Source organism: Micromonospora sp. CPCC 205739, from assembly GCF_036906795.1.
Taxonomy (GTDB): Bacteria; Actinomycetota; Actinomycetes; order Mycobacteriales; family Micromonosporaceae; genus Micromonospora.
The window spans coordinates 1-111,241 of the sequence record NZ_JBAKHS010000020.1 but is presented as its reverse complement, the minus strand read 5'-3'; the positions used below and the strand labels follow the sequence as shown (position 1 = coordinate 111,241).

At 73.7% G+C, this 111,241-nt stretch carries 107 protein-coding genes (1 of these 107 cut by a window edge); 59 read left to right on the top strand and 48 right to left on the bottom strand.

The genetic code is table 11. The features are described 5' to 3' along the window. The 3 genes in view from V6U88_RS24410 to V6U88_RS24400 are tightly spaced (each overlapping or abutting the next) and all read left to right on the top strand, a layout consistent with a single transcriptional unit that may run on beyond the window. On the top strand, positions 1–71 hold the end of the coding sequence (locus V6U88_RS24410) for a 5-oxoprolinase subunit B family protein (protein ID WP_334456469.1). The gene continues 541 nt to the left of window position 1, outside the view; only the last 71 of its 612 coding nucleotides appear in the window; its start codon lies beyond the left edge, outside the window; the stop codon is at positions 69–71. Next, positions 68–916 carry a biotin-dependent carboxyltransferase family protein gene (locus tag V6U88_RS24405; RefSeq protein WP_334456468.1) on the top strand — a complete coding sequence of 283 codons (849 nt, stop codon included), beginning with the start codon at positions 68–70 and terminating at the stop codon, positions 914–916. The genes V6U88_RS24410 and V6U88_RS24405 overlap by 4 nt, the downstream gene beginning before the upstream one ends. Further along, positions 900–1,649, top strand: a complete 750-nt coding sequence (locus V6U88_RS24400) for a LamB/YcsF family protein (protein WP_334456466.1) — start codon at positions 900–902, stop codon at positions 1,647–1,649. Before V6U88_RS24405 ends, V6U88_RS24400 begins: the two co-directional genes overlap by 17 nt. A gap of 15 nt (positions 1,650–1,664) precedes the next feature. On the opposite strand, the gene V6U88_RS24395 is transcribed toward V6U88_RS24400, so the two are convergent. From V6U88_RS24395 to pdhA, 6 genes are all read right to left on the bottom strand, one after another. Then, positions 1,665–3,497 (bottom strand): NHL domain-containing thioredoxin family protein, encoded by a 1,833-nt coding sequence (locus tag V6U88_RS24395; protein ID WP_334456464.1) that lies wholly within the window; start codon positions 3,495–3,497, stop codon positions 1,665–1,667. A gap of 121 nt (positions 3,498–3,618) precedes the next feature. Beyond that, complete coding sequence (locus V6U88_RS24390; RefSeq protein ID WP_334456462.1) at positions 3,619–6,723, bottom strand: LppU/SCO3897 family protein; 3,105 nt, start codon at positions 6,721–6,723, stop codon at positions 3,619–3,621. 349 nt (positions 6,724–7,072) lie between these two features. After that, the gene (locus V6U88_RS24385) at positions 7,073–7,210 is read right to left on the bottom strand and encodes a hypothetical protein (RefSeq protein ID WP_172894132.1); all 138 of its coding nucleotides are present in this window, start codon (positions 7,208–7,210) and stop codon (positions 7,073–7,075) included. Between the two features lie 220 nt (positions 7,211–7,430). Beyond that, positions 7,431–8,906 carry a dihydrolipoamide acetyltransferase family protein gene (locus tag V6U88_RS24380; RefSeq protein WP_334456486.1) on the bottom strand — a complete coding sequence of 492 codons (1,476 nt, stop codon included), beginning with the start codon at positions 8,904–8,906 and terminating at the stop codon, positions 7,431–7,433. 5 nt (positions 8,907–8,911) lie between these two features. Next, positions 8,912–9,901 (bottom strand): alpha-ketoacid dehydrogenase subunit beta, encoded by a 990-nt coding sequence (locus V6U88_RS24375; RefSeq protein WP_334456456.1) that lies wholly within the window; start codon positions 9,899–9,901, stop codon positions 8,912–8,914. Beyond that, positions 9,901–11,079, bottom strand: a complete 1,179-nt coding sequence (gene pdhA, locus V6U88_RS24370; RefSeq protein ID WP_334456454.1) for a pyruvate dehydrogenase (acetyl-transferring) E1 component subunit alpha — start codon at positions 11,077–11,079, stop codon at positions 9,901–9,903. Before pdhA ends, V6U88_RS24375 begins: the two co-directional genes overlap by 1 nt. A 492-nt stretch (positions 11,080–11,571) precedes the next feature. Here pdhA and V6U88_RS24365 point away from each other — a divergent pair, with 492 nt between their 5' ends. Together V6U88_RS24365 and V6U88_RS24360 are read left to right on the top strand one after the other, a co-directional pair. Further along, positions 11,572–12,468 carry a hypothetical protein gene (locus V6U88_RS24365; RefSeq protein WP_334456452.1) on the top strand — a complete coding sequence of 299 codons (897 nt, stop codon included), beginning with the start codon at positions 11,572–11,574 and terminating at the stop codon, positions 12,466–12,468. A gap of 116 nt (positions 12,469–12,584) precedes the next feature. Further along, on the top strand, positions 12,585–13,178 hold the full coding sequence (locus V6U88_RS24360) for a phosphatase PAP2 family protein (protein WP_334456450.1): 594 nt from the start codon (positions 12,585–12,587) through the stop codon (positions 13,176–13,178). Between the two features lie 15 nt (positions 13,179–13,193). Here V6U88_RS24360 and V6U88_RS24355 read toward each other — a convergent pair whose 3' ends face one another. The 3 genes from V6U88_RS24355 to V6U88_RS24345 are packed head-to-tail and all read right to left on the bottom strand — an operon-like array spanning position 13,194 to position 17,991. Beyond that, on the bottom strand, positions 13,194–14,420 hold the full coding sequence (locus tag V6U88_RS24355) for a hypothetical protein (RefSeq protein WP_334456448.1): 1,227 nt from the start codon (positions 14,418–14,420) through the stop codon (positions 13,194–13,196). A 53-nt stretch (positions 14,421–14,473) separates the two neighbouring features. After that, entirely contained in the window at positions 14,474–16,132 is a 1,659-nt protein-coding gene (locus V6U88_RS24350) for a GTPase (RefSeq protein ID WP_334456485.1), read from the bottom strand. 17 nt (positions 16,133–16,149) lie between these two features. Continuing rightward, complete coding sequence (locus V6U88_RS24345) at positions 16,150–17,991, bottom strand: ABC transporter (protein ID WP_334456446.1); 1,842 nt, start codon at positions 17,989–17,991, stop codon at positions 16,150–16,152. Between the two features lie 209 nt (positions 17,992–18,200). On the opposite strand from V6U88_RS24345, the gene dnaK reads away from it, so the two are divergent. The 5 genes from dnaK (at position 18,201) to V6U88_RS24320 (ending at position 22,978) form a co-directional block, all read left to right on the top strand. Then, on the top strand, positions 18,201–20,060 hold the full coding sequence (dnaK, locus tag V6U88_RS24340) for a molecular chaperone DnaK (protein WP_334456444.1): 1,860 nt from the start codon (positions 18,201–18,203) through the stop codon (positions 20,058–20,060). A 48-nt stretch (positions 20,061–20,108) separates the two neighbouring features. Then, positions 20,109–20,858 carry a nucleotide exchange factor GrpE gene (grpE, locus tag V6U88_RS24335; RefSeq protein WP_334456442.1) on the top strand — a complete coding sequence of 250 codons (750 nt, stop codon included), beginning with the start codon at positions 20,109–20,111 and terminating at the stop codon, positions 20,856–20,858. Between the two features lie 82 nt (positions 20,859–20,940). Further along, positions 20,941–22,125 carry a molecular chaperone DnaJ gene (gene dnaJ / locus V6U88_RS24330; protein ID WP_334456440.1) on the top strand — a complete coding sequence of 395 codons (1,185 nt, stop codon included), beginning with the start codon at positions 20,941–20,943 and terminating at the stop codon, positions 22,123–22,125. 29 nt (positions 22,126–22,154) lie between these two features. Then, positions 22,155–22,595 (top strand): heat shock protein transcriptional repressor HspR, encoded by a 441-nt coding sequence (locus tag V6U88_RS24325; RefSeq protein WP_334456483.1) that lies wholly within the window; start codon positions 22,155–22,157, stop codon positions 22,593–22,595. 173 nt (positions 22,596–22,768) lie between these two features. Further along, positions 22,769–22,978, top strand: a complete 210-nt coding sequence (locus tag V6U88_RS24320; RefSeq protein ID WP_334456438.1) for a hypothetical protein — start codon at positions 22,769–22,771, stop codon at positions 22,976–22,978. A gap of 92 nt (positions 22,979–23,070) precedes the next feature. Here V6U88_RS24320 and V6U88_RS24315 read toward each other — a convergent pair whose 3' ends face one another. Beyond that, positions 23,071–25,230, bottom strand: a complete 2,160-nt coding sequence (locus V6U88_RS24315; RefSeq protein ID WP_334456436.1) for an MMPL family transporter — start codon at positions 25,228–25,230, stop codon at positions 23,071–23,073. 73 nt (positions 25,231–25,303) lie between these two features. Between V6U88_RS24315 and V6U88_RS24310 the strand changes: the two genes are divergently transcribed. Continuing rightward, on the top strand, positions 25,304–25,939 hold the full coding sequence (locus V6U88_RS24310) for a TetR/AcrR family transcriptional regulator (RefSeq protein WP_334456434.1): 636 nt from the start codon (positions 25,304–25,306) through the stop codon (positions 25,937–25,939). A gap of 43 nt (positions 25,940–25,982) precedes the next feature. Here the strand turns inward: V6U88_RS24310 and V6U88_RS24305 are convergent, their stop codons facing one another. The 3 genes from V6U88_RS24305 to V6U88_RS24295 all read right to left on the bottom strand — a co-directional run bounded on the left by V6U88_RS24305 (position 25,983) and on the right by V6U88_RS24295 (position 28,298). After that, on the bottom strand, positions 25,983–26,414 hold the full coding sequence (locus tag V6U88_RS24305) for a hypothetical protein (RefSeq protein WP_334456431.1): 432 nt from the start codon (positions 26,412–26,414) through the stop codon (positions 25,983–25,985). A gap of 172 nt (positions 26,415–26,586) precedes the next feature. Continuing rightward, a complete protein-coding gene (locus V6U88_RS24300; RefSeq protein ID WP_334456429.1) occupies positions 26,587–27,792 on the bottom strand; it encodes a cation:proton antiporter in 1,206 nt (401 codons plus the stop codon). Between the two features lie 5 nt (positions 27,793–27,797). Next, entirely contained in the window at positions 27,798–28,298 is a 501-nt protein-coding gene (locus V6U88_RS24295) for a cation:proton antiporter regulatory subunit (RefSeq protein WP_334456427.1), read from the bottom strand. Positions 28,299–28,330: 32 nt separating this feature from the next. On the opposite strand from V6U88_RS24295, the gene V6U88_RS24290 reads away from it, so the two are divergent. Continuing rightward, positions 28,331–29,428 carry a hypothetical protein gene (locus tag V6U88_RS24290; RefSeq protein ID WP_334456425.1) on the top strand — a complete coding sequence of 366 codons (1,098 nt, stop codon included), beginning with the start codon at positions 28,331–28,333 and terminating at the stop codon, positions 29,426–29,428. A 74-nt stretch (positions 29,429–29,502) separates the two neighbouring features. Here V6U88_RS24290 and V6U88_RS24285 read toward each other — a convergent pair whose 3' ends face one another. Further along, positions 29,503–30,639: an epoxide hydrolase family protein gene (locus V6U88_RS24285; protein WP_334456423.1), complete on the bottom strand. Its 1,137-nt coding sequence runs from the start codon at positions 30,637–30,639 to the stop codon at positions 29,503–29,505. Positions 30,640–30,721: 82 nt separating this feature from the next. Between V6U88_RS24285 and V6U88_RS24280 the strand changes: the two genes are divergently transcribed. The 15 genes from V6U88_RS24280 (at position 30,722) to V6U88_RS24210 (ending at position 43,643) form a co-directional block, all read left to right on the top strand. Beyond that, positions 30,722–31,363, top strand: a complete 642-nt coding sequence (locus tag V6U88_RS24280; RefSeq protein WP_334456421.1) for a TetR/AcrR family transcriptional regulator — start codon at positions 30,722–30,724, stop codon at positions 31,361–31,363. A gap of 85 nt (positions 31,364–31,448) precedes the next feature. Beyond that, entirely contained in the window at positions 31,449–34,040 is a 2,592-nt protein-coding gene (gene clpB / locus V6U88_RS24275) for an ATP-dependent chaperone ClpB (RefSeq protein ID WP_334456419.1), read from the top strand. A gap of 107 nt (positions 34,041–34,147) precedes the next feature. Then, positions 34,148–34,528: a hypothetical protein gene (locus V6U88_RS24270; protein ID WP_334456417.1), complete on the top strand. Its 381-nt coding sequence runs from the start codon at positions 34,148–34,150 to the stop codon at positions 34,526–34,528. Positions 34,529–34,586: 58 nt separating this feature from the next. Next, positions 34,587–35,453, top strand: coding sequence for a hypothetical protein (locus tag V6U88_RS24265; protein WP_334456416.1), 867 nt, complete (start codon positions 34,587–34,589; stop codon positions 35,451–35,453). A gap of 117 nt (positions 35,454–35,570) precedes the next feature. After that, entirely contained in the window at positions 35,571–36,200 is a 630-nt protein-coding gene (locus V6U88_RS24260) for a DUF4178 domain-containing protein (RefSeq protein ID WP_334456415.1), read from the top strand. Positions 36,201–36,202: 2 nt separating this feature from the next. Further along, positions 36,203–36,709 (top strand): DUF2617 family protein, encoded by a 507-nt coding sequence (locus tag V6U88_RS24255; RefSeq protein ID WP_334456413.1) that lies wholly within the window; start codon positions 36,203–36,205, stop codon positions 36,707–36,709. Beyond that, positions 36,706–37,131 carry a DUF4247 domain-containing protein gene (locus V6U88_RS24250; RefSeq protein ID WP_334456411.1) on the top strand — a complete coding sequence of 142 codons (426 nt, stop codon included), beginning with the start codon at positions 36,706–36,708 and terminating at the stop codon, positions 37,129–37,131. Before V6U88_RS24255 ends, V6U88_RS24250 begins: the two co-directional genes overlap by 4 nt. Before the next feature lie 33 nt (positions 37,132–37,164). Next, positions 37,165–37,587 (top strand): DUF350 domain-containing protein, encoded by a 423-nt coding sequence (locus tag V6U88_RS24245; protein ID WP_334456409.1) that lies wholly within the window; start codon positions 37,165–37,167, stop codon positions 37,585–37,587. Between the two features lie 101 nt (positions 37,588–37,688). Next, positions 37,689–38,417, top strand: coding sequence for a hypothetical protein (locus V6U88_RS24240; RefSeq protein WP_442934686.1), 729 nt, complete (start codon positions 37,689–37,691; stop codon positions 38,415–38,417). Then, complete coding sequence (locus V6U88_RS24235; protein ID WP_334456405.1) at positions 38,414–39,985, top strand: polyamine aminopropyltransferase; 1,572 nt, start codon at positions 38,414–38,416, stop codon at positions 39,983–39,985. The genes V6U88_RS24240 and V6U88_RS24235 overlap by 4 nt, the downstream gene beginning before the upstream one ends. Positions 39,986–40,073: 88 nt before the next feature. Beyond that, on the top strand, positions 40,074–40,970 hold the full coding sequence (locus V6U88_RS24230) for a hypothetical protein (RefSeq protein ID WP_334456403.1): 897 nt from the start codon (positions 40,074–40,076) through the stop codon (positions 40,968–40,970). Between the two features lie 73 nt (positions 40,971–41,043). Next, positions 41,044–41,679 carry a hypothetical protein gene (locus V6U88_RS24225; protein ID WP_334456401.1) on the top strand — a complete coding sequence of 212 codons (636 nt, stop codon included), beginning with the start codon at positions 41,044–41,046 and terminating at the stop codon, positions 41,677–41,679. A gap of 9 nt (positions 41,680–41,688) precedes the next feature. Further along, positions 41,689–42,501: an SDR family NAD(P)-dependent oxidoreductase gene (locus V6U88_RS24220; protein ID WP_334456399.1), complete on the top strand. Its 813-nt coding sequence runs from the start codon at positions 41,689–41,691 to the stop codon at positions 42,499–42,501. Between the two features lie 167 nt (positions 42,502–42,668). Then, positions 42,669–43,208: an orotate phosphoribosyltransferase gene (gene pyrE, locus V6U88_RS24215; protein ID WP_334456397.1), complete on the top strand. Its 540-nt coding sequence runs from the start codon at positions 42,669–42,671 to the stop codon at positions 43,206–43,208. 57 nt (positions 43,209–43,265) lie between these two features. Then, positions 43,266–43,643, top strand: a complete 378-nt coding sequence (locus tag V6U88_RS24210; protein WP_007454255.1) for an ArsR/SmtB family transcription factor — start codon at positions 43,266–43,268, stop codon at positions 43,641–43,643. A gap of 176 nt (positions 43,644–43,819) precedes the next feature. Here the strand turns inward: V6U88_RS24210 and V6U88_RS24205 are convergent, their stop codons facing one another. The 5 genes from V6U88_RS24205 to V6U88_RS24185 all read right to left on the bottom strand — a co-directional run bounded on the left by V6U88_RS24205 (position 43,820) and on the right by V6U88_RS24185 (position 52,248). Next, positions 43,820–44,698 carry a DedA family protein gene (locus tag V6U88_RS24205; protein ID WP_334456387.1) on the bottom strand — a complete coding sequence of 293 codons (879 nt, stop codon included), beginning with the start codon at positions 44,696–44,698 and terminating at the stop codon, positions 43,820–43,822. A gap of 121 nt (positions 44,699–44,819) precedes the next feature. Beyond that, a complete protein-coding gene (locus tag V6U88_RS24200; protein ID WP_334456385.1) occupies positions 44,820–47,339 on the bottom strand; it encodes a polynucleotide kinase-phosphatase in 2,520 nt (839 codons plus the stop codon). Continuing rightward, the gene (locus tag V6U88_RS24195) at positions 47,336–48,895 is read right to left on the bottom strand and encodes a 3' terminal RNA ribose 2'-O-methyltransferase Hen1 (protein ID WP_334456384.1); all 1,560 of its coding nucleotides are present in this window, start codon (positions 48,893–48,895) and stop codon (positions 47,336–47,338) included. Before V6U88_RS24195 ends, V6U88_RS24200 begins: the two co-directional genes overlap by 4 nt. A 113-nt stretch (positions 48,896–49,008) precedes the next feature. Continuing rightward, a complete protein-coding gene (locus tag V6U88_RS24190) occupies positions 49,009–50,550 on the bottom strand; it encodes an LPXTG cell wall anchor domain-containing protein (RefSeq protein ID WP_334456383.1) in 1,542 nt (513 codons plus the stop codon). 189 nt (positions 50,551–50,739) lie between these two features. Beyond that, positions 50,740–52,248, bottom strand: coding sequence for an LPXTG cell wall anchor domain-containing protein (locus V6U88_RS24185; protein ID WP_334456382.1), 1,509 nt, complete (start codon positions 52,246–52,248; stop codon positions 50,740–50,742). Positions 52,249–52,391: 143 nt separating this feature from the next. On the opposite strand from V6U88_RS24185, the gene V6U88_RS24180 reads away from it, so the two are divergent. After that, the gene (locus V6U88_RS24180; protein ID WP_334456380.1) at positions 52,392–52,877 is read left to right on the top strand and encodes a SigE family RNA polymerase sigma factor; all 486 of its coding nucleotides are present in this window, start codon (positions 52,392–52,394) and stop codon (positions 52,875–52,877) included. Then, entirely contained in the window at positions 52,874–53,962 is a 1,089-nt protein-coding gene (locus V6U88_RS24175) for an LCP family protein (RefSeq protein WP_334456379.1), read from the top strand. Before V6U88_RS24180 ends, V6U88_RS24175 begins: the two co-directional genes overlap by 4 nt. On the opposite strand, the gene V6U88_RS24170 is transcribed toward V6U88_RS24175, so the two are convergent. After that, entirely contained in the window at positions 53,953–54,165 is a 213-nt protein-coding gene (locus V6U88_RS24170; RefSeq protein ID WP_334456378.1) for a hypothetical protein, read from the bottom strand. The genes V6U88_RS24175 and V6U88_RS24170 overlap by 10 nt on opposite strands. Positions 54,166–54,296: 131 nt before the next feature. On the opposite strand from V6U88_RS24170, the gene V6U88_RS24165 reads away from it, so the two are divergent. Next, on the top strand, positions 54,297–54,680 hold the full coding sequence (locus tag V6U88_RS24165) for a phage holin family protein (protein ID WP_334456377.1): 384 nt from the start codon (positions 54,297–54,299) through the stop codon (positions 54,678–54,680). Between the two features lie 126 nt (positions 54,681–54,806). After that, a complete protein-coding gene (gene fbaA / locus V6U88_RS24160; RefSeq protein WP_334456375.1) occupies positions 54,807–55,829 on the top strand; it encodes a class II fructose-bisphosphate aldolase in 1,023 nt (340 codons plus the stop codon). Positions 55,830–55,881: 52 nt separating this feature from the next. Here fbaA and V6U88_RS24155 read toward each other — a convergent pair whose 3' ends face one another. Next, entirely contained in the window at positions 55,882–57,093 is a 1,212-nt protein-coding gene (locus V6U88_RS24155; RefSeq protein WP_334456373.1) for an LOG family protein, read from the bottom strand. Between the two features lie 251 nt (positions 57,094–57,344). On the opposite strand from V6U88_RS24155, the gene V6U88_RS24150 reads away from it, so the two are divergent. After that, the gene (locus V6U88_RS24150) at positions 57,345–57,773 is read left to right on the top strand and encodes a DUF3151 domain-containing protein (RefSeq protein ID WP_334456372.1); all 429 of its coding nucleotides are present in this window, start codon (positions 57,345–57,347) and stop codon (positions 57,771–57,773) included. Positions 57,774–57,818: 45 nt separating this feature from the next. Here V6U88_RS24150 and V6U88_RS24145 read toward each other — a convergent pair whose 3' ends face one another. After that, on the bottom strand, positions 57,819–59,558 hold the full coding sequence (locus V6U88_RS24145; protein ID WP_442934685.1) for a chromosome partitioning protein: 1,740 nt from the start codon (positions 59,556–59,558) through the stop codon (positions 57,819–57,821). Positions 59,559–60,084: 526 nt separating this feature from the next. Further along, the gene (locus V6U88_RS24140) at positions 60,085–61,095 is read right to left on the bottom strand and encodes a hypothetical protein (protein ID WP_334456370.1); all 1,011 of its coding nucleotides are present in this window, start codon (positions 61,093–61,095) and stop codon (positions 60,085–60,087) included. 123 nt (positions 61,096–61,218) lie between these two features. On the opposite strand from V6U88_RS24140, the gene V6U88_RS24135 reads away from it, so the two are divergent. From V6U88_RS24135 to purD, 3 genes are all read left to right on the top strand, one after another. Further along, positions 61,219–62,508, top strand: coding sequence for an adenylosuccinate synthase (locus V6U88_RS24135; protein WP_334456369.1), 1,290 nt, complete (start codon positions 61,219–61,221; stop codon positions 62,506–62,508). Positions 62,509–62,699: 191 nt separating this feature from the next. Further along, positions 62,700–63,623: a type IV toxin-antitoxin system AbiEi family antitoxin domain-containing protein gene (locus V6U88_RS24130; protein WP_334456367.1), complete on the top strand. Its 924-nt coding sequence runs from the start codon at positions 62,700–62,702 to the stop codon at positions 63,621–63,623. Between the two features lie 90 nt (positions 63,624–63,713). Next, positions 63,714–64,967: a phosphoribosylamine--glycine ligase gene (gene purD / locus V6U88_RS24125; RefSeq protein ID WP_334456366.1), complete on the top strand. Its 1,254-nt coding sequence runs from the start codon at positions 63,714–63,716 to the stop codon at positions 64,965–64,967. A gap of 22 nt (positions 64,968–64,989) precedes the next feature. On the opposite strand, the gene V6U88_RS24120 is transcribed toward purD, so the two are convergent. From V6U88_RS24120 to V6U88_RS24100, 5 genes are all read right to left on the bottom strand, one after another. After that, a complete protein-coding gene (locus tag V6U88_RS24120; protein WP_334456365.1) occupies positions 64,990–66,336 on the bottom strand; it encodes an MFS transporter in 1,347 nt (448 codons plus the stop codon). A gap of 177 nt (positions 66,337–66,513) precedes the next feature. Next, positions 66,514–67,692, bottom strand: a complete 1,179-nt coding sequence (locus V6U88_RS24115; protein ID WP_334456364.1) for a serine hydrolase domain-containing protein — start codon at positions 67,690–67,692, stop codon at positions 66,514–66,516. Positions 67,693–67,780: 88 nt separating this feature from the next. Beyond that, a complete protein-coding gene (locus V6U88_RS24110) occupies positions 67,781–69,343 on the bottom strand; it encodes an AMP-binding protein (RefSeq protein WP_334456363.1) in 1,563 nt (520 codons plus the stop codon). 167 nt (positions 69,344–69,510) lie between these two features. Then, a complete protein-coding gene (locus V6U88_RS24105) occupies positions 69,511–70,725 on the bottom strand; it encodes an acyl-CoA dehydrogenase family protein (protein WP_334456362.1) in 1,215 nt (404 codons plus the stop codon). 1 nt (position 70,726) lies between these two features. Beyond that, positions 70,727–71,179 carry an SCP2 sterol-binding domain-containing protein gene (locus V6U88_RS24100; protein WP_154940700.1) on the bottom strand — a complete coding sequence of 151 codons (453 nt, stop codon included), beginning with the start codon at positions 71,177–71,179 and terminating at the stop codon, positions 70,727–70,729. A 78-nt stretch (positions 71,180–71,257) separates the two neighbouring features. On the opposite strand from V6U88_RS24100, the gene V6U88_RS24095 reads away from it, so the two are divergent. After that, positions 71,258–71,896, top strand: coding sequence for a TetR/AcrR family transcriptional regulator (locus V6U88_RS24095; RefSeq protein WP_334456361.1), 639 nt, complete (start codon positions 71,258–71,260; stop codon positions 71,894–71,896). Between the two features lie 117 nt (positions 71,897–72,013). On the opposite strand, the gene V6U88_RS24090 is transcribed toward V6U88_RS24095, so the two are convergent. The 7 genes from V6U88_RS24090 to V6U88_RS24060 all read right to left on the bottom strand — a co-directional run bounded on the left by V6U88_RS24090 (position 72,014) and on the right by V6U88_RS24060 (position 79,182). Further along, entirely contained in the window at positions 72,014–72,631 is a 618-nt protein-coding gene (locus V6U88_RS24090) for a DedA family protein (RefSeq protein WP_334456360.1), read from the bottom strand. A gap of 48 nt (positions 72,632–72,679) precedes the next feature. Beyond that, a complete protein-coding gene (locus tag V6U88_RS24085; protein ID WP_334456359.1) occupies positions 72,680–73,990 on the bottom strand; it encodes an adenylosuccinate synthetase in 1,311 nt (436 codons plus the stop codon). Next, a complete protein-coding gene (locus V6U88_RS24080) occupies positions 73,987–74,946 on the bottom strand; it encodes a hypothetical protein (protein ID WP_334456358.1) in 960 nt (319 codons plus the stop codon). The genes V6U88_RS24085 and V6U88_RS24080 overlap by 4 nt, the downstream gene beginning before the upstream one ends. An 8-nt stretch (positions 74,947–74,954) precedes the next feature. Further along, positions 74,955–75,923 carry a serine/threonine protein kinase gene (locus V6U88_RS24075; protein ID WP_334456357.1) on the bottom strand — a complete coding sequence of 323 codons (969 nt, stop codon included), beginning with the start codon at positions 75,921–75,923 and terminating at the stop codon, positions 74,955–74,957. After that, on the bottom strand, positions 75,920–76,672 hold the full coding sequence (locus V6U88_RS24070; protein WP_334456356.1) for an NUDIX hydrolase: 753 nt from the start codon (positions 76,670–76,672) through the stop codon (positions 75,920–75,922). Before V6U88_RS24070 ends, V6U88_RS24075 begins: the two co-directional genes overlap by 4 nt. 81 nt (positions 76,673–76,753) lie before the next feature. Then, a complete protein-coding gene (locus tag V6U88_RS24065; RefSeq protein ID WP_334456355.1) occupies positions 76,754–77,812 on the bottom strand; it encodes a MaoC/PaaZ C-terminal domain-containing protein in 1,059 nt (352 codons plus the stop codon). Then, a complete protein-coding gene (locus V6U88_RS24060) occupies positions 77,812–79,182 on the bottom strand; it encodes a 3-oxoacyl-ACP reductase (protein WP_334456353.1) in 1,371 nt (456 codons plus the stop codon). Before V6U88_RS24060 ends, V6U88_RS24065 begins: the two co-directional genes overlap by 1 nt. A gap of 56 nt (positions 79,183–79,238) precedes the next feature. Here V6U88_RS24060 and V6U88_RS24055 point away from each other — a divergent pair, with 56 nt between their 5' ends. After that, positions 79,239–80,531: an acetyl-CoA C-acetyltransferase gene (locus V6U88_RS24055; protein ID WP_334456351.1), complete on the top strand. Its 1,293-nt coding sequence runs from the start codon at positions 79,239–79,241 to the stop codon at positions 80,529–80,531. A gap of 66 nt (positions 80,532–80,597) precedes the next feature. Here the strand turns inward: V6U88_RS24055 and V6U88_RS24050 are convergent, their stop codons facing one another. Further along, on the bottom strand, positions 80,598–81,392 hold the full coding sequence (locus V6U88_RS24050) for a DUF3152 domain-containing protein (RefSeq protein WP_334456349.1): 795 nt from the start codon (positions 81,390–81,392) through the stop codon (positions 80,598–80,600). A gap of 143 nt (positions 81,393–81,535) precedes the next feature. Here V6U88_RS24050 and V6U88_RS24045 point away from each other — a divergent pair, with 143 nt between their 5' ends. The 3 genes from V6U88_RS24045 to purB all read left to right on the top strand — a co-directional run bounded on the left by V6U88_RS24045 (position 81,536) and on the right by purB (position 84,280). Next, positions 81,536–82,039: a SigE family RNA polymerase sigma factor gene (locus V6U88_RS24045; RefSeq protein WP_334456348.1), complete on the top strand. Its 504-nt coding sequence runs from the start codon at positions 81,536–81,538 to the stop codon at positions 82,037–82,039. Continuing rightward, positions 82,036–82,770: a hypothetical protein gene (locus tag V6U88_RS24040; protein WP_334456346.1), complete on the top strand. Its 735-nt coding sequence runs from the start codon at positions 82,036–82,038 to the stop codon at positions 82,768–82,770. Before V6U88_RS24045 ends, V6U88_RS24040 begins: the two co-directional genes overlap by 4 nt. An 85-nt stretch (positions 82,771–82,855) precedes the next feature. Next, positions 82,856–84,280: an adenylosuccinate lyase gene (gene purB, locus V6U88_RS24035; RefSeq protein ID WP_334456345.1), complete on the top strand. Its 1,425-nt coding sequence runs from the start codon at positions 82,856–82,858 to the stop codon at positions 84,278–84,280. A 62-nt stretch (positions 84,281–84,342) separates the two neighbouring features. On the opposite strand, the gene V6U88_RS24030 is transcribed toward purB, so the two are convergent. Beyond that, complete coding sequence (locus V6U88_RS24030; protein ID WP_334456481.1) at positions 84,343–84,909, bottom strand: YbjQ family protein; 567 nt, start codon at positions 84,907–84,909, stop codon at positions 84,343–84,345. Between the two features lie 23 nt (positions 84,910–84,932). After that, positions 84,933–85,616, bottom strand: a complete 684-nt coding sequence (locus tag V6U88_RS24025) for a S1 family peptidase (RefSeq protein WP_334456344.1) — start codon at positions 85,614–85,616, stop codon at positions 84,933–84,935. Positions 85,617–86,080: 464 nt separating this feature from the next. Here V6U88_RS24025 and purS point away from each other — a divergent pair, with 464 nt between their 5' ends. The 4 genes from purS (at position 86,081) to V6U88_RS24005 (ending at position 90,620) form a co-directional block, all read left to right on the top strand. Next, entirely contained in the window at positions 86,081–86,344 is a 264-nt protein-coding gene (gene purS, locus V6U88_RS24020; protein ID WP_334456342.1) for a phosphoribosylformylglycinamidine synthase subunit PurS, read from the top strand. Then, complete coding sequence (purQ, locus tag V6U88_RS24015) at positions 86,341–87,024, top strand: phosphoribosylformylglycinamidine synthase subunit PurQ (RefSeq protein WP_334456340.1); 684 nt, start codon at positions 86,341–86,343, stop codon at positions 87,022–87,024. Before purS ends, purQ begins: the two co-directional genes overlap by 4 nt. Before the next feature lie 70 nt (positions 87,025–87,094). Further along, the gene (purL, locus tag V6U88_RS24010; protein ID WP_334456338.1) at positions 87,095–89,860 is read left to right on the top strand and encodes a phosphoribosylformylglycinamidine synthase subunit PurL; all 2,766 of its coding nucleotides are present in this window, start codon (positions 87,095–87,097) and stop codon (positions 89,858–89,860) included. A gap of 4 nt (positions 89,861–89,864) precedes the next feature. After that, positions 89,865–90,620: a 2-phosphosulfolactate phosphatase gene (locus tag V6U88_RS24005; protein WP_334456336.1), complete on the top strand. Its 756-nt coding sequence runs from the start codon at positions 89,865–89,867 to the stop codon at positions 90,618–90,620. Between the two features lie 62 nt (positions 90,621–90,682). Here V6U88_RS24005 and V6U88_RS24000 read toward each other — a convergent pair whose 3' ends face one another. Next, positions 90,683–92,695 (bottom strand): carboxypeptidase-like regulatory domain-containing protein, encoded by a 2,013-nt coding sequence (locus tag V6U88_RS24000; RefSeq protein WP_334456334.1) that lies wholly within the window; start codon positions 92,693–92,695, stop codon positions 90,683–90,685. 152 nt (positions 92,696–92,847) lie between these two features. On the opposite strand from V6U88_RS24000, the gene V6U88_RS23995 reads away from it, so the two are divergent. The 5 genes from V6U88_RS23995 to amcA all read left to right on the top strand — a co-directional run bounded on the left by V6U88_RS23995 (position 92,848) and on the right by amcA (position 97,560). Continuing rightward, positions 92,848–93,201 carry a sterol carrier family protein gene (locus tag V6U88_RS23995; protein WP_334456332.1) on the top strand — a complete coding sequence of 118 codons (354 nt, stop codon included), beginning with the start codon at positions 92,848–92,850 and terminating at the stop codon, positions 93,199–93,201. 170 nt (positions 93,202–93,371) lie between these two features. Then, positions 93,372–94,910 (top strand): amidophosphoribosyltransferase, encoded by a 1,539-nt coding sequence (gene purF, locus V6U88_RS23990; RefSeq protein ID WP_334456331.1) that lies wholly within the window; start codon positions 93,372–93,374, stop codon positions 94,908–94,910. Between the two features lie 58 nt (positions 94,911–94,968). Further along, a complete protein-coding gene (purM, locus tag V6U88_RS23985; protein WP_334456329.1) occupies positions 94,969–96,123 on the top strand; it encodes a phosphoribosylformylglycinamidine cyclo-ligase in 1,155 nt (384 codons plus the stop codon). Positions 96,124–96,251: 128 nt separating this feature from the next. Continuing rightward, complete coding sequence (gene amcB / locus V6U88_RS23980; protein WP_334456480.1) at positions 96,252–97,355, top strand: cyclophane-forming radical SAM peptide maturase AmcB; 1,104 nt, start codon at positions 96,252–96,254, stop codon at positions 97,353–97,355. Further along, the gene (gene amcA / locus V6U88_RS23975; protein WP_334456327.1) at positions 97,324–97,560 is read left to right on the top strand and encodes a multiple cyclophane-containing RiPP AmcA; all 237 of its coding nucleotides are present in this window, start codon (positions 97,324–97,326) and stop codon (positions 97,558–97,560) included. Before amcB ends, amcA begins: the two co-directional genes overlap by 32 nt. A 143-nt stretch (positions 97,561–97,703) precedes the next feature. Here the strand turns inward: amcA and V6U88_RS23970 are convergent, their stop codons facing one another. Then, positions 97,704–97,919, bottom strand: a complete 216-nt coding sequence (locus tag V6U88_RS23970; protein WP_334456325.1) for a DUF3073 domain-containing protein — start codon at positions 97,917–97,919, stop codon at positions 97,704–97,706. A 290-nt stretch (positions 97,920–98,209) separates the two neighbouring features. Further along, positions 98,210–99,292: a Glu/Leu/Phe/Val family dehydrogenase gene (locus V6U88_RS23965; RefSeq protein WP_334456324.1), complete on the bottom strand. Its 1,083-nt coding sequence runs from the start codon at positions 99,290–99,292 to the stop codon at positions 98,210–98,212. A gap of 169 nt (positions 99,293–99,461) precedes the next feature. On the opposite strand from V6U88_RS23965, the gene V6U88_RS23960 reads away from it, so the two are divergent. Then, entirely contained in the window at positions 99,462–100,301 is an 840-nt protein-coding gene (locus V6U88_RS23960; RefSeq protein WP_334456323.1) for a hypothetical protein, read from the top strand. Between the two features lie 252 nt (positions 100,302–100,553). Beyond that, positions 100,554–100,763 carry a BldC family transcriptional regulator gene (locus V6U88_RS23955; protein ID WP_007073996.1) on the top strand — a complete coding sequence of 70 codons (210 nt, stop codon included), beginning with the start codon at positions 100,554–100,556 and terminating at the stop codon, positions 100,761–100,763. A 97-nt stretch (positions 100,764–100,860) separates the two neighbouring features. On the opposite strand, the gene V6U88_RS23950 is transcribed toward V6U88_RS23955, so the two are convergent. Continuing rightward, positions 100,861–101,241: a PPOX class F420-dependent oxidoreductase gene (locus V6U88_RS23950; protein ID WP_334456322.1), complete on the bottom strand. Its 381-nt coding sequence runs from the start codon at positions 101,239–101,241 to the stop codon at positions 100,861–100,863. A gap of 54 nt (positions 101,242–101,295) precedes the next feature. Between V6U88_RS23950 and V6U88_RS23945 the strand changes: the two genes are divergently transcribed. After that, entirely contained in the window at positions 101,296–102,075 is a 780-nt protein-coding gene (locus tag V6U88_RS23945; protein WP_334456320.1) for a class I SAM-dependent methyltransferase, read from the top strand. A 41-nt stretch (positions 102,076–102,116) separates the two neighbouring features. On the opposite strand, the gene V6U88_RS23940 is transcribed toward V6U88_RS23945, so the two are convergent. Then, positions 102,117–102,422 carry a hypothetical protein gene (locus tag V6U88_RS23940; RefSeq protein WP_334456318.1) on the bottom strand — a complete coding sequence of 102 codons (306 nt, stop codon included), beginning with the start codon at positions 102,420–102,422 and terminating at the stop codon, positions 102,117–102,119. A 159-nt stretch (positions 102,423–102,581) separates the two neighbouring features. Here V6U88_RS23940 and V6U88_RS23935 point away from each other — a divergent pair, with 159 nt between their 5' ends. Beyond that, entirely contained in the window at positions 102,582–103,460 is an 879-nt protein-coding gene (locus V6U88_RS23935; RefSeq protein ID WP_334456316.1) for a 3-hydroxyacyl-CoA dehydrogenase family protein, read from the top strand. After that, complete coding sequence (locus V6U88_RS23930) at positions 103,457–104,200, top strand: enoyl-CoA hydratase/isomerase family protein (RefSeq protein WP_334456314.1); 744 nt, start codon at positions 103,457–103,459, stop codon at positions 104,198–104,200. The genes V6U88_RS23935 and V6U88_RS23930 overlap by 4 nt, the downstream gene beginning before the upstream one ends. Positions 104,201–104,257: 57 nt before the next feature. Here the strand turns inward: V6U88_RS23930 and V6U88_RS23925 are convergent, their stop codons facing one another. Further along, entirely contained in the window at positions 104,258–105,613 is a 1,356-nt protein-coding gene (locus tag V6U88_RS23925; protein WP_334456312.1) for an ABC transporter substrate-binding protein, read from the bottom strand. A 166-nt stretch (positions 105,614–105,779) separates the two neighbouring features. Here V6U88_RS23925 and V6U88_RS23920 point away from each other — a divergent pair, with 166 nt between their 5' ends. Further along, positions 105,780–106,169, top strand: a complete 390-nt coding sequence (locus tag V6U88_RS23920) for a hypothetical protein (RefSeq protein ID WP_154940641.1) — start codon at positions 105,780–105,782, stop codon at positions 106,167–106,169. A gap of 39 nt (positions 106,170–106,208) precedes the next feature. Here the strand turns inward: V6U88_RS23920 and V6U88_RS23915 are convergent, their stop codons facing one another. Beyond that, on the bottom strand, positions 106,209–106,622 hold the full coding sequence (locus tag V6U88_RS23915; RefSeq protein WP_334456310.1) for a hypothetical protein: 414 nt from the start codon (positions 106,620–106,622) through the stop codon (positions 106,209–106,211). Between the two features lie 119 nt (positions 106,623–106,741). On the opposite strand from V6U88_RS23915, the gene V6U88_RS23910 reads away from it, so the two are divergent. Continuing rightward, on the top strand, positions 106,742–107,446 hold the full coding sequence (locus V6U88_RS23910) for a DUF2786 domain-containing protein (protein WP_334456309.1): 705 nt from the start codon (positions 106,742–106,744) through the stop codon (positions 107,444–107,446). Between the two features lie 33 nt (positions 107,447–107,479). Here the strand turns inward: V6U88_RS23910 and V6U88_RS23905 are convergent, their stop codons facing one another. Beyond that, complete coding sequence (locus V6U88_RS23905) at positions 107,480–107,995, bottom strand: SRPBCC family protein (protein ID WP_334456308.1); 516 nt, start codon at positions 107,993–107,995, stop codon at positions 107,480–107,482. A gap of 173 nt (positions 107,996–108,168) precedes the next feature. On the opposite strand from V6U88_RS23905, the gene V6U88_RS23900 reads away from it, so the two are divergent. Continuing rightward, entirely contained in the window at positions 108,169–109,125 is a 957-nt protein-coding gene (locus tag V6U88_RS23900; protein WP_334456307.1) for a hypothetical protein, read from the top strand. A gap of 34 nt (positions 109,126–109,159) precedes the next feature. Here the strand turns inward: V6U88_RS23900 and V6U88_RS23895 are convergent, their stop codons facing one another. Both V6U88_RS23895 and V6U88_RS23890 read right to left on the bottom strand, forming a co-directional pair. After that, a complete protein-coding gene (locus V6U88_RS23895; protein ID WP_334456306.1) occupies positions 109,160–109,855 on the bottom strand; it encodes a cation diffusion facilitator family transporter in 696 nt (231 codons plus the stop codon). Next, complete coding sequence (locus V6U88_RS23890) at positions 109,852–110,211, bottom strand: ArsR/SmtB family transcription factor (RefSeq protein ID WP_334456305.1); 360 nt, start codon at positions 110,209–110,211, stop codon at positions 109,852–109,854. Before V6U88_RS23890 ends, V6U88_RS23895 begins: the two co-directional genes overlap by 4 nt. Positions 110,212–110,319: 108 nt before the next feature. On the opposite strand from V6U88_RS23890, the gene V6U88_RS23885 reads away from it, so the two are divergent. Next, positions 110,320–110,649, top strand: a complete 330-nt coding sequence (locus V6U88_RS23885; protein WP_334456304.1) for a hypothetical protein — start codon at positions 110,320–110,322, stop codon at positions 110,647–110,649. A gap of 97 nt (positions 110,650–110,746) precedes the next feature. Next, positions 110,747–111,073: a hypothetical protein gene (locus V6U88_RS23880; RefSeq protein WP_334456303.1), complete on the top strand. Its 327-nt coding sequence runs from the start codon at positions 110,747–110,749 to the stop codon at positions 111,071–111,073. The last annotated feature ends 168 nt before the right edge of the window (positions 111,074–111,241 follow it).

The window sequence follows — 111,241 nt, the reverse complement described above, 5'->3', positions numbered from 1 at the left end:
TGTTCGACGTGCACGCCGACCCACCGGCCCGGCTCACCCCGGGCACCCGGGTCCGGCTGGTGGCCGCATGATCGAGGTACGCCGCGCCGGCCCGCTCACCACCGTTCAGGACCTCGGCCGACCCGGGTACGCGCACCTCGGCGTACCCCGGTCGGGGGCGCTCGACCCGGCGGCGCTGGCCCTGGCCAACCGCCTGGTGGGCAACCCGGTCTCCGCCGCCGGCCTGGAGATCACCCTGACCGGCTGCGAGCTGCGGCCGACCCGGGCCGTCACGGTGGCGGTGACCGGGGCGGACGCCGACGTCCGGGTCGGCCCGCGCCCCGCCGACGTGGGCCGTCCGCTCGCGGTGCCGGCCGGCGCGGTGCTGCGGATCGGACCGCCCCGGGACGGGCTGCGCAACTGGCTCGCGGTCAGCGGCGGCATCACGGTCGAGCCGGTCCTCGGCAGCCGCGCCACCGACACCCTCTCCGGCCTCGGCCCACCCCCGGTACGCGACGGCGACCGCCTGCCGATCGGCCCGTGGCCCGGGCCGCCGGCACCGGTGGACGTGACCGTCCACCGCCCGCCGGCGGGCGAGCTGCGGCTGACCCTGCGACCCGGGCCGCGCGCCGACTGGTTCACCCCGGACGCGCTCGACCGGCTGCTCAGCACCCCGTACACGGTCAGCCCGGTGGGGGACCGGGTCGGCGCGCGGCTGGCCGGCGCGCCGCTGCCCCGCGCGGTGGCCGGCGAACTGCCCAGCGAGGGGATCGTGCTCGGCGCGGTGCAGGTGCCGGCCGACGGCCAGCCGTTGGTCTTCCTGGCCGACCACCCCACCACCGGCGGGTACCCCGTCATCGGGGTGGTGGACGACGTGACCGCACTCGCGCAGGCCCGGCCAGGGACTACGGTGAGGTTCCATGGACCTCAACGCTGACCTCGGCGAGGGATTCGGCATCTGGCGGCTCGGCGACGACGACGCGCTGCTGGACCTCGTCACCTCGGCCAACGTCGCCTGCGGCTTCCACGGCGGTGACCCGTCGACCATGCGGCGGGTCTGCGCCGGGGCAGCCGAGCGCGGCGTGGCGATCGGCGCCCAGGTCGGCTACCGCGACCTCGCCGGGTTCGGCCGGCGACACATCGAGTACGCCTTCACCGAGCTGCGCGACGAGGTCACCTACCAGCTCGGCGCCCTGGACGCGTTCTGCCGGCTGTTCCACACCCGGGTCCGCTATCTCAAGCCGCACGGCGCGCTCTACCACGCCGCGGCCGTCGACGAGGCGCAGGCCGCGGCCCTGGTCGCCGCCGTCAGCGGGTACGACGACCAGCTGCCGATCCTCTGCATGCCCGGCTCGAAGCTGGCCCAGCTCGCCGTCGGCGCCGGGCTGCGGGTGGTCGCCGAGGGCTTCGCCGACCGGGGCTACCTGCCCAACGGCGCGCTGGTGCCGCGCACCGCGCTCGGCGCGCTGGTCACCGACCCGGAGGAGGTGGCCGCCCGGGCGGTGCGGATGGCCACCGAGCACACCGTCGTCGCCGTCGACGGCACCGTCATCCCGTGCCAGGTCGGCTCGATCTGCCTGCACGGCGACACCCCCGGCGCGGTCGCCTCGGCCGCACTGGTGCGCGCCGCGCTGCTCGACGCGGGCGTGACCCCGAAGCCGTTCGCCTGAGCTCCCGTCCCGCGGTCAGCCGTCCAGGCCGCGCAGCACCAGCGGCAGCCGCGTCGCGCCGCCGTCGACCACCCGCACCGGTACGCCCCAGTCCTGCCGGGTCAGGTGGCAGGCGGCGTGCTCGACGTCCGCGTCGCAGGTGGCCGCCTGGGCGGTCACCTGGAGCACCCCACCGGCCACACTGCCGTCGATCACCAACCGCCGGGACAGGTCGGTGCTGGTGCCGGCCCCCTCGATCAGCAGCTCCGGCGGGGAGGCGGAGACCACCACCCGGGTCGACGGGCCGTACGTCTCGTCCAGCTTCTGCCCCGGCGCGGGCGTGAAGATCACGTCCAGCGTCAGCTCGCCGGCCGCCACGTCCGTCGGCTTGCGCTCCACCTGGTGCCGGGGGCCGTCCACGGTGCGCGCCCCGGCCGCGGTGAGCGCGCCCGGAGCCAGCCGGGTCAGCCGGTGCGCGGCCGACTCGACCACCAGCACGTCGCCGTCGGCGGTGAGCACCACGTCGCTCGGCTCGGCGAGACCGTCGGCCACCGTGGCGACCTGGTCGGTCTCCGGATCGAAGCGGCGGACCGCGCCGTTGTAGGTGTCGGCGATCAGCACCGAGCCGTCCGGCAGCGCACACACCCCGAGTGGGTGCTGGAGCAGCGCCCGGTCGGCGGGCCCGTCCACGTGGCCGAAGTCGAACAGGCCCTGGCCGACGGCCGTGCCCATGACGCCGTTCTCGACGTAGCGGATCGCGCTGGTCTCGCTGTCGGCCACCCAGAGCCGGGCGCCGTCGGCCGAGACGGAGAGCCCGGAGGGCTGCGCCATCCACACGTCCGGCAGCGGACCGTCGCGCAGCGCCTCCACGGTGGTGCCCGCGTACATGCCGGCGGTGCGGCGGACCGGGTCGAACCACCAGAGCTGGTGGATGCCGGCCATCGCGATGACGACCCGGTCGTCGTACCAGGCCAGGTCCCAGGGGGAGGAGAGGTCGACCGAGAGCGCGTCGTGCGCGTGGTCGTCGACCGAGGAGCGCCACTGCCGGCCGGTGCCGGCGACCGTGACCACCTCACCGGTCGCCAGCCGTACGCCGCGCAGCAGGTGGTTGACGGTGTCCGCGACGACCAGGTCGTAGCCGGCGACCTCGGCGGCGTGCGCGGGGAGCAGGCAGAGCCCCTGCGGCTCGGAGAAGCCCGCCGTGTCGGCCGGCCCGTCGGCCCGGCCCCGCTCACCGGAGCCGATCCGGCGGACGAGCTGCTCGCCGTCGGGCGCCAACTCGGCCAGGGAGTGCCGGGCCGAGTCGGAGACCAGCAGGTTGCCATTGTCGAGCACCACGGCCTTGCCGGGGAAGCGCAGCGTGGTCTCCGGCTCCGCCGGCGGGACGTACGGGCCGTCGCCCCGGTGCAGGGTGCCCTTCGCGGTGTGGGTGGCGACCAGGTCGTCGACCAGCCGGGTCAGCCCCTCGGCGTGGCCCTCGCCGGCCATGGTGGCCACCACGTACCCCTCGGGGTCGACTACGGCCAGGGTCGGCCAGGCCTTCGCCGCGTACTGGCCCCACATGTCCAGCTCGGGGTCGTCCAGCACCGGGTGGTGCACCCCGTACCGCTCGACGGCGGCGGCCAGCGCGTCCGGGTCCTTCTCGTGCTCGAACTTGGGCGAGTGCACGCCGATCACGACGAGCACGTCGGCGTACTTCTCCTCCAACGGGCGCAGCTCGTCGAGCACGTGCAGGCAGTTGATGCAGCAGAAGGTCCAGAAGTCCAGCAGGACGATCCGGCCTCGCAGGTCGGCGAGCTTCAGCTCCCGCCCGCCGGTGTTCAGCCAGCCCCGACCGCGCAGTTCGGGGGCCCGTACGCGTGCGCTCATGGCCCCAGTCTGCCGGACGCCGGTGCGCCGACCGGCCGGGACCGGGGAGCGTGGTTGATCACATCGGAGCGAACGACGGCGGCGGGGCCACGGATCACCGTGGCCCCGCCGCCGGAACGTGCTACTTGCCGACCGGCTTGAGGCAGAGCACCCGGTCGGTGCCGCTGCCCGGCAGCACCACGTACGGCTGGACCGGGTCGGTGCACTTGTCCTTGGCGTTGACCTTGGACACCACCGTGAACGCGCCCTGCTCGCCGCAGTCCGCCGCGGCCGCGCCGTTGCCCGACCGCTTGACGCAGGAGCCCACGGCCGGGTTGAACGGGGCCGGCTCGTCCTTGGCGCCGATCTTGCCCAGCAGGCTGAGCAGGCCGAGCGGGACGGCGAGGATCAGCACCGCCGCGATCAGCACCATGGCCAGCACCCGGCCGTTGCGGACCTTCGGCGCCGGCTGCTCGGCCTTCGGCTCCGCGTCCGGCTTGAACGCGTCGAAGCGCCCCTGGTCGGACTCCGGCTCCTGGGGCCAGGCCGCCGGACCGGGCTGTCCGGCCGGCGGGAACGGCTGCCCCGCCGGCGGGAAGGGCTGCCCGGCCTGGGGGAACGGCTGTCCCGCCTGGGGGAACGGCGCCGTGGCGCCGCCGTGGGCCGGGTCGTGGGCCGGGTGCCCGTACCCGGGGACCGCACCGGCGGGCGGACCGCCGGCGGCCGGGTCGGCGGGCGGACCGAAGGGATCGGCCGGCCGGTCGGCGGGACCGTGCGGACGCGTTCCGTTCATCGGCCGGTTGTTGCTGGCCGGGTCCGCGAAGGCCGGGATGGCGCCCGGGAACGGCGGCGGCGCGGCGGGCGAGGTGGGCGGGGCGGACGAGGGGGCCTCGGCCCCGAAGCCCGTCGGACCGGACGGCCGCTCCGGCTCGTCGAACCGCCGCCGGTCCTGGTCCTCGAACCGCTGCTGGTCGTCGAACCGCTGCTGGTCGTCGAAGCGCTGCTGGTCCTCAAAGCGCTGCTGGTCGTCGAAGCGCGGCGGGGAGTCGTGCTCGGCCTGCTGGCCGTCGTACTCCTCGGCCGGCTCGTCCACCGGCTCCGGGCGGGCCGGCCGGCCGTACACCCGGGGCTGTACGGCACCCGTGCCGCCCGGCCGCAGGGCCTGGTCGGTCGGGGGCATCACCCGGCTGGCCAGCGGCACCGACGCGCTCGCCGACGCCCGACCGGCGGCGGCCTCCGCGCTGTCGGCCGTCGGCACGGCGGCGCGTCCCGCCCCGTCGGCCTCGGGCGAGGTACGGGGCGCGGGCACGACCGGCCCGGCCGGCGACTGCGGCTCCTCGGCCGGGCCCCAACCCGGCCGTTCCGGCTCGTACGCGTGCGGCGCGCCCTCGCGCCCGGCCGACTGGTCGGCGCCACCGAACTGGGCCGGCGCAGCGTAGTCGGCCGGCGGCGTGGCGGCCAGGCTGGCGCCCGGCACCCGCTGCTCCTGGGGCGGCAGGGGCACCGCGTTGGCCGGCGAGATGCCCGGTGCCGGGCCCGGCTGGTAGATCGGCGCCTCGTCGGCACGCCGGGGCTCCCGGTCGTCCCCACCCGTGCGCTGCGCGGGTGCGGCCTCGGCGCGGCCCCAGACCTCCTCGGCCGCCCACGGCTCGGCGTCCGGCACCGCCGGCCGGTCGGCGCCGGCCCACTGCGGGTTCTCGGCGTTCGCCTGCCAGGCCGGCGGGCCGTCCGGGGCCGCGACGGACGCGGTCGCCCGGGCGGGCTGCTCCGGGGGCGTCCAGCCACCCGGCTCGGGGCGGTCCTCCTCCTGCGGCACGGCCGCCGCGCCCCAGGAACCGGCACGGGCGGGCTCCTGCGGGGCGGACCAGTCGCCGCCGGGCCGCTGGTCGCCCTGCGCCTGGCCGGCACCGCTCCAAGCCTGGGCGGGCTGCTGCTCCTCGGCGGCGTCCCACCGGGCCGGCGGCTGTGCGGGGGCCGCGTTCCAGGACTGCGGCGACCGCTCGTCCCCCTGGGCAGCGTCGTTCCACCCACCGGCGCCGGCGGCACCGTCCTGGGCGGGGGTGTTCCAGCCGCCCCCACGGGCGCCGTCGTCCTGGCCGCCGGCGTCCCACCCGCCGGAGCGGGCCGGGTCGTCCTGGGCGGTGGGGGTGGCGTTCCAGCCGCCGGAGCGGGCCGGATCGTCCTGCGTGGACCAGGAGGCGGCCGCCGGGGCGTCGTGCTGCGGCACCTGAGCGGCGCCGCGCGCGCCCGCGTCGGGCTGCGCCCAGGCGGGACCGGCCTGCTCCGGCTGCTGCGGCGGCACGGGCACGGAGGCGCGGCCGGCGGAGCGGGGAGCGTCGTCCTGGGTGGACGGCGCGGTCCAGCCGCCGGAGCGGGCGGGGTCGTCCTGCCCGGTCGCTGCCTCGCCGCCCCAGCCGTTGGCCTGTTCCTGTTGCGGGGCCGCGGCGTTCCAGCCGTTGGGCTGCTCGTGCTGCCCGGCGCCGTCGTGCCGACCGCCCGAAGTGGACGCGTCGTGCGACGCCGGTGCGCTGGCGTTCCAGCCGCCGTTGGCCGCGGCGTCCTGGCCCTGGCCGGGGGCGCTGGCGGGCCAACCGCCCGAGCGGGACGCGGCGTCCTGGGCCGGCGGGTTCCAGCCGCCGGAGCGGGCCGGCTCGTCGTGCTGCGGTGCGGCGGCCCAGCCGTTGGCGGCCGGCGTCTGGTCCTGCTGCCCGACACCGGCGTTCCAGCCGCCCGAGGGGTCCGGGTCGGCGGCGGCGGGCCAGGCGTCGTTCGGCTGCGGCACCCGGGCGGCGCCACGGGCACCGGACTCGGGCTGCGCCCACGCCGGGGCGGCCTGCTCGGGCTGCGCCCAGGCGGGCTGTGCCGGCTCGCCCGCCCCGGCCGGCTGGCCGGGGACGGTGGGCTGGCCCGGGACGGCGGCTGCGGCCCAGACGGCGGGCTGGTCGGACGGTGGCGTCCAGGCGGGCTGCGGCGGGGTCCACTGAGCAGGCTGCGCCGGCTCGCCCTGCTGCGGCACCTGCGCGGCGCCCCACGCCGGTGGCTGCTCCTGCGACGCGGCCCAGGCCGGGGCGGGCTGCTCCGGTCGGCCTGCGGGTGGCGGCGGTGCCCAGCCCAGGTCGGGGGCGGCGGGGTCGCCGTAGCCGCCGGACTGCTGCGTCTGCCGGTCGCCGTACGGCGCCGGTCCACCGGCGCCCGGTGGCACCTGGTCCGGCTGCTGGCCGGGGCGGTGCTGGCCCTCGGACGTCATGGGTGCGCCTCCTCCATCACATGTCGGCCGCCGATGCCGTCCGGGACCGGGCGGCGGGCCCGCCGGTGTCGCCGGCGGATCGGCCGTGCGGCCTCCCCGCACCGTATCCGGTGGCCGCGCGGGGCCTCCGGGGAGCACCGGCCGTCACTCCGCGTCGCCGGACGACGGCGATCGGCTCTCATCCGGCTCGATCCCGTTCCGGGTCGGCGGGGTGGCGACCGTGCCCCACCGTACCGGGCGTCCGGCCGAGGTGGAATCCCGGTCTCAGCGGCCCCGGAGACGCCGATGACCCGCCCGGTCGCCCGGGCGGGTCATCGATCTGGAGGAGGTGAGGAAAGTCTGCGCCGCGTCAGCTCATGTGACGCTGGGCGATCGCGAGGATCTCCTCGCGCACCGCGGGCGAGTTGGCGGAACGAAGCGCGTGCTCGATCGCGCGGGCGCGGCGGGTGGCGTCGCGGCGGGTGCGGATGCGCTCGATCATGCTCATGGTGTCTCTCTCCTCCGGCTATTCGGTTGTCAGCCCCTGATGTCTCTATTGAAGCGCAAGACGACGCCAACTTCCATCGATTATTAGGTGAGCTGGGACACCCGCCTACGATTCGTAGGCCATGGAGGGCCAAGGCCGAACTTTTCTTCGTGCAATGGCAACGGCCGGTGTGCCGGGCGTCAACCCTGAGCACACCGGCCGTGGCTGGTGTCGTGGACGGTCAGGTCCAGGCGAGCAGCGCCGCCTCCGGGTCGGCCAGGAAGTCCCCGATGTCGCGCAGGAACTTCGAGCCGAGCTCACCGTCGATGATCCGGTGGTCGAACGACAGGCCGAGCGTGGTGACCTGGCGCGGCTTCACCTTGCCCTTGTGCACCCAGGGCATCTCCCGGACCGCGCCGAAGGCCAGGATCGCCGACTCACCCGGCGGCAGGATCGGCGTACCGGTGTCGACACCGAAGACCCCCACGTTGGTGATCGTCAGCGTGCCGCCGGACATGTCGGCCGGGGAGGTCTTCCCCGCCTTGGCCGTCTGCACCAGGTCGGTCATCGCGTCCGCCAGCTCGCGCAGCGACAGCCGGCCGGCGTCCTTGATGTTCGGCACGATCAGGCCGCGCTCGGTGGCCGCCGCGATGCCCAGGTTGACGTAGTCCTTGACCACGATCTCGTCGCCGGCCCAGGTCGAGTTGACCATCGGGTGGCGCTTGACCGCCAGCAGCACCGCCTTGGCGACCAGCAGCAGCGGCGAGACCCGCACGTCGCGCCACTCCCGCCGCTCGCGCAGCCGGTCCAGGGCCTTCATCGCCCGGGTCACGTCGACGGTGAGGAACTCCGTCACGTGCGGGGCGGTGAACGCCGAGCGGGACATGTTCTCCGCGGTGAGCTTGCGTACCCCCTTGACCGGGATGCGCTGCTCGCGGTCCGCGCCGAAGCTCGCGGCCGAGGTGGCCGGGGCGGCCACCGTCAGCGGCTCGGCCGCCGACGAGGTGCCCTCCGCCGCCCGCTGCACGTCCTCCCGGGTGATCGAGCCCAGCGGGCCCGAGCCGGTCAGCGTGGAGAGGTCGACCCCGAGGTCCTTGGCGAGCTTGCGCACCGGTGGCTTGGCCAGCACCGGCCCGCCGGTCCGCCCGTTGCCGTTCGCCGCAGCCGGCGACACCGGGGCGACCGGGGCGGGTGCCACCGGGGCCGGCGCGGCCTGGACCGGCGCGGCCGACGCGGCCGACGCCTGGGCCGGTACGGCGCCCTTGCGCGGGCGGCGCTTGGCCGCGGTGGTGCGCGGGCCGTAGCCGACCAGCACGGCGGTACGCCCACCCGGGGCGGGACCGCCGATCAGGCCGGGCTCGACCGCGCCCTCGGCCGGGGCCACCTCGACCGCGGCCAGCGAGGCCGCCGACGGGGCGGGCAGGGCGGCGGCCGGCGCACCGGTCGTCGACTGCTCGATCGGCCCGGCGCCCGGGTCGGTGTCGATCGCGATGATCGGCGTGCCGACCTCGATCGTGCTCCCCTCCGGGTGGAAGATCGCCTGCACCTGGCCGGCCCACTTCGCCGGGATCTCGACGGCCGCCTTGGCCGTCTCCACCTCGACGATCGGCTGGTTCAGCTCGATGACGTCGCCCACCTTGACCAGCCAGGCGAGGATCTCGCCCTCGGTCAGGCCCTCGCCCAGGTCGGGGAGGTTGAACTCCTTGATCCGTGACATTCCGCTCACCAGCCGAAGGTGCGGTCGACGGCGTCGAGCACCCGGTCGAGGTCGGGCAGGTACTCCTCCTCCACCCGGCTGGCCGGGTAGGGGGTGTCGAAGCCGGTGACGCGCAGCACCGGGGACTCCAGGGAGTAGAAGCACTCCTCGGTGATCCGGGCGGCGATCTCCGAGCCCAGGCCCAGGTTGCCCGGGGCCTCGTGGACGACCACGCAGCGGCCGGTGCGCCGCACCGACTCGTATGCGGCGGTCAGGTCCAGCGGGGAGAGCGAGCGCAGGTCGATGACCTCCAGCTCCCGGCCGTCCTCGGCGGCGGCGGTGGCCGCGTCCAGGCAGGTCCGGACCATCGGGCCGTACGCCAGCACGGTGGCGTCGGTGCCGGCGCGGGCGACCCGGGCGGAGTGCAGCGGGTACGCGTCCGCGAGCGGGGCGTCCAGGTCGACCTGACCCTTCTCCCAGTAGCGCCGCTTGGGCTCCAGGAAGACGATCGGGTCGTCCGAGGCGATCGCCTGCTGGATCATCCAGTACGCGTCCTGCGGGTTGGCGCAGGTCACCACCTTCAGACCGGCGGTGTGGGCGAAGTACGCCTCCGGCGACTCCGAGTGGTGCTCGACCGCGCCGATGCCGCCGCCGTAGGGGATCCGGATGACCACCGGGATCCGGACCTTGCCCTGCGAGCGGTAGTGCATCTTCGCCACCTGCGACACGATCTGGTCGTACGCGGGGTAGACGAAGCCGTCGAACTGGATCTCGCAGACCGGGCGGAAGCCGCGGATGGCGAGGCCGACCGCGGTGCCGATGATGCCGGACTCGGCCAGCGGGGTGTCGATCACCCGCTGGTCGCCGAAGTCCTTCTGGAGCCCGTCGGTGATCCGGAAGACGCCGCCGAGCTTGCCGACGTCCTCGCCCATGATGACGACCTTCGGGTCGTTCTCCAGGGCCTTGCGCAGACCGGTGTTCAGGGCCTTGCCGAGGGTGAGCGTCTCCGTGGCCATCAGTGGGCGCTCCCCTCGAACGACTCCATGTACTTGCTGAACTGCGCCCGCTGCTCGTCGAGCTCCGGGGACCCGTTGGGGTAGACGTGGTCGAACATCGACACCGGCTCGGGGTTGGGCATGGCGAGCACCCGCTCGCGCAGGTGCACCGACTCGGTGCGGGCCTGCTCGTCGACCGAGGCGAAGAAGTCCGCGTCGGCGATCTGCTGCTTCTCCAGGAACGCCTTCATCCGGGCGATCGGGTCCTTGGCCTGCCAGGCCTCGACCTCGCTGGCGATCCGGTAGCGGGTCGGGTCGTCGGAGGTGGTGTGCGCCCCCATCCGGTAGGTGTACGCCTCGATCAGGCTGGGGCCCTGGCCGAGCCGGGCGTTGTCCAGCGCGTGCCGGGTCACCGCGTACGAGGCGAGCACGTCGTTGCCGTCCACCCGGACGCCGGGGAAGCCGAAGCCGCCCGCGCGCTGGTACAGCGGGACGCGGGTCTGCCGCTCAAGCGGCTCGGAGATGGCGTACTGGTTGTTCTGGCAGAAGAAGACCAGCGGCGCGTTGAAGACGCTGGCCCAGACGAACGCCTCGTTGACGTCGCCCTGGCTGGTGGCGCCGTCGCCGAAGTAGGCGATCACCGCCTCGCCGTCCTCGGTGCCGGTCCGGCCGTCCATGTGGACGCCCATCGCGTACCCGGTCGCGTGCAGGGTCTGCGCCCCGATCACGATCGTGTACATGTTGAACTTGAACTCGTTCGGGTCCCAGCCGCCCTGGTCGACGCCGCGGAACAGGCCGAGCGGCATGATCGGGTCGATGCCCCGGCAGTAGAGGACGCCGTGCTCCCGGTAGGTCGGGAAGGCCATGTCCTGGGTACGCAGCGCGCGCCCCGAGCCGACCTGGGCGGCCTCCTGGCCGAGCAGGCTGGCCCAGAGGCCCAGCTCGCCCTGGCGCTGCAGGGCGGTGGCCTCGGCGTCGAGCTTGCGGACCAGCACGAGGTCGCGGTAGAGCCCGCGGTACTCCTCGTCGGTGAAGTCGACGCGGTACTCGGTCCCGTCCGGGCCGGTCGCGCTCTCGATCCGCTCACCGGTCGGGGTGAGCAGCTGTACGAGTTCCGGCTCGCCCGCCGCGGCGGTGCGCTTGGACCGGGGTGCGGCCCGCCGGCCGCGGCTGGTGACCCCGGGGTCGCCCTTTGCCATCCGTCTCTCCCTGTCGTGTCTGCGTCGGCTCCGGGGGTGACCGGTCCGCGCAACTCGTACGCCGGCCCGGCCGGTGCCGGGCTGGTTCCTGGCGGCCGCGCCTAGCCCCGGTGAGGGTTGCCGCGCGGCGGTGAGCCGGATTCGGGGAGGAACCCGGTTCGGGAGTGCCGGCGCCGAACCGCGCCTGCCGCGGGGTGCGCGGCGGCCGGCTGCGTTGCCGTCGTGCCTGAATGATTGCAGAGGAGGTGAGCGGCCCCACAGTATGGCCTCCCCCACCGGTCCCGTTCCGTCGCCTTCGCGACGCATCGACGTATTTGTCCCTTGGAAGATTCACGGTGACGCACATTTTGTGTGTCGACACGCTGTGGTCCCTGGTGAACTGAGCGTCACTGGGCCAAGCTGGCCTGGCACCGGTTGAGCCTTTTTGGGACGTATGTCCGTTTAGGGGTCACCGGTGTGCTGAATCCGAGGTCGACCACGAAGGAGTGTGCGGTGTCCGAGTCAGGTGACGGTCCCCCCGCTCCGATGCTCGGCCGGCACCAGGCCGGCGGTGGCTACCGCCGCATGATCGGCGCGCACCGCGCCCCCGGGGCGGGCGCCCCCAACCGGGGGTACCTGTTCACCGTCGCCCTGCTCGCCGGCACGGCGTCCATGCCGATCCTCGCCGCCTTCAGCGCCGGTTCGGCCACCGTCGGCAGCAGCGCGCTTCCCGACGGCAGCACCCCGTTCCTGCCCACTCCCTCCGCCGGCCCGGTGGTCGTCCCGCTGCCCGCCACCGGCCAGCCGGCAGTGCCGCCGGCCGGCCCCGGAGCCGTACCGGCCACCGTCCCCGCGGCGGGGCCCGGCGCGGTCGGCCTGATCCCGCTGGGCCCGCCGCTGCCCGCAGCCGCGCCGGCGCCACCGGCCGGGCCCGCTCCCGGCTCGGCCCGGCGCCCGCTGCCGCCACCCCGGCCCCCCGCCACCACGCCGCCCGCGCCGGGCCGGACGGCCGCGCCCACCCCCGGGCCCCGGCCCGGCCCGACCGGCTCACCCACCGCGACCCCGACTCCGACCCCGACCGCCGAGCCGAGCGGCAGCTCCGAGGAGCCGCCGGACCCGACGCCCACCATCAGCGCGGAGCCCACGCCCACCGAGGCCCCCCGGACGCCGCCGCCCGCCCCGTCACCGGCCGCCCGGCCGCGACCGCGCGCCACCGCCGCGGACACCCCCGCCGCACCGCGTCGGCGCCCGCCCGCCCAACGGCCGGTCCGCCCGCCGTCGCCTGCCGCCCGCCCGGTGGCCACCCCGGCGGCCACCCCGCACCCGGCCCCGCAGCGCCCGGCCGCGCCCGCGCCGACCAGCCACGACGCCCCCGACCCGGACGGTACGGTGACGGGCGACGCCAGCTGAACGGGCCGTAGGCCCGCGTCGGCGCAGCCGGTCCGGCGCGGGACCGGACGGGACTGATCGGGGACGGGGCGCTGAGCGGGATCGACGGGGACGGTGACGACGGTGGACGCCGCCCGGTGGTCGTACCGCCCGGAGCCCTGACCCGGCTGGCCCGGCTGGTCACCGAGGTGACCGCCCCCGCCGTGCTGGTCACCCTGCTGACCCTGGTGCTCGGCTGGCACGGTGCCGGTGGCGTCCACGGGCTCGGCTGGGCGCTGCTCGCCACGGTCTTCGCCAGCGGCATCCCGTTCGCGTACATCCTCGGCGGGGTGCGGCGCGGGCGCCTCACCGACCACCACGTCGGCGTGCGCGAGCAGCGCCGCGTACCCCTGCTCTTCGGTCTGACCTCGGCCACCGCCGGCCTGGCGCTGCTCGCGGCGCTCGGTGCCCCCCGGCCGATGCTCGCCCTGGTCGCGGCCGGGGTGGTCGGCCTGGTGGTGGCGGTGACCGTCAGCCACTGGTGGAAGATGTCGATCCACACCGCGGTGGCGGCCGGCGCGGTGGTGGTGCTGGCGCTGACCTTCGGCCCCCGGATGCTGGCCGCCGCGCCGCTGCCGGCCCTGGCCGCCTGGTCCCGGGTACGGCTAGGGGACCACACCGTCGCGCAGGTGGTCGTCGGTGGCGTGGTCGGCGGTCTGGTCGCCGGCCTGGTCTACGCCGCGCTGCGCTGAGCGCGGCGCGACCGGTCAGGCGGTGTCGTCGCCGAGGCGCTGGCGGTTGGCCTCGATCCAGGCGTCCAGCGCGGCCGGGTCGTCCGGGTCCACGCCGTCCGCCATCAGCTGCGCCACCGCGGCGGTGGCCGGGCTGCGCCGCTCGCCCGTGCTGTAGAGCCGGGCGAACTCCGGCACCAGCTCCTCGATCGCCTCGTCGGTCCGGGTGACGGCCTGCTCCGGCAGCCCGCGCCGGTGTCCCGCGTACGTCGCCCAGGCGCGCAGCACCCGGGGCAGCATCGCGGCGTCGTCCATGTCCAGCACGGCCCGGCGGTGCACCCAGTCCAGCAGGAACAATCCAGCCACCGCCGGGCTCCAGCGCAGCGGGTCGGCGTCCGGGAAGCTCGCCGCGTGGTCGAAGAGCAGGCCCAGGCAGAAGTGCAGCGACGCCAGCTCGGCGTCGCCGTCCAGGGCGTCCAGGCCGAACCGGGCCGCCTCCGGCGACGCCAGGAACACGCGCACCAGCTCGGTGCGCTCGTCGCCGGTGAGCGGCTCGGCGTCCCAGGTGAGGGTGTCGGCCGGCGCGCCGGGCAGCACCGCCAGCCGGGCGCCGACCAGGGCCCGGTCGGTGGCGAGCGAACCCTCGCCGGGCAGGTTCCCGAGGTCGTCGGTGATCGTCAGGTGCCGGCTCACCTCGCCGTGCATCCGGGCCGGGTCCTCCTCGCGGAACCAGGTCAGGTCGTCGGTGGCGCACATCTGCCGGACCTGTTCGAGGATCCGCTCGGCGGGGCCGCCGACGAAGACGTCCTTGGTGATCCCGATGTTGTGGTCGACGAGCGCCACCAGGGCGTGCTCGGGGCCGCCCGTCGCGTCGTCGTAGGCGAAGGTGGCGAGGTAGGAGGTCTGGTCGCCGTACACGTCGCCGTACGACCAGGCGCCGGTGAGGTGGACCCGGCCGAGCTGGCCGGACCAGGCCGGGGCCTGGGCGCCGGGGCGGACCTTCGCCGCGCCCTCGGCGTCGGGCACCAGCGCGGCGAAGACCGAGCGGATGGTGGTCGCGGCGGCGGTGCGGCGGCGGGCGGTGGCGGCCAGGAAGCCGGAGACGAACTCCCGGACGGCCCGCTCCCGGTCGGTCTCGGCGATCGCGTAGACGCTGCCCAGCAACGCGGCGCCGAGCATCTCGGCGTCGAGGGCGGTGTCCAGCCTCGTCACGTCGCGGGCGGCGTGCAGCACCGCGTCGTAGGGGGTCTGTGGCGTGGCCATGGTCCGACCCTACGCCGCCACGGCGGCCGGGACACCCGTCGCGTGGGCGGCCCTCACCGGGCGGCGTCGCGCAGCGCGTCCCGCGCCTGCCCGTAGCGGTCGAGGACGGCTCGCACCGGGCTGCGGACGTACGCCTCGCCGACCTCGGCCACCGCGGCGGTGAGGCGTCTCTCGGCCCGCTGCCGGGCCCGGCGAGCCGCCCAGCGGATTACCGGCCGGGTCACCGCGGCCACCAGCAGCCCGGCGAGCAGGCCACCGAGGAGCAGCAGGGTCGGCAGCGGCACCTCGCCCACCCGCGGGTTGTCCAGGGCGGGCAGCCCGAGCGCCCGCAGCGCGTAGCCGAGCACCAGCCAGCCGAGCCCGACCAGCGCGGCGAAGGTGACCAGCCACTGGACGCCACCGACGAGCCGCCACCAGAGCGGCCGGCGGTCCATGCCCAGGTCGGTGCCGGCGACCGCGCGGTCCAGCGCGTCCGGCAGGTCGTCGAGGCGGGACCGGGCGGCCGTGGTGACCGCGCCCGGCCAGGGCGCGGGCAGGTCGGCGCCGCAGCGGTCGGCGACCGCGCGGATGGCCAGCCCGAGGGCGGACCGCTGGGCGGCGGTCGGGTCGGGGACCGAGGTCGCGGCGACCAGGCTCTCCTCCGGCTGGTCGGCGGCGGCCGGACCGGGCAGGTGCAGCCGGCGCAGCGGATCGGGCCGCAGCTTGCGCCAGCCCCGGACGACCGGCCAGCCGGTCGTCCCGCCGGCCCGGTGCCGGTACGCCCCCTCCACCGCGTTGGCCACCGTCGGCACCCCGGCCGCGCCGGCCAGGGCCCGGTCCAGCGAGCGGGTCGTGTCCTCGTCCGGAACGTCGCGGGGAACGTCGGCGGCGACCAGTTCGCCCAGCCCCGCCACGACGCCGTCCACGTCGCCGGAGAGCCGGCGCAGGGCGGCCTGCCGCTCGGCGACCGCCCGCTGCAGCTCCTCCCGCAGCCCGGTCATGCCGGCCTGGTCGACCGCCGTCGTGGCCAGCAGCGGCACGCCGTCCAACCCGTCGGCGTCGAGCAGCCGGCGCAGGTCGTCGAGGACCCGGGGCAGCTCGGCCGCCGACAGCCGGTCGGCCTGGTTGAGCACGACCAGGGTCACGTCCCGGTGCCGGTGGAACTCGCGCAGGTAGCTGGTGTGGATCACCCGGTCGGCGTACTTCTGCGGGTCGACCACCCAGACCACCAGATCGACCAGGCCGAGCAGCCGGTCCACCTCCAGCCGGTGCGAGCGCTGCACCGAGTCGAAGTCGGGCAGGTCGAGCAGGACCAGACCGTGCAGACCGGTCTCGTCGTCGGCGTCCAGCGCGCTCTCCCGGACGAACCGGTGCCGGGGCAGCACCCCGACCCAGTCGAGCAGCCGGTTGGCGCCGTCCAGCGGCCCCCAGACGCAGGCGTGCGCGACGCCGGTGGTGGGGCGGCGCACCCCGACCGGGGAGAGGTCCAGCCGGGCCAGCGCGTTGAACAGGCTCGACTTGCCGCTGCCGGTGGCACCGGCGAGCGCCACCACGGTGTGGTCCCGGGAGAGCGCCAGCCGGGTGCCGGCCCGCTCGACCAGGGTGTGCGCGGTGACCAAACGGGAGTCCGGCACCTGGCCGTCCACCGCGGCGAGGAACCGGCGGACCGCGTCCAGGCGGGCCACCAGGTCATCGGCGTCCACCCGCTGGTCACCCCGGAACGCCTCGCGCATCCGGCCGACGATGCCCGTCACTGGCGGCCACCGTTCGAGGCGGGCAGACCCGGGCCGTCACCGTCGGCCAGGCCGCTGCGGTGCCGGGCCACCTCGACCCGGCCGGCGGCGCGGCGCAGCTCGGCCCCGGCGTCCGCGCCGGGCCGGGCCTCGTCGGTGCGGGTCAGGTAGCGGGCCGCCTCCTCGTCCAGCAGCGCCCGGACCCGCTCCAGCAGGTCGGCCCGGGCCTTGTTGGCGAGGGTACGCACGGCCTGGTCGCCGAAGATGGCCTGGAGCACGGCCTGCGCCGCGACGGTGGTGCCGGCCCCGGTCGCCACCTCCAGGCCGGTCGGGATGAACGCGGTCGAGGCGAAGACGGCGATCATGACGGCGAGGCCGGTGGCGTTGACCGCGTACGCGGCGGTGCGGGCCACGAAGCGCCGGTCGCCCCCCTCGGCCTTGACCAGTTCGAGCACGCCGCGCTGCCAGTCCCGGACCAGTCGTTCGGCCCGTTCGGAGAAGTCGTCGGAGGGGTGGGCCAGCCCTGGTTCGAGCAGCGCCGCCCCGGCCGGGTGCGCCTTCCACGCGGTGTACGCGTGCTCGGCCGCCTCGGACGACACCCCGCGCAGCAGGGTGACCAGTTGGGACTCGATGGCGTTGCGCAGCTCGGTGGCGGGGGTGGGGGGACGCCCGGTCATCGCGGCGACCACCCGGTCGCGCAGCCGGCCAATCCGCGCCTCCAGGGTGCGGAAGAACTCGCCGGTGCCGACGAACTCCTGCCAGCGGGCGAGCACCTCACCACGGAGCAGCCGGCCGTCCTTGAGCCCCTCCTCCACGGTGCGGTGCGCACCCCGGTACGCCGCCCGCACCCGCTCGTCGAGCGCGTCGACGGCGGCGACCTGCTCGTCGGCCGCCTCGGCGAGCGCCTCGACGGTCGGGTGCAGCGAGGCGAGCGCGCCGTCCAGCGTCTGCCGGACCACCGCGGCCCGGGCCTCGGCGTCGGCGGCCAGCCGGGCGAACCAGGCGCTCAGCGGCGCGGTGACCTTGTCCGGCAGCAGGCCCTGGCCGTCGACCCAGGTCTCGGGCAGGACGAAGAGCGGCGCGGCGCCGAGCTCCTGGGCGGCGAGCATCTCCGACAGGTGGGCGGCGATCTCGTCGGCGGCCTCCGGCGGCACCCGGTCGAGCACCAGCGCGATGGCCGCGCCCCGGGACCGGGCGCTGCGCAGCAGCTCCCAGGGGACCGCGTCGGCGTACCGGGCGGCGGTCGTGACGAAGAGCCAGAGGTCGGCGGCGGCCAGCAGTTGGCCGGCGAGGGCCCGGTTGGCGTCGACCACCGAGTCGATGTCGGGGGCGTCCAGGAAGGCCAGCCCGGCGGGGAGCGCGGGCGCGGTGACCAGGTGCAGGGTGCGCGGGTCCTCGCTCGGCTCGGTGGTGCGGGTGAGGCCGGGCAGCAGCTCGCCCTGGCGGAACCAGGCGGAGTCGGCCGGGTTGCACACCAGCACCGGGGAGCGGGTGGTCGGGCGGAGTACCCCGGCGGCGCTCACCCGGGCCTGCACCAGGCTGTTGACCAGGGTCGACTTGCCGGCGCCGGTGGAGCCGCCGACCACCACCAGCAGCGGCGCGTCGAGCCGGGCCAGCCGGGGCAGCAGGTAGTCGTCGAGCTGGTCGGTCAGCGCCGAGGCGGTACGCCGGGCCGGCTCGGCCGACGGCAGGGTCAGCGGGAAGCGGGCAGCGCCGATCGCGGCCCGCAGCCCGGTCAGCGCGGCCGGAAGGCCGCCGGCGGTGGTGTCGGGGGACGCCTCGGCAGCGTCCGGCGACCCGGTGCGGGCGGCGACGGTGGGCGCGCCGGACCGGGTGGCGGGATCGCCGTTCGTCGTCACCGCTAAAGCGTGCCCGACCGATGCAAGGGAAGACAACCGGACGGTAATAACGGTCGGGTTGCGTCGGGTCGGCTCAACCCCGACTTGCGGTTTGCCAGCGGCATGGCACTATTGAGTCAAGTTCACTCAACTTGTGGTGCGGTCGCTGCGGGCGACCCGCCAGGCAGGCGCCTTGACCTGCCTCAACGTTACGAAGCGAGGAAGCGAAGATGGCACGTGCGGTCGGTATCGACCTCGGCACGACGAACTCCTGCGTCAGCGTTCTCGAGGGCGGTGAGCCCACCGTCATCGCCAACGCTGAGGGCTCGCGGACGACCCCGTCGATCGTCGCGTTCGCCCGCAACGGCGAGGTGCTCGTCGGTGAGGTCGCCAAGCGCCAGGCGGTGACCAACCCGGACCGGACCATCCGGTCGGTCAAGCGGGAGATCGGCACCAACTGGTCCGTCGACATCGACGGCAAGAAGTACACCCCGCAGGAGATCTCGGCGCGGACGCTGATGAAGCTCAAGCGGGACGCCGAGGCGTACCTGGGCGAGCAGATCACCGACGCGGTGATCACCGTCCCCGCCTACTTCAACGACGGTCAGCGCCAGGCCACCAAGGAGGCCGGTGAGATCGCCGGCTTCAACGTGCTGCGGATCGTGAACGAGCCGACCGCGGCCGCCCTGGCGTACGGGCTGGACAAGGGCTCCAAGGAGCAGACCGTCCTGGTCTTCGACCTCGGTGGCGGCACCTTCGACGTGTCGCTGCTGGAGCTGGCCGAGGGCGTCATCGAGGTCAAGTCGACCAGCGGTGACAACCACCTTGGTGGCGACGACTGGGACCAGCGCATCATCGACCACCTGGTGAAGACCTTCCGTGGCGAGCACGGCATCGACCTGGGCCAGGACAAGATGGCCCTGCAGCGGCTCCGTGAGGCCGCCGAGAAGGCCAAGATCGAGCTCTCCGCCGCCACCACCACCAACATCAACCTGCCGTACATCACCGCCGGCTCGGCCGGCCCGCTGCACCTGGACGTGACGCTCAGCCGCGCCGAGTTCCAGCGGATGACGCAGGACCTGCTGGACCGCTGCAAGGGCCCGTTCGAGCAGGCCGTGAAGGACGCCGGGATCAAGGTCTCCGACGTCGACCACGTCATCCTGGTCGGCGGCTCGACCCGGATGCCGGCCGTGACCGACCTGGTCAAGCAGCTCACCGGCCGGGACCCCAACAAGGGCGTCAACCCGGACGAGGTCGTCGCCGTCGGCGCCGCCCTCCAGGCCGGTGTGCTCAAGGGTGAGGTCAAGGACGTCCTGCTGCTCGACGTGACCCCGCTGAGCCTGGGCATCGAGACCAAGGGCGGCATCTTCACCAAGCTGATCGAGCGCAACACCACCATCCCGACCAAGCGCTCCGAGGTCTTCACCACGGCGGACGACAACCAGCCGTCGGTGCTGATCCAGGTCTTCCAGGGCGAGCGGGAGATCGCGGCCTACAACAAGAAGCTCGGCACCTTCGAGCTGACCGGCCTCCCGCCGGCGCCGCGCGGCGTGCCGCAGATCGAGGTCACGTTCGACATCGACGCCAACGGCATCGTGAACGTGCACGCGAAGGACCTCGGCACCGGCAAGGAGCAGAAGATGACGATCACCGGCGGCTCCTCGCTGCCGAAGGACGACATCGAGCGGATGCGCCGGGACGCCGAGGAGCACGCCGACGACGACAAGCGGCGGCGCGAGGAGGCGGAGACCCGCAACCTGGCCGAGGCGCTCCAGTGGCAGACCGAGAAGTTCCTCGCCGAGAGCGGCGACAAGCTGCCCAGCGAGAACCGCGACCAGATCAACGAGGCCCTCGGCGAGCTGCGCGGTGCGCTCGGCGGCCAGGACATCGAGAAGATCAAGTCGGCCCACGAGCGGCTGGCGCAGGTCTCCCAGCAGGCCGGCTCGCTGCTCTACTCGCAGCAGGCCGAGCAGGGCGAGCAGCCCGGCGCGGCGGGCCCGGGTGCGGGCGCGGGTGCGACCGGTGGCCCGCAGGCCGGCGGCGCGGACGACGTGGTCGACGCGGAGATCGTGGACGAGGACAAGAAGTGACGCTGCGTCCCCGCCACGGAATCACTGCAAAGGGATCGAGGTAGTCGCATGACGGAGAAGCCACGAGCCGCCGACCCGGGCTCCACCGGGTCGACGCCGGGTGGCTCCGCGCCCGCCGAGCCGGCCGCCGGCGACGGGCCGCGGGTCGTCATCCGTAACAACCGCAAGATCGGCAAGACCGAGGAGGCGCCCGCCGCGGCCGACGCCGGGGCGGACGTCCCGGCCGAGGGCCTGGTCGAGGAGGCCGAGGTCGTGGTCGACGAGATCGAGGTCGAGACGATCGGCGGTTTGGCGCCGGCCGGCCCGCCCGTGGTGGACGCCCCCGCGCAGCCGGTCGAGGGCGGCGCGGCGGGCTCCCCGCTCGGTGCCGAGTTGGAGGCCCTCCGGGCCGAGCTCGACGAGCGGACCCGGGACCTGCAGCGGGTGTCGGCGGAGTACGCCAACTACCGCAAGCGGGTCGACCGCGACCGTGCTCTGGTCCAGGAGCAGGCGACCGGCTCGGTGCTCGCCGCGCTGCTGCCGATCCTGGACGACCTGGACCGGGCCCGGGAACACGGTGACCTGGTCGGGCCGTTCGGCACGGTGGCCGAGCAGCTCACCACGGCGCTGGGCAAGTTCGGGCTGACCCCCTTCGGGGAGCAGGGCGACCCGTTCGACCCGACCCGGCACGAGGCGGTCGCGCACCAGACCTCGGCCGACGTGGACGAGCCGACCTGCGTCCAGGTGATGCGTCGGGGCTACCTGCTCGGGGAGCGGCTGCTGCGGCCCGCGCTGGTCGCGGTCGCCGACCCGGAATAGTGCGGAACCATCCGGTCGCCCCGCCCGCCGTCGCACGGCGGGCGGGGCGACCGGGCCACATCAGGCGGAAGGGGGTGGACCGGTGAGTTCCAAGGACTGGATCGAGAAGGACTACTACGCCATGCTCGGCGTGCAGAAGTCCGCCTCCTCGGACGAGATCAAGAAGGCGTACCGGAAGCTGGCCCGGGAGTCGCACCCGGACCACAACCCGGGCGATCCGAAGGCCGAGGAGCGGTTCAAGGCCGTCTCCGAGGCGTACGCGGTGCTCGGCGACGAGGCCAAGCGCCGCGAGTACGACGAGATGCGGTCGCTGTTCGGCTCGGGCGCGTTCCGGCGGGGCGCCCGCGGGGCCGGGCAGCCCGGCGGGGTGCCGTTCGACGTCTCCGACCTGTTCGGCGGCGGTGGCGCCGGCGCGGACACCCGCTTCGGCGGGGGTGGCTTCACCGACCTGTTCAGCTCGATCTTCTCCGGCGGTGGGGCCGGTGGCCCGGCGCGTCCCCGTGGCCCGGCCCGGGGCCGGGACGTGGAGACCGAGGTGGCGCTCGACTTCGACGACGCGGTACGCGGGGTGACCGTCCCGCTGACGCTGCGCGCCCCCGGGGTCTGCGACACCTGCCACGGCGACGGCGCGAAGCCGGGTACCCGGCCGAAGGCCTGCCCGGTCTGCCACGGCGCCGGGGTGACCACCCGCAACCAGGGCTCGTTCAGCTTCTCCGAGCCGTGCCGCACCTGTCAGGGCGTGGGCACCGTCGTCGAGGAGAAGTGCCCGGAGTGCCAGGGCACCGGCGGGGTCACCAAGACCCGCACGCTGAACGTCCGCTTCCCCGCCGGGGTGGCCGACGGCCAGCGGATCAGGCTGGCCGGGCGGGGCGAGCCGGGCGACCGCGGCGGCCCGGCCGGTGACCTGTTCGTGCAGGTGAAGGTCCGCCCCGACGAGCTGTTCGGGCGTACCGGGGACGACCTGACCCTGACCGTGCCGATCACCTTCGCCGAGGCGGTGCTCGGCACCGACCTGCGGGTACCCACCCTCGACGGTGCGGTGACCCTGCGGGTGCCGCCGGGTACGCCGTCCGGGCGGGTGCTGCGGGCCCGGGGCAAGGGCGTGGTCCGGCGCGACGGTCGGGCCGGTGACCTGCTGGTCACGCTGGACGTGGTGGTGCCGGCGATGGTGTCGGACGAGGCGCGGGCGACGCTGGAGTCGTTCGCCGAGCAGACTCCGCCGGCGGCTCGGGAACATCTCGACGCGCGGGTGCGTCGGGTCGATTGACCGGTGGATCGGGTGCGGAGGTGAGCGGGATGTCGGGCGAGTTCGTCGGTTCGGGTGACCCTGCCTACGAGGCCAAGGTGCTGATGATCTCGGTCGCGGCGCGGATGGCGGGGATGCACCCCCAGACCCTGCGCCAGTACGACCGGCTGGGCCTGGTGCAGGCCGGACGGGCGGCCGGCGGTGGGCGCCGCTACAGCGTGCGCGACGTGGTGCTGCTGCGCGAGGTGCAGCGGCTCAGCCAGGACGACGGCATCAACCTGGCCGGGGTGAAGCGGATCATCGGCCTGGAACGCCTGCTGGAGCAGGCGCAGCAGCGGGTGGCCCGGCTGGAGGCGGAGCTGGACGCGGCGTATCGGCGGATCGCCGAGTTGGAGTCGCTGGCCACCTTCCCCCGCGGCGACCTGGTGCCGACCAACCGCACCTCGACCGCGCTGGTCGTCTGGCGTCCCCGCCGTACGCCCGACCGCTGACTCCTGCCGCGCCCGGCCGCCCTCTGGGTGGCCGGGCGCACCCGTCCGCGCCGTGCCGGCAGTGAGCTGACCGCTGCCGGTTCCCCGGTTTTTCGGCGACGATCAGGACCCTTGCGTTAGCCTCAAATTCAGGTCCAACCAACTCAATCCGGACTCCGATGGCAGGGGGAGCCATGACGGAATCGGCGAAGAGGGTTGCCGAGCAGACGGAGGCCCGGCTCGACGAGGTGGCCGAAAATGTCCGGCGGAGATTCGACCGGGTCACCAAGGGCGGTTTCTCCGAGGAGATCAGGAACGGCAGATTCAGCGACCAGGTCGACCACGGCGTCGACCAGGGGCGCGAAGAGGTGAGACGCCGGAAGCAGGGTGGGTCGGAACGCTGACGATCCGCCGACGTGCGGGCCGGGACCCACGGGGGGTCCCGGCCCGTTCGCCGTCAGGGACGGGGCCGGGACGCGCGGAGCGTGGGCGGTGGTCAGGCGGGTGTCGAGGATGCGGCCGACGGGTCCGGTGCGGGCTCGTCGGAGGGCGGCCGACGAAGCGGCCACCAGGCCCGGTGCCCCAGCATCCCGAGGACCGCCGGCGCCAGCACCACCCGGATCACGGTCGCGTCCACCAGCACCGCCGTGGCCAGCCCGATCCCGATCATCTTCACCAGGGTGTCGTCGATGCTGGCGAAGCTGACGAAGACCGCCGCCATGATGGTCGCCGCCGCCGTGATCACCCGACCGGTGCCGGCCAGCCCGGCCACGACCGAACGGTGCGGGTCGCCGGTGCGGCGGTACTCCTCCTGCACCGAGGCGAGCAGGAACACCTCGTAGTCCATGGAGAGCCCGAAGAGGATCGCGAACAGCAGCATCGGCACCACCGACATGATCGGTACCGGCCGGTCGATCCCGAGCAGGGACAGGCCCCAGCCCCACTGGAAGACTGCCACCAGCACGCCGTACGCGGCGCCGATGGAGAGCAGTGCCATCACCGCGGCCTTCAGCGCGATCAGTGGGGCACGGAACATCGCCAGCAGCAGCAGGCCGGCGGCCAGCACCACGCCGAGCACCACCCAGGGCAGCCGGCCGGTGACCGCGTCGGCCATGTCGATCATGTACGCGGTCTGGCCACCGACCGCCACCCGCGCCCCGTCCGGCGCCGCCGCGCCGACGGTACGTCGGATCCGGTGCACCAGGTCGCTGACCTGCTGGTCCTGCGGCGCGTGCCGGGGCACCACGGTGAGCAGCGCGAGCGTGCCGTCGGGGCTGCGTACCGGTGGGGTGGCCAGGGCGACCTCCGGGTCGGCGGCGAGCGCTCCGGTCAGCCGGGCGAGTGAGCCGTCGGTCGGGCGGGTCACCGCCAGCACCAGTGGGGCGTTCCACCCGGGTCCGAGTTCCCGCTGCACGGTGTCGTACGCCCGCCGCTGCGGCCACCGGTCCGGCTGGTTCCCGTCGTCCGGCGTGCCGAGTCGCAGCGTCAGCAGCGGCGCCGCCAGCCCCAGCAGCACGATCGCGGCTCCCACCCCGTAGGCGACTCGCCGCCGGTCCACCCGTCGGCCCCACCGCACCCACCACCCTCCACCGTCGGCCGAGTCGGTCGGGAGGTTCGCGGCGGTGGTCGGACGGAGGCGCGGCAGGGGCCAGTGGTTGACGCGGGGTCCGAGGAGGCCGAGGAGAGCGGGAAGGAGGGTGAGGGCGGCGAGCATCATGGCGGTGACCGTCAGTGCGGCGGCGACCCCCATCGCGCCGACGAACGGGATGCCGGTGAAGAGCAGCCCGAGGATGGCGACCACGACGGTCGCCCCCGCGAAGAGGACGGCGTGACCGGCCGTGGCGACCGCCCGTCCGGCGGCGGCTACCGGCGCAAGCCCGGCGGCGAGGTGCGCGCGGTAGCGGGTGACGACGAAGAGCGCGTAGTCGATGCCGGCGCCGAGGCCGAGCATCACCGCCACGATCGGTGCGGCGCTGGGGATCTCGGTCAGCGAGCTCGCGATCAGGACGAGCGCGGTGCCGACCACCAGCCCGGCGAGGGCGACCAGGACCGGCAGCCCGGCGGCGACCACCGAGCCGAAGGCCACCAGCAGCACCAGCAGGGCGACGCCGAGGCCGACCGCCTCGGCCGGGCCGGTGCGGGGCTCGAACGCCAGGTCGACGACGAGCCCCCGGAAGGTCACCTCCACGCCCCGGGCCCTGGCCTGCTCCGCCGCCGCGTCGAGCCGGTGGTACGCCTCCGGCCCGAGGTCGCCGAGCTCCGGGCCGTACCGGACGGTGCCGATGGCGGTGCGCCCGTCCGGGCTGAGGACCCCCTGACCGGCGAGCGGGTCCTCGACGGTGGTGACCCCCGGCTGGCGGCGGACGGCTGCGGTCATCGCCGCGATCGCCGCGTGGCGGTCTGCTGCCCGCAGGTCCCCGTCGGGGCTGTGCCAGACCACCTCGGCGCTGGCCGACCCGTACTCCGGGAAGGCCGCTCGGGCCAGGTCCGCGGCCTGCTGCGACTCGGCACCCGGGATCCGGAAGTCGTTCACGAAGGTGCCGCCGGCCGCCTGCCCCAGACCGAGCAGGGCGGTGGCGGCCAGCAACCAGGCAGCGAGGGTGCGCCACGGGTGCCCGGCGGTGGCCCGGCCGAGCCGGTCGAGGATGCGTTCCATGGCGACAGAAAACCACAACGACTGCAAAATTGCAACAAATGAAGAAAAGCGCGGGGTGCAGTAATCTGTCGGTATGACGACCGGTCCGGGGCTGCGGGAGCGCAAGAAGGAACGCACGCGCCAGGCGTTGATCACGGCGGCGTTGGGGCTCTTCGAGGAACGCGGGTACGACGAGACGACGATCGCCGACATCGCGGCCGGGGCCGACGTGTCGGCCCGTACCTTCTTCAGCTACTTCCCCAGCAAGGAGGAGATCCTCTTCGCGGACACCGAGGACCGGCTGGCGTTGGCCTTCGCCGTCATCGACCAGCGGGGCCCGGAGGACGCCCCCGTCGACGTCCTGGTGCGCGCGATGGCCGCCGTCTTCGAGCGCGCCGAACAGTTCGGCCAGGTCTTCGACCGCGCGGTGCCGGTGCGGCTGCGGATGGTCTTCTCGGTGCCGGCCGTGCAGGGCATGGCGCTGCAACGGATGCTCTCCGCCCAGCAGCGGCTGGCGGCCCGACTGCACGCGGCGTTCCCCGACCGGCTGGACCGGGTCGAGGCGGCCGCCGTGGTCGGCGCGCTGGTCGGTGCCGTGGTCAACACGATGCTCTCGCTGGTGCAGGCGCCGGAGCAGGTCGACGAGCTGTTCGCCGGCGACCCCGGGCCGGTGCTGGCGCAACTGCGCCGCGCGGTCGAGGTCGCCGTGGCCGGCATCGGCGCGAGCTGAGGCGGCGCGAGGGGTCGGGGCGGCGGGGTGACCCCACGGTGGCCTAGCCGATCCGGCGGTTCTCCCGGACCAGGCCGCCCTCACACCAGTCGTGGTAGACGAAGAGGTCCTGCCGGGCCAGCAGCACCCGGCTGTTGTGCGCCCAGTTGCGCATCAGCTCGTCGCCCTCCCGCTCGGCCTGCTCCACCAGCTTGCGGAAGCGGCGCTTCGGGTGGGCGCGGAAGTTCGTCCGGATGCCGTCCGCCGCGTAGATGTAGAGGCAGTGCAGGGCGAACCGGCGGGCCGGGCAGGCCGGGTCCATCGCCAGGTCGAAGAGGGTGAGCACCAGGTGGTCACCGGCGACGAGCAGATCCCAGTCGGGCGGCATCGAGGCCAGCGGCACCGAGTCCGGGTGGTAGGCCCAGGCCCGCAACTCCGCCGGCGACGGGTCGACGGGGTTGGCAAAGCCGTGGAACGTCGAATCCTGCACGCTCACCGGCAACCTTCCGCTCGCGCCCGCGGGGCGCACCGGCCACCCGCGGACCCCTGGCTTGCTGGGGCAGAACGGTAGCCGTCACCGGTGGGCTGGCGGAAGGGCTTGTCGGGAGCAATTCGGCAACGGCCGGACCGGCCGGGTCGTCCGTACGGCCGACCCGGCCGGGGCACGGTCAGTCGGTGGTGGGTACCGGTTCGGGCCGGCGGATCGCGGCCCGCCGCCGCAGCCAGACCTTGAACCAGCCCATGTCGGGCAGCCGCGCCAGCATCGGCCCGGTCACCACCGTGATCAGCACGTACGCCGTGGCGAGCGCCGCCAGCCGGGGCTCGACGGTGCCGGCGGCGACGGCCAGGCCGGCGATGACGATGGAAAACTCCCCGCGCGGCATCAGCGCGAAGCCGGCCCGCCAGCGACCGGGCTCGGCGATGCCCGCCCGACGGGCCGCCAGGTAGCCGGTGAGCAGCTTCGTCCCCATCGTCACCACGGCCAGGGCCAGCGCCGGCAGCAGCACCGGCGGCATGTCCCGGGGGTCGGTGACCAGGCCGAAGAAGACGAAGAAGACCGCCGCGAAGAGGTCCCGCAGCGGGGAGAGCAGCTCGGTCGCGTGGTGCGCGACCGGCCCGGAGAGCGCGATGCCGACCAGGAACGCCCCCACCGCGGCCGACACCTGGAGCTTGGCCGCGACACCGGCGACCAGCAGGGTCAGCCCGAGTACGCCGAGCAGCAGCGCCTCCGGATCCTTGGCGGAGAGCGCCGAGGAGATCAGGTGGCCGTACCGGATGGCCACCACCAGGACGACGACCACGGTGAGCACCGCGATGCCGAGGGCGATGCCACCCTTGACCAGCCCGACGCCGGCCAGCAGCGCGGTGACCAGCGGCAGGTAGAGCGCCATGGCCAGGTCCTCGATGACCAGCACCGAGAGGATCACCGGGGTCTCCCGGTTACCGACCCGGCCCAGGTCGCCGAGGACCTTGGCGATCACCCCGGAGGACGAGATCCAGGTGATGCCGCCGAGCACCACGGCGGCCACCCAGTCCCAGCCGAGCAGCAGCGCGAAGGCGAAGCCGGGCAGCGCGTTGAGCAGGGCGTCGATCAGCCCGGCCGGCGCGGCCGAGCGCAGGTTGCCGACCAGTTCGTTGGCGCTGTACTCCAGGCCCAGCATGACCAGCAGCAGGATGACGCCGATCTCGGCGCCGACGGCGAAGAACTCCTCGCTGGCGTTGAGGGGCAGCAGGCCGCCGTGGCCGAAGCCCAGACCGGCGAGGAGGTAGAGGGGGATCGGGGAGACCCCGAACCGCCGGCTGAGCCGGCCCAGGAGCCCGAGGAGCAGCAGCAGCGCGCCGACCTCGACGAGCAGTGTGGTGGTTTCGTGCATCCGCCTCAGCCGTCCGGGTCACTGTCGGCGAGGATGGCGGTCACCCCGTCGAGACCCTTACGGGTACCGACCACGACCACCACGTCACCGGCCGCGAAGCGGAAGGTGGGATCGGGCGAGACGTTCACCTCGCCCTGGCGGAGCACCGCCACGATCGAGGCGCCGGTGCGGGTACGCGCCTGCGTGTCGCCGAGCCGCTTGTTGACGTACTTCGAGCCCGCCGGGATGGCGATCTGCTCGGTGAGCAGCCCGGCCGCCTGCTCGCGCAGGCCGGAGAGCTGGCCGAGCATCAGCGACGCGCCGAGGATGTCGGCGAGCGCCTCCGCCTCGTCGTCGGTGAGCGGGATGTCCGCCTGGCAGGAGTCGGGATCGTCCGGGTCGTACAGGACGAGGTCACGACGGCCGTTGCGATGGGAGACCACGCCCAGTCGCCGACCCGATTCCGTCACCAGATCGTGACGTACGCCGATTCCCGGTAGGGCAGTCTGTTCGACACGTACTCGCACCCGGGCAAGGCTACTCTCCCGAGGAGGCGGTCATGATCTGTCGAGTCGGGCGGGCGCTGGTCGCCCTGCTGGCCGTCCCGGCGCTGGTGGCCTGCTCGGCGATCGGCGACATCCGCCGCGACCCGCCGTCCCGCTCCGCGCCGCCGTCCCACTCCGCCGCGCCGGTGCCGACACCGCCGCCGTCCGCCGGCGTCGACGAGGTACGCGCCGTCCGGGTCGCCGTCGCCGAACGGTACGACGACCCGTTCGTGGAGTTCTCCGACGCCGCGCACGGCTGGGCGCTCTTCGGCAGCTGCGACGGTGGCCCGCCGGACCGGGACTGCCCGGCGGTGCTCTTCTCCACCCTCGACGGTGGCCGCTCCTGGCTGCGGGTGCCCCACCCGCGACCGGTGGCCGACAACCAGCAGCTCTACACCGCGCCGGGGCTGGTGACGCTCTGGGCCGAGCCGCACGGCTGGTACACCTCGACCGACGGCGGCGCGAGCTTCGTGCGGACCGACGGGGCGCCGCCCGCGTGGCGGGCCGCGCAGGGACGGTTCCAGGTGATCGAGGAGACCGGCCGGGTGGGCGAGTGGGACGGCGCGGCGCTGCGCCCGCTCGCCGCCCAGCCGCCCGTGCCGGGGCTGAACACCGTCGCGTCCTCCACCGACCTGCTGGTGGCGGCGGGGGTGGGGGACGACGGCCCGTACGCGGCGGTTTCCACGGACCGGGGTCGGAGCTGGCAGCGGACCCCGGTGCCGGCGCCCGACGGCACGGTCGCCGTCCTGCGGGCGCAGGTCGCCCCGGACGGCCAGGTCTGGCTGGTGGGTGAGCGGTCGGACCGGTTGGACTTCCCGGCGCTCTGGCGGTGGCAGGGACGCTGGGTGCCGGTGCCGGTGCAGTCCTACCCCTCCCGGATCCGGTCGGTCGCCCCGATCGGCGCCGGCCGGGTCGCGGTGACCGGCCCGTACGGGGCCGGCGTGGTGATCGACGGCCGGTACACCCCGGTCGCCTGGCCGGTCGGCCCGGAGCACTACCTGACCACCCTCGACGACGGCACCGTCTTCGCCCGCGGGCCGGCGGACGTGGTGCTGGGCACCGGGGCCGGCACGGACCGGCGCTGGGTGCGGGTGACCGTCGGCGGCGACTGACGGGCGACCATCGGGGTGGGACGGGCGGCGTGCCCGGCCGGGGATCCCCGACCGGGCACGGGCACACCGTCGGCTCAGCGCAGCGCCGCGAAGAACTCCCGGATGTCGGCGACCAGCACGTCGGTCGCCTCGTGCGCGGCGTAGTGCCCGCCCACGTCGCCGCGCCCCTCGACGTCGGCCTGGTACGCCGTCCAGCGCACGATGTTCGCGTGGTCCCGCTCGGCGAAGCGGCGGATCGACTGGAAGTCGCCGGGGAACATCGCCAGCCCGGTCGGGCTCGTCGTCGGCCCGGTCGGGTGCTCGGTGGTGTGCGCGTCCTCCCAGTAGAACCGCATCGACGAGGCCGCCGTGCCGGTGAACCAGTAGATCGCCACGTTGGCGAGCACGAAGTCGGGGTCCAGGCTCCGGTCGAAGAGCTGACCGTTCCAGGCGAGCAGGCCGACCGGCGAGTCGGCCAGCGCGAACGCCAGGGTCTGCGGCTGCTGGCTCTGCACCTGGTTGAAGGAGAACTTGTTCTCGAAGAACCACTGAAGGTGCGCGAGCGCCGCCTGGTCGGCCTCGGAGAGGTCCTGGAACTCGCTCGGGTCCCCGGACGGGAACGAGAAGAGCTGGGTGACGTGGACGCCGAGCACGTGCGCCGCGTCGATCCGGCCGATCTCCGGCGAGATCATCGAGCCGGCGTCGTTGCCGACCGCGCCGTAGCGGTCGTAACCGAGCCGGGCCATCAGCTCCGCCCAGGCCCGGGCGGTGCGGTAGCGGTTCCAGCCGGCGGTGCGGGTCGGCCCGGAGAAGCCGAAGCCGGGCAGCGACGGGATGACCAGGTGGAACGCCGGCGCCGCTGGGTCGGTGGGTTCGGTGAGCGGGGCGATCACGTCGAGGTACTCCACCACCGAGCCGGGCCAGCCGTGGGTGAGCACGAGCGGCGTGGCGTCGGTGCGGGACGACCGGACGTGCAGGAAGTGGATGTCCTCGCCGTCGATCTCGGTGACGAACTGCGGGTGGGCGTTCAGCCGCGCCTCGACGGCCCGCCAGTCGAACTTCTCCAGCCAGTACGTCGCCAGGTTGCGCACCCGGTCGGTGGTCGTGCCGTACGCGTCGCCGACGCCGGGGAGTTCGCCGGGCCAGATGGCGCGGCGGAGCCGGTCGGCGAGGTCGTCGAGGGCGGTCTGCGGAATGTCGACGCGGAACGGGCGGACGGCGGTGGCGGACATGCGCTGCTCCTCAGAACGGAATGTTTCGTTCCGTTCCACCATAGCAGAGCGGAACGATCCGTTCCACTGTTATCCTCGGGTCATGCCGAACCCGACCGACACCCCGCCGCTCGCCGGGAGGCGCGCGCAGGCGGCGCGCAACGACGCGGTGATCCTGGAGGCCGCCCGCGCGGTCTTCCTCGCCGATCCGAAGGCCCCGATCGCCGCGGTAGCCGAACGCGCCGGCGTCGGCATCAGCGCCCTCTACCGGCGGTACGCCGGCAAGGAGGATTTGCTGCGCAAGCTCTGCCACGACGGGCTGCGGCGGTTCATCGAGGCGGCCGAGGAGGCGGCCGGCGACCCGGACGACTGGTCCGCCTTCGCCGGTTTCCTGGAGCGCGTCGTCGATGCCGACGTGCACTCGCTGACCGTGCACCTGGCCGGCACCTTCACCCCGACTCCCGAGATGGGCCGGGACGCGGCGCGGGCCAACGAGCTCACCGCGGCGCTGGTGGCGCGGGCGCGGGATGCCGGGCGGCTCCGACCCGACCTGGTGCTGCAGGACGTCGGACTGCTGCTGGAAGGGTGCGCGGCGATCCGCGTACCCGATCCGGAGCGGACCCGGCAGTTGCGGCGGCGGCATCTCGCGGTGCTGCTGGCCGGCCTCCGCGTCACCGATCCGCCGTTGCCCGGACCGCCGCCCGCCGCCGGGGAGTTCGACTGGCGTTGGCGACGCGCGGAGTGACCCCGCTCACAAGGCTGGAGTTGAGCGGAATAGGCTCAACTCTGGTTTCGTCCTTCCTAGTGGACACGCCGATCCAGGGGAGCCCATGAACACGGAACGTCTCACCACCAAGAGCCGCGAGACCATCACCGGTGCCGTAGCGCTGGCGAACCAGCGCGGCCACGCCACCGTGGAGCCCTGGCACCTGCTGCTGGCCCTGCTGGACACCGACGGCTCGACCGCCGCCGGCCTGCTGCGCGCCGTCGGGGCCGACCCGGCCGAGCTGCGCCGGGTCACCCAGCGCGCGATCGACGCGCTGCCCGCCGCCCGGGGCTCCAGCATCGCCGAGCCCACGCTGGCCCGCGAGTTCGTCAACGCCATCGGCGCCGCCGAGCAGATCGCCCGACCGCTGGGCGACGAGTACACCTCGACCGAGCACCTGCTCGCCGGCCTGGCCCGGGTCGGTGGCGCGGTCTCCGGCGCGCTGAAGGCCGTCGGGGCCACCGAGGAGAACCTGGTGGCCGCCTTCCCGACCGTCCGGGGCGGTGACCGTCGGGTCACCACCGCCGACCCCGAGCAGACCTACCAGGCCCTGGCCAAGTACGGCGTCGACCTGACCGCCAGCGCCCGGGACGGCAAGATCGACCCGGTGATCGGCCGGGACTCGGAGATCCGCCGGGTGATCCAGGTGCTCTCGCGCCGGACCAAGAACAACCCGGTGCTGATCGGTGAGCCGGGCGTCGGCAAGACGGCGATCGTCGAGGGCCTGGCCCAGCGGATCGTCGCCGGCGACGTGCCCGAGTCGCTGCGGGACAAGAAGCTGGTCTCGCTCGACCTCGGCGCGATGGTCGCCGGCGCGCAGTACCGGGGCCAGTTCGAGGAGCGGCTGAAGTCCGTACTGGAGGAGATCAAGAACTCGAACGGCCAGGTCATCACCTTCCTCGACGAACTGCACACCGTCGTCGGCGCCGGCAAGGGCGAGGGCTCGATGGACGCCGGCAACATGCTCAAGCCGATGCTGGCCCGCGGCGAACTGCGGATGGTCGGCGCGACCACCCTCGACGAGTACCGCGAGCACATCGAGAAGGACCCGGCGCTGGAGCGCCGCTTCCAGCCGGTGCTGGTCGGCGAGCCGACCATCGAGGACACCATCGGCATCCTGCGCGGCCTCAAGGAGCGCTACGAGGTGCACCACGGCGTACGGATCACCGACGCCGCGCTGGTCGCCGCCGCCGCCCTCTCCGACCGCTACATCACCGACCGGTTCCTGCCCGACAAGGCGATCGACCTGGTCGACGAGTCGGCCTCCCGGCTCCGCATGGAGATCGACTCCCGCCCGGTCGAGGTGGACGAGATCGAGCGGGCCGTCCGCCGGCTGGAGATCGAGGAGATGGCGCTGGCCAAGGAGCCGGACGCCGCCTCCGCCGAGCGGCTGGAGCGGCTGCGCAAGGAGCTGGCCGACAAGCGGGAGCAGCTCACCGCGCTCTCGGAGCGCTGGCAGACCGAGAAGAGCCACATCACCAAGCTCTCCACCGCCAAGGAGGAGCTGGAGCGGCTCGGCGGCGAGGCCGAGCGGGCCGAGCGCGACGGCGAGCTGGAACGCGCCGCCGAGCTGCGCTACGGCCGCATCCCGGCCCTCAAGGCCGAGCTCGCCACGGCCGAGGAGGAGCTGGCCCGGCTCCAGGCCGACGGTGCGATGCTCAAGGAGGAGGTCGGCGCGGACGACATCGCCGCCGTGGTCGCCTCGTGGACCGGCATCCCCGCCGGACGGCTGCTAGAGGGTGAGACCGCCAAGCTGCTCCGGATGGAGGAGTCGCTGGGCTCGCGGGTGGTCGGCCAGGCCGAGGCGGTCGGCGCGGTCTCCGACGCGGTCCGCCGCGCCCGGGCCGGCGTCGCCGACCCGGACCGCCCCACCGGCAGCTTCCTCTTCCTCGGCCCGACCGGTGTCGGCAAGACCGAGCTGGCCAAGGCGCTCGCCGAGTTCCTCTTCGACGACGAGCGGGCCATGGTCCGCATCGACATGAGCGAGTACGGCGAGAAGCACTCCGTCGCCCGCCTGGTCGGCGCTCCGCCCGGGTACGTCGGCTACGAGGAGGGCGGCCAGCTCACCGAGGCGGTGCGCCGCCGGCCGTACTCGGTGATCCTGCTGGACGAGGTCGAGAAGGCCCACCCGGACGTCTTCGACATCCTGCTCCAGGTGCTCGACGACGGCCGGCTCACCGACGGCCAGGGCCGCACGGTGGACTTCCGCAACGCGATCTTGATCCTCACCTCCAACCTCGGGTCGTCGGTGATCAGCGACCTGACGCTGGCCGAGGAGCAGCGCCGCGAGGGGGTTCTCGCGGTGGTCCGCTCGCACTTCAAGCCGGAGTTCCTCAACCGCCTCGACGACATCGTGGTCTTCGCCGCGCTGCGCGGCGACGACCTGCGCTCCATCGTCGACATCCAGCTCGCCCGGATGCGGCGGCGGCTCGCCGACCGCCGGCTCGGCCTGGAGATCACCGAGGCGGCCCGGGGGTGGCTCGCCGAGCACGGCTACGACCCGATCTACGGCGCGCGCCCGCTGCGCCGCCTGGTCCAGACCGCCATCGGCGACCAGTTGGCCCGGGCCCTGCTGGCGGGGGCGATCCGCGACGGCGACACCGTCAAGGTCGATCTCGCCGACACGAAGGACGCCCTCTCGGTCACCTCGGCCTGACCCAGCCGGTGCGCACCGGACGGGCCCGCCCCACCCGGCGGGCCCGTCCGCGTATCCGAGGGTGATCAACAGGGTGGGGGCCGGCGGGACGGGGAAAGGATGGGGGCATGTTCGGGATCGGGAAGAGCAGGGACAAGGAGCTGGACGCGGCCGTGAAGGAACTCGCCGGGGCGGACACGCTCGCCTTCGGCGGGGTGGGGATCGCGGGCACGCTGCTGCCCGTGACCGAGGCGTACCGGCGGGTCGAGGAGGCGCTCCACGCCCACCCGGACGAGGCGCGCGAGAAGGTCGACTGGCTGCTCCGGCGCGGCTCGCCGGCCGGAAAGGCGTACGCGGCGAGCCTGCTGGAGCGGGTCGACCCGGCGGCGGCCCGGGACGCCTGGGCGTCGCTCCGCGACGACGAGGGCGAGTTCACCACCTTCACCGGCTGCGTGATGGGCAACGCCACCCTGCGCGGGTACGCCGCCGACCGGCTTGCCGGAACGTAGGCCGGAGTCCGACCGAACGGGGCTGCGGCGAACGGCGGGCAGACCGTAGCTTCCCCGCATGACGCACGACGCCGCCGCGCCGGCACGCCCACCCCGTCCCACCGCCGTCACGGTCGCCGGCTGGCTGCAGATCGCCGCCGCCGTCGTGCTGCTCGCCCTCGTCGGCCTGGTGCTCTGGCACGCGGTCGAGTGGAACGGTGAGATCGACCGCGCGGCCCGGCTGGTGCCCGACGCCGACCCGGAGGAGGTCTCCGGCGAACGGGTCGGCAACATCGTGATGTCCTGTGTGGTCGGCGTGTCCGCGCTGCTGCTCGCCGCCTGGCTCGCCCTGACCGCGCGTGGCGTGCGTCGGGGCAGCAACGTCGCCCGGATCCTGGTCTTCGTGGCCGGCGGCCTGCAGGCGCTGGTCTGCTGCGCACAGGGCGGCCTCGCGTTCCTGTTCATCCCCTTCCTCTTCGCCTTCGGCGGCCCGGAGGAGGAGTGGGAGTCCGAGGAGGTCCCGGCCGAGTTCCTGCCGGAGGAGTCCAGGTTCCTGGAGACGCTCTACGGCACCGGGCCCGATCCGGCGGGAGACGTGTTCTTCGCCGTCGGCGGGGTGGGAGCGACGCTGGTCCTCGGCCTGACCGCCGCCGCGGTGGTGCTGCTGGTGCTGCCGCCGGTGCACCGCTGGTTCGTGCCCCGCGCCGCCACCCCCGACGCCCCCCGGCTGCCGCTGCACCAGCCCTACCCGCCGGCCTTCCTGCTGCCGCCCGGCTACATGCTCTGCCCCGACCCGCGCGCCCACGGGCTGCCACCGCAGCCGGCCGCCGCGTCGCCACAGCCGGCCGCCGCGCCGCCGGAGCCGGATCCCGTCGCGCCGCCGACCCCGGCGACTCCCGTCTCGCCGCCGCCCGCGCCGGACGCCGGGCAGTCGTCGCCGAGCTGACCTCGGGACCGGAGCGCGCGGACGCTGAGTCACTGGCCGATCACCCATCAGTGGACTTGTTTCCCCAGGTGCGCGTGGTTGTTACCGTCTCGGCCGACACGTGGGGAGGCGGTCGCGGTGGACGGGTCGGTGGCGTACCTGGTGGCGGCGGTGGGGTGCCTGGTCGGGGTCGCCGGGGTGGTGATCGCCCTGGTCGCCCTCGCCCGGCAGCGACGGAAGCCGAGGCCGGCGGCACCGGGCGACCCGTTCCGGGACACCGACGCGGACGCGCTCCGGGGTGACCCGCGCACGCTCAAGCCCGGCGACCTCGTCGAGATCCGGCAGGTGTCGTACGCGATCCGCGGCTCGGTGCACCTGGTCGAGGGCGCCTGGAGCTGGGCAGAGCACCTGCTCGACGACGCCGGTGGGGCCAAGCGCTGGCTCTCCGTCGAGGAGGACCCGGACGTGGAGCTGGTCCTCTGGACCGCCGAACCGGGTGCCACCGTCACGCCGGGTGCGCCCACCCTCGACTTCGCCGGCCGCCGCTACTCGTGGGAGGAGTCCGGGCAGGCCCGGTACTCGGCCACCGGCACCACCGGCCTCGACCCGACCGGCACCGTCCGCTACCACGACTACCGGGCGCAGGGCGGGGCCCGGCTCGCCTTCGAGGCGTACGGGGAGGCCGGCTGGGAGGTGGCGGTGGGCGAGCTGCTGCTCCGCTCCGAGGTGATGATCTACCCGCAGGCCGGCCCGGAACAGGTGGCCTGAGCGTGCTGGTCAGCATCGACACCCCGTACGTCGACACCAGCGCCGCCGACCTCGGCCTGGCCCTGGGTGACCCGGAGCTGCCGGCCCTGGCCGTGCGCGAGGTCGACCTGCCCGGCGGCATCCGGGTGCGGCTGCGCCTGCTCGGCGCCTCGCACCAGGTCGTCCTGCCCACCCCGACCGGCGCGCTCACCGAGACGGTGGCCTGCCTGCCGGGTCGGCCACCGCACCTGCCCGGCACGCTGCACGACGAACCGAACGGCTACCGGTTCACCGCCACGGTGCTCCGGCCGCCCGCCGGTGAGCTGCGCGCCCGCGTCACCGCGCTCCGCGCCGAGCTGACCGACGACCCGTACGCGCTGGTCGGGGTTTTCCCCGGCGACCCGGACGCGGTCACCGCGCTGGCCGTCCGCCCCGACCCGCCGGACGGGTCGGTCGGCTGGCGCACCTGGCACGCGTACCCCCAGACCAACGAGCTGGTCCTGACCGAGACGGTGGTGGCACTGCGATGACGTACCGGCGCTGGTTCGTGGTGGGAGTAGCCTTCGCGGTCATCGGCGCACTGGTCGCCGCCTTCGCGATCTTCTACGGCAACTTCTCGCCCCGCGGTTACGTCGAGGACCGCTACACCCGGGCGACCAGCCGGGACATCGGCGGCGAGGCGATCGCGTACACCTCGGACAAGACCCCGAGCCAGGTGGCGCAGGACGTGACCGAGGCCTGGCAGCCGGCCGACCAGTACGTCGACGGCAGCGGCGTCTACCTGCGTTACGACGACGACTCGGTGGTGATCCTGCCGATCGCCACCGGCTCGGTGATCCTCCTCGAACGCCTCCGCACCGCCTACCCCCGCTACCACTCCACCGTGGGCAGCCACTGGGGCTGGGGCCGGGGCAGCACCGTCCGGGGTGGCGGCCCCGGCAGCGGCAAGTAGCCCGACCCGAACGACGACACCCCTGGAGTCCCTGTGCAGACCCTGGTCACCGATCTGCTGGTCACGCTCGCCTACGGCGTGGTCGGCGTCGTCCTGATGGCCGTCGGTTACGTCCTGGTCGACGTGGCCACCCCCGGCAAGCTCCACGCGCTGATCTGGACCGAGCGCAACCGCAACGCCGCGCTGCTGCTCGCCTCGAACCTCGCCGGCGTCGGCACCATCGTGGTGGCTGCGATTGCCGCCAGCGCCGACGACTTCGTCCTGGGCCTGGTCGGCGCCGCCGCGTACGGGCTCCTCGGCCTGGTCATCATGGCCGGGGCGTTCCTGCTGCTCGACGCGGCGACCCCGGGCCGGCTCGGCGAGATCCTGGTCGACCCGGAGCCGCACCCCGCGGTCTGGGTCTCCGCAGTCGTCCACCTCGCCACCGGCGCGATCATCGCCGCCGCGATCAGCTGATGGCCGCCGCGAAGCGGCCGGGCGCCGCCGGGCGCTCGGCGACCACCGGCGCGAAGAGCCCAGCGAAGAGCGCGGAGATTCCGGTGTGGAAGCAGGCCCTGATCTGGGTGGGCCTGCTGGGCACTGTCGCCGCCTGCACCATCGGGTCGATCGTCAACGGCGACGACGGGTCCGACATCGTGCCCCCGCCGACGGCACAGGAACGCGGCGACACCGTGCCGATCCTCCAGCGCTCCACGGCCAGCCAGGGGGTCTGCTACGGCTGGGCGCTGAACGACTACTTCGACCACGGCGACCCCCTCAGCGTGGGCTCCAACCTCGGCGACGGGGTGTCGGTCGAGGACAACCCGGGCTGCCCGCGCTGGCTGCAGGTGACGGCCAGGATCTACTACCCGGCGGAGAGCAGCGACAGCAACGACAGCGCCTACGTCGACGTGACGGGCTCCGCCGACGTCTCCTCCGCCCAGCTGCTGCGGATCGAGAACGGCCTGGCGCGGCTCGGGCTCACCGACGCGGCCTTCATCGACGACCCGGGCTGGGCGACGACCCGGGCCGCGGTGATGCTGCCGCTGCTCGCGGTCGAAGCGGGACTGGTGGAGCCGGCCGCCACCCCCGCCGCCGGGGCCGACCCGTCGCCGCTGCCCGCCGGGGGCAGTGACCTGTGGCGGGACCGCTGGGGCTACCTGCTCGCCGCCGGCGGACTGCTCCTGGTCACCGTGCTGCTGGTGACCGTCGGGCTGGTGCAGCGCCGCCGGCAGCGCCGGGAAGTCGGGTCCGCGCAGCGCGCCGGGGCGGACGCGGCGGCACGGCGTACCCCGGACAGGGCGTGACCACCGACGCGCCGGCCGCCCCAGCGCGCTGGCGGGCGGCCCGGGCGGGAGTCCTGCTCGCGGTCTTCGTCTGCGCGGCCTGCGGCCTGGTCTACGAGCTGGCCCTGGTCGCGCTCGGCAGCTACCTGATCGGTGACGCGGTCGGGCAGGCGTCGATCGTGCTCGGCGTGATGGTCTTCGCGATGGGCGTCGGCGCGCTCGTCGCGAAGCCGTTGCAGTCCCGGGCCGCCGCCGCGTTCGCGGTGATCGAGCTGACCCTGGCGCTGCTCGGCGGCCTCTCCGTGCTCGGCCTCTACGCCGCCTTCGCCTGGCTGGACCTCTACGGTCCGGCGCTGGTCGGCACCGCGTTCGTGCTCGGCCTGCTGATCGGCGCGGAGATCCCGCTGCTGATGGTGATGCTGCAACGCATCCGCGAGCAGTCCGCCGGCAGCGCGGTGGCCGACCTGTTCGCCGCCGACTACGTCGGGGCGCTGCTCGGCGGGCTGGCCTTCCCGTTCCTGCTGATGCCGCTCTTCGGCCAGCTCAAGGGCGCACTGGTGGTCGGCGCGGTGAACGCGGTGGCCGGGGTCGCGCTGGTCTGCACGGTCTTCCGCGCGGAGCTGAGCCGCCGGGCCCGGGTCGCGCTCGCCGCCGGCTCCGTCGTGGTCGCCCTCTGCCTGTCCTACGCCTGGATCACCGCCGCCGACTTCGAGCTGACCGCCCGGCAGCAGCTCTACCGGGACCCGGTGGTGCACGCCGAGCGCAGCCGCTACCAGGAGATCGTGCTCACCCGGTCGGTGCGGGGGGTCGGGCACGCCGCCGCCGACCTGCGCCTCTACCTCAACGGCGACCTGCAGTTCAGCTCGGTCGACGAGTACCGCTACCACGAGGCCCTGGTGCATCCGGCCATGCGCGGCCCGCGCGGCGAGGTGCTGGTGCTCGGCGCCGGCGACGGGCTCGCCGTCCGGGAGATCCTGCGCTACCCCGACGTCCGCCGGGTGACCGTGGTCGACCTCGACCCGGCGGTGGTGGCGCTGGCCCGCGCCGAGCCGCAGCTGCGCCGGCTCAACGGCGACGCGTTCACCGACCCCCGGGTGCGGGTGGTCAACACCGACGCCTTCGGCTGGCTGCGTACCGCCACGGACCGGTTCGACGTGGTGGTGGCCGACCTGCCCGACCCGGACGAGACCGCCACCGCGAAGCTCTACACCGTCGAGTTCTACGCGCTGATCCGCTCGGCGCTCGCCGAGGGCGGCCGGCTGGTGGTGCAGTCCGGGTCGCCGTACTTCGCGCCCCGGTCGTACTGGTCGATCGAGGCGTCGGTACGCGCGGCCGGCTTCGCCACCGTGCCGTACCACGTGGACGTGCCCTCCTTCGGCGACTGGGGCTTCCTGCTCGCCGCGCCGGGGGCCACCCCGCCGGCGCTGGAGCTGCCGGCGGACGCGCCGCCGCTGCGCTTCCTCGACCCGTCGGTGCTGCGGGCCGCGGCCGCCTTCCCGGCCGACCGGGCCCGCCTCGACGTTCCGGCCTCCACACTGCTGCAGCCGAAGGTGCTGGAGTACGCCCGCGCGGAGTGGCGCGGCTACTGACCCCGCCGTCCGGCCGCCGCTGCGTGGTGCGCGCACAGTTGGGCCGATATGGATACGGTGTGGGCGCGATCTAGGGGAAGGAGAAATCATGGTCGATTCCCAGCACACACCGGCCCGCGTCCGACCGGCCGTCGTGACGATTTCCAGCTATCTGCTGATTCTGTTCGCGCTCATCCAGGTGATCAACCTGATCATCGCGCTCGCCACCATCGGCACCACCCGCAAGGTGCTGGACGAGGCCTACCGCGGTACCTCCGCCAACGGGGTGCAGGGCGTGGCGGACTTCGCCATCGCGTTCACCGTGGGTGGCGCCATCGTCGGGCTGCTGCTGGCGATCGTGCTCGCCGTGCTCGGCGTGTTCAACAACAGGGGTGTGAACGGCACCCGGATCACCACCTGGATCCTCGGCGGCCTGATGTTCTGCTGCTGCGGCATCGGCACGCTCAGCAACGCCGCCGGAGGATTCGCCGCGGGTGGCGGCGGGACGACCGACGGGGACATGCCCAGCGGCGAGGAGGTGCAGCGCCGGCTGGAGGAGGCCCTGCCGTCCTGGTACGGCCCGGTGACCCTGCTGCTCGCGGTGGTGTCCCTGCTCGCCCTGCTGGCCGCGCTGATCCTGCTGGCCCTGCCCAAGGCGAACGAGTTCTTCCGCAAGCCGCAGCAGGCGTGGGAGCCGCCGGTTCCCGGGGCCGCCTACCCCGGTCAGCCGAGCTACCCGGCTCCCGGCTACCCGCAGGCGGGGTACCCGCCCGCGCAGCCGGGTCAGCCGTCGGCCCCCGGCCAGCCCGGCTACCCGCCGGCCCCCGGCTACCCGGCCGCGCCGGACCAGCCCCCGGCCGCCTCGCCGTGGCAGCCGCCGTCGGCACCGTCCCCGGACGCGCCCGCCGCACCGCCGGCCGGCCCGTCGGAGCCCGGTGGGCAGGGGCAGGACCGGCCGGGTGAGGGCGGCCCGCCGTCCGACCCGACCCGCCCGACCGGCAGCTGACGGGCGAGTACGAGCGACGCCGACGATTCCCTCCGAGTAGGTTGCAAGCCGACGCCTACCGGAGGGAATCGTCGTGTCGTACCCGGATCAGGCGCCGGCGCGCCGGCCCGCCGCCGTCACGCTGGCCGCGGCGCTGCTCGGACTGATGGCCCTCGCCGCCGGGGCGTACGCCGTCGCGGCGCTGCTCGCGCTGGGCGGCGGCACGGTGGACCGGCTCCGGTCGGCCGCCGCCGCCACCGGCGCGGGCCGCGACGACGTCGACGGCGTGGTCACGCTGCTCCGGGTCACCACCATCCTCTCGGCGGTGCTCACCGTCCTGGTCGGCCTGCTGCTGATCGGTCTCGCCGCCGGGCTGCTCGCCGGCCGCCGGGGTGCCCGGGTGGCGACCTGGGTGGTCGCCGGGCTGGGACTGCTCTGCGGCTGCGGCGCCCTGGCCGCCCTGGTGGGTCAGCGGGCCGGCCCGCTGCGGACCGACGAGCAGACCACCGCCGAGGTGCTGGGCCTGCTCGGCGACGCCTACCCGTCGTGGTGGATCCCGCTGAACGCGGCCCTTTCGGTGGGCCAGTCGCTCGGCTACCTTGTGGTGGCCGTGCTGCTGGCGCTGCCCGCGGCGAACGGCTGGTTCGGCCGGTCCCGGCCGACGCCGGCCCCGACGCCGCCGCCGTACGGCCCCTATCCGCCCCCGCAGGCTCCGCCGCCGTCCCGCTGAGGAGCGCCCGTGACCTCCGTTCCCCCGGCCACCCCGCGACGGGCGCTGGTCACCGGCGCCACGGCCGGCATCGGTGAGTCGTTCGCCCGCCGGCTCGCCGCCGACGGCTGCGAGCTGGTGCTGGTGGCCCGGGACGCCGCCCGGCTCGACGAGGTGGCCGCCGAGCTGACCGCCCGGCACGGTCACCGGGTGGAGACGCTCCCGGCCGATCTGTCCACCGACGACGGATGCGCGGCCGTGGAACGGCGGCTGACCGACGCCGACGCCCCGGTCGAGCTGCTGGTCAACAACGCCGGGCTCAGCCTCAACCAGCCCTTCCTGCGGTCCACCGTCGCCGACGAGGCGCGGTTGCTGCGGCTCAACGTGCACGCGGTCATGCGGCTCACCCTCGCCGCCCTGGGTCCGATGACGGATCGACGGAACGGGGCAGTGATAAATGTCTCTTCCGTTGCGGGTTTCGGCCCGGTGATGCCCGGTTCGACGTACCCGGCGAGCAAGGCGTGGGTGACGAGTTTCAGCGAGTCCGTCGACCTGTCCGTGCGGCCGCTCGGCGTACGGGTGATGGCGCTCTGCCCCGGCTACACCGCCACCGGCTACCACGAACGCAACGGCATCGACATGTCCGGCACGCCGGGCTGGATGTGGCTGCGGGCCGACGACGTCGTCGACGTGGCCCTGCGTGACCTGCGTAAAGGCCGGCAGATCAGCGTCCCGGACTGGAAGTACAAATTGGCCGTGGCCGGCCTGCGGCACGCGCCGCGACGGCTGCTGCGGATGGCGTACCGGGACCGCCGGGGCCGGGTCGAGTCGACCGACGCTTGAGCCCGCGAAGCCCGGCCCGTCCCGGTGACGGCGGAGGCCGGCAGGGTACGGCTTTTCCGGGCAGTCGCACAGCGTAGCCGTCCATCGCCACCCGTCGGTCGCCCGCGAGGCTGACCCAGGTGGACCCCACATCCGGCGTACAGACTCGCGCAGTACCCTCTATCGCCATGGGGCACCGCGACGACCTGCGTAAATTCATTTCCGACCTGGCTGTGGTCCACGGCCGGGTGGTGCTCTCCTCGGGCCGCGAGGCGGACTGGTACGTCGATCTGCGCCGCGTCACGCTCCATCACCAGGCTGCACCGCTGGTCGGTCGGGTGATGCGCGAGCTGACCGCGGACTGGGACTATGAGGCGGTCGGCGGGCTGACCCTCGGCGCGGATCCGATCGCGCTGTCGATGCTGCACGTCGCGGCGGAGACCGATCGCCCGTTGGACGCCTTCGTGGTCCGCAAGACGGGGAAGGCGCACGGTCTGCAACGTCGGATCGAGGGGCCTGAGGTGGCCGGCCGGCGGGTACTGGCAGTGGAGGACACCTCGACGACGGGCGGCAGCGTGTTGACCGCCGTCGAGGCGTTGCGCGAGGCCGGGGCGGAGGTCGTGGGTGTGGCGGTTATTGTTGATCGAGGAGCCGGGGACGCCGTGCGAGCCGCCGGACTGCCGTACAAGGCGGCCTATACGTTGGCTGACCTCGGCCTTGTGGCGTAAAAGTTTGCCGATTCAGATCTGCTGATATGCAGGCGGATCGATGCTGCTGGTGGAAGGATGGAATACGTGGGAACTGCGTTGGCTGAAATGACCATGCCTCAGATCTCGCCGCTTGCCGGCGAGCCGATCGAACGTGCCGATGCCGAGCGGCTGGCGGGGGTCCTCAAGGCCCTTGCCGACCCCGCCCGGCTGCGGCTGCTCAGCCTGATCCAGTCGGCCCCCGAGGGCGAGGCGTGCGTCTGTGACCTGACCGCGCCCCTCGGCCTCTCGCAGCCGACGGTCAGCCACCACCTGCGTATCCTCACCGAGGCCGGCTTGCTGGAGCGGGAGAAGCGCGGTGTGTGGGCCTACTACCGGCTGGTGCCGTCCGCGATCGCCACGATCGCGGATCTGCTGACCCCGCCGCGCAAGCGGGCCACCAAGAAGGCCCGCTGACCCGGTGTCCGCGCGTCGTCCCCGACCGGGGCGACGTCCGGTGACGTACCAGGGGTGGCGTCATCGGGTGGTGGCGCCTGCCCGTCACCAGCCAGCTCGCTGATCCGTCCACTGGTTCATCCGGTGGCACGAACGGCCGGTCCCTTCCGGGGCCGGCCGTTCGTCGTGTCCGAGGGTCAGCGGCCCTGGCCGTGGTCCGGGTGGCGCCGGTCGCCCTGCGGCTGCTGCGGCTGCTGGTACGGCTGCTGCCGCTGGTCGTGGGGCACGTGGTCGTGGTGCAGGTGGTGCTCGATGGTGTCGCGAACCGCGTCCACCGCGCCGACCGCGCTCGCGGCGGCGACCACGGCGACGGCCTCGCCCCGCTTGCGGGCCTTCCGGTCCCGCAGGAACTCGAAGAAGATCGGCAGCACCGAGAGCAGGATGATCAGCGCGACCACCGGCAGGATGTACCGGTCGATCTTCTCGCCGATCGCGCTGTAGATCTGCTCGGCGAGCAGGTAGCCGATCAGCAGGATGCCGTCGACCCAGAGGATCGCGCCGATCACGTTCCACAGGAAGAACTGCTTGGCCGGCATGCCGAGCACGCCCGCCACCGGGTTGAGGAAGGTCCGCACGATCGGGATGAACCGGGCCAGCACCACGGCCTTCGCCGGGCCGAACTTCTGGAAGTAGAACTCCGCCTTCTCCACGTACTCCTTCTTGAAGAGGCGGGAGTTGGGGCGGTCGAACATCCGCCGGCCGTACTTGGAGCCGAGCCAGTGCCCGAGCTGGGCGCCGACGATCGCGCAGATCGGTCCGCCGATCAGCAGCCCGATCAGCGAGAGCCGGGTGCCGTCGCCGAAGATCGCGTCCGCCACCGGGGACGCCGCGACGCCCGCCAGGAACAGCAGCGAGTCGCCGGGGAAGAAGAAGCCGACCAGCAGGCCGGTCTCGGCGAAGAGGATGACCCAGACGCCGATCAGCCCGAAGGTCTGCACCAGCTCCTTGGGGTCGAGCGGATTCAACGCGACCGTCTCGACGACGACCCGGCTCTTCTCACCTGTGTCCACGGCCACACAGGCTACCGAACCCCGCCGCGCCGACACCCCCCGGCCTCTCCGCGCACTTCTCGGAAAGCGTGGCCATGGAGCGCGAAACAGCCACGCTTTCCGAGAAGGTGCGGCTCCGGCCGGGGTGTCAGAGTCGGGGGTCCACCGGTTCGGACTCGCAGGCGAGGATGGCGAAGACGAGTTCGTGGCGGCGCCAGAGGGGGGCGTGCTCCGCGAACGCGTCGAGGGCGGCCAGGCCGAGGGCGTGTTCGCGCAGCGCCAGGCCCCGCTTGCGGCCCAGCGAACGGCGGCGCAGCGCGGCGAGCTGATCCGGGGCGGTGTAACCCGGGCCGTAGATGATCCGCAGGTACTCCCGGCCCCGGCACTTGATCCCCGGCTGGAGCAGCGCGCCCCGCGCCGACCGGGCGGCCAGGCCCGCGTACGGCTTGACCACCATGCCCTCCCCGCCGGCCGAGGTGAGCGCCAGCCACCAGTCGGTGGCCGCCGACACCGCAGCGGCGTCCGCCAGGTCGACCACCTGCCGTCGGGTCCGGGTGAAGAACTCCGGGTCGGCCGCGCAGAGCCGGTCGGCCAGGTCGAGGTGCCAGCCGTGGTCCCGGTCGGCGAAACTCACGCCCGCCCCCGCCAGCACCGCGAACGGCGCCAGGGTCACCCCGCGCAGCCCGTCGGTCGGCGCCACGTACGCCCGGTAGGCGGCCGAGTAGCCGGCGACCTCCGCGCGGCGGCCGGCCATCCGCTCTCGCAGCTCGTCCACCGGCAGCCCCCGGGAGGCGGCGGCGTCCAGCGTGGCGAGCGCCGCCGGCAGCGCCGCCCGCCCGGCCGCGCCGACGCTGGCGTACTGCTCGCGGATCAGTCCGCCCGCCTTCGCCGACCAGGGCAGCAGCTCACAGTCGAGCAGCAGCGCGTCGGTGCCCAGCTCGGCCCAGAGGCCGGCGGAAGTCACCGCCGCACGCACCCGGGCCAGCAGCTCCTCGTCGAGCGGCGCACCGAAGAACGGCCGGCCGGTGCGGGTGTGCACCACCCCGCCGCCGAACGGCCCACCGGTGGGCTCCCGCTCCACCAGCACCACCGCCCGCGAGCCCATGTGCTTCTCCTCGCAGACCACCCGGTCCACGCCCGCCGCCCGGTAGTCCTCGAACGCCTGCGCCGGGTGCTCCAGGAAGCCCTCCACCGTGGAGGTCGAGCAGGGCGCCATGGTCGGCGGCAGCCAGACCAGCCGCCCCGGGTCGACCGCGAACCGGCTCATCACCTCCAGCGCGGCGGCGGCGTTCTCCGCCGGCACGGTCAGCGTCCCGTACCCGTGCTGGAGGTGCCGGCGACCGGTGACGTCCGCCAGGTCCAGCACCGTGTCCGGTCGGGCCGGGGCGCTGACCAGCGGGCGCACCGGGGCGTACCACTCCTTGACCGCCGGGACGGCCACCAGCTCCTTCTCCGGGTAGCGCAGCGCGGTGAGCCGGCCGCCGAAGACGCAGCCGGTGTCGATGCAGATGGTGTTGTTGACCCACTCCGGCTCCGGGGTGGGCGTGTGGCCGTAGACGACCATGGCCGAGCCCCGGTAGTCGCGCGCCCACGGGTAGCGGACCGGCAGGCCGTACTCGTCGGTCTCCCCGGTGGTCTCCCCGAAGAGCGCGAAGGCGCGGACCCGGCCGGACGCGCGGCCCTGGTAGGCCTCCTTCAGCCCGGCGTGCGCGACCACCAGCCGGCCGCCGTCCAGCACGAAGTGGCTGACCAGGCCGTCGACGAAGCCGGCCACCTCCGCCACGAAGTCCGGCGACTCCGACTCCAGCTGCGCCATCGTCTCGGCCAGGCCGTGGGTGAGCCGAACGTCCCGGCCGCGCAGCTTGCGCAGCAGCTTCTGCTCGTGGTTGCCCGGCACGCAGATCGCGTGCCCGGCCGCCACCATGCCCATCACCAGGCGCAGCACGCCGGGGGAGTCCGGGCCGCGGTCCACCAGGTCACCCACGAAGACCGCGGTACGACCAGCCGGGTGCACCGCGTCCACCGGGCGGCCCGCGTCGTCGCGGTGCAGCACCCAGCCGAGCCGGAGCAGCAGTGCCTCCAGCTCCTCCCGGCAGCCGTGCACGTCACCGACGATGTCGAACGGCCCGGTCAGCTCCCGCCGGTCGTTGAAGAGCTTCTCGTAGCGGATCTGCGCGCTCTCGATCTCGTCGACGCCGCGCAGCACGTGCACCTTGCGGAAGCCCTCCCGCGCCAGCAGCCCGTACGTCCGCCGCAGGTCGCGCTGCATCCGGGTGAGCACCTGCCGGCCGAAGGTCCGGTCGGCCCGGCCCTGCGTACGCTCCCAGGCCAGCGCCTCCGGCACATCGAGCACGATCGCCACCGGCAGCACGTCGTGCTCGCGGGCCACCCGGACCAGCCCGGCGCGGGCGTGCGGCTGGAGGTTGGTCGCGTCGACCACGGTCAGCCGCCCCCGACGCAGCCGGGTGGCGGCGATGTGGTGCAGCGCCTCGAACGCGTCGGCGGAGGCGGACTGGTCGTTCTCGTCGTCGGCGACCATCGCCCGGAACATGTCCGAGGAGAGCACCTGGCTGGGCAGGAAGTGCCGGCGGGCGAAGGTGGACTTGCCCGACCCGGAGACGCCGACCAGCGCCACCAGGGCCAGCTCGGGGATGTCGAGGGTGGTCACCGGCGCGCCTCCTTCCGGTCCGTCGTGGTGTTTCCGGTCGTGGTGCTTTCGATCGTGGTCAGGACGGCCAGCTGGGTGGGCGCGCCCACCTCGGGATCGTCCTCGCCGACGCCGCCGATGGTCGCGGTGTAGCCGTACGTCGCCGCCACCCGTTCGACCCAGGCCGTGAACTCGGCGCGGGTCCACTCGAAGCGGTGGTCGGCGTGCCGGAACCGCCCCGCCGGCAGTCCCTCGTAGCGGACGTTGTACTCGGCGTTGGGCGTGGTCACCACGACGGTGCCCGGCCGGGCGTGGCCCAGCACCGCGTCCTCCAGCGCGGGCAGCCGGGGCGGATCGAGATGCTCGATCACCTCCATCAGCACCGCCGCGTCGTAGCCCCGCAGCCGGTCGTCGCGGTAGGTGAGGGCGGACTGCCAGAGCCGGATCCGGTCGCGCTGCCGCTCCGGCAGCCGGTCCAGGCGCAGCCGGCGGGCGGCCAGCGTCAGCGCGTGGGTGGAGACGTCGGTGCCGACCACCTCGGTGTAGCGCCGGTCGGCGACCAGGGCGTTGAGCAGCGCGCCGCCGCCGCAGCCCAGGTCGAGCACCCGGGTCGCGCCGCTGGCCGCCAGGGCGGCGAGCACCGCCTCGCGCCGTCGTACCGCGAGCGACGCCCGCCCCGGCCCGGCGACCTCACCGCTGCCGGCGACGCCGGTCGGTCCTGCCTCGTGCCGGGCGGCTTCGGGTCCGGCGGTGCCGGCTTCGGGTGCGGGGTCCGCCGGTGCCGGCTCGTCGATGCTGTCGTCGGGCAGCGGCTCGTCGGCGAGGCGCAGCTCGGTCAGCCGGGCCAGGGCCTGCCCGGCCAGCGCCCGGCGGTGGGCCAGGTAGCGACGGGTGATCAGGGCCCGCTCCGGGTGGTCGGCCAGCCAGCCGGCGCCGGCCCGGAGCAGCTTGTCGATCTCGTCCGGCGCCACCCAGTAGTGCTTGGCGTCGTCGAGCACCGGCAGCAGGACGTACAGGTGGTTGAGGGCGTCGGCGACCCGGAGGGTGCCGGTCAGGACGAGGTCGAGGTACCGGCTGTCACCCCAGTCGGGGTGCTGCTCGTCGAGGGGGATCGGGGTGGCGGTGACCGCCCAGCCCAGCGGGGCGAAGAGTCGCTCCGCGACGTCGGCGCCGCCGCGGCAGCGCAGCACCGGCACCCGTACCTCCAGCGGGATCGCGGTGCCGGCGAGGTCCGGACGGTCCCGGGACTCGCCGCGCAGCGCCGACCGGAACACGGTGGACAGTGCCGAGGCGAGCAGGCTGGACGCGGCGTACGCCCGGTCGTTGACGTACTGCCCGAGGGTGAAGCTCTCCGGCGTGGTGGCCTGCCGGCGCCCCCGACCCCGGCCCGTGCCGAGCCGCTGCGGGTCGATGTCGACCAGCAGGGCGGCGGTGCACCGCTGCTCGCCCGCCTCCGGGTAGAAGACGTGCGCGGTGCCCGCCGGCAGCTCGAACGACTGCACCCGGTCAGGGTGCTTGACCAGCAGGTACCCGAGGTCGGTCGCCGGCCGGTGAGTGGTGGTCAGGGTGAGCAGCACGCGCTCATGGTCCCAGGGACATCGATCTTGCGTCGTCCCGTTTTCGCCGTCGATCGGGAACGACAATGCCCCGCCGACCTGCTGGTCGACGGGGCACTGGTGTGCGAGTGGGATCAGGCCACGAAGCGGGTCCGGCGGCGGCGGGCCACCACGTAGCCGCCGACACCGGCGGCGAGCAGCAGGCCGCCGACGCCGGCGACCAGGGCGGTGGACTCACCGGTGATCGGCAGCGTGTCGCCGTCGCCGTCGCCGTCGCCGTCGCCGCCGCCCCCGCCGCCGTCGCCCCCGGCGTCGGTCGGGTTTACGACGATGGTGGCGTGGTCGTTCTTCCTGTTCGGGTCGCCGGCCAGCCTGGCCGCGACCGGGCTGGTGACGCCCGGGATCACCTTGTCGATCCGGAGCGCGAACTCGTACGGATACTCCATGCCCTTGGGGGTCTCGCTGGCCATGCACCCGTACTCGCGGGCACCAGGCTCACCCCAGTTCCCGTTCCACGGGTCCCACTTGTCGTCCGAGATGTAGGGCTTGCAGTCGCCGGACACCTCAACGGCCGTCGTGCCCTGCGGAACGGAAACTCGGAACAACGGACCGTCCTGGTACTCGAGCAGGGCCGGACCGAGGTTGGTGAAGCTGGGGCTCACCCGGACGACGTCACCCACCTTGCCGCTGCCAGTGGCGCCCTTGGCGCTGAGGTCCGCCGGGTTGTCACCGGTCACCCGTACCGAAATATCGGTAAAATTATTCTGCTGGTCGAGGTCGGTCTGCGGTGACAGCGATTTGGCGCCGGTCTGCTCGACGAGGTGCAGCTTCGACCCCTTGCCCGGCTTGCCGTCCTGCGGCCAGTCCCGGCTGACCAGCTCCCAGTCGTCCTTGGTCCACCAGACGCCCGCCCCGCGGAGGATGGCGCCCGTACGGGCATCCTCGTGGAGCTGGAAGGGCAGTTCCTCGGAGAGCCGGTAGGTCCTGCCCGGCAAGAGGTCCTCGTCGAACGTGCAGAGCGCGCCCATCATGTCGGTCGGACGGCAGTTCGAAAAGTCGCCAACGTACTGGGAGAGGTAGTCGCCGTGCAACACCAGGGCGGCGCCTTGGCTGGTGGTCTCCCCTCCGTTGCGGACGACCGCCGGCATGCCGACCCGGCTGCCGGGTGCGCCGCTGACGCTTGCCTCGGGCTTGGTCTGAAGGTCGACGCCCTCGGCGACGGTCACGGTGGAGGAGGCCTTGACCGTCCGGCCGCCGGAGGTGATGGCGTACTTCAGCTCACCCTTCTGACCCGGCGTGGCCTGGTGCTTGCCGGTCACCTGGATGCCGAGCCAGGGGCCGTCATCCTCAGCGAACTCAATTTCGCAGTGCACGGCCTGGCCGCTCGTCTCGCACGCCCAGCCCCAGCCCTCGCCGGGCTGCTCCAGGACGGCGAAGTCGGAGATGCCGGAGAAATCGATGTCCAGGGCGGTGCGGCCAAACTGGTGCGGTTTCTCCGAGTCGGTCGATTCGGCGTAGACGTACGCGAAGCCAGTGTGATCCGAGGCGACGAGCATGTCCTGCGCCACGACCTCGAACGGGGCGTCGGCGGCGGACGCGGGGGTGGCGGAGGCGGCGACGAACGCGCCTGCGACGCCCAACCCGGCGAGCCAGCGCCGGGTGGAGTGCGTGAGCATTGGGGGTTCCTCCCGTGGGGGTGTCCAGGTGGAGCCTGCGGATCTTAAGGACTGCTTAAAACTCCCCGTCACCCCGAACGGCCTCGGGAGAAGGCAAACGAGCCGAACGGCTGAGCATGACCGGCGCAACGGCCGCGCCCTGGCGACACCCCGTCACCGGGGCGGCGACGCGGCGTGACGCGGCGCTGGTCAGGCGACGAAGTCGGCGCGCCGACGGCGGGCCAGCAGGACCCCCGTCGTACCGGCGGCGAGCAGCAGCCCGCCGACGGCCATCGTCAGGGCGGTGGATGCGCCGGTGATGGGTAGCGAGTCGTCGCCACCGCCGTTGCCGCCGCTTCCCGCCGGCGGGACGAGGACGATCTCCGCCCGGTCGTTGGCCGAGTTGGTGTCGGCCTCGACGTCGATCGTCACCGTCCCGGCGCTCGGCTGCGGCAGCCGGTCCACCCGCAGCGTGAAGGGGTACGAGACCGTCTCGCCGACACCGGCGATGTCGCCCGGGCCGCTGCACCCGTACTCCCGCGCACCGGGTTGGCCGTACGTGTCGCCGGGATTCCAGGGGCCGGCGCCGATCGGCGCGCACCCCCAGTGCACCTCGACCGCGGTGGTCCCGTCGGGGATGCGGAACCGCACCAGCGGGATCTCCCGCCAGATCTCCACCGTGGTGGGCCCGAGGTTGCGGAATCCGGGCGTCACCGTCACCCGGTTGCCGACCTCGGCGCTGACCCGGCCCCCGACGGCGGTCGCGTCGGCGGTCCGTTCGCCGGTGACGGTGATGCTCACCGCGGTCCAGCTGTTCCAGGCGGCGGTGTCGCTCTGCTGCGCCGTCCCCTGGGCCACCAGGCGCAACTCGGCACCGGTGCCGGGGGTGCCCGGTGGGAGCGGCACGTCCGGGTCCTGCTCGACCAGCGCCCAGTCGTCGGTGGTCCACCACTGCAGGCGGTTGGGCAGCACGAGCCCGCTGCGGAGGAAGGGCTTGAGGGTGAGCGGCAGTGGCGCAGACAGCCGGTAGGTGACCCCGGGCGCCAGTTCGGTGTCGAACCGGCAGATGGTGGGTCTTGCCTCCTGGCGCCGGCAGTTGCGGAAGTTGTCGACCGACATGACGTCCATGTCGGCGTCGAGGGTCAGCACCGCGCCGCGCACCGGCACCGGGCCGGCGTTGCGTACGGCGCTGGTCAGCTCGACCGTGCCGCCGGGCGCGGCGCGGAGCGCGGTCTTCGGCTCGGTCACCAGGTCGACCCCCTCGACCACGCTGACCGTGATCTTCCGGGTGGCCGTGCCGACGGAGGACGATCCCCGGACGCTCAGCTCGGCCCGCCCGTCCAGCGGGGCGTCGGCCCGCGCGGTGAGCTGGAAGTAGAGGGTGGGCGTCCGGCTCCACCTGCCGAACGCACCCAGGCAGTGCAGGGTGTCGGCACGCCGGGCGCAGTCCCATCCGCCGTCGTCGGTCACCGTGAAGGTGCCGAGGGTGCCCCACTCGGACAGATCGATGTCGAGGGTCACCGGCACCCCTTGGGAGGAGGGGATGCCGTCGAAGTCGACGCGTACCGCACCCGGGGCGCTGTGCCCCGGCGCGACCAGCAGGTCACGTGCGGAGATCCGCAGGCCGCCGGCCGCGGTCGCCGGGATGGCGGTGGCGGCGAGGAACGCGCCCGCGACGGCGGCTCCGGCGAGCCAGCGCCGGATGGAGTGCCGGAGCATGGACTGTCCTCCCGATCGGTGGCGGAGCGTGGTCAGCCTCTCACGGATGGCACTGTCCCGCGGATACGCCGCGCCCGCGGGCGGGCGGCGCAACGTTTCGGCCGCCCGGCTCCGTCATCAGGGTCGGGACACCGGGAGGTGCAGTGACGTACGAGGAGTTCGCCGACTCGCGGCTGACCGCGCTGCTGCGGTACGCGGTCATGCTGACCGGCGATCCGCACCAGGCGCAGGACCTGGTGCAGGACACGATGGTCCGGGTCCAGCTGAACTGGCGGAGGGTGGCCCGGGCGGAGTCCCCAGAGCGCTACGTCCGCCGGATGCTCACCAACCAGTACGTCGACTGGCGGCGGGGCTCCTGGATGCGTCGGGTGCTGCTGCGCGGCGAGCCGGAGGAGTCCGCCCCGCAGGCCACCGACCACGCCCAGGACGCCGTGGAGCGCGACCAGGTCTGGTCCTGGCTCGCTCGGCTGCCCCGCCGGCAGCGCGCCAGCCTGGTGCTCCGCTACTACGAGGACCTGCCCGACGCGGAGATCGCCGAGATCCTCGGCTGCGCCGTCGGGACCGTCCGGTCGTCCATCTCCCGCGCCCTGGCCACGCTGCGCGCCGAACACGTGGAGGTCTGCTCATGACCGAGGACGAGCTGCGGGCCGCCTTCGCCCGCCACGAGTCGCTGACCCCGCCGGTCGGGCCGCTGCGGGCCGCCGTCGACCGGATCGTCGTACGCCGGCGCCGTCGGCGCCGCCGGCTCCGGGTCGGGGCCGCCGCGCTGGCGGTGCTGGGCCTGCTCGGCATCGCGGTGCCGCGGGTCGTTCCGTCGCTCGGCGGGCACACCGCCGCCGCGGAGTTCCCCGCCGACCGGGTCGCGCCCCGCGGCGTGCTGAACGTGCTGCTGGTCGGGGTGGACGGCGCCCCCGATTCGCGGGTCCGCGGCGCCGATTTCGTCCCCCGCGCCGACTCGGTGCTGCTGGTGCATGTCCCGGCGGACCGGAGCCGGCTCTATCTCGTGTCGCTGCCGCGCGACCTGATGGTGGCGATCCCCGGGCACGGTACCCAGAAGCTGAACAGCTCCTTCCAGTTAGGCGCCACCGCATCGCGGCCCGACCTGCGCCGGGGCTACGACCTGACCCGGCGGGTGGTCGCCGACACCACCGGCGTACGCATCGACGCCGGCGCCGTGCTGACGTACCCGGTGCTGCGACGGCTCACTGACGGCGTCGGTGGGGTGGAGGTCTGCCTGCCGGAGCAGGTCCGCTCGGTGCACACCCGGCGCGTCTTCCCGGCCGGCTGCCAGCGGCTGGACGGCACCGGCTCGGTCGACCTGCTCCGGCAGCGGTACGGCATGACCTGGGGGGCCCAGGACCGGGACCGCAACGCGCAGCGCTACGCGGCGGGGCTGGTGCGGCAGCTCGGCAGTGGGGACACCCTGCGCAACCCGGTGGCACTGAGCCGGCTGTTGGTGGCCCTCGGCCCGGACCTGGTCGCCGACACCGGCGAGGCCTCGCTGCCGGAGCTTCTCACGCGCACCGTGCAGGCGTCCCGGGCCGCCCCGGTCGGTCTCGTCCTGCCGACCGTCGAAGCGCCAGAGCGGCCGGGCAGCACGGTGCTCGACGAGCGCGCGGCGCCGGCCTTCCTCAGCGCGCTACGCCAGGACCGGCTCGCCGGGTGGGTGGCGGCGAACCCGGACCGGGTGACCGCGCTGGGGGCTCAGCGGTAGTCGTCTTCGTCGGCGGTGACCACCCGGGCCTGCTCGATGGCGTCCCAGTCGTCGACCTCCAGGCCGCGGTGCGGCTCGGCGTCACCCTCGGTGGGGCCGGCCACCGCAGCCTGCTCGACCGCGTCGGCCGGCTCGGCCTCCAGGTCGCGCTCCTCCGGGCTGAGGTGGTCGCTCGGGGTGAAGTCCTCGTCGGGCTGACCCATCGTCCCTCCCTGGTTCCGGCGGAATACCCCCCACACCGTACGGGCTGCGCGGGGTGGACGCCCGCTGGGCGCGGGAAGCGGACTCGGTGGATCGACCCACCGGGGCTGCCCGGCGGTGCCAGGATGGGGGCGTGGGCTTCCTGATCCGGCTGGTGATCACCGCGGTCGCGCTGTGGGTCACCACGCTGATCGTGCCCGGGGTCGACGTGACCGGCCGCAACGGCACCGAGACGGCGTCCACGCTGGTCGTGGTGGCGCTGATCTTCGGCGTGGTCAACGCCGTGCTCAAGCCGGTCATCAAGGTGGTCGGCTGCGTGTTCTACCTGCTCACCCTCGGCCTGATCGCGCTGGTGGTGAACGCGCTGCTGTTCCTGCTGACCGACTGGATCGCGCGCGGGTTGGAACTGCCGTTCCGGGTGGACGGTTTCTGGGCCGCCTTCTGGGGGGCCATCGTGATGGCGGTGGTGAGCTGGCTGATCAGCGTCGCCGTACCGGACAGTCTGGAGGACCGGTGAGGGGAGGCGGTTGTGCCCGCCGACACCTTCTACGGGATACTGCCGGCGGTGGACAGCGCGGTCCGGCGCACCCGATGGAAGACAGCGGCCAGCTCGGCCGAGAGCGGTAAGTAAGGAGCGTTCGACATGCCCATCGCTTCCCCCGAGACTTACGCGGAGATGCTGGACCGGGCCAAGTCCGGCCGGTTCGCGTACCCGGCGATCAACGTGACGTCGTCGCAGACGCTGAACGCGGCGCTGAAGGGCTTCGCCGACGCGGAGAGCGACGGCATCATCCAGGTCTCCACCGGTGGTGCCGAGTACCTGTCCGGCCCGTCGGTCAAGGACATGGTCACCGGCGCGGTGGCGTTCGCCGCGTACGCCCGCGAGGTGGCCAAGAACTACCCGGTCAACATCGCGCTGCACACCGACCACTGCCCGAAGGACAAGCTGGACAAGTTCGTCCGGCCGCTGATGGGGATCTCGCAGGAGCGGGTGAAGCGCGGCGAGGAGCCGCTGTTCCAGTCGCACATGTGGGACGGCTCGGCCGTGCCGGTGGCGGAGAACATGGAGATCGCCGCGCAGCTTCTCGACGAGGCCGCCAAGGGCAAGATCGTCCTCGAGATCGAGGTCGGCGTGGTCGGTGGCGAGGAGGACGGCGTCGAGAACGCCATCAACGACAAGCTCTACACCACCGTCGAGGACGGCCTGGCCATGGTGGAGGCGCTCGGCCTCGGCGAGAAGGGCCGCTACATGGCGGCGCTGACCTTCGGCAACGTGCACGGCGTCTACAAGCCGGGCAACGTCAAGCTCCGCCCCGAGGTCCTCGACCACATCCAGATGGCGGTCGGCGCCAAGTACGGCAAGGAGAAGCCGCTCAGCCTGGTCTTCCACGGCGGCTCGGGCTCGCTGCTGTCGGAGATCCGCGAGGCGCTGGACTACGGCGTGGTCAAGATGAACATCGACACCGACACCCAGTACACCTTCACCCGGCCGGTCGCGGACCACATGTTCCGCAACTACGACGGCGTGCTGAAGGTCGACGGCGAGGTCGGCAACAAGAAGATGTACGACCCGCGCGTCTGGGGCAAGGCCGCCGAGGCCGGCATGGCCGCCCGCGTCGTCGAGGCCTGCGAGCACCTGCGCTCGACCGGCACCAAGCTGAAGTAACAGCGGTCAGCACGACGGCCGGCTCCCCGCCCGGGAGCCGGCCGTCGGCGTCTCAGGTGGTCGCGGTGAGCACCCGGACGGCCTCCCGGACGTCGTCGGTGAGGTGCACGGTGGTCGACAGGTCACCGAACGGGGACGCCGCGAAGAGCGGCCGCAGCAGCGACTCGATCGGCAGCTCCCGGGTCCAGTACGCGCGGTCCAGGAAGACGTACGCCCCGCTCGCCCCGTCGGTGCCGTAGTAGGTCTTCGTCGCCGCCTGGAACACCTCCTGCACCGTGCCCGCCCGGCCGGGCGCGAACACGATTCCGCCCCGGGCCAGCCGCAGGATGGTGTCCTCCCGGATGGCGTTGGAGAAGTACTTGGCGATCCGCCCGGCGAAGAGGTTCGCCGGCTCGTGCCCGTACAGCCAGGTGGGGATCGCCAGTCCGCCGGAGCGGGCCCAGTCGAGTTCCGGCGCGCGCTGCTGCGGCACGGCCGGTCCGCCCGCGTACCGCTCGCGGACCGCCAGCGCCGCCGCCGTGTAGCGGTCGTGGTCGGTGAAGTCCGGCGCCACGGCGAGCAGGTCGATCGCGGTGTTCAGCTCGTCGGCCGGCCAGGCGGCGAGGAACGCGCCTAGGTTGGCCGCCTCCATCACGCCCGGCCCGCCGCCGGTCACCACCAGCCGGTCGGCCCGCGCCAGCTCCCAGCCCAGCACCGCCGCCATCCGGTACGGCACGCTGCCGCGCGGCACGGCGTGCCCGCCCATCACTCCCACCACCGACTGCGGCCCGTGCGTGGCGAGCCAGGCACGGGTGGCGTCGACCAGGGCGTTGTCCACGCCGTGGTCGTGCAGCCGCTGGCCGAGCGCCTCCCGGACGTCCGGCAGCGCGCCGCCGTGCTCGCGGAAGTGCGCGTACACCCGGGTGTCGTACATCCCGGCGAAGCCGCCCTCGGCGAACCCGGCGGCCAGCTCCTCGGGGGTGTAGAGGTGCGACGGCTGGGTCGGGTACGGCAGGCCGGAGAAGGGCGGCACCACGTTCGCCCCGCGCCGGACCAGGTCGGCACCGACCTCACGGGAGCCGAACCGGCAACCGACGAAGAGGGTCCCGGCGACCTGGGTTCCGGTCAGGTCGGGGACCGGGTCCAGGTCGAGGCGGAGCCCCTGCACGGTCAGGCCGGCGAGGCTGCCGGTGGCCAGGCGCCGGTCGAACTCGGCGCGGGTCTCGATCTCGTCGTGGCCGGTGTCGTGCGGAGCGATGACGTCTGCGGGAGGTGGAGTCGGCACCTGGCCATCCTGCCCGCGCCGGGCAAGGGGCCAAACCTGCCCCGCCCGTGGCCCGGACGACAGGAGCCCGGCGGTCGAAACCGCCGGGCTCCTGCGTAACCGGGTCCTGGGGAGGCTCCGGACCAATAGTTGTAATGGAAAACATCTCGCGGCGGCATGGGCCGCAGGCGTGACGGACGCCTCCCCCGTTCAGCCAGCGCGCCGGGCCGATCCGCTCGCGCGCCGTGGGGCGAAGCCGGTTGAATGGGACGATGCAGAACCTGTTGCCTGAGCCACCGGCCACCCTCCTGCCCGCGCACGAAGAGGCGGACGCCACGCTCGCGGCCGCCGCCGATAAGGGCACCGACGAGGCGTACGCCGAGGTCGCGGCGCGCTTCCCGACCTACAGCGCCGCCTGGGCGGTGCTGGCGACCCGGGCCTTCGACGCCGGTCAGGTCATCCCGGCGTACGCCTACGCCCGCACCGGCTACCACCGGGGCCTCGACCAGCTGCGCCGCAGCGGCTGGAAGGGGCACGGCCCGGTGCCCTGGTCGCACGCGCCCAACCAGGGCTTCCTCCGCTGCCTGTACGTGCTCTCCCGCGCCGCCGGCGAGATCGGCGAGGCGGACGAGGCGGCCCGCTGCGCGCAGTTCCTGCGCGACTGCGACCCGGCCGCCGGGGACGCCCTCGGCAGCGAGTGATCCGTCGCGACGGCCGGTCCGGGCCCACCGGGCCGGCCGTCGCGCCTACAACCCCTCGGCCACCGCGGCGGCGATCTTCAGCCAGGCGTCCCGGGTCGCCGAGGAGAGCCCGCCGTACCGGATCGGCTCCCCGCTGTCGATCAGGCGCTCGTAGGGCGCGAGCAGCACCGCCCGGGTACGGGCGGCGAAGTGCTCCTGGATCGCCGGCAGGTCGATCTCCTTGCGGGACGGCGGCATCGAGACCACCGTCACCGCCTGCCGGACCAGCCGCTGCCGGCCGCTCTGCTCCAGGTGGTCGAGCATCCGGGCGGCCGTCTCCGCCGAGTCGTTGCGGGCCGACATGGTCACCACCAACTGGTCGGTGGCGTCCATCGCGGCCTGCCAGTTCTGCGCCCGGACGTTGTTCCCGGTGTCCACGAAGATCAGCTTGTAGAACCGGCTGACCACCTCGCGGATCTCCGCGAAGGCGGCCGCCGTCAGCATCTCGCCGCCGGTGGCCGACTCGTCCGAGGCGAGCACGTCGAACATTCCCTCGCCCTGCGAGCGGACGTACTGCGACAGGTCGCCGATCCGGCCGTGCGCGCCCTGGAACTGCCCGAGGTCGCGCAGCATGTCCCGGACCGTACGGGAGTGGAAGTCCTGCTGGGCGCGCATGCCCAGGGTGCCCTGCGTCTCGTTGTTGTCCCAGGCCAGCACGTACCCGCCGCGCTTCTGCCCGAAGGTCATCGCGAGCAGCAGGATGGCCACCGTCTTGCCGGCGCCGCCCTTCGGGTTCACCACGGTCACCTGGCGCAGCCCGCCGAAGTTGCGGCGGACCATCTCGACGTCCCGCTTGACCTCCTGCTCGTGCCGCCCCGGAGGAAGCTTGACCAGGCCGATCCGGTTCACCACCGCCCGTACCCCCATGGTGGCGACCGGGTCGGCCGGGCGGGCCTGCCGGCGGCGGGCGAAGTCCTCGGCGGTCGGCGCGGTCCCGCCGTCCGGCGTCCAGCCCGCGTCCGGGTAGCCGGCCTGCGCCGGTGGCTCCGGGTGCGGCTGCCGGGGCAGCCCGGCCGGCGGGGTGCTGCCCTGCCAGGAGGGCTGGTACCACCCGGCGGGCGGCTGCGGCGGCGCGGGCGGGCCCGGCGCGGGCTGCGGCGGGCCGGGGTGCGCGGGGGCGACCGGTGCCGGCCCGGGCTGCGGCGGATGGGCGTGCGGCGGCGGCACCGCCAGCGTGGGTCCCGGCGGGTACTCCGTCGGCGGGTGCGGGCCGGGCGGGGCCAGCGGCGTGCCCGGCGACGGCGGGAACGGACCCAGCCTCGGCGCCGGGGGCGTGGGCTCCGCCGGCTGTCCGGGCACGGTCGCGCTGCCGATCGCCTCGCCGCGCCCCGCCTCCGGGTCGCCCGCCGCCTCGTCGCCGGCGAACGCGGAGGAGGAGCGCTGCGGCGGCTGGGCCCAGGGCGACTCGCCCGGTGCCCGACCGGCACCCGCCTCCGGGGTGATCGGCAGGGGTACCACCGGGGTACCCGGCGCGGTGTGCGGCGCGGGGGTGGTGATCGGCTGGTCCAGGGTGAACGGCAGGTCCAGGTCGACCGGGGCGGGCTGCCCCACCCGCGGTGCCGGAACGTCGCGCTCCGGCTGCACGGCGCGCTCCGGCGGCTCGGCGTCCTCCGGCGGCCCGGCGTCCTCCACCGGCTCGGCCGGCGACCAGGCGTTCCCGACCGTCGGCCCCACCTCGCCGGCCGCCGGTCCGTCGAGCCTGTGATCGGTGGCCGCGATGCCGGGTTCGGTGCTCGTGGCGCTCACCGTCGGGGCGCTCGGGCCGGTGGCGGTGCCGTTGGTGGCCGCCACGCCGTGCCCGCTGGCCGCGCCGTTCGCGCCGGGCGGGCCGCCGTTCGCGCCGGGAGCGCGGTCCCCGCTGCCCGCGAACCCACTGCGAGGCGGGACGGCGTCGCCGGTGCTCTCCGGTCCGGCGGACCGGAACCCGGGACTGGGCGGGTGCGGGCCCGGCGGCGTGGATTGCGACTCGTCGGGTCGCAGGGACGCCCAGTCGCCGTCCGGCGGAGGTGCCGTCCAGCCGTCGCCCACCGGGCTGGCGTTGACCTCTGCGGTCAGCGACGGGTACAGCGGCGAGGGCGGGACGCCCCAGGGCGGGGCGGTGTCGGTCGCGTCGGGTGGCCAGAGCGGTTCGATGTCCCGCTCCGGCACCGCATGCTGGCCGGGCAGTTGGCCCCGGTCGGCGTTCTCGTCCACCACGGTTCCTCCCCATTCCTCCTGCCGAGGATAGGCGGTCCCGTTCCGGTTACGGAACGTAGCGGAACGCCGTTTCGGGTCAGCTCGTCCAGACCGCCCAGGCGCCCGCCTCGGTCCACCACGACCGCTTGCGGTTCAGCTCGCCCTCGACACCGTCGTCGAGGAAGGGGATCTTCTCGTCCCGGGGGACGACCGCCACGGCCCGCCCCCGGGCCCGGCGGACCTCGAACCGGACCCGCTTCCTGCCCCACCTCGAGCGGGCGACCACCGGGACGGCCACCGCCACCTCGACCGCGCCGTCGGTCGGGTCCGGGCTGGTCAGCAGCGGGAGCCCGTCCAGGGTCGCGTACCCGCCGGCGTTGCCGATCGCGCAGGCCAGGATCGGGTCCTCGCCGTTGGAGAGCACCGCGTCGTCCACCTCGATCCGGCCGCGCCAGTGCAGCGGGCGTCCCGCGTCGTCCGCGGCGCCGAGCAGGGCGCCGTCCAGGGTCACCGAGCCGGCGTCGTTGCGCAGCAGGTCGAGCCGGCGGGGAGTGCCGTCCAGCACCGCGGCGGCCACCGCCGCCGGGTCGCGGGGCAGCCCGAGCTGCGCGGCGAGGTCGCGCCCCGCGCCGCTCCGGGCCGGGTCGAGCGGCAGTACGCCGATCGTCGGCAGGTCCGGCACCGTACGGTCGCCGGCCAGGTCCGCCGGCCGGCGGCTGGGCGGTGGGGCGTACCGCCGGACCAGCCGGCGCAGGACGGCGCGCAACTGGGCATCGGTGGCCGTGGCGACGATCAGCCGGGTCTTGGAATCGGGGTCGGGCCAGGTGAGGCCGTCGGGGCGGGCGGGGGCGTCGAGCCGGGCCAGCACGCTGTCGATCTCGGCGTCCGAGCGCGCGGTGACGGTCTCCACCCGGGCGCCCCGGGCGGTCAGCGCGTCCGCGCAGGCCAGCACCGGTACGCGCGGCGTCTCGCAGCGCTCCTCGGGCGGCTTCGGGGCACCTGCGCCGTCGGATTCGGTCGCGCCACCACAGCAGGCTCCCCCACTGCCGCAGCCTCCACCGGGAGCGTCCCGCTCCGAGCCGAGGGTGAGCAGCACCACGTCGTACACGAAGGAGCCTCCTGCCTCTCGACGCGACCCCTGCCGGTCCCGCCGTCACTACTTGTTAGCCTGACACCCCGGGCTCGCCAACCGGTCGCCACCTGGCACCCGAGCCTTCTGGAGGCGGAAAAGATGCCAGCGATCGTGCTCATCGGCGCTCAGTGGGGCGACGAGGGCAAGGGCAAGGTTACCGACCTGCTGGGTGAGCGGGTCGACTACGTCGTGCGCTACTCCGGCGGCAACAACGCCGGCCACACGGTGATCACTCCCGACGGGCAGAAGTACGCGCTGCACCTGATGCCGTCCGGGGCGCTCTCACCGAGCGCGATGATCGTCATCGGCAACGGCGTGGTGGTCGACCCGAAGGTGCTGCTGGCCGAGATCGACGGGCTCGCCGAGCGCGGCGTGGACGTCTCCCGGCTGCGCATCTCCGGCGACGCGCACCTGATCATGCCGCACCACCGGGCGTTGGACCGGGTGGTCGAGCGTTACCTGGGCTCGGCCCGGATCGGCACCACCGGCCGGGGCATCGGCCCGGCGTACGGCGACAAGGTCGCCCGGATGGGCATCCGGCTCCAGGACCTGCTCGACCCGGGCATCCTGCGCAAGAAGCTGGAACTCGCGCTGCGCGAGAAGAACCAGCTGCTGTTCAAGATCTACAACCGCAAGGCGATCGACGTCGACGCGACGATCGAGGAGTACCTCCAGTACGCCGAGCGACTCAAGCCGTACATCGCGGAGACCCGGGTGATGCTCTGGGACGCGCTGGACCGCGGCGAGACCGTGCTGCTCGAAGGTGCCCAGGCCACCATGCTCGACATGGACCACGGCACCTACCCCTTCGTCACCTCGTCGAACCCGACGGCCGGTGGGGCGTGCGTGGGCGCGGGCATCCCGCCGACGGCGATCAACCGGGTGATCGCGGTGAGCAAGGCGTACACCACGCGGGTCGGCTCCGGGCCGTTCCCGACCGAGCTCTTCGACGACAACGGCCAGCACCTGCGCAAGATCGGCCACGAGTACGGCACCACCACCGGCCGGGAGCGCCGCTGCGGCTGGTTCGACGCCGTCGTCGCCCGGTACGCCTGCCGCCTGAACGGCGTCACCGACCTTGTGGTCACCAAGCTGGACGTGCTCACCGGCCTGGCCAAGGTGCCGATCTGCGTCGGGTACGAGATCAACGGCGAGCGCTTCGACGACATGCCGATGACCCAGACCGACTTCCACCACGCCAAGCCGATCTACGAAGAGCTCGACGGCTGGTGGGAGGACATCACCAAGGCGCGAACCGAAGCCGACCTCCCCGAGAACGCCCGCCGCTACATCGCCCGGATCGAAGAGATCACCGGCACCAGAGTCAGCGTGGTAGGCGTAGGCCCCGGCCGCGAAGAAAACGTCCTCCGCCACCCCCTCCTCCCCTAACCCCCCGGCTGGCCCCCGCCCCCGCTCCCCGAAATCACCCCGGTGATCATGAAGTTAGCGGCAGTGTCTGCGATCCACTTCGCCGCTAACTTCATGATCAACGGTGAGGGGGAGAGGGTGGTTGTCCACAGGGTGAGGTGGGTTATCCACAGGGGGGGTGTGAGGGGGCGTTCCGTGGGCCACGGTGGGCCATGGGGCGGGAGCAGGTGCTGGGTGCGGTCGCCGGCGGCCAGGACGGGGTGGTGACGCGGGCGCAGGCGCTTGCGGCGGGCTTCAGTCGTCACGAGATCGACAACCTGGTCACCTTCGGGCGTTGGCGCATGCCGGCCAGGGCGGTGTACCAGATCGACGCCGGGACGGCGCCGTCGCGTCGAGCGCGCATCCGTGCCGCGGTGCTGTCGTTCGGCCCGGCGGCGCATGTGGTGTTCGGAACCGCGGCCGAGCTGCACGGCATCGCGGGGCTGCCGCCGAGCGAGCAGATCCACGTCGCGCTGCCCGGCCGGGCGGCCAGGCCGGCTCGGCCGTCGGACCCGGCCGTCGTGCTGCATCAACTGGAGCGTCCGGCGGCGTCGCTGCTGGCGGTGAATGGCATACCGGCGACCTCGCCCCTGAGCACAGTGGTCGACGTCATCCTGACGGCCGGTCGTTACCCCGCCGTTTCGGTTCTGGACTCCGCCTTGAACCGCCGGCTCGTCACACCGGACGAGCTCGCCGCCATTCCCCTGTTGATCAGGGGAAGGAGGGGTGCGGTGGCCGCTCGGGGCCACCTCGTCGAGGCGGACGGACGGGCCCAGTCACCGCTGGAGACCCGGACGAGACTGCGCTGCGTCGATGGCAAGGTCCCTCCGGATGCCCTCCAACTGGAAGTACGGGATGGCGACGGCTACCTCCTCGGGGTCGGTGACCTCGGTTGGCGCGGTCCGAGGGTGATCGCCGAAGCGGACGGCCGAGCCGTCCACGGGAGGCCGGAAGCCCTCTTCGCCGACCGCCGTCGCCAGAACCGCCTGCTCAACGCCGGCTGGACCATCCTCCGCTTCACCTGGCAGGACACCCTGGACCCCCACTACATCCCCTGGACGGTCCGCCAGGCCATCACCGCCGCCCGACCGCGCTGATCATGAAGTTGGCGGCGATGTGGATCTCAGATATTGCCGCTAACTTCATGATCAACGGCGTAGGTGGTGGGGTCGGTAGGATGCGGGGTCGTGCGGGTACTTCTTGTGGGTGGCGGGGGGCGGGAGCATGCGCTCGCGCTCGGGCTGGCTGACGATCCGTCCGTGGAGGCGCTGATCGCGGCGCCGGGGAATCCCGGCATCGCTGCGCTCGCCGAGGTGCGGGAGGTCGACGCCAGTGACCCGGGGGCCGTGGCCGGGCTCGCGGTCGAGGTACAGGCCGACCTGGTGGTGATCGGGCCGGAGGCACCGCTGGTGGCGGGGGTCGCCGACGCGGTGCGGGCCAAGGGCATCGCGGTGTTCGGGCCGTCCGCCGAGGCCGCTCGGCTGGAGGGTTCCAAGACCTTCGCCAAGGAGATCATGACCGCGGCCGGGGTGCCGACCGCGCGGGCGTACACCTGCACGGACGCGGAGAGCACGGCGAAGGCGCTGGACGACTTCGGGGCGCCGTACGTGGTGAAGAACGACGGGCTGGCCGCCGGCAAGGGCGTGGTGGTCACCGACGACCGGGACGCCGCGCTGGCACACGCCCGCGACTGCGGCCGGGTGGTGATCGAGGAGTACCTCGACGGTCCGGAGGTCTCCCTCTTCGTGGTCACCGACGGGGAGGCGGCGGTGCCGCTGCTCCCGGCGCAGGACTTCAAGCGGATCGGCGACGGCGACACCGGCCCGAACACCGGCGGCATGGGGGCGTACGCCCCGCTGCCCTGGGCGCCGGCCGGCCTGGTCGACGAGGTGATGGCCGACGTGGTGCACCCGACGCTGGCCGAGCTGCGCCGCCGGGGCACCCCGTTCGCCGGGCTGCTCTACGTCGGGCTGGCGCTGACCGCCGCCGGTCCCCGGGTGATCGAGTTCAACGCCCGCTTCGGCGATCCCGAGACCCAGGTGGTCCTCGCGCTGCTGGAGACCCCGCTGGCCGGGCTGCTGCACGCCGCGGCGACCGGCACGCTGGCCGCGCACCCGCCGCTGCGCTGGCGCGCCGGTGCCGCCGTCACCGTCGTGGTCGCCGCCGAGGGCTACCCGGCGTCCCCGCGTACCGGTGATGTGATCACCGGCGCGGACCGCGCCGGGATCATCCACGCCGGCACCCGCCGGGCCGCCGACGGCGCGTTGCTCTCCGCCGGAGGCCGGGTCCTCTGCGGTACGGCCACCGGCCCCGACCTGGCCGCCGCGCGGGACGCCGCCTACGCCCTGGTACGCGGCGTCGAGCTGGCCGGCTCGCAGCACCGCACCGACATCGCCGCCGCGGCGGTCGACGGCCGGATCACCGTTCCCGCCGGCGGCTGACCGGCCCGACCGGGCACTCCGATCACAAAGTGGCCCCCGACCCGCCGGTTGGGTCGCGATGGGCCGTGGGGGCCCACTGCTCGCCGAGCGGTACCGGCCCCTCGGTCCGGCCGGTGGTGCCGCCCGGAGGTGCGGGCGGGTGCAGCGGCGGCGCGTCGAGCAGCCGCAGCACCGGCAGCGGGGCGGCGACCAGCGCCGCCACCAGCAGCGCACCGGCCAGCACCAGGAAGGCCGGTCGCAGCCCGACGCCCTCCGCCAGCGGCCCGGCGAGCAGGTAGCCGGCCGGGCCGGCGGCGTACGCCAGCGAGGTCATCACCCCCACGACGCGGCCGCGCAGCCGTTCCGGGGTGCGGGTCTGCATGGCGTAGTTGGAGAGCGGGTTGACCGGCCCGTACGCGAGTCCGACCAGGGCGGCGCAGCCGAGCATCACCGGGTACGGCGGCAGCGCGGCGAGCCCGACCAGCGCGCCGCCGGTGACCACCAGCGCGCCGGCCATGAGGGCGCGGCGGTTCAGCAGGCGACCCGCCCAGCCGGAGCCGAGCGCGCCGACGATGGTCCCGGCGCTCATCGCCATCAGCACGGCGCCCAGCCGGGCGGGTTGACCCTCGGCGACGAACCACGCCGGCAGCAGCACCCCCTCGACGGGCAGGTAGAGCGCCACCAGCACCATGGTGATCAGGCCGATCGCCCGCAGCAGCGGGTCCCGCCACACGAAGCGCAGCCCCTCGGTGGTGCCGGCGAGCAGCCCGGCCGGTGGGCGTTCCGGCCGGCCCGCCCCGGGGAGCCGGACGGCGGCGATGAGCAGGACGGCCAGCAGGAAGCCACCGGCGGTGACCCAGAGCGTCGGGCCGGGGCCGAGTGCCGCGATGAGCACGCCGCCGACGCCCGGTCCGATCAGGAAGGCGACTCCCCAGACCGCCTCGTGCACGCCGTTGGCCCGTTCGATGGGCCAGCGGGCGGTCTGCGCGGCGGCCGGGAGCAGCGTCTCCCGAGCGGTCAGCCCGGCCGGGTCGAAGACCGCGCCGAGCGCGGCGAGCAGCACGATCCAGGTCAGGTTCAGCCCGATCAGCGCGTCGACCACGGGGATCGCGGCCACCGACAGCGCGGAGAGGGTGTCGGAGATCAGGGCGGTGCGGCGCCGGCCGAGCAGGTCGACGACCGTTCCGGAGATCAGGCTGGACAGCAGCAGGGGCAGCCCGGTGGCCGCCGCGACCACGCCGGCGGCGGTGGCGCTGCCGGTGCGTTCCAGCACCAGCCAGGGCAGGGCGACCATGGCGACGCCGTTGCCGATGCCGGAGAGCAGGGTGGCGGCCTCGACCAGGAGCAGCGGCGTGCGACGCCGGTGCCCGACCGGACCGGAGCCACCCATGATCGTCAGCCTAGGTCAACCCGCTCCGTCCCGACCGTCGGATCCGGCGTCGGGCCGAGGTCGGCTCGCCGCACCGCACCGACATCGCCGCCGCCGCGGTCGAGGGCCGGCTCGCCGTCCCCGACCGACGACCGGCCCGCCCGTCGGGCGGGGAGGTCCCCGCCCGACGGAGCGTCGTCAGAGCATTCCGAGCCCGGCACCGATGACGGCCTGGGCGGTACGGCTGAGCTCCTCACCCTTGGCGTCGGTCCCGGTGATCGAGTACTGCATCCGGAACCGACCATCGCGAGTGGACGCCACGCCGGTCAAATACCCGAACCGGGACCCCGTCTTGATCCACAGAAGTTCGCCTCCGGGCAGTGGGAACGCGGTGAGCCCGACGCTGTACCGGGCCGGACCGCCGGCGATGTCGGGGACCGCGGGCAGGGTGAACATCTCGGCCAGCTGGGCCGGCGGCACGACCCGGCCGGCGAAGAGTGCGGTCATGAACGTGTCCAGGTCGACCAGGCTGGAGATGACGTTGCCGGCGGCCGGGGTGAAGGTCTGGCTCCACGTGGTCGCGTCCACCAGTTCAGTGGCCCCGTCGCGCACGACGGCCTGGTATCCGTGGGCGTGCGGACCGAGGATGCGCGGGTCGTCGCCGGGGGCGTAGGTGCTGCGCAGGCGCAGCGGGCCGGCGATCCGCCGTTCCAGCTCCCGCGCGTACGGGTGGCCGGTGACCTTCTCCACCAGCAGGCCCGCGACGATGTAGCCCATGTTCGTGTAGTGCTGCCTGGTCCCGGGCTCGAACTCCCGGGGGTTGCGCAGGCCGAGCCGCACGACCTGCTCCGGCGTCCACCGGTCGTACCGGTGGGCGAGCTGCCACTCGATCCCGTCCGGCATGGTCGGGCTGGGGATGCCGCTGGTGTGGTCGAGCAGCTGGCGAACGGTGACGGTCGGATAGTCGGCGGGCAGCAGCCCGGGCAGGTGACGCTGCACCGGATCGGCCAGGTCGATGCGGCCCTCGGCGGCCAGTTGCAGCACCAGCGCGGCGGTGAAGACCTTGGTGACGCTGCCGATCCGGAACCGGGCGTGCGGCGGGACGGGGGCCTGGCTGCGCAGGTCTCGCACTCCGCTGACGCCGGTCCAGCAGCCCTCCGGCGTGGAGATGCGCACCTGCGCGCTGGTCGCGTCGGCGTTCGGTAAGCCGCTGATCGACGCGCGCAGCGGGGACGGATCGAGGGTGCCGGGGTGGCAGGTGGCTCCCGCCCGGCCGGCGGCGCTGCCCGGAGCGGCTGCGGCGGGGGTGGCGACGGTCAGCGCCAGGCCGAGCGCCGCGACGACGAGGACGGGGGTACGGCTGTTCGTGATCTTCATACGGTCGAGCCTCCCGCCCGGGTGGGGCCGGGAGCATCGGGGAGAATCCCTTGGCGTACCCGGGACGGTGGCTCGGGGTACCCCTCGGTCAACCGTAGTAGCGGCGCAGTTCCCGGCTGAGCACCTTCCCGGTGGCGTTGCGCGGCAGGTACTTCACGAAGATCACGTCCCGGGGTACGGAGAACCGGGCCAGGTAGTGCCGGACGTACTCGCGGACCGCCTCGGGGTCGAGCACCTCGCCGGGGTGCAGGCCGAGGAAGGCGGCGAGCCGCTGGCCGTACTCCGGGTCGGGTACGCCGATCACGGCGGCCTCGCGGACCTGGGGGAGGCGGGCCAGCAGATCCTCCACCTCGGACGGGAAGACGTTCTCCCCGCCAGAGACGATCATGTCGTCGGCGCGGCCGTCGACGAAGAGCAGCCCGTCGGCGTTGATCCGGCCGAGGTCGCCGGTGTCGAGCAGCCCGTCGTGGGTCTCCCGACGCGCCCCGGAGGTGTAGCCCTCGAAGAGCATCTCGTTGCCCACGAAGATCCGCCCGACCCGCCCGTTGGGCACCGGCTCGCCGTCGTCGTCCAGGATCTCCAGCCGGGTGCCGTGCGGCGGCCGGCCGGCGGTGGTGGGCGCCTCGCGCAGGTCGGCGGGGCCGGCGATGGAGGCCCAGGAGACCTCCGTCGAGCCGTACAGGTTGTAGACCACGTCGCCGTAGACGTCCATGAACCGCGGCGCCAGCCCGCCGGGCAGCGCCGAGCCGCTGACCGCGACCACCTTCAGCGGCGGCCGCGGATCCGGCGGCGGCACGTCGAGCAGCCGCTGCACCATCACAGGTACGGCGAAGAGCGCCTGGCACTGGTGGGCCACGAGCGCGGCCAGCGTGGCGGTCGGCTCGAACCGGCGGTGCAGCACGATCGTGGCGCGCAGCGCGAAGGCGACCTGGAGCGCGGCGTACCCCCAGGTGTGGAAGAGCGGCGCGGCGATCATCACGGTGTCCCGGGCGTGCAGCGGGATGCGGTCGATGATGGACACCAGCGGGCCGAACCCGTTGGGAGTGGGGCGGCGGGCGCCCTTCGGCGCGCCGGTGGTGCCGGAGGTGAGCACGATCGTCCGGCCGTCGCGCTCGGGCGGTTGCAGGTCGCCGGGGAGCGCGCCGGCGATCAGCTCCTCGAGGCCGCGCTCGTCCACCCGGTGCACCTCGGCGGGGAGGCCGAGGAGCCGGTCGGCGAACTCGTCGTCGTGCACCAGCACCCGCAGCCGCTGCTCCTCGGCCACGGTGGCCAGTTGCGCGGCGGCGAGGCCGCTGTTGACCAGCACCGCGTCGGCGCCGAGCACGGTGGCGGCGACGACCGCCTCGATCAGCCCGTGGTGGTTGCGGCAGAGCACCCCGACCCGGTCGCCGGCCTGCACGCCGAGCCCGGTACGCATCGCCCGGGCCAGTCGTTCCGCCCGGTCGAGCAGCTCCTGATAGGTCAGTTCGACGCCCTGCTCGTCGATGACGGCGACCCGGCCCGGGTCGCGGGCGGCGGCCTGGCGCAGCTCGCCGGCGAGGCTCCAGCCCCACTTGCGCAGCGCCTGAAGCTGGGAGGCGACCCGGATCGGCCGGCCCGGGGTGAGCAGCCCCCGCCGGGTCAGCGTGGCCACGACGAACGGCAGGTCCATGTGGCGGCCTCCTTCGGGGGTGCGGTGAAGGGCCCCCGCGGGGGCCCTTCACACGGGACGTCACCTTTCGATCATGCACCGGATGCTTCCGGTAGCCCAACCGGTGCGAGCAGTTGCCAGCTGGTGGACAGCCGGCAGTGGCGTACGCCACCACCGACGGTGACGGGTCAGCGGATCTGCATGCCGGAGATGGCGCGGGAGATGACCAACCGCTGGATCTCGGAGGTGCCCTCGAAGATGGTGTAGATCTTGGCGTCCCGGTACCACCGCTCGACCGGGTGGTCGCGCAGGAAGCCCGCGCCGCCGAGCAGCTGCACCGCCTTCTCGGTCACCGCGACGGCCACCTCGCCCGCCTTGAGCTTGGACATCGAGCCCTCGCCGGCGGTGAAGGGGCGGTTGTTGCGGCCCATCCAGGAGGCCCGCCAGACCAGCAGCCGGGCGGCGTCGATCTCCATCTTCATGTCGGCCAGCGCGAACGCGACCGCCTGGTTGGCGATGATCGGCCGTCCGAACTGGACCCGGTCCTTCGCGTAGTCCAGGGCGTACTCGTAGGCGGCCCGGGCCACGCCGAGCGCCTGCGCGCCGACGGTGGGCCGGGACAGCTCGAAGGTGCGCATCGCGGCCTGCCCGGAGGCCTTCTGCCCGGAGCGGGCCCGGTCGAGCCGCTCCAGCAGGGCGTCCCGGCCGCCGAGCAGGCAGCGCCCGGGCACGCGTACGTCGTCGAGGAAGACGTCGGCGGTGTGCGACGCGCGCAGGCCCAGCTTGCGCAGCTTGCGGGTCGCGTTCAGCCCGGCGGTGCCCGGCGGTACGACGAACGCGGCCTGCCCGCGCGAGCCCAGCTCCGGCTCGACCGAGGCGGTGACCACGTGCACCCCGGCGATCCCGCCGTTGGTGGCGTACGCCTTCTGCCCGCGCAGCACCCACTCGTCGGTGGCCTCGTCGTAGACCGCCCGGGTACGCATCGCGCCGACGTCGGAGCCGGCCTCCGGCTCGCTGGTGCAGAACGCGGCCACGGCGGGCTGGTCGACGTCGCCGAAGCACTGCGGTACCCACTCGACCAGCTGATCGGGGGTGCCCGCGCCGTAGATGGCGGCGACCGCGAGGCCGGTGCCGAAGATGCTCAGGCCGATGCCCGCGTCACCCCAGAAGAGTTCCTCGCTGGCGATCGGCAGGGAGAGGCCGGTGGGGTCGGCCCAGCAGGTGGCGAGGAACTCGAAGCCGTAAAGGCCGACCTTCGCCGCTTCCTGGATGATCGGCCAGGGAGTCTCCTCCCGGGCGTCCCACTCGGCCGCGGCCGGGCGCACGACCTCGGCGGCGAAGCCGTGCACCCAGTCGCGTAGATCCCGCTGTTCCTCGTTCAGGTCGAGCGAGAACTCGGCCATGTCAGGCCTTGGGGATGTCGAACAGGTTGGCGATGTTGGCCGCCAGGCCCAGGTCGCCCTTGGCCTTGAGCTTGCCGGTCATGAACATCATCACCGGGTTGGCGCCACCGGAGACGATCTTCAGGAACTCGACCGGGCCCATGGTGAGGCTGAGCTTCGGGTCGTGCTGCGGGGTCTCGTTGACCGTGCAGGTGCCGTCGGCGATGGCGACCTCGTAGGTGTCGGTGCCACCGTCGGGCCGGCCGGTGATGTTCCAGTGGATGACCGCGTTGGTGGAACCGGCCCGGTCGGCGCGGAACAGCTGCGGCATCCGGCCGAAGACCTCGCTGAGGATCTTGCCGCGCAGGTCGCCGGACATCACCTCGGCGATCTTGTCGTCGGGGGTGGACTTGACGAGCTGCGCGAACTCCTTGGGGCCGACGTTGGCGAAGTTGGCCGGGTCGAAGTCAGTCATGGGGGAATGCACCTCTCGGGCGGGCCGACTTTGGTTACTCGGGCGTAACCTTACGCACGAGTAGGTATGCTCGCAAGAGTGTCCAGCACACCCACGTTCAAGCGCCTACCCCGGGCCGTACGCGAGCAGCAGATGCTCGACGCCGCGGTCAAGGTCTTCTCCCGGCGCGGCTTCCACGCCGCCAGCATGGACGAGATCGCCGAGGACGCCGGCATCTCCAAGCCGATGGTCTACGCCTACCTCGGCACCAAGGAGGAGCTCTTCGTCGCCTGCCTGCACCGTGAGGGCACCCGGATGATGCAGGCGATCGCCGGGGCGGCCGCACCCGACCTGCCCGCCGACGAACGGCTCTGGCGTGGGCTGCGTGCCTTCTTCGGCTTCGTCGGGGCGCACCGGGACGGCTGGGCGGTGCTCTACCGGCAGGCCCGGGGCTCGCAGCCGTTCGCCGGGGAGCTGGCCGCGATGCGCGCCCGCCTGGTCGAGGTCGTCGCGGGGATGCTCGACCACGCGCTGCGCGCCGAGGGGCGCGAGGTGGGCGAGACCGAGCTGGAGGTCGTCGCGTACGCCCTGGTCGGCGCCACCGAGTCGCTGGCCGACTGGCTCGCCGACCACCCCGAGGCCGACCCGGAGAAGACCGCCACCCGGATGATGAACGTCGCCTGGCTCGGCGCCGGCCAGCTCCTGCGCGGCGCCACCTGGCGACCCCCGGCGAGCTGAGGGCCGCGCTCGCTCTGGTCCGGCGGCTCATGATCGGGTGACGAGTTCCGGCAGCTTCGACGGCGTGTCGTCGCGGATATTGCGACCCGATCATGGGAGCAGCGGGGAGCAGCCGGGTCAGCGGTGGACGGCGGGGTGGCGGTGGGCGCGTTGGCGCAGCCGACGGACCACCTCCAGCAGGCCGGTCAACGCCAGGGAGAGGGCGACCCCGGCGAGCAGGCCCTTGACCGGATCGCGTTCGAAGGCGAGGCCGCCGAAGTAGCCCAGCAGGCCGCAGTAGGTCGCCCAGGTGCCGGCCGCGAGGGTGTCGAAGAGCAGGAAGCAGCGCAGCGGGTAGCGGACCGCGCCCATGGTCAGGGTGACCGCGGTGCGACCGCCGGGGACGTACCGGGCGGTCATCAGGATCATCCCGCCGCGCTGCTCCACGGCCCGGCGGGCCCACTCGGAGCCGGCCCGGCGGCGGCTCTCCGCGGGGAGCCGGGTCAGCCGGTGAGCACCCCCGCCCCGGCCGATGCCGTAGGAGACGTGGTCACCGGCGAGCGCGCCGAGCGCGGCGCTCACGATCACCGCGACCAGGTTCGGCTCCCCGGCGGCGGCGAGGACCCCGGCGGTGATCACCACGGTCTCGCCGGGCACCGCCGGGAAGAACGCGTCGACCGCGGTGACCGCGAAGATCACCAGGTACACCCACGGCGAGCTGACCGTGTGGCGGAACAGGTCGAGCACGGGCTCCATGCCCTCATGCTCCGGGCTCGGCCACCGCCCCCGGGCCGAGTCGGCGGATCAGGACACCGGCGACCGGTGGCCGGACTTACCGGCGGCCGCGGCTACGGCCCGGTGGCCGGCGCGCCCGGCTTCCTCGGCCAGCCAGCCGTGCGGCGTCTTCTCCTCGGCGGTGGGGCCGTGCGAGGTGAGCACCACCGGGGCGCCCAGCTCCCCGGCCACCGCCGCCGCCCAGTCGGCGGGCGGGTCGTCGTAGACCGGCCGGGCCCGCAGCAGGCGGGCGGTGAGGGCCGCCTGCCGGTCCAGGTCGCCCGGCGGGCCGGGCAGCAGCCGGTCCATCCCGTCGTAGCGGCGGCACAGCCGCAGCCGGGGTCCGGCGATGTCGAGATGGGTGAGGGCGAGGCCGTCGACCCCACCCGCCACGGCGAGGGCGTACCGGTGGGCCACCGCGTCGAAGTGCCCGAACCGGAAGCGGCCCTGCCACGGGTTGGTCGGGTTGTGCGGGTCGGTCAGCGGCAGCGTCCGGTCCTCGGTCACCAGCGGCCCGGGCCCGTGCCGGGTGGTCACCACCCGTACGACGCCCAGCCGCCGCGCCTGCCCGGCCAGGCCCGCCTCGGCCAGCAGCGCCTCGGCGTTGGCGAAGGTCGTCGTGCTCCACGTGGTGTACGGGTGGAAGCCATGCCACTCGTCCAGCAGCACCCCCTGCGCTCCCTCGAAGACGCAGGTCCCCGCCCGCAGCGCCCCCGCCAGCCAGGACCGGTCGACGATCGCCACCCGGGCGGCGAACCCGGTGAACGCGGGCAGGCAGTCCTCGACCGGCGGCGCGTCCAGCGGACCCAGCTCGGCGGTCAGCCGGTCCCGCAGCGCGGTCAGCCGGCGGCGGAGCAGGGCCGGGCGGCGGCAGTCGGCCACCCGGGGCGCCTCGTCCGGGTGGGCGAGGCCGTACCCGACGGCCTCGCCCACCCCCAGCCCGCAGGAGCCGTGCCGGTCGGCTCCCCGGGCGGTCTCCCGGGCCCGGTTCGCGGCCCGGTGGTACGGGGTGGCCAGCAGCGCCTCCCCGTCCACCGTCAGCCGGTCGAGTGCGTCGGGCACCCCCACCGAGGTGAGGTGGTCGGCCTCGGCGGCCAGCGCCAGCGGGTCCACCACCACGTGCCGCGACAGGTGCGTACCGACGCCGGGGCGGAACGTCCCGGCGCCGAACTGCGCGTACGTGTGGTGTCGCCCGTCGCGCAGCACGACGTTGTGTGCCGCCTGCGCGCCCCCGTTGAAACGGACCACCGTGTGGACGGGCCGGGTCGCGCAGAGCCAGTCCACGACGGTGCCCTTGCCGGCGTCGCCGTAGCCGAGGTCGACCACCATCACGTGGTTCACAGCCGGGTGACCCCGCGACCGTCGGTGCGGGTGACCGGCAGCGCGGCCACCTCGGTCCGCCGCCCGCCGTCGAGCCGGGCCAGCGCCCTGGACACCGTGCCGGTGGCCGTCGAGCCCGCCCGGTCCAGGTCGCGCAGGCCCTCGTCCAGGTCGATGGCCTGCTCGCCGAGCCCGATCGTCAGCGCGATGGTCTCGCAGACCGCGTCCAGGTCGTCCAGCTCGACGGCCTGCTGCCCGAGCAGGCCCCGCCAGTGGTCGAGCACGGTGGCGTTGCCGGAGTAGTGGCTGCCGGCGGGGAGCAGGTAGTAGGTGTCCCAGCGGCGGGTCACCTCGTCCACGATCTGCCGCAGCCCGACGTCCTCGCGCAGGTCGTCACCGATCAGGCGGGCCACCTCGCGGGCCTTCACCCGGGGGTAGGCGAGTTCGTCGCCGATGATGAACAGGTAGCCGCGCCGGCCGCGCTTGTCCCAGCTGTCGGTGGCGGTGTGCCGGGCCATGAAGTACATCGCCAGCTCGTACGACTCGGTCATCTGCCCGCCGCCGCCACCCTCCAGCACGATCCGGCCGAGGTCGTCGTCCATCCGGTTGTCCGACTCGAACTGCCCGACCTGCAACGGCACCCGGTCGCAGGTGGCGTCGCCGATCGCGCCGAACATGATCTGCGGGTCGCGGGCGTAGCCCTGCCGCAGCAGCAGGCCGAGCAGCTGCGGCAGCTTGGTCTGGAGCACGCGCGGCACGTGCCCCATCGAGCCGGTCACGTCGAAGAGCACCGCGATCGGGGTCGACTGCGGGTGCTCGGCCGAGTCGCGGCTCTCCCGCACCGCGCCGCGGGGGTCGAGCGCGGGGTGCACGGTGCGCGCCCCGCTGTCGCTGTAGGAGAAGGCGCTGGCGCCGGTGGCCCGGCGGTAGCGGTCCGCGGCGTCGTACACGTCGGTGGACCAGATTCCACTGCCCATGACAGCTCCTAACGGGTGAGGGTGAAGGGGCGGAAGGTGCGCGGCCCGTACTGCCGGTCCAGTACCTGGTCCAGCTCGCCCAGCAGCCGCCAGGCGTCGTCGGGTCGGGCGTTCAGGGCGGGGCGCCGGCACCCGGCGGCGAAGTCGCGCAGCGCGCGCGGTGCCCGGTCGCCCATCAGGTCGGTCATGCAGCGGGCGGCCATCGCGATGTCGGTGCCCGGGCCGCACGGCCGCCTCGCGACGACCTCTGGCGGGTACCAGTCCTCGTGGCCGGGCACCAGGGCCGGAACGGTGCCGCCGTCGACCACCGAGAAGCACCAGTCGACGAGCACCACGCCATGCGCGTCGGGCTCGATCAGGACGTGCCGGGGCAGCACCGCGCCGTGCACCACGCCGGCCCGGTGGGCCAGGCCGAGCGCGACCAGCAGCCGCCGCCACATCCAGGCCACGTCGCGGCCGTCCAGCCCGTCCGGGTACGCCCGGCGCACCTCGTCGAGGCTGCGCAGGCCGGGCGCGGTGGCCAGCACGGTGACCTGCCGTTCGACACCGGTGGCCGGGTCGCGGGTGCGCAGCGAGTCGACCAGTCGGGGCACGTACGGCAGGTGCCGGGGGTCGCCGCGATCCTCGATCACCCGCAGGGCGTGCGCCTCACGGGTCATCAGGTCGTTGTCGGCCGGGTTGCGGGGCAGCTTGAGCAGCCGGTCCGCCCCGACGTCGTACAGGTCGGCGAGGTCGCCGACGTGGGCGAGGCGGGTGAGCCGGTAGTCGCCGAGCGCGCCTCGGGCCCGCCACCGGGTGATGACCCGGGCCAGCGCGTCGGCGGCCTCGGCGCGTACCCGCGGGTCGGCCGCGCCCAGCCGGTCGGGGTGCAGGGCCGCGACCAGCCGCCGGTAGCGGCGGGCCGGCTCGGTCGTGCCGAACAGCTCCTCGTCGGTGCGAGCCGCCGCGACCAGCCGGATCGCCTCGTCGGTCCTCACCGGACCGTCTCCTCGCGGGCGGGGCGCAGCAGCGCCGGGTGCAGCAGCCGGGCGTCGCCGGCCCGGTAGAGCTTGGCGCGGGGCCCGCCCCGGGCGCCGCCCCGCTCGGTGCTGGCGCCGGTGCTCTCCACGAAGCCCGGCACGGAGAGCACCTTGCGGTGGAAGTTGCCGGCGTGCAGCGGGTGCCCCCACACCGTCTCGTAGACGGCGCGCAGCTCGCTGATGGTGAACTCGCCGTCGAGGAAGCGGGTGGCCAGCGGGGTGTACTCCAGCTTGGCGCGGGCCCGTTCCAGCCCGTCTTCGATGATCCGGCCGTGGTCGAAGGCGAGCTGCCGGCTGGTCAGCGCGGTCACCGGCAGCCAGATCGCCTCGTCGGCGTCGGTGCCGGCGGCCGGGTCGGGCAGGTCGGGCGCGAAGGCGAGGTGGGCGACGGAGACGACGCGCATCCGCGGGTCGCGGTCGACGGCGCCGTAGCTGGCGAGCTGTTCCAGGTGTACGCGGCGCAGCCGTTCGCCGCCGAGCCCGGTCTCCTCGGCCAGCTCCCGGCGCGCGCCGGTGGCCAGGTCCTCGTCGGGGCGGACGAACCCGCCGGGCAGCGCCCAGTGGCCCTCGTACGGCGGTTGGCCCCGGCGGATCAGCAGCAGGTGCAGCTCGCCGTCGCGGATGGTCAGCGCGACCACGTCGACGGTGACGGCGATCGAGGGGTAGGCCGAGGGGTCGTACGCGGCGAGGAAGTCCTGCTCGTTCACGGCGTCTCTCTCACTTCGAGAACAACTCAATGTGAGAACAACCTAACGCACGACGGGGTGAAAGCCAACCCCTCGCGTCGTTCAGCGGATGGTGCCGACCAGGTGCGGACGACCGGTCCGCGCGTCGTGCAGGGCGAAGTCCCAGGCCGGGGTGGCACTGAACGCCACGGTGCCGGGCAGCGGCACCGGGAGCTTGAACGCCACGTCCACCGTGTACGCGTCCGGCAGCCGGCTCTCCAGCGTCGCCAGGCAACGGGCCTTGCTCCACATCCCGTGCGCGATCGGGCGGGGGAAGCCGAGCAGCCGCGCTCCCAGCCGGGAGGTGTGGATCGGGTTGTGGTCGCCGGAGACCCGGGCGTAGTCCGTACCGACCCGGGGCTCGACGCGCCAGCGGGCGGTGGCGGCTGGCGGCGCGGGCCGCTCACCCCGGTCGCGCCGCGCACCGCCGCCGGGCGTGCGCTCCTTGCCCAGGTACGTCGAGACGCCCCGCCAGACCTCCTCGCCACCGACCGACCCGACCAGGACGACGTCGATCTGCCGTCCCCGCTCGTGCGGTCGCAGGTTCTCCGCGTACGTGACGAAGTCCAGCGTCTCGCCGGCCTCGATCGGGCGGTGCACGGTGATCCGGTTGCCCACGTGCACCACGCCGGTCAGCGCGATCGGGAACTCCGGCGTGGTCATCAGCCGCAGCGACAGCGGGAAACCCATGACGTGCGGGTACGTGGCCGGCAGCCGGTCGGCCAGGCGGAACCCGCAGACCCGGTCGTAGTCGGCCAGGTGCGCCCGGTCGACGGTGCTCCCGGCGACGGCCAGCTCGACCTGCGGCGGGGCGTCCGGGCGGCGGGACCGGCCGATGACCGGCACCGCGTCGCGCAGCGCCCGGCGGTAGAGCGCGCCGGGCGCCGGCATCCGGGGCAGCTCGACCCGCGCCCGGCCCGCCGGGGCGGCGTACCCGGACAGATCCGTGGTCGCGTACGCCGACAGGTCGTGGGTGGCTTCCAGGCTCACGTCGTGCTCCGACGAGGCGGCCCGGACGGCGGCCAGGTCCGCCGCCGAGATCACCTCGGTCGGCCCGTCGATGAGGTCTCCCACGGAGAGGTTCTCCGCCGGGCCGTTCTCCGGCCGCTTCTTCCTCGCCATCACGCCCCCAGCAGACTCTGGCCGCAGACCCGGACCACGTTGCCGCTCACCGCGCCGGACGCCGGCCAGGCCAGCCAGCCGATCGTCTCGGCCACGTCCACCGGCAGCCCGCCCTGCGCCATGCTGTTCATCCGGCGGCCCGCCTCGCGCAGCGCCAGCGGGACGCGGGCGGTCAGCCGGGTCTCGATGAAGCCGGGGGCGACCGCGTTGACGCTGATCTCGCGCTCGCGCAGCGCCGGGGCCAGCGACTCGACCAGCCCGATCACGCCTGCCTTGCTGGTGGCGTAGTTGGTCTGGCCCCGGTTGCCGGCGATGCCGGCGATCGAGGAGACCGCCACGATCCGGCCGCCGGCCGGGATCAGGTCGCGTTCCAGCAGCACGTCGTTGATCCGCTCCTGGCTGGAGAGGTTGACGTCGAGCACCTGGTCCCACCGGTCGGCGTCCATCCGGCCGAGCGTCTTGTCCCGGGTGATGCCCGCGTTGTGCACCACCACGTCGACCCGGCCGTGCCGGCCGGCGAGGTGCTCGGCGAGCCGGGTGGGCGCGTCCGGGGTGGTCAGGTCGAGCTGGACGGCGCTGCCGCCGATCTCGTTGGCCACCGCGGCCAGCTCGTCGCCCGCCGCCGGGATGTCCAGGGCGACGACCTGGGCCCCGTCGCGGGCCAGCACCTTCGCCAGCGCCGCGCCGATGCCCCGGGCCGCCCCGGTGACCAGGACCACCTGCCCGTCGAGCGGGCCGTCCCAGTCCGCCGGCGCCTCGGCGGTGCCGGCCCCGACCCGGACGACCTGCCCCGAGACGTACGCGGAGCGGCCGGACAGGAGGAATCGCAGGGTCGATTCGAGGCTGGTCAGGGTGCCCGCGTCGCCCTCCTTGGTGACGTACACGAGCTGGGCGGTGACCCCGCGGCCGAACTCCTTGCCGATGCTGCGGGTCAGGCCCTCCAGGGCGCGCTGGGCGGTGGCCTCGCGCGGCGAGCCGCACTCGCTCGGCGGGGTGCCCAGCACGATCACCCGGCCGCTGGGCAGCACCGAGCGGGCCTGCGGGTGGAAGAAGTCGTAGAGCTGGCGCAGCCCGGTGGAGTCGGTGATGCCGGTGGCGTCGTAGACCAGCGCGCCGTACCGCTGGGGAGTGCCGTCGGTGGCGGTGGTGCCGGCCACGGGATCGCGCACCTCGACCCCGGCGAAGGTCAGGATCTTTCCGACCGGCTCGCCGAGCCGGCCGCCGGTGGCCGCGCCGAGCAGCGCCGGCCCGGGCAGGAGCGGATCGCCGGGCGTGTGCCGGCGCAGTCGCGGCGGGTCGGGCAGCCCGAGGCGCTTGACCAGCGCGCGGCCGGCCCCCGATTGGACGAAGCTCGCGTACCTGTCGGTCATAGGCGTAGCCTACTGGCCAGTAGGTTGTGGGCAAGTCCTGAAACGGAGGCGGGATCGTGCAGAGCATCCGGCGGGTCGCGGTCATCGGCGGCAACCGCATCCCCTTCGCCCGGTCCAACTCGCGATACGCGAACGCGTCCAACGCGGACATGCTGGGCGCGGCGCTGGACGGGTTGGTGGCCCGGTTCGGCCTGGCCGGGCAGCGGGTCGGCGAGGTGGTGGCCGGCGCGGTGCTCAAGCACGCGAAGGACTTCAACCTCACCCGCGAGGTGGTGCTCGGCTCGAAACTCGACCCGCACACCCCCGCGTACGACATCCAGCAGGCCTGCGGCACCGGCCTGGAGGCGGCCATCCTGGTCGCCAACAAGATCGCCCTCGGGCAGATCGACGTGGGCATCGCCGGTGGCGTCGACACCACCTCCGACGCGCCCCTGGCCGTCAACGAGGACATGCGCCGCACCCTGCTCAAGCTCAACTCCGCCCGCACCCTCGGCGAGCGGCTGAAGATCGCCGCCAAGCTGCGGCCGCACCAGCCGTTCAAGCCGGAGATCCCGCGCAACGCCGAGCCGCGTACCGGGCTGTCGATGGGCGAGCACGCCGCACAGACGGCGCGGCGCTGGCAGATCGACCGGCAGGCGCAGGACGAGCTGGCGCTCCGGTCGCACCAGCGGCTCGCCGCCGCGTACGAGCGGGGCTTCTTCGACGACCTGATGACGCCCTACCTGGGGCTGACCCGGGACCAGAACCTCCGCCCGGACACCACGCTGGAGAAGCTCGGCTCGCTCAAGCCGGTCTTCGGCGCCAAGGGCCCGGACGCCGACCAGGCGACCATGACCGCCGGCAACTCCTCCCCGCTCACCGACGGCGCGTCGACCGTGCTGCTGGCGTCCGAGGAGTGGGCGCGGGAGCACCACCTGCCGGTGCTGGCCTGGTTCTCCTGGTCGGAGGTCGCCGCCGTCGACTTCGTGCACGGCGACGAGGGGCTGCTGATGGCCCCCGCGTACGCGGTGCCCCGGATGCTCGCCCGGGCCGGCCTGACCTTGCAGGACTTCGACTACTACGAGATCCACGAGGCGTTCGCCTCGCAGGTGCTGGCCACCCTCGCCGCCTGGGAGTCGCCGGAGTTCTGCAAGGACCGGCTGGGCCTGGACGCCCCGCTCGGCTCGATCGACCGGGACAAGCTCAACGTCAACGGCTCCTCGCTCGCCGCCGGGCACCCGTTCGCCGCCACCGGCGGCCGGATCGTCGCCACCCTGGCCAAGCTGCTCGACGGCAAGGGCAGCGGCCGGGGGCTGATCTCCATCTGCGCGGCCGGCGGGCAGGGCGTCACGGCGATCCTGGAGCGCTGAGCGTTCCACCGCCTTTCCGGCGGGCGTCACCGGCCCCGGCCGGCCACCTACCTGGCGCTCGCCGGCTCACGACGGCCGGCCCCGCTCGCGGGGCGGGATGGGGTCGTCGTACGCGCCCGAGCGCCCCGCGTACCGCTCACCGTCGAGGTACGGCATGGCGTTCGCGGTGCAGCCGTGCAGGCCCAGCGACTGCTGCTGCATCACCGGTGCCGGCCGGCCCCGTCCCGGGCACCGCTCGTGGCCGTGGCCGAGACGGTGCCCGACCTCGTGGTTGACCATGTACCGGCGGTAGGTGGCGAGGCTCGCGCCGTAGCCCGGCACACCCTTCACCCAGCGGGCGACGTTGAGCACCACCCGGTCGCCGTTGCGGCAGGAGGTGTAGCCGTCCGGCCCGTGTTGGCAGAGCTCGTCGCGGGTGCCGGGCGTGGCGAGGTAGATGGTGAAGTCGGCGGGCTGGCCCGGTCCGACCCGGCGCAGGCGCAGCGTCCCGTCCGCCGTCCAGCCCTGCGGGTCGTTCAACGTCCCGGTGACGTCGGCCGCGAAGGCCGACACCGACAGGCCGTGGATGTCGCGTTCCACCGCGACGCGGTAGCGCAGCAACCGGCCGGTACCACGCGGGGCCGCCGCCTCGCCGGCGGCGATCTGCCAGCGGCCGCCGCCGTCCGCGGGGTAGGTGATCGGGACGGGCCGCGGCCGGGCGGTCACCGGCGGCGACGCCGCGGGCGCGGCCGTCGTGGTGGCCGGCCCGGCGGCCCGGGCGGCCGGCTGCCCCGCCGCCGGCTGCGCGCAGCCGCTGAGCAGCGCAGCCAGCAGCACCGGGACGGCACCGGCGCACGCGCGGCCCGTAGTCTTCGGCGTCATGTGTCTCCCCTCCCTGCGCACCGCCGCCTGGTGGTGCGCAGGGAGGAGGACGAGCGACCCGGCCGCAAAGTTGATCTCGCGAGGACTCAACCTTTCGCCCGCCCCACTCGTCCTGTCCGGCGTGGGGTGCGGAAAGAGCGGCAATGGCTCGGGGTGACGCGGAGTTCGTCGAGTTCGCTCGGGCCGCGTCCGGGCGGCTGGTGCACGCCGCTTACCTGATGACCGGCAACCACCACCAGGCCGAGGACGCGGCGCAGACCGCCCTGGTCCGCACGTACGCCTCGTGGTCCCGGGTCCGCGACCACGACGCCTACGGCTACGCCCGGACGGTGCTGGTCAACCACCTCGTCGACAGCTGGCGGCGGCCCTTGCGCGAGTACCCCACCGACGACCTCCCGGAGCAGCGTCGTGGGGACGTGGCTGACGAGGTCGCCACCCGACGGTGGCTGCTCGCCATCCTCGGCACGCTCAGCCCTCGCGAGCGCGCCATCGTCGTGCTGCGCTACTACTTCGACCTTCCGGAGGCGCAGGTGGCCCGCGAACTGGACGTATCGGTCGGCACGGTCAAGAGCACCAGTTCCCGTGCCCTGCAGAAGCTGCGCACCGCCGGCGCCGACGCGCCGGAGATCCACGGGACGCGCCGATGAACGAGGTGGAGCAGCTCCGCGAGGCCATGCGGACGACCGAACGGACCGACCGGACCGCCCTCGACCTGACCACGATCATGCGCGAGGGTCGCCGGCTGCGCCGCCGCCGACGACTCGCCGGCGCGGGCGCGGTGGCGCTGTCGGTGGCGGTGGTCGTCGTCGGCGTCGCGGTCGGCGTGGAGCGGACCCGCACACCCGAGCCGGATCGCCGCGCGGGTCCGGCCGTCACCACACCCGCCACGCGGCCCACGGTGACCACCACCCCGAGCCCTTGGCAGCCGCGGCCGCAGCCGGTCGGCGACGTGGTGGACGCCGGGATCCGGTACGGCGACGACCAGCGGGTCTTCTACGTGGTCCCCGTCGACGTGCCCGCACTGCCCCGGGTGAAGATCGGGTTGGTCGCCGGCCGCCGCGCCGCCGGCGGGGAGCTGACCTCGGATTTCCTCGTCAACGACGTCGCGGGCAGCGACCGGCGGCCCGGGTTCCACGAGATCGGCTACGACCAGTCGGGACCGGTGTCGACCCGCCCTCCCGTGCCCACCTTCGGGTACTTCGTCGGGCCGGCCGAGCGGATCATCGGCACGGTCGACGGCCGTCAGGTCACCGCCCGGCTGGCGAGGTGGAGCGAGGACCGGCAAGTGGTGATCTTCTGGTTCGACCCGGAGGTGCTCGCCCCCGGCGTACAGCTGGACGGCATCATCGCCCGCGACGCGCAGGGCCGGGAGTTGTGACACCGCCATCCTGACGCGGCGTGCCGGCGCGGCGCGCCTCGGCCCGGTCCGGGCGCTGCTCCTGGCGTACGAGAGAATGAGGTACGTGACGACGATCCCGAACGTGCTCGCCAACCGGTACGCCTCGCCCGAGCTGGTCGCCCTCTGGTCGCCGGAGGAGAAGGTACGGATGGAGCGGCGGCTCTGGCTCGCCGTGCTGAAGGCCCAGCGTGACCTCGGTGTGGCCGTGCCGGACGGCGTGGTCGAGGCGTACGAGCGGGTGGTCGACGACGTCGACCTGGCCTCGATCGCCGAGCGGGAGCGGGTCACCCGGCACGACGTGAAGGCCCGGATCGAGGAGTTCAGCGCGCTCGCCGGGCACGAGCACGTGCACAAGGGGATGACCTCCCGGGACCTCACCGAGAACGTCGAGCAGCTCCAGGTGCGCCGCTCGCTGGAGCTGATCCGGGACCGGGTGGTGGCCGCCCTGGCCCGGCTGGCCTGGCTCGCGCACGAGCACTCCGGGCTGGTGATGACCGGGCGTTCGCACAACGTCGCCGCGCAGGCCACCACGCTGGGCAAGCGCTTCGCGTCGGCCGCCGAGGAATTGCTGATCGCGTACGAGCGGCTGGAAGACCTGATCAACTGGTACCCGCTGCGCGGCATCAAGGGCCCGGTCGGCACCGCCGCCGACCAGCTCGACCTCTTCGACGGCGACGCGGAGAAGGTGGCCGAGCTGGAGCGCCGGGTGGCCGGGCACCTCGGGTTCAGCCGGGTGCTGGACAGCGTCGGGCAGGTCTACCCGCGCTCGATCGACGTGGCGGTGCTCGCGGCGCTCTCCCAGGTCGCCGCCGCGCCGTCCTCGCTGGCCACCACGATCCGGCTGATGGTCGGTCAGGAGCTGGTCACCGAGGGCTTCAAGCCCGGTCAGGTGGGCTCCAGCGCGATGCCGCACAAGATGAACACCCGCTCGTCGGAGCGGGTGAACGGCTTCGCCGTGATCATCCGGGGTTACCTGTCGATGGTCGGCGAGCTGGCCGGCGACCAGTGGAACGAGGGGGACGTCTCCTGCTCGGTGGTCCGCCGGGTCGCCCTGCCGGACGCGTTCTTCGCCGCCGACGGGCTCTTCCAGACCTTCCTCACCGTGCTGGACGAGTTCGGGGCGTACCCGGCGGTGATCAACCGGGAGCTGGAGCGGTTCCTGCCGTTCCTCGCCACCACCAAGATCCTCGTCGCGGCGGTCCGCCGGGGCGTCGGCCGGGAGGTGGCGCACGAGGTGATCAAGGAGCACGCGGTCGGGGTGGCACTCGCCATGCGCGAGAAGGGCGCCGCCGAGAACGACCTCTTCGACCGGCTCGCCGCCGACGGCCGCCTGGGCCTGACCCGCGCCGAGATCGACGCCCTGGTCGCCGACCCCACCACCTTCACCGGCGCCGCCCAGGCCCAGGTCGACGCGATCACCAAGCGCATCACGGCGGTCGTGACGGCCCACCCGGAGGCCGCTACCTACTCCCCGCCGCCCATCCTCTGACCCCCTGACGCCACGCCGGGGCCCGCCCGTCCCGGCGTGGCCGGGGCGATGAGGCGCCGACCTCAGGACTTGCGGGTGGGGGTGTCGGCGGCGGAGGAGAGGTTGGGGGCGCTCGCCGGCTCCGCGATGCCGCCGGGGGCCTCGGTGAAGCCGGGCTCGTGGGCGGTCTCCGCCGCGACCAGTGGCTGGTCGCTCGGCATGACGTCGGGGACCTTGGGTACGACGATCACCGCCGTGCCGTACGCGCAGATCTCCATCCACATCTCGCCGCAGTCGCGGCTGTCGAAGCGCATGCCCACCACGGCGTTCGCGCCGAGCCGGAGGGCCTCCTCGCCCAGCCGGGCCACCGAGTCGGTGCGCCACCGGGTCAGGTTGTCCGGCGCCATCGGGTCGTACGCGCCACCGCGCAGGTTCTTGACCCCCTCGCGGTACGGGTTCCGGGTCCGCGCCATCGATGAGACCACTTCGCCGAGGATCTGGCGGATCTCGTAGCCAGGCAGTTGATCCGTCGTCACGACCAGCACGTTTCCGATGCTGTCAGTCGACGCCCGGCCCGTTCGTGAGCCGTGTTCACCTGATCGGATGCTGCAAAACGAGGCGGCGCGGACGGCGGGCGCTCGCCCGGCCATCCGCGCCGCCACGGCGCTAACCGTCAGACACCGGCCACCGAGGTGATCCAGGCCCGGTTGTACGCGACGCTGCCGTAGTTCTGGATGCTCTGGCCGTCGGCGGTGGAGGCGACGCCGACCTGCCGGCCGTTGTAGAACTGCGGGCCGCCGGAGTCGCCGCGCCAGGCGTTGCCACTGATCTCGGTGCTCCGGATCGCCTGCCCGCCGTACGCGTCGGTGGCGCTGTTGCTGGTCACCTGGACCGTGGCGGTCTTGAGCTGGCTGGAGGCCGAGCAGCCGCTGTAGCAGGTCTGGCCCCAGCCGTAGATCGAGTTGGTGGAGCCGATCGGCGGGTTGCTGCTGGCCAGCGTCACCGCGCTCGTGCTGACCGGGCTGGACAGGCGCATCAGGGCGAGGTCGTAGCGGCTGTAGGTGGCGCTGACGGTGCGGGTCACGCCGCCCGAGGAGCGGTAGACGCTGCCGATCCGGACGGACATCGAGCCGTTGATGCAGTGCCGGGCGGTGAGCACCCACTGGGACGCGATAACACTGCCGGAGCAGGTGAAGGAGCCGTTGCTGAACACCGCGGCGGCCCACGGCGCGGAGGAGACGGTGTTGCCACCGATGATCGGCTGGGGGCCGGCGGGGGCGGCGGTGGCGCCGGACGAGGCGGCGAGGACGCCGGCGAGCGCGGTGGTCAGCACCGCGAGCAGGGGGCGGATGCGCATGTCGGGGGACTCCTTGTCGGCAGGCCCGGGGTCGCCGGGCTGAAGCGGCCTCGGCGGGTGAGGGGGTGACCCGTCGAGGGCGTCGAAAGCATCGACATCTGCCGATGTACGGTAGGCCGCTCGCGCTCCGTTCACAAGGGTTAATTGAGATTAATAGATGTGACGGCCCGGGGTCACGACATGCTCGTCCCTGTTTGTCGGGAACCGGTCATCCCTGCCCGCGTCCCCGGAGATTCCCCCTGCTCACCGGGGTGGTGGTGGTGCGCCGGGCGCGCGGCAGGCAACGAAACCGCATCGGCCCGGCAACGAACGCGCATCGGCCCTCCGTGCGGGCCGGTGGTTATGTTGATCAGTGCCTGAACTGCCCCCGGCCGGTGCGTCCGGAGCCGAATCTGCCAGGTACGCTGGCTGCGCTCGCCCGTAGTGGGCCGGCACCCAACTGCGTACACAGTCAGGAGTGCCCAGTGCCTCGCGTCGTCGTCGACGTCATGCTCAAGCCCGAGATCCTCGATCCTCAGGGCCAGGCCGTCGCAAACGCGCTGCCGCGGCTCGGCGTCAGTGACGTCGCCTCTGTCCGGATCGGCAGGCGGATCGAGATCGAGTTCACCGGCGAACCGGACCTGGACCGGGCCCGGGAGATCGCCGACAAGCTGCTCGCCAACCCCGTCATCGAGGACTTCACCGTCCGGGTGGTCGAGGCGGACGAGACCGTGGACGCGCACCAGTGACCGCCCGCGTCGGTGTGGTGACCTTCCCCGGGTCGCTCGACGACGGGGACGCGGCCCGGGCCGTCCGGATCGCCGGCGCCGAGCCGGTCCGGCTCTGGCACGGTGACGCGGAGCTGCACGGGGTGGACGCCGTCGTCCTCCCGGGTGGCTTCTCCTACGGCGACTACCTGCGCTGCGGCGCCATCGCCCGGTTCGCCCCGGTGATGGAGCGGGTCGTGGACGCGGCCCAGGGCGGCCTGCCGGTGCTCGGCATCTGCAACGGCTTCCAGATCCTCTGCGAGGCCCACCTGCTGCCCGGCGCGCTCACCCGCAACCAGCACCTGCATTTCCGCAACCGGGACCAGGTCCTGCGCGTGGAGTCGACCGGCACCGCCTGGACGAACGCCTTCCAGGCCGGCCAGGAGATCCTGATCCCGGTCAAGAACGGCGAGGGCTGCTACGTCGCGGACACCGCGACGCTGGACGAGCTGGAAGGCGAGGGGCGCGTCGTCGCCCGCTACGTCGGCGGCAACCCCAACGGGTCGCAGCGCGACATCGCCGCGATCACCAACCCCGCCGGCAACGTGGTCGGCATCATGCCGCACCCCGAGCACGCGGTGGAGGCGCTCACCGGCCCCTCCCTGGACGGCCTCGGCTTCTTCACCTCGGTGCTCAAGCACCTGGTGGGGACGCCGGCGTGACCGTGCGCGGCGGGATCATCGGTCGGCTCCACCGCCCGACGGGCGGCCACGAGCGCAGCGAGGAGACGTCATGACCACCCATCCGGACCCGGCCGTACGGGAGACCCCGGGCGCCTTCCCGGCCGCCCCGGCGGAGCCGCGCGTGGCCACCGTGCTGCCGCAGGGCGGCCCGGTCGACGCGGGCCGGCACGTCGACGCGGCGCCGGCCGCCGACTGGACCGCCGGCGTGGACACCGTGTCGCAGGCCGCCGGCACCCCCGAGGAGCTCCAGCCGTACGCCGAGCTGGGCCTGCGTGACGACGAGTACGACCGGATCCGGGACATCCTCGGCCGGCGCCCCACCCAGGCCGAGCTGGCCATGTACTCGATCATGTGGAGCGAGCACTGCTCCTACAAGTCGAGCAAGGTGCACCTGCGCCAGTTCGGCGAGAAGGTCCCGCCGAGCGACCGGCTGCTCGCCGGCATCGGGGAGAACGCCGGCGTGGTCCAGGTCTCCGACGAGCTGGCGGTCACCTTCAAGGTCGAGTCGCACAACCACCCGAGCTTCGTCGAGCCGTACCAGGGCGCGGCGACCGGCGTCGGCGGCATCGTCCGGGACATCCTCGCCATGGGCGCCCGTCCGGTCGCCGTGATGGACCCGCTGCGCTTCGGCGCGGCCGACCACCCGGACACCGCCCGGGTGCTGCCCGGCGTGGTCGCCGGCGTCGGTGGCTACGGCAACTGCCTGGGCCTGCCCAACATCGGCGGCGAGGTCGTCTTCGACCCCTGCTACCAGGGCAACCCGCTGGTCAACGCGCTCTGCCTCGGCGTGCTGCCGGTCGACCGGCTGCAGAAGAAGGACGCCACCGGCCCCGGCAACATCGTGGTGCTGATGGGCGCCAAGACCGGCCGCGACGGCATCGGCGGCGTCTCGGTGCTGGCCAGCGCCACCTTCGACGAGGGCAGCGAGCAGCGTCGCCCGTCCGTGCAGGTGGGTGACCCGTTCACCGAGAAGCTGCTGATCGAGGCCTGCCTGGAGCTGTACGACGCCGAGCTGGTCGTCGGCATCCAGGACCTGGGCGGCGCGGGCCTGACCTGCGCGCTCACCGAGACCGCCGCCTCGGCCGGCACCGGCATGCGGGTGTGGCTGGAGCGGGTGCCGCTGCGCGAGCCCTCGATGGAGCCGCACGAGATCCTGGCCAGCGAGTCCCAGGAGCGGATGCTGCTGGTCGTCACCCCGGAGAAGCTGGAGGCGGTGCTCAAGACCGCCGACAAGTGGGGCGTGCTGGCCACCGCGATCGGTGAGGTCACCGCGCCGTCCGCCGACGGGCAGCCCGGCCGGCTGCTGGTCACCTGGAACGACCACGTGGTGGTCGACGTGCCGCCGGGTTCCCTGGTGGACGACGGCCCGGTCTACGCCCGCCCGATGCGCGAGCCGGCCGACCTGATCCTGCTGCAGGCCGACCGGGCCGAGACGCTGCCCCGGCCGAGCACGCCGGAGGCGCTGCGGGAGACCCTGCTCCGCATGATCGCGTCGCCCAACCTGGCCGACAAGACCTGGGTCACCGAGCAGTACGACCGCTACGTGCTGGGCAACACCGTGCTCGCCCAGCCGGAGGACTCCGGCGTGATCCGGATCGACGAGCGCACCGGCCTCGGTGTGGCCCTGTCGGTGGACGGCAACGGCCGGTACGCCCGCCTCGACCCGTACAACGGGACGAAGCTGGCGCTGGCCGAGGCGTACCGGAACGTGGCGGTGACCGGCGCGAAGCCGATCGCCGTGACCAACTGCCTCAACTTCGGCTCGCCGGAGGACCCGGGCGTGATGTGGCAGTTCGCCGAGGCCGTGCGCGGCCTGGCCGACGGCTGCCTCGAACTGGGCATCCCGGTGACCGGCGGCAACGTCAGCTTCTACAACCAGACCGGCGCCGCCGCGATCCACCCGACCCCGGTGGTCGGCGTGCTCGGCGTGCTGGACAACGTCGCCGACCGGGTGCCGATGGGCTTCGTCCCGCGTGGCGGCGGCGACCACGACCAGCTCTTCCTGCTCGGTGACACGCACGTGGAGCTCTCCGGCTCGGAGTGGGCCTGGGTGACCCACGAGCACCTGGGCGGCATGCCGCCGCAGGTCGACCTGGCCCGCGAGCGGGTGCTGGCCGAGCTGATGGCCGAGGCGGCCCGGGTGGGTCACCTCAGCTCTGCGCACGACCTCTCCGACGGTGGTCTCGCCCAGAGCCTGGTCGAGTCGTGCCTGCGGCGCGGGGTCGGCGCCCGGATCGGCGTGCCGGAGCGGTTCGCCGACGGGTCGCTGCCGTTCGTCTTCCTGTTCAGCGAGTCGGCCGGCCGGGTGCTGGTCTCGGTGCCGCGCGGTCACGAGAAGGCGTTCACCGCCCTCTGCACCGAGCGTGGCGTGCCGTGGGAGCTGATCGGCGTGACCGACTCGGCGAGCCGCGCCCTGGAGGTGCACGGCCAGTTCCGGATCGGCCTGGACGAGCTGCGCCAGGCGCACACCGCCACCCTGCCCCGGCTCTTCGGCGGCCCGGAGGCGGCCCAGGTCGAGGTCGAGGCGACCCGGACCGGCACCACCACCGTCGCGCCGGCCACCGCCGCGCAGCCGGTGGACGTGCCGACCGCCGAGGATGCCGAGCCGGCCGATGCCGAGGCGCAGCCGGAGCCGGCCGCCGTCGACGGGTCGCCCCGGTCCGAGGCCGCCGTCGACGAGGCCACCGGTGCCGAGGCGGCGGAGCAGGAGCGTCCGACCACGGAGGTCACCGCAGATGCGACGGCTCCCGACGCTCCGGCGGCCCCGGCCGACCCGGGCGACGACGAGCAGTCCGCCGCGTCCGACAAGCGCTGAGGCCTTGGCCGCAGCCGTCCATGTCCAACCCGGCTCCGGCGCCCGCTTCGACTGGGGGCTGACCGGGGCGGCCGAACTCGGCCGGGTCTGCGCCGTCCTGGTGGTGGTGGACGTGCTCTCGTTCACCACCGCCGTCGAGGTGGCGGTCGGCCGGGGCATGCGGGTGCACCCGTTCCCCTGGGGTGAGCAGGCGGCGGACTACGGGCGGCGGGTCGGCGCGGTCGCCGCGGTGGGCCGCCGGCAGACCACCCCGGAGCACCCGTGGTCGCTCTCGCCGGCGGCGTTGAGCACCGCGCCGGTCGTGACCGACCTGGTGCTCCCGTCGCCGAACGGCTCCGCGATCAGCGCCGCCGCCAGCGCCACCGGCCTGCCGGTGGTCGCGGCGTGCCTGCGCAACGCCCGCGCCGTCGGGCGTTGGCTGCGCCACCAGGGGTACGGCTCGACCGACGCCCCGGTGGGCGTGGTGGCCGCCGGCGAACGCTGGCCGGACGGCTCGCTGCGCCCGTCGGTGGAGGACCAGCTGGGCGCGGCCAGCGTGCTGGACGCCATCTCCGGCGTACCGGGTGGACTCTCCGTGGAGGCGGCGATGGCGCTCGCCGCGCTGGCCAGCACCCCCGACGTTCCGGCGGCGGTGCGCGGCTGCGTCTCCGGCCGGGAACTGATCGAGGGCGGCTTCGCCGGCGACGTGGAGGTCGCCGTGCAGATCGGCGTCTCCGAGGTGGTGCCGGTGCTGCGCCAGGGTGTCTTCTCCGCAGGCTGAGCAGATCAAGCAGAAAGGGCCGCCCGGTGATCCGGGCGGCCCTTTCCTGTCGCTCCTGCGGGTCAGTCGTCCAGCCAGTCGAGGCGGCGGCCGCCGCGATCCTGCTGCGGCGCCGCGTCCGGTCGCGCCCGGCCCGCCTGGGCCTGGTCGCCGTAGTAGCCGCCGCCCTGCTGCTGGTCGTAGCCGCGGTCGTCGTAACCGCCGCTGCGCTGCTGCGGGGGCTCCTGGTCGTAGCCGCCCTGCTGGCCGTATCCGCCCTGCTGCGGGGCGCCGTACCCGCCGCCCTGCTGGTCGTACCCGCCCTGCTGGGGGGCGCCGTATCCGCCGCCGCCCTGCTGGTCGTAGCCGCCCGGGGCAGCGCCGTACCCGTTGTCGTAACCCTGCTGCGGCGCGCCGGCGTCGTAGCCGCCCTGCCCGCCGTAGCCGTTGCCGCCGCCGTAACCGCCGGCCGGCTCCTGGCCCCGGCCGTACGGCGCCGGGTCGGGCTCGCCGTAGCCGTGCCCCTGCTCCGGCTGGTAGGTGCTGGTCGGGTACGGGTCGGCCGCCGGGGCGTACGCGCCGGTGCTCTCCCCGGTGTACCGGCCGGTGGGCTCGTCGTAGCGCTCGCCGTAGCCGCCGCCCTGGTTCGGGGCGGCGTAGCCGGGCCCGTCGGCCGGGGCGTCGTAGTCCCGGCTGCCGTAGCCGCCACCGGAGGAGGGCGCGGCACCGTAGGCACCCGCCGCCGCACCGGCCGCGCCGTAACCGGCGTCCGCGGACCCGGCGGCGCCGTAACCGCCGCCGGAGGAGGGCGCGTTGCCGTAGCCGCCCTGCTGGCCGTACCCGCCCGGGGCGGGCTCGTCGCCGTAGCCGTTGCCGGCCCAGCCGCCCGGCGCGGCGCCCGCGGCGCCGTACGCCTGCGGCGGAGCCCCGTACGGGTCCGGCGGGACGTCGTCCACGACCGGACGGTGCATCATCGTCGGCGCGTCGCTGAGCGAGGTGCCGCCGACCATGGTCGGGTCCGGTCCGGCCGCACCGACCCGGTTGACCACGCGGGTCTGGTCGTCGGCTCCCCGGAACGCGCCTCGCGCGCCGGGAACCGCGCCTGCGGCGGCGGCGCCGGCCGGGGCGTCGTCGTCCTCCTCGTCGGCGTTCTTGCGCCGCATCCAGAGCAGCACGATCGTGCCGACGCCGGCCGCGACGAGCAGGCCGCCGAGCAGGATGATGATGAAGGAGCCGGCGCCGCCGCCGTCGTCGGACGCGGCCTGGGACTGCCCGGGAGCAGCCGCCTCGGCGCTCTCATCGGTGGCCTCGTCGGTCGCCTCGTCGGTGGCCAGCGGCTCCTCGGTCGCCGACGGCGTGGCGCTCGGGGAGACCTCCACCTTGAGCGCCAGGGCGATCCGCTGGCCGGTCAGGCTGTCCCCGGCGCTCGCGTTGAACGTCTTGGTCGCCTTGATGTTGTCCTTGGTGGCGCCGAGGTCGATCCGGCCGGGGCTGATCGGCTGCGAGCTGGAGCCGCTGAAGCGGTAGTTGCCGCTGCCGTCGCTGGTGGTCTGGTACTGGTGGCCCTGCGAGTCGCGCAGCATCACGATCGCGTTGGGCACCGCCTCGCTGTTGGCGGCCACAACCACCTTGCCGGAGATCGACTTGACCGTCTGGTTCTCCTGCGGCGGGGTGGTCGTCGGGGCCGCCTTGGCCTTCACGGTCACGCTGAGCGGCCTGGAATCGGAGCCGCCCTCACCCTCGACGCGCACGGTCGCCCGGACCCCGTTTGCCGCCGGCGCGTCGTCACTGGCCGACAGGGTCAGCGTCACCCGCTGCGACCCGGGAATCAGGCCGAAGCTGACCTCCCCGCAGCCGCCGCAGCTGACGCCTTGCGGAAGACCGGTGACGCTGACGTTCGCCGTCGTCTCGCCGTCGTCCGGATTGACCTGGACACTGATGCGGCTGCTACGGCCGGCGTCGATGGTGACCGAGCCGTCCGAAGAGGTGATCTTGGCTGCGAGAGCTGGTGTGGCGGGGACGGTGAGCAGGGCGCTGGCAACCAGCGCTACGACCACACCGGCCCGCTGCTTCCAGGCACGTCGGTGTGTTGACACGTCCACCGCCTTCCGGACTGACTCCCCGGGCCGGGTCGGCCCGGGATCATCACGGTACGAATACGCCGTCGGCAACTATGCCTTGTCTGACCGGATCAGCGCGACCCAGGGCCAGCGTCAGGGCCGGTGTCAACGAGTCGTATCGTCCCGTCGTGTCCTCTCCGCACATTAAGTCCGCCGCGGTCGCGGCAGCGTTGTCGGCGCTCGACGAGGGGCGTACGCCCGAACGGCCGGTGTACCGGGAGGCGGTCCGTGCCTTGTTGACCGCCCTCGCGGAGCGCGCCCCCGGCCGATCGGTGGAGGTGCGTGTCCCACCTTACGGTGCAGTTCAGTGCCTTCCGGGCCCCCGACACACCCGCGGCACCCCGCCGAACGTGGTGGAGATGGATCCGCCGACCTGGCTGGCGCTGGCCACCGGGCGGCTCTCGTGGACGGAGGCGGTCACCGAGGGTCGCGTACGGGTGAGTGGGAACCGAGCGGACCTCTCCGCGCATCTACCTGTCTAGCAGCGGTTCCACGATCGCCTCGGTGACGCGCTGGAGCCAAATCGTGACTATCTGTATCGACCGCCATTCGCGTACACTGTCAGGCGACGACAGTGGTCCCGGCCGAGGAGTGCGGATCAGCGCCTCTGATTCCGCCAGGCCAGTCCAGACCAGCATGAGGGAGCGGCAGGGTGCCCCGAGGCGACGGCCGGCTGAGCCACGACCTTGATCCCCAACGACCCGGCCCGCAGGACGCCTGTGGCGTCTTCGGTGTGTGGGCCCCCGGCGAAGAGGTCGCCAACCTGACCTACTTCGGTCTCTATGCACTCCAGCACCGGGGCCAGGAGGCCGCCGGCATCGCGGTGAGCGACGGCTCCGGCGTGGTGGTCTACAAGGATCTCGGCCTGGTGGCCCAGGTCTTCGACGAGCCGACGCTGGCCAGCCTGCGCGGCCACGTCGCGATCGGACACGCCCGCTACTCCACCACCGGCGGTTCGACCTGGGAGAACGCCCAGCCGACCATCCGGTCCACCACCTCCGGCACCACCATCGCGCTGGCCCACAACGGCAACCTGGTCAACACCGCCGAGCTGCAGAAGGAGGTCGCCGAGCGGGGCCTGGTCGCCGACGGCGCCACCAACGACACCTCCCTGGTGACCATGCTGCTGGCCAGCCGCCCGGACCTGTCCGTGGAGGCCGCCGCGCTGGAGGTGCTGCCGCAGCTGCGGGGCGCGTTCAGCTTCGTCTTCATGGACGAGTCGACGCTCTACGCGGCCCGCGACCCGCACGGCGTACGGCCGCTGGTGCTCGGCCGGCTGGAGCGCGGCTGGGTGGTCGCCAGCGAGACGGCCGCGCTGGACATCGTCGGCGCCAGCGTGGTCCGCGAGGTCGAGCCGGGCGAGCTGATCGCGATCGACGCCGACGGGCTGCGGTCGGCCCGGTTCGCTGCGCCGGAGCCGAAGGGCTGCCTCTTCGAGTACGTCTACATCGCCCGCCCGGACGCCACCATCGCCGGGCGCAACGTGCACTCGGCCCGGGTGCAGATCGGCCGCCAGCTCGCCAAGGAGCACCCGGTCGAGGCCGACCTGGTGATCCCGGTGCCGGAGTCGGGCACCCCGGCCGCGATCGGGTACGCCGAGGAGTCCGGCATCACCTACGGCGCCGGCCTGATGAAGAACCCGTACGTCGGGCGCACCTTCATCCAGCCGTCGCAGACCCTGCGCCAGCTCGGCATCCGGCTCAAGCTCAACCCGCTGCGCGAGAACGTGCGGGGCAAGCGCCTGGTGGTGGTCGACGACTCCATCGTGCGGGGCAACACCCAGCGGGCCATCGTGCGGATGCTGCGCGAGGCGGGCGCGCTGGAGGTCCACGTCCGGATCTCCTCGCCGCCGGTCAACTGGCCGTGCTTCTACGGCATCGACTTCGCCACCCGGGCCGAACTGCTGGCCAACGGGCTGGACAACGAGGGCATCCGGCGTTCGATCGGCGCCGACACCCTCGGGTACGTCTCGCTCCCCGGTCTCATCGCCGCGACCGAGCAGCCCAAGACCCGGCTCTGCCGCGCCTGCTTCGACGGGGAGTACCCGATCGAGCTGCCGGCCGGGAACCTGATCGGCAAGCACGTGCTCGAAGGAGTGGGGCGGCGGGTCACGAACTCGCCCTCCGACGACCTCGGGCACACCGCCCCATCGCTCGTCGCCACTCCGGGCGGCGCGACCGTCCACCCGTAGCACCACCCGGCGCCGCCCGGCACCCCGAGCGGCACGGAGAACCACAAAGGGGAGAACCGTGACGCACGTGTCCGAGCGCAGCGGCGCAGGAAGCAGCCCGACGGGTGCCGGCGGCGACCGCCAGCCCTGGACGGCCGGCTCCGGCCGCACGGCGCGCAAACGCTCGGTCTCGTACGCGGACGCCGGTGTGTCGATCGAGGCGGGCGACCGCGCGGTCGAGCTGCTGAAGTCCAAGGTGAAGCAGACCCGGCGGCCGGAGGTCATGGGTGACCTCGGCGGCTTCGCCGGCCTGTTCCGGCTGGACACCAAGAAGTACAAGAACCCGATCCTGGCCTCGTCCACCGACGGCGTGGGCACCAAGCTGGTGATCGCGCAGCAGATGGACATCCACGACACGGTCGGCATCGACCTGGTCGCGATGGTCGTCGACGACCTGGTGGCCTGCGGCGCCGAGCCGCTGTTCCTGCTCGACTACATCGCCACCGGCGAGGTCGTGCCGGACAAGGTCGCCGAGATCGGCGCCGGCATCGCCGACGGCTGCCGGTACGCCGGCTGCGCCCTGCTCGGTGGTGAGACCGCCGAGCACCCGGGTGTGCTGCGCCCGGACGAGTACGACATCTCCGCGACCGGCGTCGGCGTGGTGGAGGAGAGCGACATCCTCAGCCCGGAGCGGGTCGAGGTGGGCGACGTGGTGATCGCCATGCGCTCCTCGGGCCTGCACTCCAACGGCTACTCGCTGGTGCGGCACGTGCTGCTCGGCGCGGGCCGGATGCGGCTGGACGTGGTGATCGAGGACTTCGGCCGGCAGCGCACCCTCGGCGAGGAGCTGCTCACCCCGACCAAGATCTACGCGCAGGACTGCCTCAAGCTGATCGCCGAGGCCGAGGTGCGGGCGCTGGCCCACGTCACCGGCGGCGGCATCCCGGGCAACCTGGTGCGGGTCCTGCCGGAGCACGTCGACGCGGTGGTCAACCGGTCCACCTGGAAGCCGCAGCCGATCTTCGACCTGATCCAGTCCAAGGGCCGGATCGAGGACCCGGAGATGGAGGCGACCTTCAACATGGGCGTCGGCATGTTCGCGATCGTCTCGGCCGAGGACGCCGACCGCGCGCTGGCCACCCTGACCGGCCGCGGCGTCGACGCCTGGCAGGCCGGCGAGATCATCGAGGGCACCGGCAACGTGCAGATGATCGGCCAGCACACCCGCGGGTGATCACGCTGGGTTGATCATCAGGGCACCTGATCAGGGCTTCACCCGAGTGGCCGTCGCCGCCTAGCCTGAAGGGCCTCAGGTACGGGGGAGGAGGGCCGATGGCTGCTCGGGCACAGTCCGTGACGGGGATGCGGGGCATCGCTTCCGTCCCCTCGTACGTGGTGATGCAGCCGACGACCCTGTGCAACCTGGACTGCGTCTACTGCTACCTGCCGTTCCGGGCCGCCGACCGGCGGATGCCGGTGGCGGTGGCCGAGGCGGTCGCCGCCTGCGTCAACCCGTGGGCGGCGAGCGGGCGGTTCTCGGTGGTGTGGCACGGCGGGGAGCCCCTCGCGGCCGGTCGGGAGCACCTGGCCGCCCTGATCGCCCCGTTCGGGCCCGAGGTGGAGCACCACGTCCAGACCAACGCCACGCTGATCGACGACGCCTGGTGCGCGTTCTTCGTCGAGCACGGGGTGCGGGTCAGCGTGAGCGTCGACGGCCCCCGCGAGCGCAACGTCGACCGGGTGACCCGGGCCGGCCGGCCGGCGTACGACCGGATCGTGCGCGGCGTGGAGACGCTGCGCCGGCACGGTCTGCCGTTCTCGGCGCTGGCCGTGGTGGGCCGGCCCGGCCCCGGCTACGCCACCGAGCTCTACGAATACTTCCTCGACCTCGGCTGCGACGTGCTCGGGGTCAACATCGAGGAGACCGAGGGGGTCAACGTCCGGGGCAACGCGCACGACGCGGCGGCGGTGACCGCGTTCTGGGCGGAGCTGGTGGCCGCCTGGCGCCGGGCGCCCCGCATCCACCTGCGCGAGGTGGAGTGGTCGTTGCGCTACGCCGCGGCGGTGCTGGACGGCGCGGCGGACGAACTGCTGCCGCGGCAGCTCGACCCGATCCCCACCATCGGCCACGACGGCTCGGTGACCGTGCTCTCCCCCGAGCTGGCCGGCTTCACCGACCCCCGGTACGGCGACTTCAGCAGCGGCAACGTGCTGGCGACCCCGCTGGCCGAGATCCTGGCCGGTGCCGCGGGCACGCCCTGGGTCGGCGAGTTCCTCGCCGGGGTCGAGGCATGCCGGTCGTCCTGCCCGTACTTCGGCTTCTGCGGCGGCGGGCACGCGGCCAACCGCTACTTCGAGCAGGGGCGCTTCGACGGTACGGAGACCGAGCACTGCCGCAACAGCAAGATCCGCCTACTGGAGGGAGTGTTGGAGCATGCCCGAGACCACGAGTCACCGGCAGCCTGAGCACGTCGGGAGAGCGGTCGCCGAGCCGGTCGTCGACCGGGTCAGACAGGCCGCCCCGGGGCTGACCGCCCTGCTCCACGAGGCCGAGGCCGCGCGCCGGTCACGGGCGGAGGTGTCGGGCTCCGACGGCGCCAGCGCGGTCTGCGCATGGAACCACTTCGAGAACATCCCGACGTTCTACAACTGGAACAACCGCCCGCGCTGAACAGGCCGAGATCAGGGACCCTGCCGACCGGCCGGAGAGCGTTCCGGTGGGGCGAGGTCCCTGATCGTCGGTCGTGGCGCCGCTTTGTCGGGCACATGCGTGAGCACGCGGGGAGTTACCGCGTGCTCAGATGCGACCGGAGGTCAGCGGGTCGGAGGAACCCAGGCGTCCGGGTCGTCGTCCGCGTGATCCTCATCATCGTCGTCGACATACTCTTTGTAGTCGTCGTCGAAGTTGTGCTCAGACTTACCAGCACCCGCCAACTCGCGCTGCAAGGCGGTGAGGTCGGTGTTCGGGGAGTGGTACTTCAACTCCCGGGCCACCTTCGTCTGCTTGGCCTTAGCACGGCCGCGCCCCATGGCTCGACCCCCTCGCACAGAATGCGGGGCAGCCCGAAGGCGGGCCCCGATGACGTCAGGCATCTCTCGTGGCTCTTACGGTACATGGGGATGCCGCCGTTCGGCACCTCGGGTTACCGTCAGTCGGCCCTGCGCGTCGCAGCGATCCGACCGTCACCGAGTGTACCCGGTAAGGAGCGGATGCCGGGGCTGGCCGTGACACCGGACAAACCGCCACAAACTCCCAGAATGCAGCTTACTCGGGGGTGCCCCCGGAGCGCGGGCCGGTGCCCGCACCCCGGGGGCCGCCGTCAGCGCAGGTGGATGGCGCGCAGCCGGCCCACGTCGGCCATCCGGCGCTCGGCCAGCCGGTCGGCGGCCACCGCCGGCGGCACGCCCTCGTCGTCGGCGAGTCGCAGGATCTCCCGGGTGGTGTCGTAGATCTTCGTGGCGCGCAGCTTGGCCCGCTCGAAGTTGAAGCCCTCGATCTCGTCGGCGACCTGGATCACGCCGCCGGCGTTCACCACGTAGTCAGGGGTGTAGAGGACGCCCCGGTCCGCGAGCAGCTTCTCGATGCCCGGGTGGGCGAGCTGGTTGTTGGCCGCCCCGGTGACCACCTTGGCGCGCAGCGCCGGCACGGTGTCGTCGTTGAGGGCGCCGCCCAGCGCGCACGGGGCGTACACGTCGATGTCGGCGGCGACGAGCGCCGAGGCGTCGTCGACCAGCTCGATCTGCGGGTGGGTGGCGCGCGCCCACTCCAGGGCCTTCGGGTTGACGTCGGTCGCCAAGACCTCGGCACCGTCGTCGAGCAGGTGCTTGGTGAGGTACTTGCCGACCTTGCCCAGGCCGGCCACGCCGACCCGCTTGCCGGCCAGCGTCGGGGCGCCCCAGACGTGCTCGGCGGCGGCGCGCATGCCCTGGAACACGCCCCAGGCGGTGAGGATCGAGGAGTCACCGGCGCCGCCGTGCTCCACGCTGCGGCCCGTGACGTAGCGGGTCTCCCGGGCGATCACGTCCATGTCGGCGACGTAGGTGCCGACGTCGCAGGCGGTGTAGTAGCGGCCGGCCAGCGACTCGACGAAGCGGCCGTACGCGCGCAGCAGCGCCTCGCTCTTGATCTGCTCCGGGTCGCCCCAGATGACCGCCTTGCCGCCGCCCAGGTCCAGCCCGGCCAGCGCGTTCTTGTACGCCATGCCGCGGGACAGGTCGAGCACGTCCGCCAGCGCCGCCTCCTCGCTGGCGTACGGGTAGAACCGGGTGCCGCCGAGCGCGGGGCCCAGCGCGGTCGAGTAGATGCCGATGATCGCCTTGAGGCCGGTCTGCTTGTCCTGGCAGAACACGACCTGTTCGTGACCGGTCGATCCCGGGTCGTCGGTGCTCGCGAATACGCCCATGGCTTGCTCCTGTGTCGGTGTGCGCCCTTGTGGGACGCGGCCCTGGTGGACGCCGGCGGGATGCTGCCGGTCCTGCTGAGCCTAATATCGGTCCACGCCGCACTGCCGTCCACGTCGCGCCTGTCGGCGCTGACGGCGCTGGGGCCCCGTCTCGTGGGAGGATCGCGCCGTGCCGTCGCTCTTCGCTGCTTACCTGCGCGTCTACGAGCCGTTGACCGCCTTCGACCGGGACCGCCAGGCGTACTGGCGGCGCTACGTGCGGGAGGGGCGGGCGGTCGCCCCGCTGGAGGGCCCCGGGCGGCAGCGCACCTCGGTGATCGAGGCGCTCGGCGCGGGCTGGACCCGGCTGCCGGACCCGCCGGACGAGGCGTACGTGCTGGAGGCCGACGACACGCTGCTGGTCTGCCCGTGGAACCTGCGGATCCGGGTGGCCGAGGCGGCGCTCAGCGCGCGTGACGGGGTGCCGTCGGTGCTCGCCGACGCGTTCGTCCCGCCGGTCCTGGCCGGGCAGGCGAAGGCGGTGGTCGACGACTGGCGTAGCGGGGCGCGGGTGCTCGAGCACGGGGTCCCGCGGCTGCACGAGCAGATCGCCACCTGGGGCGTGCCGCTGCGGTGGTTCGTGCTCTTCGAGCCGGCGGAGCGGGACCTGGTCACCCACCCGGGGCGGCGGGCGCTGCGCTACCGCACCGAGATCTCCAAGGCCCGCCGCCGGTCCTCCCGGGCGTTGTCGGTGCTGCGCAAGTCGGTCGGCGAGGCGCCGATCACCGAGGCGGTCGAGGAGGCCGCCCGCTGGCTGGAGGAGTTCCACCCGCGCTCGGTGGTGGAGCTGGACTACGGCGGTCTGGTGCAGCTGCTCTCGGACGAGACGCTGGCCGCGGACGACTCGACGGAACTGGTCGCGGCCGGCCTGGCCGGGCTCTCCCGGGGCGAGGCGGAGGAGGCCTCGGCGGCGTACGACCGCCTGGTGGCCCGCTGGCGTGCGGTGCAGCTGCTGGAGCGGTGCAACTGACCACGAATCCACCCAGGAATGCTGTCGGATACGAGGCAGTCTCGTAGTTGACGCATCACGAACCGTGATCATGAGTCCGAATAAGGTACTTTCTGCCGTGTAAAAGTCAGATAAATCGGGCATGGTTCATCCGTCCGTCTAGGGACCTTCGGCCGTTCGGCCCATGTCGGACATCGGGGACTAGCCGGACCATGGGAGACGCGTCGACCGGCGGGACCCCGGCCGATGTCTATACATGTGGAGGAGTGACCGATGGCATCGCGAACGCACGAACCAGAGCCGCTACTCACGCCGGCCGAGGTGGCGTCGATGTTCCGTGTCGACCCGAAGACGGTGACCCGGTGGGCCAAGGCGGGGAAGCTCAGCGCGATCCGAACCCTGGGCGGCCACCGTCGGTACCGCGAGTCGGAGGTTCGGGCCCTGCTTCAGGGGCAGATCCCGCAGCAGCGTCAGGGAGACTGACCGACCGACACCGAGAAGAATTCCGGTCTCAGGGGCGGGCGGACGTCGCGACAGCGACGATCCACCGCCCCTGAACCATGTCCGGGGCCGGCGACGCTCACTCCTGGACGGTCACCTGGATTCCGATCGTGCCCCGCTCGCCCCGCCGCAGCCGGCTGCCGAGCAGGGTCAGCCGGCCCAGCATCCGGTACTTCCGCTTGATCAGATCGCGGATCCGGCGGCTCTCCTCCGGCGAGGAGAGCACGGCGTGCCCGGGTACCGCCGCACCGAGCGGCCGGCCCCGCACGTCGCAGGGGGCCACCGTCACCGTGCCGTCGCGCCGGATCCGCTTCACCTTGCCCGAGTCCGCCGCCGTCCAGACCGCCAGCGTGTCGCCGTCGCGCACCGCCCAGACCGGGGTCGGCACCGCCCGGCCGTCCTTGCGGAACGTCGTCAGCAGGACGTACTTCTCCGCCGCCAGGCGGTCCAGGTCGGTCACGCCGCCAAGGATACGACCGCGACAGGCCCGGGCCGCGCCGATAGCGTGAACCCCGTGACCGGCGAACCGAGGATCGGCGACGTGTTCGGCGAGATGCTGCGCGACGCGTACGCGGTGCACACCGGGATCGGTCCCCGGCCGCTGGTGGGCGGGCGACTGCCCCGACCGGTCATCGAGATCATCGAGCGCGAGGACGGGCTGATCAACGGTGCCCCCGCCGCCCACTACCTCGACGGGCCGGAGCACTGGCAGCCGTACGACCACCGGGCCGTGGACCGGGTCCGGGGCGCGACGCTCGACATCGGCGTCGGGGGCGGGCGAATCGCGCTGCTGCTCCAGGAGCGGGGCGTACCGGTGACCGGACTGGACACCTCGGTCGGCGCGCTGCGGGTGTGCCGGCACCGGGGGGTGCGCGAGCTGGTCCTCGGCACGGTCGACGAACATATCGCCGCCGGCCGGCGGTACGACACGTTCCTGCTGCTCGGCAACAACCTGGGCCTGATCGAGGGGCGGCATCGGGCGGCGGCGTTCCTGGCCGCGCTCGCCGCGATGGCCGCACCCGGCGCGCAGGTCGTCGCGCACGGCACCGACCCGTACGGCACGACGGACCCGGTGCACACCGGTTACCACGAGCTCAACCGGCAGCGGGGCCGGCTCGGCGGCCAGTTGCGGCTGCGGCTGCGCTACCGGGAGCTGGGCACCGGCTGGTTCGACTACCTCGTCTGCTCGGCCGAGGAACTGGCCGAGCTGGTCCGGGGCACCGCTTGGCGGCTGACCGACGTGGACGACCGGGACGCCCCGTACTACCTGGCCACCCTGCGGCTGGCGGGCTGAGCGCGCCGCCGGGGCCCCCGGACCGGGGCCCCGGCGCCGGCCTAGACCTGCACGGTCGGGGGCAACTGCTCCGGCGGGAGCCCGCCGTCGCCGTCGACCACCTCGTCCGGGGTGCCGTCCTCGTCGAGGTCGACCATCGTGATGTCGACCTTGCCGTCACCGTTGGTGTCGAACTGGAACAGGTCGGCCTTGCCGTCGCCGTCGGTGTCCACCACCCACACGTCGGTCTTCCCGTCGTTGTTGGTGTCCGCGCGGAGCAGGTCGACGCGCTCGTCGCCGCGCGTCTCCACGGTCTCCCCGCCCTCGGTGGTGCCGGTGCCGTCCACGGTCTCCGGTGCCTGGCTCATGTGCCACGTCCTTCCCTTGGCGTCGAGGGCCGTCTGTACCCGTTCCGGCGATCCCCCACGCATGCCGCCCGTTGCGTTGCTGCATAGGGTCGCACCCAGGAGCGAGCGGCACGGCGCGGCGGAGACCCCGCGCGTCGCCGCGCGCAGCGAGGGAGCGTCATGAGTGGTCGTTTTGTCGTCGTCGGTGCCGGCACGATGGGGCTCGGGATCGCCTACGTCGCCGCCGGTGCGGGACACGCCGTCGAACTGGTCGAGGTGGACCGGGGCCGGTCGGAGGCCGCCGCCGCGCGCCTCGGTGAGCTGTGGGACCGGGCGGTGCAGCGCGGGAAGCTCGGCGCCGAGGAGGCCGCCGGGCACCGCGACCGGGTGACACTGCGGGCGGCGCTGGGCGAGGTCGCGCCGGAGCCGGACGTGGTGGTGGAGGCGGTGCCCGAGCGGCTCGACCTGAAGCGCGCCGTGCTGCGCGAGGCCGAGGGCCTGCGTCCGGCGCTGCTGGGCAGCAACACCTCCAGCATCCCGATCGCCGAGCTGGCCGAACCGCTGGCCCGGCCGGAGCGCTTCCTCGGGCTGCACTTCTTCAACCCGGTCTGGGCGATGGCCCTGCTGGAGGTCGTGGTGGGCCCGGCGACCGCCCCGGAGACCACCGACGCGGCCGTCGCGCTCGCCGGCCGGCTGGGCAAGGACCCCGTCGTCGTACGCGACATGCCCGGCTTCGCCACCTCCCGGCTCGGGGTCACCCTCGGCCTGGAGGCGATCCGGATGGTCGCCGACGAGGTCGCCAGCCCCGCCGACATCGACAAGGCGATGGTGCTCGGCTACCGGCACCCGGTCGGCCCGCTGGAACTCACCGACCTGGTCGGGCTGGACGTCCGGCTCGACATCGCGCGTACCCTCCAGGCCGCCTACGGAGACCGCTTCGCGCCGCCGCCGCTGCTGGAGGAGATGGTCGCCGCCGGAAAGCTCGGCAAGAAGTCCGGCCAGGGCTTCTACCGCTGGGTGGACGGCCGTAAGGCCGACGGGGAAGGGGCCGGCAGGTGAGCGGGCTGCGGATCGAGGAGCTCCCGGACCGGCTGGTGGTGACCCTGGACCGGCCGGAGAAGCGCAACGCCATCGACGCCGACCTGATCGGCGAGCTGCACGCCGTCTGCGCCGAGCTGGAGGCCCGGCCCCGGCTGCTGCTGCTCACCGGCGGCGCGGAGGGGATCTTCGCCGGTGGGGCGGACATCGGCCAGCTGCGCGAACGCGGCCGGACCGACGCCCTCGCCGCGATCAACCAGGCGGCCTTCGCCCGGATCCGGGCGCTGCCGATGCCGAGCGTGGCCGCCGTGGACGGGCCGGCGCTGGGCGGCGGCGCGGAGCTGGCGTACGCCTGCGACCTGCGAGTGTGTACGGCCCGGGCGGTGTTCGGTCAGCCCGAGGTGCGGCTCGGCATCCTGGCCGGCGCCGGCGCGACCTACCGGCTGCCGGCGCTGGTCGGCGAGGCCCGGGCCAAGGAGCTGCTCTTCACCGGCCGGCGGGTGGACGCCGAGGAGGCGCTGCGGATCGGCCTGGTCAACCGGGTGGTGGCCGAACCGGCCGAGCTGCTGCCCACCGCGCACGAGCTGATCGACGAGATGGCGAAGGCATCGGCCCTGGCGCTGCGGCTGACCAAGCTGGCCGTGGACGCGCCGGCCGCCGCCCACCCCCACCTCGACCTGGTCAGCCAGGCGGTGCTCTTCGAGGACGAGGAGAAGCGGCGGCGGATGACCGAGTTCCTGGAGCGGCGCCGCTCCCGCTGACCCCCGTACGCGCGACGGCCGCACCGGATGCTCCGGTGCGGCCGTCGTCGTACGTGCTCAGTGCCGGATCGGCACTTCCGCGTCGTCCAGCGCCCGGATCAGCCCGGCGGACTCGGCGAAGCCGATGACCAGCACCGCCTCGGGGGCGTAGCTCTTGATCTCCTTCGCGGTGCCGGCGAAGTTCACCCCGTCGGCGCCCTCACCGTCCGCCGGCGGCTCGTAGGTCAGCAGCTTCACCCGGTCGCTGCCGAAGCCGGCCCGCTCCAGCTCGACGCGGACGGTCTCCTGGAGACCCTCACCGTAGGAGTCCTTGCGGGCCACCACGACGATCTTGTGCGGACCGTCGCGCAGTATCACGTCGGCCAGCGCCCGGCCCTGGAGGCTGTCCGGCGGGGCGGTGCGGAAGTAGAGGCCCTTGTCGTCGGCCTTGCTCAGCCCCGAGTCGGTGTTCGACGGGGAGAACAGGATCCGCCCCGCGGCGACCACGTCCGGCAGCACGGCGCTGGAGATGCCGGAGGCGCCGGCACCGATGATGACCTGCACCTTCTTGCGGATGTGCGAGGCGACCGTGGCCTTGGCGACCACCGGGCTGGTGCCGTCGTCGCCGTCGATCCAGACCACCGGCTCACCGAGCACGCCGCCGGCGGCGTTGATCTCCTTGAGCGCCAGTGCGGCGCCCGCCGCGATCGGCGGGTTGGCCAGGGCCAGGTCACCGGTCTTGGGCAGCAGGCCGCCGAGGATCAGCGGGGAGCCGTCGCTGCGGTCGGTCTTGCCGCCGCGCTGCTTCTTGGGCTTCGGCGGCGTCTTGGTGCTCGCCGCGGTCTCGAAGCCCGCACCGACGAACTCGGTCTTCGCGTCATTGATCTTCTGGGCGTCGAAGTGCAGCGTCGCGTAGCTGGCGGTCGCCGGCTCGCCCTCGTCCGTGAAGCCGGCCCGGGTCAGCGACGCGCCGCGGTACTCCACGTCCTGCCCGTCGCGGGCCAGGGCCAGGCAGCTCTCGGCGTCCGAGCAGCGCTGACCGTTGGTGGTCACCCCGACGATCTGCTTGGCGATGGCCGCCGGGTCGGTGCTGCCGGCGAGTTGGGCCGCCAACGCGCTGATCATCACCGCGTCGTAGGCCTCGGCGGAGTAGAGGAAGTCGGTCAGCTTGGGGTCGACCGCCCGTAGCCGTTCCTTGAAGTCATCTGTCAGCGGCGTCAGCGGGGTTGTGCCCTTCATGCCGTCGACCAGGTCGGCGCGCTCCTTCAGCTCGCCGGCGAAGGAGTTCAGCATGTTGCCGTCGGTGCCGTACAGACGCACCTGTTGGGTGGCAGTCTCTTCGGGCTTGTCGGTCGTCCCGCAGGCGCTGGTGACGAGCAGGAACGCCGCACCGGCCGCCAGGATGGCAGCGCGCGGGCCGCGTGTTACGAGCATGGTCGTCCTTACCTTCGGGGAGTTCCGCTGCGCACCATAGCGTGCCCGGGCGGCGGGTGGGAGCGTGGAGCCCACCGGCAGTCGTCGGCCATCCGTCATCAACACGCTGCGTGACCGACGGGCTGTTCCGGGTCACCGCTTGACCCGCTCTCCTACTGTGCGGCAGGTGACCGAAGTACCTGACCAGACGCTCGACGACGCGACCGCCGTGCTCCGTTCGGCACTGGCCGGGGACGGTGACGCGGTGGTGGGTACGTTCGACGCCGTGGTCGACCGGTCCGGGCTGGCGGGGGCGTACGGAGTGGCCTGGTGCCTGGCCGCCACCATGGTCGGCGACCCGCCGCCGCCCGGCGCCTGCGCGCTGGACTTTCCCGGCATCGACGAGGCCGGTTACGACACCCGCTGGGTGGCCCGCTTCGTCAGCGCGTACGCCAACCACGACGCGGACACCGGCGAGGCGCTGTTCGGGGCGGCGGCCGCCGACGGACTGCTGCCGGACTGCCTGCTCACCCTCGCCGGCTCGACCGTGGCCACCCTGCGCAGTCGGGCCGGTTGACGGCGCGGCGCCCGGTGCGGGCGCCGCGCCGGGTGTCGCCTAGTACGCGTGGTACGCCACCAGCGGCTCGTACTCGTAGCGCAGGGTCTCGAACCGGACCTGGAACCGGACCCCGTCGCGGACCTTCGTCGCCACGGCGATGAAGTCGGACTTCGACGGCAGGTACGTCCGGTAGTTGCACTGGTCCGTCTTGTCCACGAAGATCACGCACGCCTCGACGCCGAACTCGCTGGCGTTGCGGACGTTGATGTCCTTGCACCGGGTGCTGGTGCGGTACGGGCCGGCGTCGCCGCCCCAGCCGCCGGTCTGGAAGTACGAGCGGACCGCGCCGCCGTAGCAGGTGGCGTACGACCCGCCCAGGTTGGTCTCGGGGGCGGCCTGGGCGGGGGAGCCGAGGGCGAGCAGTGACAGCGCCGCCGTGGTTGCCGTCAGGCGGGCGACCGGGGATGCCATGCGGTTGCCTCCAGGGATGGGGGATGAACCCTGCGTTGCGGACAGGGAGCCGAGCGTGGTGATGGTACCGACGGTTCGTCCGCAATGGACCATCCCGCGGATGTGATAGCTCTGGTGACATGTCCGAGGCGATGCTGAGCAAGGTGCGCAAGTTGCTGGCCAAGGCCGAGGACCCGGCCTGCACGCCCGCCGAGTCGGCGGCCTTCACCGCCAAGGCCACCGAACTGATCGCCCGCTACGGCGTCGACCGGGCGCTGCTGGCCGCCCGCGACCCGGCCACCGACCCGGTCGGGGACCGGGTGGTCGACGTCGTCGCCCCGTACGCGCGGGACAAGGCGGGGCTGCTCGCCGCCGTCGCCGACCCGCTGCGGTGCCGCTGCGTACGGCGCGCGCACGGCGACGGCTTCGCCCTGCACCTGTTCGGCTTCGCCAGCGACCTGGAACGGGTCGACCTGCTCTTCACCTCGCTGCTGGTGCAGGCCGCGCACGGGCTGTCCGGGACGGTCGTACCGGCCGGTGAGCACCCGGCCGCCTTCCGCCGCTCCTGGCTGGCCGGCTTCGCCCGGGTGGTCGGGGAGCGGCTGCGGGCGGCCGAGGCGGGTGCGGCGGCCGAGCGGGGCACCCCCTCGGTCGCGCTGGTCCTCGCCGACCGCTCGGACCGGGTGGCGCGTCGGGTGACCGAGGTCTACCCGCGGCTGCGGACCGCCGCGCCCCGCCGGCTGGCCGGCACCGGCTTCGGCGCCGGAGCCGAGGCGGGCCGCCGGGCGGACCTCGGCGGTCGTGGAGTGGTCGACGGCGCGGGCGGCCGAGGAATCGCCCGGTGAACAACGCCGGCCGGGCGGCGGGACGGGGGTGGGTCAGCCGAGCCCGGCGTCGTATCGGGCGAGCGTGCCCAGGTAGCGGCTGAGCAACTCGTGCCAGCCGGCGGTGAGCGCCTCCCGGTAGCCCTCGGCGGCCTGGCCGTGCCGGTCGAAGTGCCGGTGCTCCACCTCGATCCGGGTGTGCCCCGACCCGTCGGGCAGGAACAGCACCTCGACCTCACTGGCCCGCGCCGGGTCCGGCACCGGTACCCGGTCCGGGCCGATCTGCCAGGTGAAGACGAGCCGCTTCGGTGGGTCCCAGGTGAGCACCCGGCCCCAGTCGCTCCGGAAGCCGTACGGGCCGATCTCGTAGAGCATCCCGCCGGCCCTCGGCTCGATCCCCAGCTCGGCCAGCGCCTCCGGCCCGGACCAGGTGTATTCGCGCACCCACCAGTCGGCCAGCGACCCGGTGAACACCGCGAACGCCTGCTCTGCGGTGGCTGGGGCGAGGAGCGTGCTGCGGAGTGCGTACCGCTCGACGTCCTGCCGGACGTCCGCCATCTCCTGTCCCATAGGCCCGGACCATACCGGCTGATGCCGCGCTGTGCAGCTTCGCGTACTGATCCCCTTCCGGACAGTGGTCGCGACCCATGGTGTCCGGCCCGCCACGGATGGCCACCGGGAAAGCGGGTAAGCGCGGCTGACGTGGTCCGGCGGCCGGGCCTCGGGTGAGGGAGCGGAAAAGCATGAGCGAGAGCGGGGCGGCGGCACGCGGACCGGGCCGGACCGGCGGGGGTCCGGAGGTCGAGCCGGACGTGCTGCTCGACATCCCGAGGGTGTCCGTCGACTCGATCCGGCTGGCCGTGGACGGGCTCGACGCGGACGTGTCGCTGCGTGCCCGGCTGGCCAACCTGCTCCAGCTCGACGCGGGCGTACGGGTGCACCTGGAGCGGGTGGAGCTGGACATCGAGGGTGTGCGCGCCGAGGCGGTGCTGAAGGTCCGGTTGGAGAAGGTGCTGGAGATCCTGGACCGCGCGTTGAGCACCATCGACCGCAACCCCCAGATCATCACCGCGCTGGCCAACACCGCGAACCTCACGCTCAACGACGTCAACCGGGTGGCCGACCGGGTGACCGACCTGACCACGCCGGTCGTCGACCAGACCGGCCAGCCGGTGGGCCAGCTCGGGCAGGTGACCGGGCAGCAGGTGGCACAGCCGGGTGGGCAGGGCGGCTCGGCGGCCGGGGCAGCAGGCGAAGGCCGCGGGGGCAAGCCTGCGGGCCCCGAGGGCGCGTCAGGTGGGCCCGCCGGCCCGCCGGCGCCGACCGCGCCGGAGCGGCCCGCCGGGCCTCGTCCGGAGTCCCCGGCCGGTCCGTTCCCGGCGGGGTCGCCGCAGGAGCCGCCGCTGGGTGGTCGGCCGTCCGGTCAGGGCGCCGAAGGCGACCGGGGTACGACTGCGGGCGGCCGCCAGCCCCGCGGTGACGCCGAGGGCGGCGAGCGCGGTGCGGAACGCGGCCGGGGCCAGCCTGGCGAGGGCGGAGAGGCACCGGAGGCCCCGGGCGGGGGGCAGCAGGGCGCGCAGGCGGGCCAGCTCGCCGGGCAGGCGGGCGAGACGCTGCGGCAGGCCGGTCGGAGCGTCTGGGAGGCGATCCAGGGCGGCATGGCGCAGCGACGCCAGGGGCAGCAGCGCCGGGACCGGTGACGCGAGACCCGGCCGGCCCAAGAGGTAGGACCGATTACGCCTTCCCGTCGGTGCAGCAGTCGTCGGCGCAGCCCGAGGCGGGGCCGACGGCATCGACGGCGGGCAGGGGTGCGCAGTCGTCGCAGTGTTCACCGCGCCAGGCTTCGACGCCTTCCTTGACCGCGACCCCGGCGATGACGAGCGCGGCGATCGGGTCGGCCCACGACCAGCCCCAGACGGCGTTGAGGACCAGCCCGACGAGGAGCACCGCGGAGAGGTAGGTGCACAGCATCGTCTGGGTCGAGTCCGCCATGACGGTTGCCGAGCCGAGTTCCCGGCCGGTGCGCCGCTTGGCCCGTACGAGCAGCGGCATCACCAGCAACGACGCCACGGCGAGGCCGATCCCCACCGGGCTGGCGTCGGCGTCGCCGCCGGCCAGCAGCGAGCGGACGGCATCGAAGGTCACCCAGGCGGCGAGGGCGAAGAACGAGGCGCCGATGAGCCGCAGCGCCAGCCGTTCCCGATCCTCGGGCACCCGAGAGCGGAACTGCCAGATCAGCACCGCCGCACTGGACACCTCGACGAACGAGTCCAGGCCGAAGCCGATCAGCGCCGCGGAGGAGGCGGCCGCGCCGGCGGCGATCGCGACCAGCCCCTCCAACAGGTTGTAGCCGGCGGTGGCGTAGGCCAGCCACAGGCTGCGCCGGGACAGCACCGCCCGCCGCTCGGGCGTCAGCAGCGCCGCGCTCACGCGTTCACCCCCGCCGGGGCATCAGCCGGCGTCCCGAAGGTCGGGCACAGGGCGACCGCCTCGCCGGTGGCGGCCAGGAGTTGCTCCGCCGAGCGCAGCAGGTCCAGCAGTTCCGGCCGCGTCAGGGCGTAGAACGACTGGCGACCCTCGGCCCGATAGTCGATCAGCCCGCAGTCCCGGAGACACGCCAGGTGCTTCGACACCGTCGACTGGGCCAACCCCAGCTCGCCGGTCAGGTCCACCACCCGGGCCTCTCCGGTCGCGATCCGGCGCAGGATGGCAAGCCGGGTCGGATCGCCGAGGGACCGGAACAACGCCACCGCAGGAGCGAGCCCCGAGGCACAATCAATCGCCATAGCGTGATGATAGTCAGAATCGGCGATCACTCGCACCCGGAAACGCCGCCCCGTAGATGCCCAGTGCGCCACCACGCCTGGGAGTTGACAGCGCCTCATGATGGCCCTATGAGCCCGAGTGACACGCTCCTGCTGACCGGCCGTCTGGTGATCGTGGTCGTCAGTCTCTTCGTGCTCGTACTCGGCGGGAGCGTCGCGGTGTCGCGACGAATTCCCCGGGCCTGGCTTCGCTTCGGGCACCCGACGAAGAGCCCGCGAATGCAACCCGTCCGCCTCGGCGGTGGCCTCGCGCTGGTGGGCGCGAGTCTGCTGATCCAGCAGGCGCCGTTCCTCATCCCGATGCCTCTTGCCCTCAGGGCCGCTCTGTTGGCGGTGGCAGTGCTCCTTGCCGCTGCGGCGGGATGGCTCTTCCTGCGGCGGGGCTCAGCCAGCGACTAGCTCCTGCATGCTGATGTGCTGGGTCAGCCGTGCGACATCTCCGTCTGCGGGGAGGTCGGGCAGGCTGCCACCTTGACATCCCTTGAACGATGGCCGCATGAGCGTGAATGACCCGGACCCGGTATGGATCGCCTTGCGCCTCGTCAGCGTGGTCCTCAGCGTCGTCATGGTCATAGTCGGCGTGCGTGTCGCCGTGTCGCGACGGTTTCCCGTGGCATGGGTGCGGGCTGCGCGCCTGACGGCGAGCCAGCGGTCCCAGCCCGTCCGCCGCGGTGGCTTTTGCGCTTTGCTTGGCGCGGGGCTGCTCGCCCAGCAGGCACCGTTTCTCGTTCCCGTGCCCTACGCGGTCGGCGTTGCCCTGTTCGCGGTCTCGCTGCTTCTCATCATGACTGCGGCGGGATGGTTCGCCCTGCTCCGGCGCTAGCCTTCGACCAGCCCGGCATGGTGATGTGGCGGGGCAGCCGTCGAACCTCGACGCGAGCGTCAGCCGTGCTGATCACCGGGACGAGAAAGGACCGGGCTGCGGCGACCCGCAGGCCGCCGCAGCCCGGTCACGTCAGGGCAGCTCCGACGGGCGGTAGCTGGTCGTTCC

What these genes read in the sequence shown, in the direction of transcription:
- V6U88_RS24115 (WP_334456364.1), bottom strand. Translation starts at nt 67,692, where the DNA reads ATGAAGATCACGAACAGCCGTACCCCCGTCCTCGTCGTCGCGGCGCTC.
- V6U88_RS24315 (WP_334456436.1), bottom strand. Translation starts at nt 25,230, where the DNA reads ATGGAACGCATCCTCGACCGGCTCGGCCGGGCCACCGCCGGGCACCCG.
- V6U88_RS24400 (WP_334456466.1), top strand. Translation starts at nt 900, where the DNA reads ATGGACCTCAACGCTGACCTCGGCGAGGGATTCGGCATCTGGCGGCTC.
- V6U88_RS24320 (WP_334456438.1), top strand. Translation starts at nt 22,769, where the DNA reads ATGACGGAATCGGCGAAGAGGGTTGCCGAGCAGACGGAGGCCCGGCTC.
- V6U88_RS24390 (WP_334456462.1), bottom strand. Translation starts at nt 6,723, where the DNA reads ATGACGTCCGAGGGCCAGCACCGCCCCGGCCAGCAGCCGGACCAGGTG.
- V6U88_RS24290 (WP_334456425.1), top strand. Translation starts at nt 28,331, where the DNA reads ATGATCTGTCGAGTCGGGCGGGCGCTGGTCGCCCTGCTGGCCGTCCCG.
- V6U88_RS24045 (WP_334456348.1), top strand. Translation starts at nt 81,536, where the DNA reads ATGGCTCGGGGTGACGCGGAGTTCGTCGAGTTCGCTCGGGCCGCGTCC.
- V6U88_RS23925 (WP_334456312.1), bottom strand. Translation starts at nt 105,613, where the DNA reads ATGCTCGTAACACGCGGCCCGCGCGCTGCCATCCTGGCGGCCGGTGCG.
- V6U88_RS24270 (WP_334456417.1), top strand. Translation starts at nt 34,148, where the DNA reads ATGTTCGGGATCGGGAAGAGCAGGGACAAGGAGCTGGACGCGGCCGTG.
- clpB (WP_334456419.1), top strand. Translation starts at nt 31,449, where the DNA reads ATGAACACGGAACGTCTCACCACCAAGAGCCGCGAGACCATCACCGGT.
- V6U88_RS24175 (WP_334456379.1), top strand. Translation starts at nt 52,874, where the DNA reads ATGACCGAGGACGAGCTGCGGGCCGCCTTCGCCCGCCACGAGTCGCTG.
- V6U88_RS24395 (WP_334456464.1), bottom strand. Translation starts at nt 3,497, where the DNA reads ATGAGCGCACGCGTACGGGCCCCCGAACTGCGCGGTCGGGGCTGGCTG.
- V6U88_RS24355 (WP_334456448.1), bottom strand. Translation starts at nt 14,420, where the DNA reads ATGGCCACGCCACAGACCCCCTACGACGCGGTGCTGCACGCCGCCCGC.
- V6U88_RS23965 (WP_334456324.1), bottom strand. Translation starts at nt 99,292, where the DNA reads ATGGGCGTATTCGCGAGCACCGACGACCCGGGATCGACCGGTCACGAA.
- amcB (WP_334456480.1), top strand. Translation starts at nt 96,252, where the DNA reads ATGCGGGGCATCGCTTCCGTCCCCTCGTACGTGGTGATGCAGCCGACG.
- V6U88_RS24130 (WP_334456367.1), top strand. Translation starts at nt 62,700, where the DNA reads ATGGGGCGGGAGCAGGTGCTGGGTGCGGTCGCCGGCGGCCAGGACGGG.
- V6U88_RS24025 (WP_334456344.1), bottom strand. Translation starts at nt 85,616, where the DNA reads ATGCGCATCCGCCCCCTGCTCGCGGTGCTGACCACCGCGCTCGCCGGC.
- V6U88_RS24040 (WP_334456346.1), top strand. Translation starts at nt 82,036, where the DNA reads ATGAACGAGGTGGAGCAGCTCCGCGAGGCCATGCGGACGACCGAACGG.
- V6U88_RS23935 (WP_334456316.1), top strand. Translation starts at nt 102,582, where the DNA reads ATGAGTGGTCGTTTTGTCGTCGTCGGTGCCGGCACGATGGGGCTCGGG.
- V6U88_RS24050 (WP_334456349.1), bottom strand. Translation starts at nt 81,392, where the DNA reads ATGACGCCGAAGACTACGGGCCGCGCGTGCGCCGGTGCCGTCCCGGTG.
- V6U88_RS23940 (WP_334456318.1), bottom strand. Translation starts at nt 102,422, where the DNA reads ATGAGCCAGGCACCGGAGACCGTGGACGGCACCGGCACCACCGAGGGC.
- V6U88_RS24230 (WP_334456403.1), top strand. Translation starts at nt 40,074, where the DNA reads ATGGTCGATTCCCAGCACACACCGGCCCGCGTCCGACCGGCCGTCGTG.
- V6U88_RS24190 (WP_334456383.1), bottom strand. Translation starts at nt 50,550, where the DNA reads ATGCTCACGCACTCCACCCGGCGCTGGCTCGCCGGGTTGGGCGTCGCA.
- V6U88_RS24170 (WP_334456378.1), bottom strand. Translation starts at nt 54,165, where the DNA reads ATGGGTCAGCCCGACGAGGACTTCACCCCGAGCGACCACCTCAGCCCG.
- V6U88_RS24280 (WP_334456421.1), top strand. Translation starts at nt 30,722, where the DNA reads ATGCCGAACCCGACCGACACCCCGCCGCTCGCCGGGAGGCGCGCGCAG.
- V6U88_RS23970 (WP_334456325.1), bottom strand. Translation starts at nt 97,919, where the DNA reads ATGGGGCGCGGCCGTGCTAAGGCCAAGCAGACGAAGGTGGCCCGGGAG.
- V6U88_RS24265 (WP_334456416.1), top strand. Translation starts at nt 34,587, where the DNA reads ATGACGCACGACGCCGCCGCGCCGGCACGCCCACCCCGTCCCACCGCC.
- V6U88_RS24120 (WP_334456365.1), bottom strand. Translation starts at nt 66,336, where the DNA reads ATGGGTGGCTCCGGTCCGGTCGGGCACCGGCGTCGCACGCCGCTGCTC.
- pyrE (WP_334456397.1), top strand. Translation starts at nt 42,669, where the DNA reads ATGGGGCACCGCGACGACCTGCGTAAATTCATTTCCGACCTGGCTGTG.
- V6U88_RS24185 (WP_334456382.1), bottom strand. Translation starts at nt 52,248, where the DNA reads ATGCTCCGGCACTCCATCCGGCGCTGGCTCGCCGGAGCCGCCGTCGCG.
- V6U88_RS23915 (WP_334456310.1), bottom strand. Translation starts at nt 106,622, where the DNA reads ATGGCATCCCCGGTCGCCCGCCTGACGGCAACCACGGCGGCGCTGTCA.
- dnaK (WP_334456444.1), top strand. Translation starts at nt 18,201, where the DNA reads ATGGCACGTGCGGTCGGTATCGACCTCGGCACGACGAACTCCTGCGTC.
- V6U88_RS23910 (WP_334456309.1), top strand. Translation starts at nt 106,742, where the DNA reads ATGTCCGAGGCGATGCTGAGCAAGGTGCGCAAGTTGCTGGCCAAGGCC.
- V6U88_RS24310 (WP_334456434.1), top strand. Translation starts at nt 25,304, where the DNA reads ATGACGACCGGTCCGGGGCTGCGGGAGCGCAAGAAGGAACGCACGCGC.
- fbaA (WP_334456375.1), top strand. Translation starts at nt 54,807, where the DNA reads ATGCCCATCGCTTCCCCCGAGACTTACGCGGAGATGCTGGACCGGGCC.
- V6U88_RS23885 (WP_334456304.1), top strand. Translation starts at nt 110,320, where the DNA reads ATGAGCCCGAGTGACACGCTCCTGCTGACCGGCCGTCTGGTGATCGTG.
- V6U88_RS24135 (WP_334456369.1), top strand. Translation starts at nt 61,219, where the DNA reads ATGCCAGCGATCGTGCTCATCGGCGCTCAGTGGGGCGACGAGGGCAAG.
- V6U88_RS24300 (WP_334456429.1), bottom strand. Translation starts at nt 27,792, where the DNA reads ATGCACGAAACCACCACACTGCTCGTCGAGGTCGGCGCGCTGCTGCTG.
- V6U88_RS24405 (WP_334456468.1), top strand. Translation starts at nt 68, where the DNA reads ATGATCGAGGTACGCCGCGCCGGCCCGCTCACCACCGTTCAGGACCTC.
- V6U88_RS24380 (WP_334456486.1), bottom strand. Translation starts at nt 8,906, where the DNA reads ATGTCACGGATCAAGGAGTTCAACCTCCCCGACCTGGGCGAGGGCCTG.
- V6U88_RS23905 (WP_334456308.1), bottom strand. Translation starts at nt 107,995, where the DNA reads ATGGGACAGGAGATGGCGGACGTCCGGCAGGACGTCGAGCGGTACGCA.
- V6U88_RS24060 (WP_334456353.1), bottom strand. Translation starts at nt 79,182, where the DNA reads ATGACCGACAGGTACGCGAGCTTCGTCCAATCGGGGGCCGGCCGCGCG.
- pdhA (WP_334456454.1), bottom strand. Translation starts at nt 11,079, where the DNA reads ATGGCAAAGGGCGACCCCGGGGTCACCAGCCGCGGCCGGCGGGCCGCA.
- amcA (WP_334456327.1), top strand. Translation starts at nt 97,324, where the DNA reads ATGCCCGAGACCACGAGTCACCGGCAGCCTGAGCACGTCGGGAGAGCG.
- V6U88_RS23880 (WP_334456303.1), top strand. Translation starts at nt 110,747, where the DNA reads ATGAGCGTGAATGACCCGGACCCGGTATGGATCGCCTTGCGCCTCGTC.
- V6U88_RS24065 (WP_334456355.1), bottom strand. Translation starts at nt 77,812, where the DNA reads ATGGCGAGGAAGAAGCGGCCGGAGAACGGCCCGGCGGAGAACCTCTCC.
- V6U88_RS24350 (WP_334456485.1), bottom strand. Translation starts at nt 16,132, where the DNA reads ATGCGCGAGGCGTTCCGGGGTGACCAGCGGGTGGACGCCGATGACCTG.
- V6U88_RS24325 (WP_334456483.1), top strand. Translation starts at nt 22,155, where the DNA reads ATGTCGGGCGAGTTCGTCGGTTCGGGTGACCCTGCCTACGAGGCCAAG.
- V6U88_RS24150 (WP_334456372.1), top strand. Translation starts at nt 57,345, where the DNA reads ATGCAGAACCTGTTGCCTGAGCCACCGGCCACCCTCCTGCCCGCGCAC.
- V6U88_RS24285 (WP_334456423.1), bottom strand. Translation starts at nt 30,639, where the DNA reads ATGTCCGCCACCGCCGTCCGCCCGTTCCGCGTCGACATTCCGCAGACC.
- V6U88_RS24385 (WP_172894132.1), bottom strand. Translation starts at nt 7,210, where the DNA reads ATGAGCATGATCGAGCGCATCCGCACCCGCCGCGACGCCACCCGCCGC.
- V6U88_RS23900 (WP_334456307.1), top strand. Translation starts at nt 108,169, where the DNA reads ATGAGCGAGAGCGGGGCGGCGGCACGCGGACCGGGCCGGACCGGCGGG.
- purL (WP_334456338.1), top strand. Translation starts at nt 87,095, where the DNA reads ATGACCACCCATCCGGACCCGGCCGTACGGGAGACCCCGGGCGCCTTC.
- grpE (WP_334456442.1), top strand. Translation starts at nt 20,109, where the DNA reads ATGACGGAGAAGCCACGAGCCGCCGACCCGGGCTCCACCGGGTCGACG.
- V6U88_RS23955 (WP_007073996.1), top strand. Translation starts at nt 100,554, where the DNA reads ATGGCATCGCGAACGCACGAACCAGAGCCGCTACTCACGCCGGCCGAG.
- V6U88_RS24210 (WP_007454255.1), top strand. Translation starts at nt 43,266, where the DNA reads ATGGAATACGTGGGAACTGCGTTGGCTGAAATGACCATGCCTCAGATC.
- V6U88_RS24030 (WP_334456481.1), bottom strand. Translation starts at nt 84,909, where the DNA reads ATGGCCGGGCGAGCGCCCGCCGTCCGCGCCGCCTCGTTTTGCAGCATC.
- V6U88_RS23890 (WP_334456305.1), bottom strand. Translation starts at nt 110,211, where the DNA reads ATGGCGATTGATTGTGCCTCGGGGCTCGCTCCTGCGGTGGCGTTGTTC.
- V6U88_RS24110 (WP_334456363.1), bottom strand. Translation starts at nt 69,343, where the DNA reads ATGGACCTGCCGTTCGTCGTGGCCACGCTGACCCGGCGGGGGCTGCTC.
- V6U88_RS24375 (WP_334456456.1), bottom strand. Translation starts at nt 9,901, where the DNA reads ATGGCCACGGAGACGCTCACCCTCGGCAAGGCCCTGAACACCGGTCTG.
- V6U88_RS24250 (WP_334456411.1), top strand. Translation starts at nt 36,706, where the DNA reads ATGACGTACCGGCGCTGGTTCGTGGTGGGAGTAGCCTTCGCGGTCATC.
- V6U88_RS24100 (WP_154940700.1), bottom strand. Translation starts at nt 71,179, where the DNA reads ATGACTGACTTCGACCCGGCCAACTTCGCCAACGTCGGCCCCAAGGAG.
- V6U88_RS24080 (WP_334456358.1), bottom strand. Translation starts at nt 74,946, where the DNA reads ATGGGCAGTGGAATCTGGTCCACCGACGTGTACGACGCCGCGGACCGC.
- V6U88_RS24105 (WP_334456362.1), bottom strand. Translation starts at nt 70,725, where the DNA reads ATGGCCGAGTTCTCGCTCGACCTGAACGAGGAACAGCGGGATCTACGC.
- V6U88_RS24090 (WP_334456360.1), bottom strand. Translation starts at nt 72,631, where the DNA reads ATGGAGCCCGTGCTCGACCTGTTCCGCCACACGGTCAGCTCGCCGTGG.